We start from the raw sequence: 97,235 nt of genomic DNA, 5'->3' as shown, positions 1-97,235 counted from the left end.
AAGCAAAGCTATCCTTTTCGACCAGAAATAGAGGGTAAAACCCCTTGTTTATGGTCGAAATTATACTACAAAATTGCTTCTAAAGCCCTAAAAATAAGGGTTTTACTTGTTTTTCAGGGTCGACTATTTAGGCGTTCTTCAGTAATAGGACGTTCATATTTATGCCAATCATCAAGATTATTTAGTTTTAATTGTTCTAGTTCTTTTGAAAAAAAGTCAAAAGCTTTCTTTTCCAACTTACTTGATAGTTCGATAAAATCTTCTTTAATCATTTGACCAATTTTTAAATATATATCACTTGGTACTCCTGATAAATTTTGGTGCAAAGTAACTAAGTAATCTTGTACAAAATTCAATTCTCTTTTACAGTCTGTTGTTAACCATGTACTACTTTCAAGGGTTAATTGAGTAAATTTTGTAAACCACTGTTCAAATTCTTCTTTTGACATTAAAATTTGAGGTGCTCTCGCAACATCGCCTGCATCTTCAAAATTTCCCCATGAGACCATTACTCTCATTTCAAGAGCCATTGAAATTACATTTTCGTGTGCTTTAATTCTTTTGTCAAACAATTTGTCCCAAAGTCGAAGAGAAAAGTCACGTTTTTTAAGCATCCAAGATGCAGTAAAAGACATTATTCCACTTCCAAGAGCACCTAATAATGCAAAAACTGCACTGGAATGTTGATTTAAAAAATCTATCAAATATAGTACTTCCTTATGCTAACTATTTATTTAACGAACATTATATACAAAACAGTCTGATATGCCCAAATAAATAAGAAGATATAGGGGGCTGGGCTAAACTTGTAACTTTACGCTATTTTTGCTATGTGTGATATTTTATGAAAATGGAGGTTTGATGTAGCTTATGATGGGTAAGGTTAGTCGTCTTTACATGTAAGGAAAAATCCTTACATGTAAAACTATTTTTAAAGTGCTTTTGCGATAAAGCGGTTGAGGCGTTTAGCAAACGCTGCGGTATCTTCGATCTTCATTCCCTCTTGTAGTTTGGCTTGGTCAAGCAACAAGAAAGCGATGTCATTAAGCTCTAACAAATCGCTTTTAGCACTTAATTTTTTGAAAATTTCGTGCTCAGGGTTGATTTCCAAGATAGGTTTAACAGCAGGAAGATTGTCTTGTCCCATCTGTTTTAGCATCTGTTGCATTTGGAAATCTGGGTCGTTTTTATCGTAGACAAGGCATGAAGGAGAATCACTCAAACGGCTGGAGATTTTGACATCTTTGGCGTCGTCTTTGAGGATTTCTTTCATTTTGACCAAAATCTCTTTATAGGTTTTCTCATCTTCTTCGACTTTGGCTTTGTCTTCTTTGATTTCTTCATCAATGTCGGAGTTATTGACCGGTTTAATCGGGGTTTTGTCGTATTCACCGACCATTGGGAAGACGATGGCATCGACCTCTTCATCAAGCAGTAACACTTCAATGTCTTTGGCTTTAAACTGCTCAATGAGTGGAGAATTACGAAGGATACGCTCATTTTCACCAGTGATGTAATAGATGCTTTTTTGATCTTCTTTCATTGCCTCTTTGTACTCTTTGAGGCTCACTAAACCTTCACGTTTTGACGATTTGAACAGTACAAGCTCTAGTAGCGCTTCTTTATTGTCCCAATCGTTATACAAACCTTCTTTAATGACACGTCCGAAGTTTTTGTAGAACTCTAGGTATTTCTCGTTCTCTTTTTCTTTGAGAGATTTAAGCTCACTCAAGATTTTTTTAACCGAAGCTTTTTTGATGGTTTCTAGGACTCTGTTTTGTTGTAAAATCTCACGGCTAACGTTGAGTGGTAAGTCTTCCGCATCGATAATACCTTTGACAAAACGAAGATACGTTGGCAATAACTCTTTCTCATCATCGGTGATGAAAACGCGTTTAACGTAGAGTTTAACACCTGGTTTATAGTCCATTCTAAACAAGTCCATTGGAGGCGTTGAAGGGATGTAGAAGAGGGTGGTGTACTCAAATGTACCCTCTGCTTTGGTGTGGCTCCAAAGAAGTGGATCGGTGCTATCGTGAGAGATTTGTTGGTAAAAGTCTTTGTACTCTTCAGGCTTGATTTGACTTTTGGCTACTGTCCAAAGCGCACTGGCTTTGTTGATCTGCTCATTTTTGATTTCAGTGCTTTTTTCTTTGCCTTCATCGTCGTACTCTTTGACCTCTTTATCCATAAAAATAGGGAATTGGATGTGATTTGAGTATTTTTTAATGACGTTTTGAATGCGGTAAAACTCTAAAAATTCATCTTCATCGTCTTTGAGATAAAGCGTAATGGATGTTCCGTGGCTCTCTTTGGAAACTTCTGTGATGTCATACTCCGCACCTGCGGTTGAGCTCCACATATACGCTTTTTCTTCACCGGCTTTACGGCTTACCACTTCGATTTTAGTCGCCACCATAAACGCAGAGTAAAAACCAACACCAAATTGACCAATGAGGCTAGAGTCTTTCTTTTTATCGCCACTAAGGTTCTGTAAAAAAGATTTGGTGCCACTTTTGGCAATCGTTCCAAGATTTTCAACCAATTCTGCTTCGTTCATACCGATACCGCTATCGCTGATGGTTAACGTTTTAGCTTCTTTATTGATAGCAATATCAATGCGTGGTGTATAAGAGAGCGCTTTGTAGTTCTCATCGGTGAGGGTCAGATAGTTTAATTTATCGAGTGCATCGGAAGCATTGGAGACAAGTTCACGTAAAAAGATCTCTTTGTTCGAGTAGAGTGAGTGAATCATCAGGTCTAAAAGCTGAGTGACTTCGGTTTGAAATTGATGTTTTGACATAATCTATCCTTTAATATGTGTAGTTTGAATGTGTCAAAAAGCTTTACATGTAAAGAAAGTTTTTTGACACATTCAAAAAATTCGCGTTATTTTAGCAAAATCAGAAGCATTTGAAAGCCACTTTTGTGACTTTCAAAATAGTTTTTAGTGGACAGCCAACGCAAGCGCCAATCTCTTGCTCATTGCCGCGTGCATTTTCTCAAACCATTGCTCATCGTCTTTAGGATTGATGGGATCGAGGTAAATGACCTGAACTTCTCCACCATGCGCATCAATATTTTTAGAATCAAAAATATGGCGTGTTCCTACAATGATGGCTGGTTGGACAATAAGCTCTAACTTCTCCGCCAAAATTTTCGCACCACTTTGGAATTTGAGAAGCTTATCTCCACGTCCGCGCGTTCCCTCAGGAAACATCGCTAGCACGCGTCCTTCACTGACGCGCTCTTTGCCTTCTTTGATCATCTTAATGATTGAGCGTTTATCGTTTCGATCGATTGAGATCATGCGAGGTGCAGGAATAATATGCCCAAAAAGCGGAATATCTTGAATCTCTTTTTTCGCGACCCAACAGAGGTTTTTAGGGTAAATGGTCTCAAGGGCAACAATGTCTACAAGGCTTTGATGGTTCAGGACTAAAAGCGTTGTGGTGGGGTTTGCCTCACCCGTTTGTTTGATGCTAAAGCCCATTAAAAAAGTCTGCAAACGTCCCCATGTACGCCTGATCGGATGCGTGTGGTTGCGAAAAGCATACATCAAAACAATCGTAATCAACACCGTGATGACAAACTCAACCATCACGTAAAACCCTCTAATTTTTGATAATATTTTCACGGTCAGTCCATCCAATTTTTCCATCTGGAAGCAAGATTTTAATGTAATTTTCCCTCTCGCCTAATTTTTCAATGTCTAAGATTTTATCACTTGTAAAAAAGACCGTTGAGCGCTCCATGGGGAGAATCATAATGCTGCTATTGCTCTTAAGTTTGGCATTATTCAACGGATTTTGATCCAAGAAAAAAAGCGCTAAAAAGATCAATGAAAGGAGAAGATAGTACCATCTTCGGCGCTTAATGAAAATGACAAAAAAGATAAAGGAGAGCACGCCATAGCCGATGGTTTTGTAAAATTCAAAGATACTCTCTTTGGGGTTAAGCCCTAATTGTGTACTAACTTCACTGTTCTCAATCGTAATTGGAAGAGAAATTTTATGAAATTTATTGCTTGTGAGGTCAAAATAGGTAAAGTCAAAGCTTTTTTGATAGTTTGGCACAATGGCATAGTAATAGATTTTTTGACTCGTTTCTGTTTCAGAAAAAGAATCAATACCGCTTTTGGCGATTCCGCTGAGTTTAAAATCTTGGAGGTTGGCTCCAATGGACTCAATCTCTAAAACGACAATTACATTTTTAGCATCAAACGTAGTGGTTTTGTACTTGTTGATGCTTAGGTTTTGGGCAATGACATTGCTAAAGAGAGGATCGGCTTTGAGTTGAATCAATTGCGGTGTCGTAAATGTCACGATCTCGCTCTCCAATGCCTCTTTTCGCTGCATCAACGAAACACTCAGCCGTGGCATCGTAACGGTTGTGGTGTTGATCTTAAAATAAAAGGTGTTGAAGTAGGTATTATCGCGTGAGCGTTCCCACGTATTTTGGGGATTCATCACTTCGACACCGGTGGCACCTGAAAAAGTATTTTCAAGAGCATCTATCGTATTGTTTGCCACAATAGCTTTGAGTTTTACAGGAAAAATTTGTCCCACATAGACTTTGGAAGGGGCTTCTTCAACAGAGATAAACAGTGATTTTGAGCTTCCTGAAAAAGCACTCTCTTCAGCGGCAAAAGCAGGAGCGAAAAAGGCTAAAGAGAGTACGAGGAGTATGAAAAATTGCTTCATCACGTTAGTTTAAAAAGCCCTCAAGCATTTTGACACCATCGTCTGAGCCCAAAATCTTCTCGATGGCACGTTCAGGATGCGGCATAAGTCCAAAGACATTTTTAGCGTGATTGCAAATACCCGCGATAGAATCTACCGAGCCATTAGGGTTTTGAACATCACCTTTTTCATTGGTGTAGGTCAGAAGGACTTGATGGTTGGCATAAAGCTCTTTAAGGCCCGCCTCATCAATGTAAAAACTTCCCTCACCATGTGCGATAGGCACATTTAAAAGTTCACCCACAGAGCATTTTTGTAAAAAAGTATTGTCATTGGCAATCACTTTAAGATGGTGAAACTGAGAGATAAAATGAACATTCTCATTGCGTTTCATAGCACCAGGAAGGAGTCTTGCTTCAACCAGCATTTGAAAACCATTGCAGATACCAAGCACTTTTCCACCTTGATTGGCAAAGTCAATGACGGCTTTCATGATGGGTGAAAATTTAGCAATAGCCGCACTTCGTAAATAATCGCCATAGCTAAAACCACCAGGAAGTACGACTAAATCGGTTCCCTCTGGTAGTTTTTCTTCTTTATGAAATACAAGGACAACCTCTTGTCCTAGTTTTTCAAAAGCGTATTTGGTGTCGATTTCACAGTTGGTCCCTGGAAATACAGCAACGGCAACTAGCATGCTGGAAACTCGATGGTGTAATCTTCAATAACGGTATTGGCCAAAAGCTCATCGCACATGATGGTCACTCTCTCGTGTGCTTTTGCTTTATCGCTTTCAGCAATGTCCAGAATAATTTGCTTTCCAATACGCACGTCATTCACTTCGTCAAATTTTAAAGACGAAAGTGCATGATGAACGGCTTTCCCTTGGGGATCTAAAACGCCATTTTTGAGTTGAATGTTGACAATAACTTTCATTGTTAATCTTTTCCTTTGATTTTAGTGAGATAGAATACGTTTTAAGACTTCTTCATAAGCAACTTTGACATCGCCTAAGCCTTGTCTAAATCTATCTTTATCCAGTTTTTCATTGGTATCCATGTCCCAGAAACGGCAGCTATCAGGGCTGATTTCATCGGAGAGAAGGATGTTACCCTCTTTATCGACACCAAATTCCACTTTAAAATCAACAAGTTTGAGTTTGCGTTCCGCAAAAAAGCTTTTCATAATAACGTTAATCTCACGACCAAGGCGTTTAAGCTCTTCAAGGTCAGACTCACTTTTCACAAGATTCAACAACAAGCAGTGCTCATCATTAATGATAGGATCACCCAGTGCATCATCTTTATAGTAAAACTCTACCAAGGTAAAAGGAAGCACCGTACCATCTTTAATACCAAGACGTTTGGCAAGTGAACCTGTTGCAATATTGCGAACAACCACTTCAATAGGAATAATCTTTACTTTTTTAATCAATTGCTCTGTATCGTTTAGTGTTTTAACCAAGTGTGTTTGGATGCCGTGTTTTTCCAATAGGTGGAACAATTGGGTGCTAATTTTACAATTCAGTGCACCTTTACCTGCTTCATTGCCTCTTTTTTCGGCATTAAATGCTGTCAAATCATCTTTAAACACTGAAATTAAAAGATTTTCATCGTCTGTCAAAAACAGTTTTTTACCTTTACCTTCGTATAACAATTCACCTTTATTCACCTGATTCTCCTCTTATTTTTTTATCGCAAGTATTTTGATCGCATCAACAGCACTTTTAAGTTGTAAATCTTTGAACAAACTCTCTTGACTTACAATCTCTTTATCGGCTTTTGTTTTCTCTTTGGTTTTTGCTTTTGGTTTTGTCTCTTTTACTTCCGTTTTGTTCTCATCGACTTTTTTCAGTTCACCCTCTAAATGTTTTTTCAAGTCTTTCTCTTTAAGGGTTTGTTCATTAGCTTTTGTGGGTACAGCACCTGGATAAACGGTAATATCAGGGGTAACACCTTCCGCTTGAATGGTGCGACCACTTGGAAGGTAATAACGTGCGATGGTCAGACGAATCGCTTCGTTGTCCACAACAGGAAGAACCGCTTGAACGCTTCCTTTACCAAAGGTTTTTTCACCAATAATAATGGCTCGCTTATGATCTTGCAATGCGCCACTGACGATTTCACTCGCACTTGCACTACCGCCATTGACTAAAACAACCAGTGGTAGTTTGGTATTGGTTCCCGATTTGGTTGCTTTGTATTCGGCATTTTCAGACTCAACACGTCCTTTTTGAGAGACGATGATGCCCTCATCCACAAAAATATCCACTAAGCCTACAGCTTGGTTTAAAAGTCCACCAGGGTTGTTTCTAAGATCTAAGACAATACCTTTGACATTTTTGTTTTTGGTGATGGCTTCTTGAACATCGCCAACAATGTTTTTATCGAAATTGACAACACGTATATAGAGGATATCTTCATTTTCAATGATCTTGGAGTAAACCGATTCGATTTTGATGATGTCACGAATGATAGAGATACTGAGAGGTTTATTCTCGCCTTCTCGTACCAATGTGAGCTCGATACCCGTACCAGGTTTGCCACGCATAATATTGACCGCTTCATCGATGGTCATATTAAGCGTTGATTGTTTGTTGATTTTGAGGATAATGTCACCTGCTTTAACACCTGCTTTATCCGCAGGGGTTCCTTCCATTGGTGCAATCACCGTCAGTGCGCCATCTTTTTGACCTACGGTAATACCCAGTCCCCCAAATTCACCATCGGTTTGAATCTTAAGGTCTTTAAAGTGTTTTTCATCGAGGTACGAAGAGTGCGCATCGAGGTTGGTTAAAAGTCCTTCAATTGACTTTTTAACGATGTCATCAATTTTGATGTCATCAACATAATATTTTTCAATCGTTGCTAAAACGCGCGTAAATTTTGCCAAAGAGGCCAGACGGCTCTTTTCGCCTTCAGCATTATCAGCCGCAAAAAGGGTTGAAGAAAAAAAGGTTGTAATCCCCACAAACGTGGCAATAAAGCCAACGGTAGCAAATGGTAAGTGTTTCATAGCGTGTGTATGCTCCTAGCATGATATGCGTATAATTTGAGATCAAAGATTATAGTGCAGGTTCCCTAAATTTTCTATGAAGGCGCTTGATCATGGCAATGAAAGTTGAAGTGATTTAAGGCTTAAAATAATGGTTTTTAACCATTAGCTATAATGTCATAATGCTAAATAAACTTGACATTAATACACTCAAAGTTGTAAAATTATACAAACACTAAATATCCGAGGAGGAGACCTATGAACTCACTTTTTGAACAGCTGACCAACCAAATGCGCGAAGCGATTGAAAGCGCGATTAGCCTTGCTTTGCATTCGAAAAACAATGAAGCAACCCCTTTACATGTAACGTGGGGACTTATCACCAATTCCGCTTCCATTCTCAATCAAGTCTTTAATAAAATGAACATTGATAAGAGTGCGATAGAACTTGAGGTGAAAAGTGAAGTCCAAAAACTTCCAACCGTGACGCATGTCAGTAAGGAAAATATTTCGATTTCACGTTCCTTAGTGGAGAGTTTGCAAAAAGCCGAAGGTTTGATGAAACAAAAAGGCGATAGTTATCTCTCGGTCGATACATGGCTCCTTTCAAGCCTTGATAGCGATCCGTTGAAAAAAATTCTGGGCAAATACCTTGATCTGTTACAGTTTAAGAAAAACCTTGAAGCGTTGCGCGGTGGCAAAAAGATCGACAAACAAAGCAGTGATGAAACGCTTGAATCGCTTGATAAATACGGCATTAATTTAACCAAACTAGCTGCTGAAGGCAAGCTCAATCCTGTGATTGGACGCGATGAAGAGATTCACCGTATGATGCAAATTTTAATTCGTAAAACCAAAAACAATCCGATCTTAATTGGTGAACCAGGAACGGGTAAAACGGCAATAGCAGAGGGGTTAGCACTTAAAATTTCCCACAACGATGTACCCTTAAGTCTTCAAAATAAAAGTGTGATTGCTTTAGATATGAGCGCACTGATTGCTGGGGCAAAGTACCGTGGTGAGTTTGAGGACAGACTCAAAGCCGTTATCGATGAAGTGAAAAAAAGTGGCAATATCATTCTTTTTATCGATGAAATTCACACTATTGTGGGTGCAGGGGCAAGTGAAGGGAGTATGGACGCTGCCAACATTTTAAAACCTGCTTTAGCGCGTGGGGAACTTCATACCATCGGTGCAACAACACTCAAAGAGTACCGCAAATATTTTGAAAAAGATGCGGCACTGCAACGTCGTTTTCAGCCGGTCACGGTGAATGAGCCGACCATCAACGAAGCACTGCAAATTTTACGTGGGATTAAAGAGAGTCTTGAAGCGCACCATCATGTTACGATTATGGATTCGGCTTTAGTCGCGGCGGCGAAGCTGAGCTCACGTTATATTAGTGATCGTTTTTTACCCGATAAAGCGATTGACCTTATCGATGAAGCAGCGGCGGAGCTTAAGATGCAAATCGAGAGTGAGCCTACGGAACTCAGTCGCATTAAACGTTTGATGAGCACGTTGATGGTCGAAAAAGAAGCGCTTTTGATGGAAAAAAATAAGAAAAATGAAGAGCGCACCCAAATGATCGAAAAAGAGCTTGGGGATGCGAAAGAGAAACGCAATGCGCTTGAAATTCAATTTGAAACGGAAAAAAGCGTTTTTAATGACATCGCTTCCATCAAGACAAAAGCGGAAGCGTTGCGTCGAGAGGCAGAAAATGCCAAAAAGAACAGTGACTTTAACAAAGCTGCTGAGATTGAGTACGGAAAATTGCCCGAGCTTCTCAAAGAAGAAGATGAGCTGAAAGCCAGATGGGAAAAGATGGTGGAGAGCGGAACACTGCTTAAAAACAGTGTCGATGAAGAGATGATCGCGACCATTGTCAGTAAATGGACGGGCATTCCTGTGAACAAAATGCTTCAAGGCGAAAAAGCCAAAGTCTTAGCCGTGGAAGAGCATCTTAAAAAAGAAGTCGTGGGGCAAGATGCCGCGATTAAGGCGATAGGGCGTGCGATTAAGCGCAATAAAGCAGGGCTCAGTGAGCAAAATAAACCCATCGGTAGCTTCCTCTTTTTAGGCCCAACGGGTGTCGGAAAAACCCAAAGTGCTAAGGCGCTCGCTAACTTTTTGTTTGATACCACCAAAGCACTTATTCGTTTTGATATGAGCGAATACATGGAAAAACACTCCGTCAGTCGTTTGGTCGGTGCGCCTCCAGGGTATGTGGGATACGATGAGGGTGGACAACTGACCGAAGCCGTGCGCCGCAAACCGTACAGTGTTGTGCTGTTTGATGAGATTGAAAAAGCGCATCCGGATGTTTTCAATATCTTGCTTCAAGTGCTGGATGAAGGGCGTTTGACGGACAATAAGGGCATTACGGTTGATTTTAAAAACACGATTATTATTCTAACGTCTAACATTGCCAGCGATAAAATCATGGCGTATGAGGGTGAAAAACGCACCGAAGAGGTGATGAAAGAGTTACGTACGCACTTTAAACCTGAGTTTTTGAACCGTTTGGATGATATTATTATCTTCAATCCACTCACGGAAGACGGTTTACGTGAAATTGTAAGCATTATGTTCAAAGACATTGAGACGAAGTTGGCGTCTAAAGAGATCAAAGCGGAGCTTACGGTTGCTGCCAAAGCATTGATCGCGGAAGCTGGATTTGACCCTGTGTATGGAGCGCGTCCACTTAAAAGGGCTTTGTATGAGTTGGTAGAAGACAAACTAGCAGATCTTATTTTGGAAGAGAAATTGCATGAGGGTGAAAGTATTGTCATCGATGCAAAGAACGGTGAAATCGTTATACAGCAACACTAAGGAACAAACACTTCTTACATGTAAATCTTTTTACATGTAAGAAGTTACTGACAATCTTTATCTTGAATCGAAAATTTAAACAGTTCGGCGTCGTTAAGATCGAAGAAAACATAGACAAACACAGCCCCTTTTTTCAGAAGCAAGCGGGTTTCATAATCGCTGCAGAGGTAACTTTTATTGTTTTCAAATGTTGTTTTAATCAGCGTACCTTTATCGGCTTTTAAAATTGTTTTGACGTGTTCATTGGAAGAATTGATACGGTTTCTATATTCGATGGCATTGTTGACACTGACAATGTCGACAAGCGTTGTGTAGTCATCTAGCATCATTGGCAAATGATCTTTGGTTCCGTCTTTAATAATGGAGAGAATTTTGGGGATGTCCTCTTCCTTAATTTCATCTAAATCGTTTGCATCCTCAGCAACGAGCCTTGAAATAAGTGCTAAAATAATCAATAATCGTTTCATATCATTCCTTTGTCGGAATTTTACAATAAAATCTTCACGTTCGATGCCATTTTTTGAAAGGAAATGCAAATTTTATGAGCTATTTAGAGTGGTTTGAAACACATGCTAACAAACATCACGCCATTGTTCAAAAATTATGCGCGCAAAAGTATACGAAAGAGAGGATTATTGACTATTTTCTCTTTGAAAATATGGTTGAAAAAGAGCCTGATTTTTGCCTGCTTTATGCTAACAAACAAAAATGCCACGACCTAAAAGCACTGAATTGTTATCTGTGTGCGTGTCCGCATTTTCGCTTTAATGATGAAGGGCTGAGTGTGAAAGAGGGCGTTACATGTAAAAGTGTGTGCTCCATCCATTCAAAGAAAAGTGGGGTGTTTGTGTACGAAAATGTCGCACACTTAGATTGTTCCGCGTGCAGTGTGCCTCACACCAAAGCGTACATCAACAAACACTTCGATGTGAGTTGGAAAATGATCATGCAATCGTGTTTGGTTACATCTCCAAAGGCGTAGCACTCACGATAATACCATCGCGATCTGCGTAGAGATAATCGCCTTCGTTAAAGTCAATTCCTCCAAAATGTATCGTTACATGTAAAGATCCTTCGCAGGCTTCCATCGTCTTTTTTGGGCAGGTTCCAAGGGCAAAAAGTCCCACATCGATCTCTTTAGTATTTTTGGTGTCACGAACGTATCCGTTGATGATGATACCTGCCCAGTTGTTCTCATGAGCAAATTTCATCAGATTGTCCCCAACCACAGCGGTGAACTTAGCCTCAACATCGACAACGGCGATTTGACCGGCTCCTTCACTTTTGAGTAGCTCAATGAGTGTTTTATTGCTTCCGGAGAGTTTAACGGTGACGATTTGTCCCATAACGCGTTTCGCGCCACCGTAAGACTTTAAAATAGGGTCTAGGACGTGAACGTGTTCTGGGTATTTGTCGCAAAGATCGGCTGTGTAGAATTTCATAAGGGCTCCTAGGTTATTTGAAGAGGTGTATTAGATTGTCTTGATTTGAAATCGTGGATCGTTTTGGAAGCGTAAAATCGACTTTTTCTTTATGACAGGTTCCACAGATTTTAAGTTCTTGATGGGCGCTCACATCTTTTTGAGCGTAGACTTTTTCACGTGAGTGACAATCAAAACAGTCTTTACCACATTGACCTTGTTCGGAGGGTTTATTGTGGCAGGTGATGCACTCGTTTAAAACGATATGGTTTTGATCGTTAATGCAAGGTTTAAGCTTTGAATGGCACTCCAAACAGCTCCCACCGCAGGCGATTAACACACTCTGAAAGCTCACAATGAGAAGAATAAGTACTAAAAAGGCTTTTTTTGACATGAATCCACTTTCGAAAATTTGTGTTAATTATACCTTTAATAACGTTAAGATAGAATGACCCATTATCCAAAATTTAGGTTTGTCCATGAAGGTAGTTACGGGAGTTGTAGGCAATGACATCCATGTAGTCGCAAACAGACTCATTGATATATCATTGCAAGCGAGAGGTTTTGAGGTGTTTAACCTAGGTGTCAATACTTCCTTGGAAGAGTTCATTGACGCGGTTGTTGAAACAGATGCAGATATACTGCTGATTTCTTCGCTCAACGGCGAAGCAGAGGGCTGGTGTCGAGACTTACAATTTTTACGCTCCGAATACAATCTCAAAGAGGTTATTTTTGTGATCGGTGGCAATTTAGCGGTGGGCGAAGCTGCTCAGAGCGATATTGTCCCCAAATATAAATCGTATGGGTTTGATCTGGTTTTTCATCAAATTGATCTCAATACGGGCTTGGACGAAATCGAGCGATTCGTGAAGGAGCGAGTATGAGTTTACTCCAAAAAGAGCGTGATGTCATCACCCGAAATGAATACGCCGATCATTTTGATTTTGATGAGATCGAAGATTTTATACGCAATGCGAATAAAGAGATGTTTATCTCCCATCATTTTAAAAAGCGCGATCGTCTTTTAGTTCAACCTCGTGGCGGTTTCCCAACCTACAAAAAGATGTTTGAGCTTTACGAAGAATTTATGAAAGCAGACATCGATGTTCTGCCTCTGACGATTGACTCCAATACGCGCTTGAACGACTACGCAATGGCAAAAAAGATGCTCACACTCTCCGAAGAGAACGAGATGGACATGCTCAACGGCTATCCATTAGTCAATCACGGTTACCGCACGACGCGTAAGATGATGACACACTTTAACAAACCCGTCAGTCTTCGCCACGGAACGCCCGATGCAAGGCTTTTGGTTGAAACAGCGCTCGCTTCAGGCATCTTCGAGATCGAAGGTGGCCCCATCACGTATATGCTTCCGTACTCAAAAAACTTCCCCCTCGATAAAGCCTTTTTATACTGGAAATACGTCGATAAAGTCTGTGCAAAGTACTCGACTTTAAATGAGCCGATCAACCGTGAATCTTTTGGTCCACTGACCGCAACACTCGTTCCTCCGTGCATCGTCATTGTCATTCAGCTCATCGAAATGCTCCTTTCCATCGAAGAGGGTGTGAAGTCCTTTTCGGTCAGTTTTTCGCAAAATGGCTCCATGATGCAAGACATTGTGACTTCCAATGTGCTTAAAAAACTCGCTCGTAAATATGCCGATATGTTTGGTGGAGAGGACGCTATCATCAACCTTGTCTATCACCAATGGATGGGTGCATTTCCACGCGATAAAAACCTCTCCGATTCACTCATTAACACGAACACCATCATCGCTGCGATGGTCAGAGCCGATAAGATCATTATTAAAACTCGCGATGAAGCTTTTGGTATTCCTACCATGCAGTGCAACGCCCAGTCGGTTGCCAATACCAAATACACACTTCGCACCCTCAAAGGTCTGCCCGTTGTACATGACGCCGAAGAAGAGGAGAACTTGGAGCTGGAAGTTCGAGCCATTATGGACGCGGTCTTTAATGACCCTGCCGATACTTTGTGGCGCAAAGTGTTCAATACCATTAAAAGTGGCTTGATCGATGTGCCTTTTTCTCCGCATATTATCAACAACAACGAAGTCATCACGATTCGCGATGATTCGGGCAATATCCGCATTATTGAAAAAGGTAAACTTCCACTGCCGGATCGCTGTTTTGCCTATGAAAAATCAAAGGTTAATTTGCCTGAGAGTCAAACGGAAGTGATCAATAAAATTATCCATGACATAGGGGCGATGCTATGAGTAAACTTCTCATCGATGTAGGAAGTACCTACTTTAAAGTCTGCCAGACAAGTGGCATTAGCCAGTATTTTAGGGATTTCAAGAAAGATATTTACGATGATTTGGTGACCAAATGTGGCAATATTTTTGCAAATTATCAAAAAGAGGATATTTTTATCTGTTCCTCTGCCAATGGCGGTTTAAGTACGCTGATTATCGGGCTTACGAACTCGTTTAGTTTGAAATTTGCTAAGAACATAGCGTTTAATTCAGGCATTAATATCATCGATACGATTTTGTACAGTAAGATAGAGGAGAGCAGAGCACCTAGCGAGCTGGTCGATGTGGTGATTATTGTTGGTGGGATTGATGGCATTGGAGGGGTGTTTGATGAAAAATTGTTTGACTACCTCAAAAATGTTCAGTACAGCAATATTGTTTATGTGGGAACTAAACAAGATGTGTCATTTTTAAGTGCGCACATTCCAGAGCTTAAAGTGCTTGGAAATATCATCACTGAGAAGTTACATGTAAACGGTGGCGAGCTCAAAGAGTACCTTACAAACCTCTATCAAGCGGACATTGTGGGTAAAGAGGACATCAAACATCTTTACGAAATAACCGCCAATCAAATCTACTCAACACCGTACATCGTGAATCGCTCGTTACCGCTCATCGATGCGAACTTTGAAGTGGTTAATCCCTTCATTGTAGTAGACATCGGTGGGGCTACGACGGACATCCACTACAGTCGTGACTTGGTACGCGATAACATTGTGAGTGAAAGTGGATATGACCGTTTGGTCTTTAAAAAACTGGGTGTTTTTAAGTCTCGCGAAACGCTCATTTTTGCAGCGAAAAACAATGAGTTTGTCTATGAGTTATTGGCGTATCTGAATGTGACAGAGAATATTTTGGAAGAAGAGAGCGAGAAATCTTTACGCATTTTGATGCAACTTTCCATCTTTTTGGTACTGTATAAAGTCTCAAGACTTCATCCTTTGTATGTGACACTGCATCTTGAACTGCTCAATACCATCGTATTAACAGGCGGTATCACCAAAGTGCTCTCCTATGAAGAGGTGGAGATGATTATAGAATTTTTCTACAAAAAAGTGATGAATCTTCATGCAATTCCCAATATTGTTATGGATTCCGACTACGCAATCTGGACGCTTGGAATGGAAAACAATGAAAATTCTGCCTCCTAAGAGGCAAGCTTTAGTGCCCCAGTGGCAAACGTAGAGGTAAGAGCTTTGCTTTTACCTCGTATAAAAAATAAGAATTAAAGGAGCCAAAATGTCTATAAATTGTATTCGTGCGCTCATTGAAAAAGCTGCAGTAACGTGTCCTGATAAAGTAGCAGTGATTGATGGTGCTAAAAAACTAACCTATGGCGAAGTATTTCGTAAGGTCAATCAAATCGCGCGCTATCTCAGTGAACTTGCCCTTCCAAGTGGTTCAAGGATTGGTATTTATTCGCATAAAAGCAGTGAACAGATTATTGCGATGTTGGCACTTCTCTCTACAGAATATATTTTTGTGCCTATTTCACGCCTTCTCAAACCTGAGCAAGTCGAGCACATCATCAACGATTGTGGAATAGCGTGTATTATAACCGATAAATCGAAGATCAAAAGCATTGATGAGATCAACTTTCAGGGCAAAATCATTACGTACGAAGCCAGTGAGCGCGACATTGTCTCGTTTGAAGAGATTTATAAATGTTGCAGTGATGCTTTTACATGTAACATTGGTGACTACAAAAATGCAGCGATTACCTATAGTTTTGGACTGACGGGATTTCCTCGTGGCATCGTCATCACACACCGCAATCTTATCGATAGCGCCAGAGTCGCTTCCAATTATCTCGAACTGAAAGAGAGTGATGTCATCTCAGGGACTTTGCCATTTATCTTAGATTATGGACTGAATCAACTCTTTTGTTCGATTTACAATCACGCAACGTTAGCACTTCACTCTTTAGTGCTTCCAGCAGACTTTTTCAACCATCTTATCAATGACGGTATCACTATTCTTCCACTCATGCCTCCTCACATTACGCAGATGTTTGAAAGCGATCCTAAGCGCATTCCCAATGCAAAGCTTTTAGCCAATGTGCGTATCGTCACCTCTTCGGGTGGAAAAATTACGCCTAAAATGATTGCGGACATTGAAGAGCGCTACCCACGTGCTAAGTTTTACTCGATGCACGGTTTAACCGAAGCATTTCGCTCAACGTACCTTGATCCTGCACAACTTAAAATTCGCCCTAATTCGATAGGTAAACCGATTCCTGGGGTTGAAATTCATGTGATTAATGAGCAAGGCTTTGAGTGTCAGCCTCGTGAAATTGGTGAGTTGATTCACCGTGGTGGCTACATCTATAAAGGGTATTGGAAATCCAAAGAAGATACGCAAAAACGCTATAAAAGTATCGAAATTTTAGATAAAGTGGTTAATTTAGAGGGTGATCTGACCGATGAAATTGTCGTTGCCAGTGGCGATTTTGTCTACAGAGACGAGGAGGGCTATCTTTACTTTGTGTCCCGCAAGGATGATATGATCAAAGTGAGTGGTTTTAGAATCAGCCCTTATGAGATCGAGAGTGTTGTTCACGACAAATTGCCACAGATCAGTCAATGCGCTGTTTTTTCCATTGAAAATGAAAAGACAGAAGAAGAGATTGTGATGGTGTACAGTGCATCACGCGAAATTTCTAAAAACGAGATTGTGTTTGAATTGAAAAAGCATTTGCCAAACCACATGATTCCTTCTATTATGATCTATAAAGAGAAACTTCCACAGACCAGTCCCAGTGAAGCCAAAATAGATAAAGAAGTTTTGAAAAAAATGGTCATGGAGTTACGCTAAAGGCTTACATGTAAGGCAGGGCTTAATCGAAGCTTATGCAATTTTAAGTAAAGCTAAGGTAAAATCCATACCTTAAAATTATTTTTTGGTAAAGGAACTTTTGATGAAAAGAACGTATCAGCCACATAGTACACCTAAAAAACGCACGCATGGCTTCAGACTTAGAATGAAAACTAAGGGTGGACGTAAGGTTATCGCAGCACGTCGTGCTAAAGGTAGAAGCAGATTGGCCGTTTAAAAGATTATGAAACTCTCAAGGCAACGAGAGAGTATTCATACGTTTATAACCATGCTAAAAAATGGCACTATGAAGGTGCTTTAGTCTTTTACAATCACGATACAGCAAAAAGAGTTGGCTTTACGGCAAGTAAGAAAGTCGGTAATGCTATCAAGCGAAATTTAGCCAAAAGAAGGCTTCGGGCTATTTTTTTAGAAATTCAACACACTTTACATGATGGCGTGTATGTTTTTGTAGCAAAAGAGAAGATTAATCACATACCGTACGATGCTCTCAAAAAAGGGATTCTATGGTCTATGAAAAAATTAAACTGTGTTAAAGAATGAAATCTTTTGCACTGTTGTTGATAAAGCTTTATCAGAAGTTTTTTACACTGATTGGCTATGGAAGTTGTAGGTATTATCCCACCTGTTCGCAATACGCGAAAGAACAGCTTCTACACAATAGTTTTTTAAAAGCTATCTTTTATAGTTTTATGCGTATTTTGAGATGCAATCAGCTGTTTGCTGGCGGAATCGACTACCCTGTCGTGACAAAAAAATTTGCATCTCCTCTTCCTCTTTCTCTCAAACATTCACGTACTCATCGTATCACTTTTTGGTTTGTGCCAAAAGATAAGCAGAGCTTTTATCTGATAAGAGCTTTTAAAACAACGAAATAAAGGGAATCTCGTGACAGATAAACTTACTCCTCAAGTGCGCATTATTCTTGCCACTGTATTATCATTTTTATTTTTTGCACTGTATGATCATTTTTTTATCCCCAAAAATCCTCCACTGACGGAAACCACCTCACTTGAACAAAATGCAACGCCTACGACAACAACGAGTGCACCTGAGGTAACAACAAGTGTGGATGTTGCAGCAGCACCTATGAGTTCGGGCAAAGTGAACGAGATTATTGCAACCATTAAAGCGGCAGGGTATGAGGTTCAGATCGACAGATTGGGCAGAATTGCAAAGTTTTATCTTGAAGAGGGCAAATACAAAGCTGACAATGGTGAGCGTTTTCAACTTATCGATGCTTCTCAAGCCTTGTTACCCCTTGAAATTCGATTTAGTGACAAAGCGATTAACGAAGATGCTTTTGTTATGTCGTATAGTGCAGACAAAGATACTGTCGATGTCACTGAAAATGGTAGTAGCATTGTTTTAACACAAACACTCAGCAATGTTGTTGTGACAAAAACTATTACCTTTTTTCCTTCAGGCAGATATGATTTACATGTAAAGCTCTCAACGCCAAAAGAGTATTTCCTTTCTCCTGGTTTTCGTCCAAGTCTTGCGGTTGACAGTTACACCTTTCATGGTGCATTGATTAAAAAGGCAGATGGTAGTATTAAAACCATTGATGATGGTAGTGCCAAAGGTGATGAGCATTTTGCAAATGCTAAAATTGTAGCGGGTGCTGACAAATACTACACCACCTTCTTTTATGAGCTAACCAAAGGTTTAGAAAGTGTTGTCTCTGTGGGCAAAGAGAAAGATCCCCTTTTATTTGTGAAAGGTGGAGACGATTTTAAACTTAGTGGTTACATTGGTCCCAAAGAGCATCTAAAGCTTCATGCCATTAACCCAGAACTTACCGATGTTATTGAGTATGGTTTCTTTACGTTTATCTCCAAACCACTCTTTTCTCTCCTTGCGTTTCTTCATGGTATTTTTGGTAACTGGGGTTGGGCGATTGTAGGTATGACGATTATCGTTCGTTTAGTGCTCTATCCTTTGACGTATAAAGGTATGGTTTCGATGAATAAGCTCAAAGAGCTTGCGCCAAAAGTGAAAGAGTTACAGAAAAAATATGGGGATGATAAGCAAAAACTCAATACGCATATGATGGAATTGTATAAGAAAAATGGTGCTAACCCAATGGGCGGATGTTTGCCAATTCTTTTACAAATTCCTGTTTTCTTCGCGGTGTACCGTGTTTTACAAAATGCAATTGAACTTAAAGGGGCTGAGTGGATTTTATGGGTCAACGATCTTGCCATTAAAGATCCTTATTTTATTCTTCCAATCTTGATGGGTATTACGATGTTCTTACACCAACGCATTACACCCACAACGTTTACTGATCCAATGCAAGAGAAGATTATGAAGTTTTTACCACTCATTTTTACATTCTTCTTTGTTACATTCCCAGCAGGTTTAACACTCTACTGGTTTACCAATAACGTCGCCTCAATCGTCCAACAGTTTTATGTTAATAAACTTTTTGCAAAAAAACATGAAGAGATAAAGGTCGAAAAATGATCAAAGTAGAAGCAGCAACACTCCAAGAAGCTTACTCCAAAGCCGCGAGTGAGTTGTCTTGTTCGGTCGTCGATTTAGAGATTAATATTATTCAAAATGGCTCAAGCGGATTTCTTGGGCTTTTTAAAAAGAGTGCCATCATTGAAGTGCAACGCAAAGGTTCTAAACCTTTGCGAGAAGAGCGCGAACGTAAAGAGTTCGTAGCTCCTCGCAAAGAAGAGAGTCGTGAGATCGAAACAGCACTCGGTGATGATGACCAGCGCAAAGATCGCAATCGTCGTCCTAAAAACAGACGCAATAAAAATAAAAATCGAGAATTTCCTAAGAGTGAATTCTCCGAGCCGAAACGCTCAGAGCCACTTCCTCCTAAAGAGACCCCTAGTGTGGTGACTCCCAAAGCTGAACCAAAGGTTGAAACACCTAAAGTCGCCCCAGTGAAAGAGTCTCGACATACGATTGCTCCAACAGCGATTGATCAAAATTTTCACCATGAAAAACGCGAGATTGCTGATGCGATTGATGAAGTACGTGTACAGATGATCAATCTCTTTCAATACAGTTGCTTTACACTTGAAAATCCTGTTGTCTCAAAATACAATGATGATACGATTTTAATCGAATTTAGCGGTGAAGATGCGGCGTTATTGATTGGCAAAGAGGGGTATCGTTATAAAGCGCTCTCGTATTTGCTTTACAATTGGATTAACCTTAAATACGGATTGAATATTCGCCTTGAGATTGCCGAATTTTTGAAAAATCAAGAAGAGATGATTGAAAAGTACCTTGTTCCTGTGATCGAGCGTATTCGAAACAGTGGCAAAGGGCAAACCAAAATCTTAGATGGCGTATTGATCAAAATTGCGCTTGAAGCGTTACGTGGTGAATTCCCTGAGAAATATGTGGGGATAAAATCTGGCAAAGATGGCGGTAAATTTATCGTCGTCAATGATTTTAACAGGAAAAACGCATAGATACGATTGCTGCTATTGCCACCAGTGCAGGGGTTGGTTCCATCGCGATTGTTCGCGTGAGTGGTCCTAATGCCCTGTCTTTGGCACTTAAACTCTCCCATAAAAAAACCTTTGAACCCCGTCTTGCGACATTAACATTTTTGCATGATGCACAGGATGATGCCATTGATCAAGCGATTGTCATTTACTTTAAAGGACCGCATAGCTTTACGGCTGAAGATGTGGTGGAGTTTCAATGTCATGGCGGTAGTGTGGTCGCTGGAATTGTCTTAGAAACACTGCTACATTATGGTGTACGACTTGCGAATCCTGGAGAATTTTCCAAACGTGCCTTTTTAAATGGGCGCATTGATCTCTCTGAAGCTGAAGCGATTGCCGCCCTGATCGAGACTAAAAGTGTGGACGCGGCGAAGATGCTGACGCGCCAGCTCAAAGGTGAACTTCGTCATTTTGTTTTACATGTAAGAGAATTATTGATTGAAATTCTTGCCTTTGTGGAAGTCAATATTGACTACGCTGAAGAAGATTTGCCTTTGGATATGATCGAGAAGATCAAAGTTAAATTAGATACGTTAGCCAAAGAGCTTTTCAAAACGTACGAGAGTAGTCAAAGACGCCAAGGTATGATGCAAGGCTTTAAAATCGCCATTGTAGGTAAGCCAAATGTGGGTAAAAGTTCGCTTTTAAACACGCTTTTGAGTTACGATCGAGCGATCATCAGCGACATTGCAGGTACAACACGTGACACGATTGAAGAAGAGCTTCGCATTGGGTCACATTTGGTGCGCATTGTTGATACAGCAGGCATTAGACAAGCGCACGATACGATTGAGAAGATTGGCATTGAACGCTCCATCGCTGCGATTGAAGAGGCTGAAATTGTCATTGCACTGTTTGATAACAGTATGCCTTATGATCATGAAGATGAAAAAATGTTAGCACTGCTTCAAACCTATCGTGATTCAAAACAGATTGTGACGGTTTTGAATAAAATCGATCTTCCCAATCACTTTGACACGCACTATTTAAACAGAGATTTTATAGCCCTTTCCTGTCAAAATGATAGCCATGAACTGACTCAAAAATTACAAACCATGTTAGATCGAACAACGGTTGAAGACAGCCTTATGTTGACCTCCACACGTCAAATTGATGCCGTTAAACATACGTATGAAAATGTGCAAAGCTCTTACACCCTTTTAGGGGAAGGTGAGTTAGAACTTTTCGCTTTTCACATTAATACCGCGATTCAGCACATTTCTTCGATTACAACAGCATTTGATCGTGATGAGATTTTGGAAAAGATGTTTAGTAATTTCTGTCTAGGGAAATAAAGCTATTTATAAACTGTTTACCTCGGTATGCTACGATAAAAAGAGCAACACAAAGGGGTAGTCATGTTTTCAACGATAGAAGAGTTTATTAAGAAAGAGTCCTCTTCTGGTATTCTTCTCATTGCAGTGACACTTTTAGCACTGCTGCTTCAAAACAGTTTTTTAACCAACGCGTACACACAATTTCTGCATACACCTGTTCAGATCAGTATCGGTACATTTGGCATTGCGAAACCACTGCTTTTATGGGTGAATGATGGCTTAATGGCGATTTTCTTTTTTTTAATAGGGCTTGAAGTCAAACGTGAAGTGTTAGAAGGTGAACTTTCATCTAAAAGCCAGATAGCCTTGCCTGCTATTGCAGCATTGGGTGGGATGATTGTGCCGGCGCTTATTTTTATCTTTTTCAACCATCAAGATGCGTTTGCTATGAATGGTTGGGCGATTCCAACGGCAACCGACATTGCGTTTGCTTTGGGTATTCTCTCTTTACTGGGTAATCGTGTTCCTGTCTCTTTAAAAATCTTTTTGATGGCACTTGCCATTATTGATGATTTAGGTGCCATTGTGATTATTGCGCTTTTTTATACGAGTGATTTATCATTCGTATCGATCAGCATTGCTGTAGGTTCCATTGTTATTTTAGTGGGACTGAATCAGTTCAAAGTCATCAAAAAAGCCGCTTATATCTTAGTCGGTATTGTGCTGTGGATTAGCGTTTTAAAATCAGGAGTTCATGCCACCATTGCGGGGGTTGTATTGGCATTTTGTATTCCATTGTATTCGACCAATGCCAGTGGTGAGCGTTTTTCGATGCTTAAAGAGATGGAACATGACCTGCATTATTGGGTCGCTTTTTTTATTTTGCCACTTTTTGCTTTTGTCAATGCAGGTGTGGATCTGAAAGATCTCGCTCCTTCCGCCATGGCTTCAAATGTCTCTTTAGGTGTTATTTTAGGGCTTTTTTTGGGTAAGCAAGTGGGTGTTTTTGGCTTTAGTTTTCTGGCTATTAAACTAGGTTTTGCCTCATTACCCACCGGTGCGAATTTTAAACAGCTCTATGGGGTAGCCATTCTCACCGGTATTGGTTTTACAATGAGTCTTTTTGTGAACTCATTAGCGTACAATGATACGGATTTATTTCATTATGCCGATAAATTAGCCATTTTATTGGGCTCCTTTTTCTCTGGGATCGTCGGCTATTTTTACTTACGCCGTATGTCTTAAAAGATACAAGACACTTTAAGTTAAGAGATATTACAATCTAAGAAAGTCTTGTCATGGAGCAAAAGGGGGATTTGCATGAGACAGCTCAATCTTAGCAAACGTCTTTTTTGGATTATTGCTTTTTGTGTCTTATGTGCCAATACTTTGGTCGTCTTTTTTCTCTACCATCAAGCTGAAAATTTAGCGCAGCTGCGTGCGTACTCTAAAGCAAAAACCCTTCAAGATTATTTTACATCCATGCGGTATGTTTACCATCAACAATTTTTGCAAAGTGGTATTGACCTTAACGATTCTACGATTGGATTTCTGCCTGCGCATGCCTCTTCCCCTATCAGTGAGGATTTTTTGAAACGTTCTACGCAAGGCATTCGCATGCACAATGTTTCAGATCGTCCACGAAATCCAATCAATCAAGCCGATGCGATCGAGACAAATGCCATCAAGTATTTCAATCAAAATCCCGATAAAAATGAGAGTATTGCACTGATTAAAGAGGGCGGTAAAGAGTTTTTCTTTTTTGCTTCACCTCTTCGGATTCAAGCGTATTGTTTGGTATGCCATGGGCAGAAAAGTGAAGTGTTACCCTACATTGCAAAACGCTATGACAATGCGTATGGTTATAAACTGGGTGAAGTTCGAGGGCTCACAAGTATTAAAATTCCTAAAAATATTCTCTTTGATGAAGTCTTCTCTTTTTTTTGGAAAGAGGTGCTTTTTAGCTCTTTGGTCATGTTCTTCTTACTGGCTTTGATGTATATTGCCATTAGAGAGCTTACCAAGCGCGATGTGGAGCAAAAAAGAGAGCTTGAAGCGTTGGTGATTGAGCGTACCAAAACGTTAGTGCAAAAAAGTGTTGAACTTGAAAAAGCGTATGCGCACCAGAAACATCTCTACTCTGTTTTACGCACGGTTGCCGATAGCAATCAAATTCTGATTACGACTCAAACACTCCAAGAGTTACTTTATGAAACAGCGTTGTGTCTTTTTGCGAATGACTCGTTTGCCCACGTGAAAATCTCCTTGTATGAAAACGGTGCTTTACATGTAAAAGAGTCACGAGGCTTTGATGAAGAGCATGAGATCAATGCAATGGAAGAGGCTGTTTTTAACCATGGCGGATTTCGTATTATCACCAGAGCGAGTGAAGATGTACCACAGAGTTGCCAAGAAACCATGCGTCGTCATCATGTGAGTGAAGCGTATGTGACAGCACTGAAGAGCGATCGGTTTACGCATACATCGTTAGGTGTATTGAGTATATGTACTACCATTCCAGAGGGATTTAGTTCCGAAGAGCGCTCAATGATCGAAGAGTTAGCCGGTGACATTGGGTTTGCTATTAATTCATTTATGCAAAAAGAGAGCATTTTAAAACTCTCTTATTATGATCCATTGACACATCTTGCCAATAAAGTCCTTTTAACCGAACACATGAGGCTTTGTATCGCTACGAATAAACAAAACGCTCTGTTTGGTGCACTTCTTTTTATGGATTTGGACAATTTTAAATCCATCAATGATCTCAAAGGTCATGAAACAGGTGATAAACTCTTGGTCATGATGGCACAGAGATTGGAGCACTATGCCCAGGAAAATAATAGCATTGCACGCTTTGGAGGCGATGAGTTTGCGTTACTTCTTCCCAATCTTGGAAATATCCTTGAAGAAGCGGCCAAGAGAGCCGAAGCGATTGCATTGCAAATTTTGTTGGCGACCAAAGAGCCTTTTATTATTGATGGGCATCCTTTTTACATGACGGTGAGTATTGGTATTGGGCTTTTTGATGGGAATGAGAGTGCTGAAGAGCTACTGAGTCATGCCGATAGTGCGATGTATGCGGCTAAAAGCGATGGACGTAATACGATTCGCTTTTTTGATCCTTACATCCAAAAAGTGATGGAAGAAAAATCTTCTATGCTTCAGCAGCTTAGAGATGCGATTGATTCGAAACAATTTTTGCTCTATTACCAACCCCAAGTCGATCAAAATGCTTCTGTTATAGGCGTTGAAGCACTGATTCGTTTGAAAAAAATTAATGGAGAGCTGATTCCTCCTGGGCAATTTATTCCCTTATGTGAAGAGTCAGGTCTTATCGTTCCACTGGGGCAGTGGGTTTTACGTGAAGCCATGATGCAAGTGAAGCGTTGGGAAGATGATGTCCAAAAGTCACAATGGCGCGTCTCCATTAATGTGAGCACCAAACAATTTGAACGCGAAGATTTTGTACACGTAGTGGAAAGCGCATTAAAAAAGACCGCCATTAAGCCTTCGTTGATTCGTTTGGAGCTGACAGAGAGCCTTTTGATTGGGGATAGTGCTAAAGCGCTTGTGAAGATAGAGGCACTCAAAGCCTTAGGCGTTTCCCTCTCTGTGGATGATTTTGGAACAGGGTATTCGAGTTTGCAGTATTTGAAGCATCTGAATGTGGATGAGCTTAAAATTGATCAATCGTTTATTCGGGATTTCCTTACCGATCGTAGTGATGCTTTGATTGTTGAGACGATCATCTCCATTGGTAAAAATTTCAATATGGAAGTGATCGCCGAAGGGGTTGAGAGCGAAGAGCAGTTTGAAAGACTCAAAGCCATGGGGTGTCACTATTTCCAAGGGTATTTCTTTGGAAAACCAATGCCTCCAGAAAATCTTTACATGTAAAGATTATTCGCGGACAATATCATACCCTCTTGGGATTTCAGCACGAAAAAGTTCATCATCTAAAAAGAGATTGGTGGAGGGGTTGGTGAAGAGAATCTCGACAGCATTATCGAGTTTATCACGGTACGAAACTTTTTCAATCTGTTCTTTTTGCGTATGAATGGTATACGTTGTCTCTTGATAGTGGGTAATGTACTGGTTGGTTGAAACCTCTTTTGCTTCTTGCAACAATTGGGCAATATTAGGCGTATTTTCCAGTGTTGTAATAATCACTTGCTCTAATTCTGGCTCAATAATTAAAACACGTGTGTTATTAAAATAGATTTTTTTAACGACAGGTTTTTGATAAATCCATAGTGCTTTTTTGTCATTGGTTGCATAAAAAGTTCCCTCATACACAATGGTTTTATTCTGATCGTTTGTTACTTTTTGAGTAAAATCACTTTGAATCGTTTTAAAGTGTTCGATTTTAGCAAAAAGGAGTGTGGTTAAAAAAAGAAACATTCCCAAAAATCGCATAAATACTCCTTGAGATGATAATAAGATATGGAGTTTTATCAAATAGATAGTAAAAGTATGATAAAATCCCAAGTTTTAAGAGAAACGAATGCTATAAAAGTAAAGAAAATAGAGGTGAAATCACATGATGTTGAGTAATATTGTTCGTAAAATTTTTGGCACTAAAAATGATCGCGTTATTAAAGAGCACCAAGTACGCGTAAAAAAGATCAATGCCTTAGAGCCGACATATGAAAAGATGAGTGATGAAGCCTTAAAAGAAGCCTTTAATGCTTTGAGAGTCGATGTTAAAGCGGGAACGGTTACCTTAGATGCTATTTTAAATGATGTATTTGCTATCACACGAGAAGCGAGTAAACGAACCACGGGCATGCGCCATTTTGATGTTCAAATGGTGGGTGGTTTGGTGTTGCATGGTGGCGACATCGCTGAGATGAAAACAGGTGAAGGAAAAACCCTCGTGGCAACGCTCCCCGTTGTATTAAATGCTATGTCAGGGGAAGGCGTACACGTCGTTACCGTTAATGATTATCTTGCGAAAAGAGATGCGGCTGATATGGCACGTATCTATAACTTTTTAGGTTTGAGTGTGGGTGTTGTGACCAATGACCTTGAAAATGATGCGAAACGTAAAGCGCAGTACGATAGTGATATTACCTATGGAACCAACAATGAGTTTGGGTTTGACTACTTGCGCGATAATATGCGTTACTCGTTGGATGAAAAAGTTCAACGTTCTCATAATTTTGTGATCGTCGATGAAGTGGACTCTATTTTAATCGATGAGGCGCGTACTCCTTTGATTATCTCTGGTCCTGCAAACCGTACGCTTGATGGGTATAAAATTGCTGATGGCGTCGCTAAGCAGCTGACCAAAGAGACGGATTTTGCTATTGATGAGAAAAATAGAACGGTTTTAATGACCGAAGAGGGTATAAGTAATGCTGAAAAACTTTTCGGTGTCGATAACCTCTACAGCCTTGACAATGCAGTTCTCTCCCATCACCTCGATCAAGCACTCAAAGCACGTTACCTGTTTACCGCCGATGTGGATTATGTGGTTCGTGAAGGCGAAATTATCATCGTTGATGAATTTACCGGTCGTTTAAGTGAAGGAAGACGTTTTTCTGAAGGATTGCACCAAGCCTTAGAGGCAAAAGAGGGTGTTATGATCAAAGAAGAGTCCCAAACCTTGGCTGACATCACCTTTCAAAACTACTTTAGATTGTATAAAAAATTAGCCGGTATGACAGGAACGGCGCAAACCGAAGCGACCGAATTTGCTCAAATTTATAATTTGGAAGTTATCTCTATTCCGACTAACGTGCCAATGCGTAGAGAAGATAAAAACGATCTTATCTATAAAACAGAGCGTGAAAAATTTGAAGCGGTCATTAAAGACATTAAAGTGTGCCATGAAAAGGGACAACCCGTTCTTGTCGGTACAGCTTCGATTGAAAAAAGTGAGCTACTGCATGCCCTTTTGAAAAAAGAGAAAGTGCCACATTCGGTTTTAAATGCAAAGAACCATGAAAAAGAGGCGCAGATTATTAAAGATGCTGGTGTCAAAGGCGCTGTAACGATTGCAACCAATATGGCAGGTCGAGGTGTCGACATCAAGCTTACCGATGAAATTAAAGCCCTTGGGGGTCTTTATATCATTGGAACAGAGCGTCATGAGAGTCGTCGTATTGATAACCAGCTTCGCGGACGTTCCGGTCGTCAAGGTGATAACGGCAAAAGCCGCTTTTATTTAAGTTTGGAAGACAATCTCTTACGGATTTTTGGAAGCGATCGTATTAAAGCGATTATGGAGCGTTTAGGCATTGAAGAGGGTGAACACATCGAGTCTAAAATGGTGACGCGCGCCGTTGAAAATGCACAGAAAAAAGTTGAAGCACTTCACTTTGAGTCTCGTAAACACCTCCTTGAGTACGACGATGTTGCCAATAAGCAACGTAAAACGATTTACAACTTTAGAAATGAGCTTCTCAATCCAACGTTCGATATTGACACTAAAATTAAAGAGATTCGTTTTGAATTTGTGACCAATTTGCTCTTTAAAGCAGAGATTTACGAGGGCATTGCACAGAGTGAATACAACATAGAACGCCTGATCTCAGTTCTTCAAGATGATCTCAATGAAACTTTTGAGCATAGTGCTTTAGAAGGGTTAGATTTTGACGCATTGCGTACGTTTATTCTTGAATCATTAGAGAAAACTTTTGATGCAAAAATGTCTGTGGTGGATGCAACGCAACGCCAGGAGATTGAACGTATTTTATACCTTCAAGTGCTTGATAATGCGTGGAGAGCCCATTTGTATCAGATGGACATCTTAAAAACAGGTATTGGTCTTCGTGGGTATAACCAAAAAGATCCACTGACTGAGTACAAAAAAGAGAGTTATAACCTCTTCATTGAACTGGTAGAGCAGATCAAATTTGAGAGCTTTAGAACACTGCATATCGTTCAACTGAGGGACAACAAAGAAGAAGAAGAGAAGCGTGCGATGGAAGAGATGATTCGAAGGATGGAAGCCGCTAACGCTAATGCCACACTTCAACATCAAAGTCCTTATGCCGACGAAGAAGATGAAAAAGATAAAAAAGCAGCGCGTAATGAGCCATGTCCTTGCGGAAGTGGTAAAAAGTATAAACAGTGTTGTGGTAAGAGTGGTCCTAAAAAAGGGCTTTTGGCATAAGGGAATAGGGTGCAAAAAAATCTAAGTCTCTACCTTGTCAAAAAGTATTTACGATTTGACAAGTCACAACCTTTTATCACGGTTATTTCCCTCCTTGCTTTTTTTGGAGTTGCCATTGGTTTAACCGTTTTGATGGTTGCCATGGCGATTATGAATGGATTCGACAAAGAGTTTGAAAAGAAACTTTTTACGATGAATTATCCACTCTCCATCTATTCGCGTAGTTTTTCACCTGTGGATCAAACACAACTCAATACGCTTAAAGAGCAATTTCCCAAACTTCTCTTTAGCCCTTATATTTCGACGCAAGTGATTATCAAAAAAGGCAATCGCTTAGAAGGGGGCATGCTTTTTGGAGTTCGTTTTGAAGAGGAAGCGAAGATTAATGCCATTATTGCTGAGGCAATTCAGGGTAAAACATTGGATAAATACGACCTCATTACGGGCAGTGAGATCGCTAAAACCCATCAATTTTCATCGGATGAAAAAGCAACGCTTATCTTCACAAAAAATGATCCTGGCGGCATGAGCCTCATTCCAAAGATGAAACGCTTTAACTACCAAGGCTCTTTTCGCTCAGGTTTGATGGCATATGATAAAACGTACATGTACACAACCCTTGACTCTCTGGCGCAAGTGATGCAGTACGATGAGGGGCATTTTGATGGAATTCACATCTATTCGGATGATCCCTTTGCCGATATTGAAAAAATTCGTAAAATCCTTCCTGATGATTTAGGTATTGTGGGTTGGTGGCAGATGAACGGTAACTTTTTTGCAGCCCTTGCTCTTGAAAAACGCGCACTTTTTATTGTGTTAATGCTGATTATTTTGATTGCATCCTTAAATATTATTAGTTCTCTTTTGATGACCGTAATGAACAGACGAAAAGAGATCGCTCTTTTACTCTCCCTTGGAGCATATAAAAAAGAGATCAAAAATACCTTCTTCTATCTTGGGTTAGTGATTGGCGGAGGGGGAATGGTGTTTGGCATTCTTTTAGGCTCTTTAGCCCTTTTTGTGTTAGGCTCTTTTGACATTATCTCTTTGCCTGCAGATGTGTATGGCACCGCACGGTTGCCTCTGGATCTCTCCTGGTTGGATTTTATTTTAACGGTGGTTGGAACCAGTGTCATTGTAGCGCTCTCTTCGTATTATCCTGCCTATAAAGCAACGCAAATTAACGTGTTAGATACCCTTCGAAATGAGTAGAAAGTAGGCTTAACAAGCCTACTTTAAAAGATCAGTTTTAATATTGCAGTTCGTTTCCACTAAATCACGTAGTCTGTGTAATAGTGCTTTGGCATCAGCACCATCTTCTGGGTAGGTCACAACGTTGTCAAACGGTTCTTGATCTAAGAAGTTTTGAATCCCTGAGAGCACTTCCGTTGCACCATTCCAGTCTGTTCCTGTCAGCATTACCACGTAGTGGTTACTGTGGTTAAAAATGGCATCGGTTCTTCGAAGTATGCGTTGAAACATCTCTAGACTATCGATCTCTTTACGCTCTTCTAAGGAAAAAAAGATAAGTGAAAAAGGCACTTCATCTTTGATGCCAAAACGCTCTAAAAGTGCAATATGGTGATCAATAAGATGGGAAAGATTGATTTTTGAAAATGTGATACCAGACATAAAAACTCCTTTATATTCCTGCTGTGTGCTTAATTGTACTGTAAAATCTATGCTAACGTTTCAATTTTTTCAAAATTGAAATAATTATACCCCTCTTTGTGTTCATAGGTAAAGCTAATATGATGGGCTTTGACAATGTGGTGGACAATATAGAGCCCTAAACCAAAACTTTGGTGAGAGTTTTTTTCTTGAACAAAAGGCTCTAAGTAGTGTTCAAGTTCATATTTGAGAGGTTTGCCTTGGCTAATAAAAGAGATTTTTTCTTTCGTAGCCATGATTTTAATGGTTTGATCAATAGAGTATTTGATGCCATTATCGATCACATTTTTCATCGCAGTTGTAAAGAGCCTAAAGTCTACATGTAAAATAATTTCATCATCCAGTTCGATCTCAATCTGAGAAGGGGAGATCATTGCAAGATCAATCGCTTCATCGAGCATATCCACCAAACGGTACGGTTTAATATTTTTAAGCCCTTCGCCTGAGGTGATCTGCTCAATGGAGGCAAACTCATTAATGAGAAGCTCCAGTTTTTCAAACGTACCAATCAGTCGATCACGCTGTTTTCCACTTTCAAGCATCTCCGCACTGATGCGTCCTTTGGTAATCGGAGTTTTGAGCTCATGCATAATGTTACGTAAAAAAAGCTGTCTGGAGTGGTTGAGTTTATTGATCTGCTCAACAGCGTTGTGAAACGCATTGGCAACTTGAGAAATCTCATCTTCCCCATCGGTTTGGCAGTTGATGTCAAGATTCCCTTGTGCAAAACGGTCCATTTGGCGTTTGAGTTTCCGAAGCGGTTTAAGTTTACGGATGGTGAGAATATACGCGATGATAATAATGGCAAACACAACACCAAAAATAACTTTGATCAGATCATAACGGTAAGGCTGAAAATCTTCATCTTTAAGCAGCAAGGAAGCGTATTTGGTCTCAATATGTAAGTAATGGTTGCTTTCGTAGCGTAAAATGGCACTGGTACCAATACGATCTGCAATTTTTTGAATAATTTGAGCATTTTGAATAATCTGCTCTTTGTCTTCTTTATCGGTAATTTCACGCATTTGATACCCTTGAACTTGCCTTTTAAGCTCGTCATTGGTGATGAAATTATTGAGGTGAAATAGCGTGGCACGTGCGATGATGGAGTACTTTGTGTTGAGCTTTTCGGTATAGGTTTGCTTGTCATATTCCAGCAAAAAGAGGAGTGCCAAAAAAATACTGACAATACTGGTGGCGAAAATAAAGGTGATACTGTAGAAAATAGAAGATTTCGTCATTGTAGAAATTTATATCCCACACCACGAATTGCATGGATATACGTTGGCTCCTTAGGGTTTTCGCCTAATTTTTGACGAATTCTGCCGATGATCACATCGATGCTTTTATTGGTTGTCTCTTCACTGATCGCTTCGATATTATAGATCAGCTCTTCTCTGGAAACCACGCCACCCTCTTTTTTCATCAAATACCCCAAAATGCCATATTCTGCAGCGGTCAAATGCAGCTCTTTTCCTTGTAATAAAATATTCATTTGCTCTTCATTTAAGATCAAATCTTTTGGTTTTTGCACACTTTGTTCGGTAGGAACCAGCCCTTTGTGACGGCGAAGTAGGCTCATAATGCGTGCTTGAAGTTCTCTGGGATTGTAAGGTTTTGGAAGATAATCATCTGCGCCATTTTCCAAAGCAGTCACTTTGTCGGTAATGTCGGTACGTGCTGAGGAGATGATGATCGGTATACTGTGGCGTTTGCGTATCTCTTTACAGACTTCAAGACCATCGAGTCCTGGAAGGGTAAGGTCTAAAATCACAAGATCAAATTTTTGAGTGTCAAGGGTTGAAAGTCCAAGATAAGGATCGTCTGCGATGGTAATCTTAATATCGAATTGCTCTAAGTACTCCATCAAAATTTCGGCGAGTTCTAAATCATCCTCGATCATCAAAACATTTGTCATCGACTCACTCCTTACATGTAAAGGATATTATAGCCTATTTAGGAGGCTTTTGCCTCCTAAATATTAGGGCATTACAAGGATAGCACGGTAGTTTTGACGGTTGATAATCACTCGTTTTTTACTGTTTTTATACGTCTTAAGTGCACTGTTTAACTCTTTGAGTGAGGCGATGCGCATTTGCTCCACTTGGATGATGATATCGCCTTCTCTAAAGCCCATTTTTTCAGCCTTCGAGTCTTCTTCGACTTCGAGAACAAGTACGCCTTCAACCTCTTTAGGAATTTGATACTGAGCTCTGGTTTTATCGTTAATTTCCACAAGACTCAACCCTTCAATGGACGTTGTTGTTGCTTTGCCATCACGGCTTGCTACCACCTCTTCGGCGTCCATTTTGGCAAGTTTGATTTTGGTCGTTTTGACTTTTTTATCACGCTCATACGTGATGGTAATGGTTTTATCAGGGGCAATGCTTGCCACCGTGTTTTTGAGTTCATTGGAGTTTTTCACTTTGATGCCATCCACTTCAAGGATCAGATCTGAAACTTGAAGTCCTCCTTTCTCTGCAGGTGAATTTTTCTCGATCATCAAAATAACAGAACCTTGTTTGTTTTCATACAGCTCTTTAAGATCATTGGTTAGATCAGAAATGGAAACACCCATAAAGCCACGCTCAATTTTGCCTGTTTCGACCAAAGAGGTTGCAATTTTTTGTACCATATTGGAAGGAATGGCAAAACCTATACCGTTATTTCCGCCTGTTTTAGAGAGAATTGCACTGTTAATACCAATGAGAGCCCCTCGGCTATCCACCAGCGCACCACCAGAATTTCCAGGGTTGATGGAAGCGTCTGTTTGGATGAAATTTTCGTATTGATTCAGTCCGACATTATTTTTATTGAGTGCTGAGATAATCCCTTGAGTGATCGTCTCACCCACGCCAAAAGGGTTACCAATGGCAAAGACAAGATCACCTTCTAAGAGGTTAGACGAGTCGCCAAATTTAGCGACCTGAAGATCTTTGGCTTCGATTTTAACCACTGCTAGATCGGTTTTAGGATCTTCGCCGATCACTTTGGCTTTGTACTCTTTTTCATCATCAGGAAGCGTAACAACGATCTCATCCGCACCTTCTACGACGTGGTTGTTGGTAACGATGTAGCCATTGGTGGAGATAATGACTCCTGAGCCCAAAGAGTGCGATTTACGTTCTTGTTGTTTGAGTTCCGGCATTTTATTGCCAAAGAACTCTTTAAAGAACGGATTTTGCATGAGTTCATTGAGTTGGTCATTTTGCTTGCTTTTTTTAGTCGTTGCAATGTTGACAACACTTTTTTTAGCATCTTTAATGGCGGTATGGTAAGAGAGAATCACGTTCGAAGCTGTGGCATCTTTGCGTTCAGAATCTTTAGGCATTTGAGCGATGTCAATCGTCGCGCCAAAGAGAGATAGCGATGCAACAAGCGATATTAAAATCATTTTTTTCATAATCAAACTCCTTTGAAGTCTTAGTCTTATGGAATTATAAAGGAGAGAGGTAAATATAAAGTAAATATTAAGCTAAGCAGCAGGGAAGTTGATTGATCTAGACTAAACTTTTATGGTATAATCGCTATAAATATTAATGGATAAAAGAGTCCAAAATAAGGTTAACATTCATGAGTAAAAGTTTATACGAAACATTAGATATTGCCTCCGATGCGAGTGCAGAAGAGATTAAAAAAGCCTACCGAAGATTGGCACGCAAGTTTCATCCTGACATCAACAAAGATGCTGGTGCCGAAGAGAAATTTAAAGAGATTAATGCCGCGTATGAAATCCTCAGTGATGAGCAAAAACGTCGTCAGTACGATCAATACGGCGATAGCATGTTTGGTGGTCAGAATTTCCATGATTTTGCCAATGCCCAAGGCGGTGCGAATTTAGATGACATCTTACGCAGTATCTTTGGCGGCGGTGGCGGTTTTGGAGGCTTTAGTAGCGGTCGAAGTAGTGGTTTTGGTGGCTTTAGCAACTCCGGTTTTGGTGGTGGCGGTTTTGGGGGATTTAGTGAGCCAGACTTAGATGTCAGTGCTAAAATTATTATTCCGTTTAACGTCGCTATTTTAGGCGGTAAACATTCCCTCTCTTACAATAACGAAAGTTTTGATGTGAAAATTCCTGCTGGCATCAAAAACGGTGAAAAGATGCGCGTGAAAGAAAAAGGTAAATCGTTTCAAGGTCAAAAAGGCGATCTGATCTTAAGTGTGGAAGTTGCCTCTAGCCCTGAATACACCAGAGAAGGTGATGATCTGGTTAAGAGCATTGATATTCCGCTTAAAACAGCTCTTTTTGGCGGTAAAATCGCTGTGGATACACTCTATAAAGAGATTACACTGAAAGTCAAAGAAGATACTAAAAATGGACAAAAATTTAGAGTCAAAGAGTATGGTGCATTGAACCGTAAAACGCAAAGTAAAGGTGATCTGTACTTAGTGGCAAATATTGTTCTTCCTCCACTTGCTTCCTTGGATAGCTCCTTAAAAGCACTGTTGGAAGAGCATTTACCAAATTAAGCTTACGAGGAGTATGCCATGCATCATGGGTATGAAGAACCGGTGTATTTGATCAGTGTTGTCGCCAAAGTTTTAACCATTCACCCTCAAACACTTCGCCAGTATGAGCGAGAGGGGCTTGTAAGGCCTTCAAGAACCGATGGTAAGATGAGGCTTTATTCGCAACAAGATATTGATAAAATCAAGATGATTCAACGTCTCACACGTGATCTTGGTGTCAATCTAGCAGGTGTAGACATCATTATGCAGCTCAAAGAAAAAATTGATGATTTTGAAGCATTGGTGGAGAGTTTACGACTGGAACTCAGTGGGCTTACGAAAAAAAGTACGCAAACCAAAAATCCTTTGGTAAAACATAAAAACAGTTACGAGATCATTTTATTTGGGGAATAGGCGTGGATAATATTTTAGCGATCATTTTAAGTGCAACGGCGTTAGCAACCCTCTTTAACCTTTTGTTGAAGCGTTTTAATATACCAACGATTATTGGTTATATTATCACAGGATTTGCCATTGCTTACATGTACAAACTGGGTCGCAATAATGAATCTTTAACGCATATCGCAGAGTTTGGTGTTGTTTTTTTGATGTTTACCATTGGGCTTGAGTTTTCCATCAAACATCTCCTTAGCATGAAAAAAGATGTTTTCTTTTATGGCTTACTCCAAGTCTCTCTTGTCGGAGGCGTGATTGCTTTAAGCGCTGAGTATTTTTTTGGTATGGAGAAGAAGAGTGCGATCATCATTGGGTATGCACTTGCACTCTCATCCACGGCGATTGTGCTTAAGATTCTCAATGACAGCGGAACGATTCATACCATTTACGGACGTAAAGCGCTTGGAATTTTACTCTTTCAAGATATTGCAGTCATTCCGATCTTATTAATGCTTAACATCTTTTCAAATCAAAATAGTTCACTCACCGATCTTCTTTTGCAGACGTTTTACAGTGCTGTTCTGATCTTAGGCCTTATGTTTATCATCGGAAGATACCTTCTTGATCGCTTTTTATCGCTGGTTGTCTGGGCAGATACCCAAGAAATTTTCATCGCTTCGGTGTTGCTTCTCGTTGTAGGCGCCTCATTTTTAGCACACACTTTAGGCTTTTCCTACTCTTTGGGTGCATTTTTAGCAGGTATGATGATGTCCGAGACGCAGTACAAACATCAAATCGAAGCCGACTTGGTTCCGTTTCGAGACTTGTTGCTTGGACTCTTTTTTATCACCGTTGGTATGCAGATTGACCTTAGCTTGATTTCCCAAAATTACGGCACGATTTTACTTTTTTTAGCGACGATGGTTTCGTTTAAAACACTGGTTGTTTTTTGCATTTTATTTTTTGCAGTCGGAGGTCGCGTTGCCTTGAAAACAGGTTTGGCGTTGTGTCAAGCGGGTGAGTTTTCGTTGGCGATTTTAGCACTTGCAAGCTCAACACATCTTATCAGTGCGAAGACCTCTCAGATATTGATTGTGACGGTTGTATTATCGATGATCATGACGCCCTTTATTCTTAAAAATATGAAAAAAATTGTGGATACTATCACGAAAGAGCCTAATAATGGCGATTTTATGATTCACTCTTCAGGCATTAAAGACCACATCATTGTGTGTGGATACGGAAAATTAGGGCAAGAGATTGTCTATCGTCTCAAGAAGATGAATGTCAATTATTTGGTTTTGGAGCACGACATCAATCTAGTGAAACTCGGGCAAAACAGGGGCGAATCTGTCTATTTTGGAAATGCGGCTGAGAAGAGTATTTTGAAAAATGCGTTTGTGGAAGAGTCTAAAGCGGTTATTATCGCGATTAATAATGAGAAAAAACTCATTTTGCTCTGTGAAGTGCTTAAATCGTTTGATGCTCCGATTAAGATCGTTGCCAAAGCGAGTGACTACGATGAGAAAAAACTCCTTAAAGCACTTCAGGTGAAACATATTGTCAACGAAGGACGAGAAGCCGCTAAAGCGCTTTTGAAAGTGGCGATGGATGAAGAAGATTATTAGACTTCTTGCAAAACTGCAAGAACTCTTCTGCCTCGTATGAGGCTAGCTTTAGTGCCACAGCGGCTTAGCGTAGCCTTTTGGGCTTTGCCTAAAAGGCGTGATAAAAGAGTTCTGTAAGAACTCTTATTGCGTAATAAACAGCGCTATCTCATCGCTTAAAAAGTAGTCGGTGTTAAAGACGCGATGATCTTTACATGTAAGCTTGTTTTCTTCCACTAAAATATTCACTTGTACCATCTCTTTTGGGCTAAAACAGGCTAAAGAGATGCCAATCATGCTTCTTAATCCGAGGAAAATTTTTTCGACATGTAAATCGTCACTGCTCAGTTTTTCGATCTCTTGAAAAAGAGGATTTTGCACATACGCTTCGATCTCTTTGGCAGGATAAAAACGCCTGTTTTTTAAAAAACCAACCGCACCTGCTCCGATTCCTAAATAGTCTTGATGCTCCCAATACCCTTTGTTATGCACGCTTTGGTAGGTTCCAAAATTGGAGATTTCGTATTGGGGAAATCCCGCTTGTATAATCGCTTGTACAAAATCTTTGGCAAGTTTCTCTGAGCCATTGGCAACATCGTTTCGTTTGAAAAAGGGTGTCTCTTCTTCAAGGGTGAGCGCGTAGGCACTGAGATGATTGATGGGCAAAGCAGTGGCGATGGCAAGGTCTTCTTGCAGCAGGGCTGGCGTGTCCAGTGTGGTGCCATAAATGAGATCAAGAGAGATATTTTGAATGCCCAGTTTGGCTGCCGTTTCAATAGCGTGCAACGCATGTTGCCGGGTATGATTGCGCCCTAAAAATGCCAGTTTTTGCGCATTAAAACTCTGCACTCCAAAGCTTAGACGATTCACGCCTAAGTTTTTTATCCCTTCTAGCCACTCTTTGGTTGCCGATTGAGGATTGGCTTCGGAGGTAACTTCAGCATTGTCTTCCAAATAGGGTGTGATTATCTCAAAAAAAGGCTCATACCACGCATACGGAATGGTAGAAGGTGTTCCACCTCCAATAAACAAAGAGCGAATACTTTTCTTGGGAGTATCAAATTTTTCCAACTCATAGCGCAGTTGCTTGACAATCTGCTGCATGTAGTTTTGCTTAAGAGTACCCTTGTTCTCGTAAGAGTTAAAAGCACAATAATGGCATTTGCTGTCGCAAAAAGGGATATGGAGGTAAGCTAACATGTATTTCCTTGTATCAAGCAAGTTTAATGACTATTTCGATACTATTTTAACAAAAATATAGAGGTAATGCGCAATTATGGAATCATTAAAACGATACAGACCCAATGTTGCTGCCGTGATTGTCTCTGCAAAATACCCATTTCAATGCCAAGTGTTTATTGCCAGTCGTAGTGATATTGAAGGTGCGTGGCAATTTCCTCAAGGCGGCATTGATACAGGAGAAACCCCTCAAGAAGCCCTTTATCGCGAGCTTGAAGAAGAAATCGGCACGAGAGACGTGGAAATTATTACGGAATATCCTGAGTGGTTACAGTATGATTTTCCTCAAAAAATTGCTCAAAAAATGTACCCTTTTGATGGACAGAGCCAAAAATATTTTTTAGTAAGACTCAAAAAAGATGCCAAGATTAATCTAGCAACCAAAGAGCCAGAGTTTTGCGACTACAAATTTGTCAGTTTAGAAGAAGTGTTTGATTTTATTACCTATTTCAAGCGCCCCGTGTATAAGCAAGTGTTAGACTATTTCAAAAAAGAAGGGTATCTTTAAGATGTTGATCGTTCAAAAATACGGAGGAACGAGTGTTGGTAATGTTGAGCGCATTGAGGCTGTTGCCAAACGAGTCATAGAAAGCAAACAAGAGGGACACGATCTTGTTGTCGTTGTTTCTGCAATGAGTGGTGAGACCAATAAACTCTTAGAGTATGCAGCGCATTTTAGTGCTACACCCAATCATCGTGAAGTCGATATGTTGTTAAGTTCAGGCGAACGTGTCACCAGTGCGTTACTTGCGATTGCCCTTGAAGCAGAGGGATATGCTGCTGTTTCGATGAGCGGACGTCGTGCTGGGATTGTGACCGATGCGGTTCATACCAAAGCGCGTATTGAATACATCGATACCACACGGATGAAAGAAGAGCTCAAAGAGGGCAAAATTGTCGTTGTTGCAGGGTTTCAAGGTGTGACTGAAAGTGGTGAAGTGTCTACATTGGGTCGTGGTGGTAGTGACCTTTCTGCGGTGGCAATTGCAGGAGCGTTAGAAGCAGATTTGTGTGAGATTTACACCGATGTGGATGGTGTCTATACAACCGATCCTCGCATTGAGCCAAAAGCTAAAAAACTCGATAAAATCAGTTACGATGAGATGTTAGAACTTGCGAGTTTAGGAGCAAAAGTGCTTCAAAGCCGCTCTGTGGAAATGGCAAAAAAACTTAACGTCAATCTTGTGACACGCAGCAGCTTTAACAAACACGAAGGAACACTTATTACAAAGGAAGATAAGATTATGGAACAACCATTAGTGAGCGGTATTGCACTCGATAAAAACCAAGCCAGAGTTACCCTTCGTGGTGTGACAGATAAGCCTGGCATTGCGGCTGAGATTTTTAAAAAACTCGCTGATAGTAACGTTAACGTTGATATGATTATCCAAAATGTAGGACACGATGGCACCACCAACCTTGGTTTTACAGTACCTCAAAATGAACTTGAGATGACTAAATCGGCGATGAGCGAGCTTAGAGCCAGTGATGTTATGGAGTATGACAGTGACATCGTTAAAGTTTCTGTGGTCGGTGTGGGTATGAAATCGCACAGTGGTGTAGCGTGCAAAGCGTTTGACACGATGGCAAAAGAGGGCATTAACATCGAAATGATCAGCACCAGTGAGATTAAAATCTCTATGGTCATTCAAGCAAAATACGGTGAACTTGCGGTTCGCGCCCTTCACAGTGCCTACCAATTGGACAAATAATTCATGCAACAATTTTTAAAGTGGACATTAGAAGAGATACGAAAAGACGGCTCTATGATGAGCTGGATGGAAGAGAAGAGGTTCGAATGGGTTCCTCTTGCCGCTTCCATGCTCAAAAATCTTTTGGATGGCCATACGTTTATTGTGATTACCGATGATGATCGAGCATGGTTTTGCCACTATATGCTTCGTGCCATCAACAATCATCATAAAAATAGACCAATTTTGCCTTTTATTGCATTGCAAACACTCTATCCAAATTTGTACCAAGTCAAAACGAAAGAAGATATAGAGCTTTTGGAAAACATGCTCTCTCAAGCCTTTCCGAGTGGTTATACCTTCTTTTATGTCGGCAAAAATAGCGACATAAAGATGCAAATCGCTAAACGTAAAGACGATAGTTTTTTATGGATTATGGACGAGCATGTTCAAAATAGCTTTTACCTTTTAAGCGATGACGATAGTTTAGATATTAAATTGATTCAACTCTTTAGACTTCTCGATAAAAGTATCGATGCCGTGCTTTTTGCCGAGGTTACCTTTGAAAACGAATGATGAAGAGGTTTTCAGCCATATTTTGATCTGTAAAAATGTGGAAAAAGCCAAAGAGAGCCTGCATGAAGCCTACGCTAAAGAGCGCCATCTCTTTTTCATCAAAGATGAATTTCTCATCGATGATGCCAAAGAGGTGATCAAAGAGGCGTACATCGCAGAATCTGAAAATAAATACCTTATTCTCATCGCCAAAGGGTACCGCGTTGAGGCGCAAAATGCACTTTTAAAAATTTTGGAAGAACCTCCTCGCCACATCGTTTTCATTGTCGTTGCCCCTTCTAAAACAGCTTTTTTGCCAACGGTTCGTTCACGATTACTGCAAAAAGAGCTGGTGATGGAACAAGAGGTGACGCACAGTGGGTTAAACCTTGCAAAACTCGATCTTGGCGATATATATCCGTTTATTCAAAAGCACCAAAATGTTGAAAAAGGGCTACTCAAAGAGTTGGTTCAAGCCATCGTGTATGAATCGATTCATGAGCATCATCTGCATTTTAGTGAAAAAGAGCTGGAACATTTTGCAAAACTGTTGCATTTGGTAGAACTCAATACCAGAGCGCAAACGATTTTAACCTCGCTTTTACTCTCGATTATGCTAAGAAAGTACCGATGAAACTCTGTCAATTAAACACAAATAGCGATGTTGCAGCGCTCTTTCACCGCTTGGGTGTCACCCGTGAGGGAAGTGCGATTTTAGCGCAAAAGGCGCATCTGAATTTCATTTATATCAAAGATCTTAAAACGCCTGCAGCGAATATTCTCAAACAAGATGCTTTATCTATTGGCGCCGATCTTGCCGTACCAAAAGATACGATTACATGTAAAGTCCCTTTGGTTGATGCGCTGTTAATTGCCAATGACAAACAGCTTAAAGAGCTCGCGCGCAAAGAGAAAGCGCAACCTTTTGGACTCAAAGAAGTTGCGTTAAAACTCAGTGAATTTTGCGTTACATGTAAGAATGATTTTGAGATTATGGGCATCATTAACACGAATGAAGACAGCTTTTTTGAGGGCAGTCGTTTTAGTGGTGAAGCTGCCCTCAAACACATTGAATCGATGATAGGCGAGGGTGCAAGTATCATCGATCTGGGTGGTGTTTCAAGTCGTCCGGGGAGTTTGAGTGTCAGTGAAACAGAAGAGCTTGCTCGCGTGAAGCCTATCATTGATCTTATTTACGAGCACAAACTGTTTGAAAAAGCACGTTTTTCTCTTGATAGCTATTCGCCTGTGTGTTTGGAATATGCCCTTTCGCATGGATTTAGTATCGTGAATGACATCACAGCACTTGCCAATGATGATGTGGCACGCGTTGCCGCCAAGTACGATGCTACGGTCGTTTTGATGCACATGCAAGGTGAAACCACCACCATGCAACACGAACCTCAGTATGATAATGTCTTATTTTCGGTAGATGCTTTTTTTGAAGAGCGCATTGCGAAGGCACAAAGCTTTGGCATCCATAAGATCGTTTTGGATGTCGGCATTGGTTTTGGAAAAAATTTAGAGCACAATTTAACACTTCTGCAACATCACAAACATTTTTTGCATTTTGGCTATCCATTGCTTTTTGGAGCCAGTCGCAAATCGATGATTAACACGATCATCCCTACACCCATTTCTGAGCGACTAGCGGGTACGTTAGCCCTACATCTGAAGGCGTATGAACATGGAGCAACGATACTGCGTGTTCATGACGTTAAAGAGCATCTGCAAGCCCTTAGTGTGCTTCGCGCGCTCAATCAAACAACCTTTTAGGAATCTTTTTTGGAAAAAATAATCGATCTTTTAAACCGTATCAGCGAGCTTTACGCTATTCCCCAATGGGTTGTCAATAGTGGCGCCATTGCGATTTGTATCATTTTAATTGCCTTCCCTTTTGTGGCTCGTTATTTAATGCGTCCTAAATATTTTAGATTTCACGAACTCATTTTATTTAAAGTGCTGTGGCGTTGGAAGTATAAAAAAGGCGATGTCATCGGGCTTTGGTGTTATTGTCCTAAGTGTCAAAGCATGTTAATGGTGGATGATGAAAATTGTCGTTTAGAAGAGACATTGCAGCATAAAATCACCTTTTTTATCTGCCCAACCTGTGGCGGTCATGAACTTAGTCGCGTGGTTGGAGGCGATAGGCGTTATGTCTTAAGTCTGGTCAGACGCGATATTTGGAAGCACATTCGTGAGGGAACGTACAATGAAGTGGCATCTGCCACGAAAGAGGCGTTAGCCCTTTACGTAGAACTTGAAGAGGCTAAAGAGCAAGACGCTGCTGAAGGTTCTGTTTCTGTGGATGAAACGACCGCTTCGCCTCTTGAAGAAGAGCTGCCTCTGGCTGAAAAGAGTGTGGAAGAGTCTTTACATGTAAACACGCCTGAGGCAAGCGAAACAACGATACCAGCGCATGAAGAGCCTCAAAAAGAGGAGTCAGATACGACGCAAGCGAGTATTCAAGTCGAGGAGATGAAAAAAGATGGAATTTGAATTTTATTATTATGTGATCTTCTTGCTGACAGGGCTTGTGGCAGGATTTATTGACGCGGTTGCAGGAGGAGGAGGTATTATCACGATTCCGGTCCTCTTAGCTTCTGGGATGCCCCCACACATTGCCCTTGCGACTAACAAACTTCAAGGAACCTTCGGTAGTGGTATGGCTTCGATCAATTTCATTCGTAAAGGCTTTATCACGTGGTCAGAAGTGATGATCGGGGTGATCTATACGTTCATTGGTGCGGCGCTTGGAACCTATGCGATTTTGCTGATGGATGCGAGCATTTTGGCGAAGATCATCCCTGCGATGTTGGTCGGTATTTTTATCTACACGCTTTTATCGCCTAAAATGGGCGAAAATGATCGCCATGCCTATCTTGGCAATCATCTCTTTTTCTTGATTTTTGGTATAGGACTTGGCTTTTACGATGGTTTTTTTGGACCCGGAACGGGAACATTTTGGACGATAGCCCTTGTTACCCTTTTAGGATTGAACCTTAAAAAAGCAACCGCGCAAACTAAAGTGATGAATTTTACGAGCAATATTGTCTCCTTAGCCGTTTTTCTTTGGAGTGGCAATGTCCTTTTTGTGGTGGGTTTGCTCATGGGTTTTGGGCAAATTATCGGGGCATACATTGGCTCTAATATGGTCATTAAAAAAGAGGTGAAGTTTATCCGCACGTTTTTCCTCATTATGGTTGGACTCACCCTTTTAAAACTTATTTACAGCAGTTACATCGCATGAATCACGAAGAGTATTTAGCCAAAATTGATCTTGCCAATGCGTGGGCAAAAGCCTATTACGTCGATGATGCACCGCTTGCAAGCGATGAAGAGTACGACAGACTCTACCATGAAATCTTAAACTACGAGCAGGAAAATCCACTTTTTGCCGACGAAAGTAGTCCCACGAAACGTGTGGGTGGCATGGTGTTGGAAGGCTTTAACAAAGCAGAACACAAAGCGCGTATGTGGAGCATGGAAGATGTGTTTGATGAAAGTGACCTTGATGCGTGGATAGAGCGTGTTAAAAAAGTCAAAGAGCAGTTTACCTTTTACTGCGAGCCTAAGTTTGATGGTGCGAGTCTCAATCTCATTTATGAAAAGGGTATGTTAAAACAGGCGATCACGAGAGGCGATGGTAGCATCGGTGAGGACGTAACGGAGAATGTTAAAACCATTGGCTCCATTCCTTTGCGCATCAGTTATCAAGAGCCGATTGAAATTCGTGGCGAAGTGGTCATCAAAAAAGCAGACTTTGAAAAACTCAACAAAGAACGTTTAAGCCTTGGCGAGGCGTTGTTTGCCAATCCTCGCAATGCCGCCGCCGGAAGCCTGAGACAGCTTGATACGAGCATCACGGCGAAGCGAAAACTCATGTTTTACCCGTGGGGCATTGGTAGCAATAGCTTAACGCAAAGCTTTTTAAGTCAAAAAATGAACTTTGTCTACAGCCTTGGCTTTTTACAACCCCCTCGTATCGTCGTGACGCAAAGCGTTGAGGATGTGCATACGCTTTACGCCGAACTTATCGCCAAGCGTGATGAGATCGAGATGATGATGGACGGTATGGTCGTGAAGATCGATGATGTAAGCCTTCAAGAAGAGCTAGGCTATACCGTCAAATACCCCAAATGGATGGTGGCGTTTAAATTTCCTGCGATTGAAAAAGTGACGAAGCTCAAAGACATCACACTGCAAGTGGGCAGAACGGGCGTGGTAACGCCTGTGGCGGAAGTCGAAGCGGTGAATATCGAAGGCGTTATCGTCGAGCGCGCCACACTGCATAATTTTGATGAGATCGAGCGCAAAGATATTCGCATTGGGGACAGCGTCATCATCATTCGCAGTGGAGATGTGATTCCTAAGATTATTAAAGTGTTAACTGAAAGGCGTGATGGCAGTGAAAAAGTCGTTGAGAGACCGCTTATTTGCCCCGTCTGCCAGAGTGAGCTTTTGGACGATGGAGCGCTGATTAAATGCCAAAATCTCTCGTGTGAAGCTAGGGTTGTTGGGGCGATGATTCACTTTGCGTCGAAAAAAGCGCTCAATATTGACGGGCTTGGCGATAAAATCGTCGAGCAACTGTATGCGCAAAAACTCGTTTTACATGTAAAAGATCTCTACACCTTACATGTAGATCAACTGCTCGCATTAGAGGGCTTTAAAGTGAAAAAAGCGGAGAACCTTTTAGCGGCGATTGAGCAGAGCAAAGGGGTGAGTTTAGAGAAGTTTATCAATGCACTTGGCATCGAGCATATCGGTGAAGTAGCGGCTAAAAAGATCGCACGAGCCTTTGGGTTGGAGTGGTTGGAAGCCAGCTTCGATCAGATCATCGCCCTTGAAGGCTTTGGCGAAGAGATGGCGAAGAGTTTGGTGGAGTTTATACATGTCAATAAAGCCGAAACCTATGAGTTGATGGCTGTGATTGAGCCTGTCGCCTCAAAGCTTGAGATAACGGAGTCTGTGTTTACAGGGAAAACGGTGGTTTTAACAGGTTCGATGAGCCAACCACGCGATGAGATCAAAGTGAGGTTAGAAAAATTGGGTGCAAAAGTAAGTGGAAGTGTCTCTAAAAAGACCGATTTTGTCATTTATGGCGAAGAAGCAGGCAGTAAGCTCTCTAAAGCCATAGAGCTTGGTGTCAAAACACTCTCAGAGAGTGAACTCAATGGGATGGTTGAATGAGATTAGATAGTTATCTGTTTGAAAAAGGGTTCGCTCAAAGCCGCAATAAGGCGGCGGAACTCATTAAAGAGGGCAGTGTTTGGCTCAATGGTAAAGTAGAGCGCAAAAGCTCTGTGGAGATTGGGGAGAATGACACGGTTGATGTGACAAAAATGACGCAATATGTAAGTCGTGCAGGGCTTAAACTGCGTGGATTTATCAATGAATTAGGGTTACATGTAAAGGGTCTGGATGTGCTTGACATTGGGAGTAGCACGGGCGGTTTTGTGCAGGTGTGGCTGGAAGAAGATGTCAAAAGTGTGACCGCTGTGGATGTGGGCAGTGAGCAGCTTCACCCCACGCTCAAAGTCGATTCTCGAATTATTTTGCATGAAAATAGTGATATACGACTTTTTAAGCCTGAGCGAACCTACGATATGGTCAGTTGCGACGTCTCGTTTATTGGGATTGGAGCACTCATAGACGTAATCGATACGTTAGCAAATTGTGCAATCATCATCTTGTTTAAGCCGCAATTTGAAGTGGGAAAAGATGTCAAACGCAGCACTAAAGGAGTCGTTAAAGATGGCTCGGCTATTATGCGCGCACATTATCAGTTTGAAGCCCTTGCTGTGACGCTTGGCTGGACATTGATCGAAAAAAGAGAATCGCTTGTAAAAGGAAAAGAGGGGAATGTTGAGACGTTCTACTATTTTAAAAAAAGAGAGTGTTGATACCCTAGCCATCGGAAGTTTCGATGGCATCCATGTAGGGCACAGACAGCTTCTTAATCATCTAGGGACCAATGGTGCGCTGTTTGTCATCGATAAAGACCAAGCGAACCTGACACCAGGGATTAAGCGCAGCGAATATGCGGGCTATCCGTGTATGTTTTTTCATTTTCTCAAAGTAAAAGATCTCAGTGGCGCGGAGTTTGTAGCGCTTTTAACCAAAGAGTTTCCCCATCTTCGTAAAATTGTTGTTGGCTATGATTTTTGTTTTGGAAAACACCGCTCATGTACGGCGAAAGATCTGAAAACCTTTTTTGATGGTGACGTAGTGATTGTTGATGAGTTCTGCTATCAGGGTATTTCGGTGCATTCAAGCCTGATTCGTACCTACTTGAAGGAGGGGCGTTTAGAAGAGGCAAACCGCTTTTTAGGGCGTGAATATGCGATCACAGGCGATATTGTCCCTGGTCAAGGGCTTGGTAAAACAGAGCTTGTGCCTACGTTAAACCTCAAAGTTTTGGAGTATCTTATTCCGCATGCAGGCGTTTATGCTACGCGTACGCGCATTGCACACATGATGTACGATTCCGTTTCGTTTATTGGGGTAAGAGAGAGTACCGATGGAGCATTTTCCATTGAGACGCATATTTTAGATGCAACACTTCCAGCAGTCCATGGCACGGTTGAGCTCTTTTTTGTGGCGTTTTTGCGCGCGAATCAAAAATTTACCAGCTTAAGTGAACTAAAATCCCAGATTGAACACGATTGTGAGCAAGCTCGAAAATACCGTGGAACGTGTCGAGTCTATTTGAGCGATTTTTTGTAGTCGTACATCTTGGTATCGGCATCTTCCAACACTTTTTTAAAGCTATCTTTAGCCTTAAAAGAGGCAACACCAAATGAAAAATCGATGTAAAAAAGCTCTTTATTGTGTTTAAACGGCGTTTTGAGTAGGTTTTGATTGACTGTATGTAAAATTTTATGTATTTCTTCTTCATCGTGCTGTTCGCTTAAGATGATAAACTCATCGCCCGCAAAACGAATTGCTGACGTATGGGGTACTTTCATCAGCACTTTTCCGATGACATGTAAGACTTTATCGCCAACGAGATGACCAAATTGATCGTTGACGTCTTTAAAGTGATTGAGATCAACAAAGGCTAAATGTCCACTGCTGGTAAAGTGATCGTCCTTGAGAAACTTCTCAAACAACCATCTGCGATTATACAAACGCGTCAACTCATCAATGTAAAGCTCTTCTAGCAAAGAGGCGATTCTCGTCTCTAACTCAATCATATTATTTTCAATAAATTGCAACGCCATATTGTCTTTATTGGTGATGGCGATTTTGGCATTCATGACATTTTCTTTTAAAGCAGAGGCTGAGCGTTCCGTTTCATTGCGAATCAGTTGAATTTTGCGAAGTGCGTAGAGCATGGCAGCTTCTTTGTCAATGTCACTGAGTTTGATGCCAAGGTCTTTGGCTTTGCTGTAGAAAATATCACGGTAAATTTCAGGCAAAACAATTTCAAGATTACGTATCTCTTTCATCGTTAGATCGGTCAATTCTTGCAGTTGTTTGTTCATGGTAAGACCTGTTTGGAAGTAGTGACAGTATAAGAAGTGAATGCTTAATAGTAACTAATATTTTGATATAATCGCGAAGAATTTTAAGCAATGGAAGCAAAGTGCCATGGATAAAGTATTTACCAAACCGATTACCAAACAATTTGAGTTTGATGAGGATGTTGCGGTCGTTTTTGACGACATGTTAGAGCGCTCAATCCCTTTTTACAAAGAGGTGATTGCGCTTACATGTAAAACCATTTGTCACCATGTTAAAGAGGGCGCACACATAGTCGACCTTGGGTGTTCAACCGCCAATACACTGCTGGCATTGCATAAAAAAAGCGATAAAAGCTACCATCTCTTAGGCGTTGATAATGCAGAAGCGATGTTGCATCTTGCCCGTCAAAAAGTGCACGCGTATGGGGCAAATATAGAACTTGTCTCTGCAGACATTACTCAAATAGAGCTTACATGTAAAGATGTGATTATTGCCAATTACATGCTCCAGTTCATTCGCCCTTTGCAGCGCGCTGACTTTGTCGCTAAACTCTATGCGGCACTCAATCCAAATGGTCTTTTTATCTTTAGTGAGAAGATTGTCTTTGAAGATAAAGCACTTAATAAAGAGATGATCGATCTCTATTATGATTTTAAACGTGAACAAGGTTACAGTGACTTTGAAATCGCACAAAAAAGGGAAGCGTTAGAAAATGTTTTGATTCCTTACACGGAAGATGAAAACAAAGCGATGCTGAAAAATGCAGGATTTGAGACGATCGAAGTTATTTTTAAATGGGGAAATTTCGCGACATTTATCGCTAAAAAAAAGGTGTAGAGAAATTCTCTACACTTAAGCTTTGTGAAACAGTTTAGGGTTTTTGTTGCGGATATATTCGATCACTTCAATGACCTCTTCAAAGCCCATTTCGCTGTCTTCATCCTCATCCTCAAAGACTTCATCAAGCCCTTTGAGGTAAAGATCGATTGCCTTTGGAAGGTCTTCTTTTTGAACACCTGCGAAGAAGAGGGCAGCCCCTAACATGTCAGCCAACTGCATCGCCATCTCTTCGACTTCAATTTCGGCTCGCTCTAACTCTTTTTTGAGGTCCTTGGCTTCCATGATTATCCTTTATTGGTGATGATGCTCATCACTTGTGATTTGATCGTATCATAGATAAAAGCATCTTTAAAATTGCTGAGAAGTCCACCGCTGGCATTGTGATGACCACCACCATTGGCGATGTGTGCTGCCATCTTGCTGACATCGACTTTACCATTGGAGCGCAGGCTGATGGTTTTTTTGGACGTGATGTCCATAAAGAAGTCCATATCGGGATTGGCGGTTAAAAAGTCATTGCCGATGACGGAGACATTACCGATGTTGTAGGTGAGAATGCCTTTGTACTCTTTGTAGCTGATCTGCATTTTGTCTCTGTTTTTGCTCAGTAAAATGACGTTGTAAGACGAGACCAAATTACTCAGTGTATTGTTCGCATCGGTGAGGAAAAATGACTTTTTAATCCCATGAATCGCATCGTCTAAAGCGATGTGCGCCTCTTTACATGTAAAGTACTCTTGTGCTTTGTTAAGCAGGGCAAAAATGTACTTGCTGTTCTCTTCGGGGAACATGATCTTATTGACCTCTTTTGCACCACTGACAAGCCCCATACAGACTTTGCCTAGCTCAAACTCAGGTTTATCTTCAAGCCAAATATCGACCGCATTGACGACATCGACATAATGGCTGAGTTTTTCATCTTTGCCATACAGCGCACTGAAAAAATCATAGGTAATTTTGGTAGCACAACGACTTGAATCCAGATAATACCACTCAAAAGCATCCGCGCACTCTTGCCCTGTTTTGTGATGATCTAAAACAAACATCATAATCTCTTTATCGCAAATGCTCACTTTGGATTCAAACTCTTTGGCTTGATCCATCGTAAGATTGAGGTCAGTGATAAGAATCACATGTTTTTGGGATTTTGAGTTTTGAATCACCGATAAAATCTGATTGAAACACTCGTTGATCTCTTTGCCGTAATTGGAGTTGTAAAATTGAATCGAATCAAAATAGTGTGCACTCACCATCTGACAGCTGTAGCCATCTAAATCCGTGTGTGAGAGGTGGTGTAATAGGTAGTTCATAAAAATCCTTAATGCTGAATGGTTTAATTTAGACTAGGAGCTTAGAGTTTTTCAATCTCTATAGAGCCCATAACTTCAAATTTGGAGCTTGAATCGATCTCAGCGTGGGAAAGAACCACAATGTCAAGTCCAAATTTTTCAAAAATATCAGAGAGTGGTTTACGAAGTAACGGATCCACAATGATGACAACCGGTGCAATGCCCTTGTGAAGCAGTTTGGATGCCTCATCACTACTGGCTTTTACAAGCGTGTTGATTTGACCAATATTGAGCACCAAATCACGCACGCCATCGCGTTCTCGCAGCGCATCCAAGAGCTTCTGCTCGGTTCCTGCATTAAAGGTCAGAAGCTTTAAAACACCATTGTCATCTTTATACAGCTTGGTAATCACACGTGAAAGCTTGGCACGTACTTGCTCGACAATGATCGAGACATTTTTGGTCACCTCGGCTACATCACTGATGGTTTCAACGATCGTGAGAAGATCTTTAATCGGTATCTTCTCACGAAGCAAGGCTTTAAGGACTTTTTGAATGAGTCCCACATTGGCAACTTTAAGACAATCGGTCACCACGACAGGGTAATCTTTTTGGAGTTTATCAATCAGGCTTTGAACCTCTTGACGTGTAAGAAGCTCTTCGGCGTATTTTTTAATCAGTTCACTTAAATGTGTTGAAATGACCGTAGCAGGATCAACCGTCGTGTACCCTTTAATGATCGCATCTTCTTTAATGGCGGCATCAATCCAAATCGCATCAAGCCCAAATGCAGGCTCTTTAGTAGGAATTCCTTGAACTTTATCGATGGTTAAACCACTGTCCATCGCCATAAATTTATCGGGATAAATCTCACCATTACCAATCTCGATGCCTTTGAGCAAGAGTTGATAGTGATTGGGTGTGAGGTGCAAGTTATCGCGAATCCTCACTTGAGGAATCAAATAACCAAAGTCAGAGGCAATTTTACGACGCATACTTTTAACCCTATCCAAAAGGTCACCACCTTGTGCAGGATCAGCCAATTTGATGAGTTGGTAACCCAAATCAAGCTCAAGGATCTCAAGTTTAAGGATGTCATTTAGCGTTGTCTCTTCCTCTTTGCGAAGCTCTTCAGGTGTCTTTTTAGGCGCTTGTGTACTTTGCGCTTTGCTGTCCGTTTCTTGTTTCGCTTTTTGCATCGCAAGAGGGGTTGAGGCAAAGAATTTTTGGAAGGAAAAGCTGCCATCATTGGTCTGTTTAACCAGGTATCCTAGTCCTAGGAAAATGAGTCCAACAAACATTAAGGAGAGTGTGGGAAGTCCTGGAACCAGTGAAAATAAAACCAAAATAAAACCTACGATGAGCAGAGTTTTATGTTCTCCAAAGAGTTGTTGAACGGCACCATCGGAGAAGCTGACATCGTCTGCTTTGTTGGCTCGTGTGATTAAAATACCCGTTGCCGTTGATGTGATAAGGGCTGGAAGTTGAGAGACAAGACCATCGCCAATGGTTAAAATCGTATAGGTTTGCGCACTGACCGCAAGTTCAAGCCCGTGTTGAAAGGAGCCGATGAGAAATCCACCCATAATGTTAATAATCGTGATGATAATACCAGCAACCGCGTCACCCTTAACAAACTTGCTCGAACCGTCCATCGCACCGTAAAAGTTTGCCTCTTGAATGATCTCCTCACGACGCTTACGTGCGGTTTTTTCATCAATCAAACCCGCATTAAGATCAGCGTCAATTGCCATCTGTTTACCGGGCATCGCATCGAGTGTAAAACGTGCAGCAACTTCTGCAACCCTTGTGGAACCTTTGGTAATAACCATAAAGTTAATTAAAACAAGAATTGTAAAGACAACAACACCGATGACATAATTGCCGCCGACGACAAATTGCCCAAAACTTGAGACGATTTCACTCACCGCATCAGGGCCTAAATGCCCATTGGTAAGGATCATTCTGGTGGTCGCGATGTTCAGCGAGAGTCTAAAGAGCGTGATGATCAAAATAAGCGTTGGAAACGTTGAAAGATCCGTGGGCTTTGGGATATAAAGCGAAATCAGAATGATCAAAACCGAAATAGAGAGTGAGATAACCAAGAAAAAATCGAGTATGGCACTGGGAAGTGGAACGATAATAATCGCCATAATAGAGACGATAAAAACAACAACAGTAAGATCTTTTGCTTTGACAATCGGCTCTAAATAAGGAATGATCCTTGATAGCAGCGCATTTTGATTTTTAGCCAATCAACACCCTTAAATTTCAATAATATCTTTAAGTGTCATAGTATCTAAAAATAGATCAATTTTTGTTTGAAGCTTATTGAGAATAGGCCAAACACGACAATATGTTCCCTTGCCACTGGGGCATTTTTGGGTCGAAGGTGAGCATTCAAAAACCATGGTTTGCTTTTTCTCAGCACACTCTACGATCATTTTCAACGTAAGTTCTTCGGGTTTTTTGGCGAGTAGAAAACCGCCATGAGCCCCCTTAAAAGAGCTTAAAATGTTCTCTTTGGCTAAGGCTTGAAGGATTTTGGCTAAAAAGCTTTTAGAAATACCGAGTTGGCTGGAGAGTGTATCGACATCTTGTGGGGTATTTTTTTGAGAAATAATAATTAATGATAGCAGTGCATATTCACTGGCTTTGGTTAATAGCATGGGTTTTCCTCAAATATCTAGGTTAAATAAGAGAAATATTGTACTAAATAAACGTTATATTTAGCTTTAATTACGAAGATAATTCCTAAAGCAAGCAGAGGCATGAAGGCAGGAGTAGGGTGCATAGACAATTTTACTTTTTTTAGCTACAATTCCAAGCTTTTGTATAAAAGCAAAAAATCAAATACCAATCAGGAGGTCATTATGGCTTTAGGTTCGGCGGAAAAACAAGCAATTGTTAGTCAGTTTGGCAGAAAAGAGGGAGACACAGGTTCTCCAGAGGTACAAATCGCACTTCTTTCAAAAAGAATTGTTGATTTAACAGAACATCTTCAGAGTAATAAAAAAGATCACTCTTCAAGATTAGGACTTCTTAAACTCGTTGGTCAACGTAAACGATTGATGAAATATCTTAAACGTACCGATTTTGTGACGTACAGCAAAATCATCAAAGAGCTTTCTATTAGAGATAATAAAAAATAGTCAGAGCTTTACATGTAGGATGGAACTTCCATCCTACACCTCCTCTTCTTTTCTCCCTCTCATTCCCTTTTTTCGTTTACATGTAACCTTTTTTAGCTTCTCTTTTTTTCGAATCAATTTACAGTCGTTCTTTTTATTTTTTATTTATACGAAAAACTGTATAAATATAAACATTAAATGAGTAAAATACTTAAATAAAAGTAGTTTTTAACAAAATAGTGTGTCAAAAATGTACTAAAACGTTATTTTTTAGATATAATAACTTATAAAAAAATCGTATTTATGTATAATTAAACCAGCCTTAGCTAGAATCGTATACATGAAAACAAACGATATTTTTAATCTCCTTCATAATGCTGTTGAGTCTAAATTTTTAGGCAAGAAGATTTCTCAGCGTGAGATGGCAGATAAATTGGGCGTATCGATGCGAACGTATCAAGACTGGAAATTGGGTAATTCTCAGCCACAAGCCGCATCCGCCATTTTTAAAATGCTCGGTGAACTCGATGAAGGCGATGCTCTTCGTTTGATTCAACGCATATCACATGAACTAAAGGATGAAAAATGAGTACATTGTCCCAAAATGAAAGACAAGCTTTAAATGACATCTTCACCGCCATTACAGAAAAAGAGACCTTCTTTTTCAAGCTCAAAGAGAGCAAAGGAGAGATCAAACACTTTTTTAAACTCTTAATCATGCGCAATAGAAAACGCCTCAAACATCCTATTCGCTAATTGTTTCTGACTCTTTCTCTTTTTTCTCCCATACGACTCCTATGCCCTGTTAAATCACTTTTTTCTTTACATGTAAACCTGCGCGCGTTCTCTTTTAGCCTATTACTTGACAACATTACACTCAATGTTGTATAATTTTCTAAGCAATTAAACATGAAGAGTGCTAAAAATGAAAAAACCTTCGAAGCAAGCGTTGATTTTAGATGCCATCATTCAAACCTACCTGAAATCAAGAATGCCTATAGGATCTTCTGAATTACAGATGAAGATGACCCTTGGTATTTCGCCTTCGACGATACGCATTTACTTTAAAAAGCTCTCGGATGTGGGCTCACTTGAGCAGTTACATGTAAGCGGTGGACGGGTTCCAACGCACCAAGCCTTGATGGGCTATTGGCAAGAAAAGCTCGACCTAACGCATCCTTTGGAGATCAAGAATATCGATAAAATCAAACGCTCGACCCATGAACACAACCTTTTTTGCATTGTTGAAAAAACAGCAAATTCGCCTTTTAAAGAGTTGTTAACGGTTCAGAATCGTTTTTTGATTTTGGTTTTTGATGAACATGAGGTTGTTTTAAAGTTTAATGCCAAAGTGGAGCAGTTTTTACAACGCCTTGTGGGGTGTCAAATGCGTGAACTTAAAGATATTTCAGCCCAAGTCGGCTTGTATGAATTGCATGAAAAACTCTCCGCCATTTTCTCACAAGCACCGATTTTAAAAGAAGGTGAGAAAGCGATGTACTCCATCGCGCAAGAGCTCCAAAATGAGGCGTTTATCCAACGGTTTCAAACACTTCATTTTGTAGAATCTATGATGGATGGACTCTACTTTGATGGCTTTGTTCCGCAAGGATGTATGGCTATCAAACAAAAAGCACAGCTCAAAGATGAAGACACAACAGTCGATCTTTTCTGTTTTGGTCGCATCGAGAGTGATTTTGAAGATTTTTTTAATCAAGTTAAGGAGTAAAACGTGGATGAAAAACTACAAGAGGAACAGAGTGTCTCTGATGTTTCTGCAGAGATAGTTCCTGAGTGTTCTGAAAATGAGGAAGAGCTAGCGTGTGAGTGCGAGCAAAAAAGTGAACTTGAGGAGCTCCAATCCAAAGTGGCTGAACTTGAAGATCGGTATTTACGAGCTAATGCTGATTTTGACAATATGAAACGACGTTTGGAAAAAGAGAAAATGCAAGCGATTTCGTATGCACATGAAGTCTTTGCACGCGATCTTTTACCTGTCATTGACTCGTTGGAGATGGCCATTTTAGCAGGAAGCAACGCGGAGATTGAGCGTGGTGAACTTTTAGAAAAAGTCAAAGAGGGCTTGGGTTTAACCATTGAGCAATTTCGAAAAGCGTTTGAAAAACATGGCGTTGAATTAGTTGCAATTGATGGAACATTTGATCCAAACTTCCATGAAGCAGTGATGCAATTAGAGAGCGATGAAAAAGGTTCAGGTGAGATTTTGCAAGTTTTCCAAAAAGGCTACAAAATCAAAGATCGTATTTTAAGACCAGCAATGGTCAGTATTGTTAAGTAAAATTTCTGCCGACGTGTCGGCTAGCTTTAGCGCCCCAGTGGCTAACATAGCCAAAAAGAGCTTTGCTCTGTTGGCGTATTAAAATCAAAATTAAAGTAAAAGGATAAAAAATGGGAAAAGTTATAGGAATTGATCTTGGAACAACAAATTCATGCGTCTCTGTCTATGAGCGCGGTGAGAGTAAAGTTATACCCAATAAAGAGGGTAAAAATACAACGCCTTCTGTGGTTGCATTTACCGATAAAGAAGAGGTTTTAGTCGGTGATACGGCGAAACGTCAAGCGGTTACCAATCCAAAAAGAACCATCTATTCTATTAAAAGAATTATGGGTCTTATGAGCAACGAAGACAAAGCAAACGAAGCTAAAAAACGTCTTCCGTATGCGGTTGTAGATCGAAATGGTGCCTGCGCGATTGAAATCGATGGCAAAGTCTATACGCCACAAGAGATCAGCGCAAAAGTGTTGATGAAACTTAAAGAAGATGCAGAAGCGTATCTGGGTGAAGAAGTAACGGATGCAGTTATTACGGTTCCTGCGTACTTTAACGACTCTCAGAGAAAAGCAACAAAAGAGGCTGGTACGATCGCAGGACTTAACGTTCTTCGTATCATCAACGAGCCAACAGCTGCAGCACTTTCTTATGGTTTAGATAAAAAAGAGGCTGAAAAAATCGTTGTTTACGACTTGGGTGGTGGAACATTTGACGTTACTGTTCTAGAAACGGGTGACAATGTTGTTGAAGTTTTGGCAACCGGTGGTGACGCTTTCTTAGGTGGTGATGACTTCGATAATAGACTCATCGACTGGTTAGTTGCTGAATTTAAAAATGACAATGGCATTGACCTCAAATCAGATGTTATGGCTCTTCAAAGACTTAAAGAAGCGGCTGAAAATGCTAAAAAAGAGCTTTCTTCATCCAATGAGACAGAGGTAAACTTACCGTTTATCACGGCGGATGCAACGGGTCCAAAACACTTGGTTAAAAAACTAACCCGTGCAAAATTTGAGTCAATGATCGAAGATTTAGTCGCACTTACGATTAAAAAAATCAAAGAAGTTGTCAATGATTCTGACCTTAAAAAAGGTGAAATCAAAGAGATTGTTATGGTCGGTGGATCAACACGTGTTCCTTTGGTTCAGCAAAAAGTCAAAGAGTTCTTTGAGAAAGAGCTAAACAAATCAGTAAACCCTGATGAAGTTGTAGCGATTGGTGCGGCGATTCAAGGTGCAGTTATTAAGGGTGATGTCAAAGATATTCTTCTTTTAGATGTTACGCCTCTAAGCCTTGGTATTGAGACGTTGGGTGGTGTTATGACGAAGCTCATCGAAAAAGGTACAACGATTCCTGTTAAAAAATCTCAAGTCTTCTCAACAGCAGAAGATAACCAACCAGCGGTTACCATTCATGCCCTACAAGGCGAGCGTGAATTTGCAAGAGATAACAAATCACTTGGTCAATTTAACCTTGAGAGCATCCCTCCAGCACCAAGAGGTGTTCCACAAATCGAAGTGGCGTTTGACATCGATGCGAACGGTATCTTGACAGTATCTGCAAAAGACAAAGCAACAGGAAAAGCGCAAGAGATCAAAATCTCTGGTAGTTCAGGACTTGACGATGCTGAAATCGAAAAAATGGTGAAAGATGCTGAGCTTCACAAAGAAGAAGACAAAAAACGTAAAGAAGCGGTTGATGCGAGAAATCAAGCGGACGCGCTGGCTCACCAAACAGAGAAATCGTTAGGTGAAATGGGCGATGCAATCAGCGCTGAAGAAAAAGCAAAAATCGAAGCAGAACTCAAAGCGCTTAAAGATGTTCTTAGCAATGAGAGTGCTACCAAAGAAGAGATTGATGCGAAAGTCAAATCTTTGAGCGAAGCAAGTCATAAACTCGCAGAAGCGATGTACAAAAAAGATCAAGGTGAAGCGGGTGGCTCTGGCGGTGAAAAACCAAAAGCTAAAAAAGATGATGACGTCATCGACGCTGAAGTTGAGTAAAAAACGCTTAATGACCTAGCCACTTGGCTAGGTCACCTTCTTACATGTAACGCTTATCCATTTAGGTGTGAAAGATTCTCATTGGGTAAGCTTTTCTCCATAATCTCTATTTCCTGCTTTGCCGTACGAATAATATCCTCTTCCATATGAAGGTGTTTCTTCTTAATTTTATCGGGGTAGTCAACATTTCTTAAGATGTATTTGATGGTATTTAGACGTGCTCTTTTTTTATCGTCAGAGAGAACAATGGTCCATGGAGCACGAGGGTTATTGGAGGCTAGGAGCATTGAGTATTTTGCTACGGTATATTGATCCCACAACTCTTGAGATTTTTCATCAACAGGGGAGAGTTTAAATTGTTTGAGTGGGTCAATTTTGCGCTCATGAAAGCGTTTGGCTTGCTCTTCTTTCCCTACAGAGAAATAAAATTTAAACAAAATGATGCCCGAATTGACCAACATCGTTTCAAATTTTGGCACCTCTCTCAAAAACTCTTTATGCTCTTCTTGGCTACAAAAGCCCATCACCGGTTCCACGCCTGCTCGGTTATACCATGATCGATCAAAAAGGACGATCTCTCCAGCTGAGGGCAAATGCGCTGTGTAGCGTTGAAAATACCATTGAGAGCGTTCGGTGTCAGAGGGTTTGGCGAGCGCTACAATGCGCGCACCTCTAGGATTTAAGTGTTCTGTAATGCGCTTGATCGTTCCACCTTTGCCTGCAGCGTCACGCCCTTCGATGAGAATGAGTACTTTTAGCCCTTGATCTTTGACATGGTTTTGAAATTTCAGAAGCTCAATTTGAAGTCTTTTGAGCTCTTTTTCATATTTAAGTTCACTTTTTTTAATCCAAACTTGGACTTTATCGTCTTTCTCTTTGGCTCCCACAATCTCTTCATTTTGAAAGAGCGCTTTCTCTTTTTTCTTTTTGCCCACGGCGTACTCCTGCTTTTACATGTAAAGATATGATACTCCAAAAATCGTTGTAATTTAAAAAACATTTAGGCTTCTTTGCTACAATAAAGAAAAATTTTACCAAAGGTGATTTTGTGCAACAGCCGATACGCTTTCTCTCTCTCTTTTTTCTCCTCATGGTCACACTTTTTGGTGTTGAAAAACCTAAACTCCTAACGCCTGAAGAGGCTTTTAATGTCACCGCGACGCACAGTAGTCAAGGTGTGATGATCAACGTTATGTTGGGGGAAAAAATTTACCTTTACGATGACAAAATTAGTTTAGAGCTTACGAAGCCTAAAACACTTGATTTGACGCAGTGGATTGAGCGTCCCAAAGCAGAGTATTTTCACGATGCAATGACCCAACGTCAATCTTTTGAGCTGTTTGTCCCTCAAAGCTTGCTTGAGAACGAGGTCAAAAAAGGTAGCTTTACGCTCAGTTTTTCGTATCAAGGCTGCTCTGAGATGGGCATTTGCTATCAACCTATCACCAAAGAATTTACCTTTAAACTCAAAGGAGGTGGCAGTGCTGCGTCACTCTCCGAGCAAGATGTGATTGCTCGAAGCTTTATGAGTGGCGATGTTATGTTGGTACTCCTGAGTTTCTTTGGATTTGGACTTTTACTCTCTTTAACCCCCTGTATTTTTCCGATGATTCCCATCCTCTCTTCGATCATCGTCTCGCAACCCAGCGTTTCGATGAGTGCCAAAAAAGGGTTTTGGCTCTCTTTGGTCTATGTCCTTGCGATGTCCTTAGCGTACACCATTGCAGGAGTACTTGCGGCACTGTTTGGTGCAAATTTGCAAGCATCGATGCAACATCCTTGGATCATTGGAATGTTTAGTGCTCTCTTTGTGATTTTGGCCTTCTCAATGTTTGGTTTTTATGAGATTAAGATGCCAAGTTTCATTCAAAATAGGGTCAATAAAAAAACAGGAGAAGCCCAAACCCAAGGTGTCTTTGGTATTGCGGTGATGGGCTTTTTATCGGCATTGATCGTAGGTCCTTGTGTCGCAGCTCCGCTTGCAGGTGCACTCATTTACATAGGTCAAAGCGGTGATGCCCTTTTGGGTGGAAGCGCACTGTTTGTGATGAGTCTTGGCATGGGCGTTCCACTGCTGCTCATTGGCACAACGGCAGGGCGTTATATGCCTCGTCCTGGTGTTTGGATGCAAAATATCACCGCATTTTTTGGCGTGATGTTACTCGGCGTTGCCATTTGGATGCTCTCACGCATCATCCCAGCTTTTGTGAGCATGTCCTTGTGGGCGGTGCTTATCATCAGCAGTTCCATCTATTTTGGTGCGTTAGAATCCTTTAGCGAGCAGACCAAAGGGTGGCAAAAAGTGCTCAAAAGTATTTTATTTATGGCGCTTGTGTATGGTGTGGCACTTTTGGTCGGCTTTTTAAGCGGTGCGACCAATCCCTTAGCCCCTTTTGAGAAGTTTACGGCCAAAGAGAGTTCAAGTGTTGCGCCATCTCCATCACCCTTTACGAAGATCAAAACGCTTGAAGAGCTGAATCTGGCGTTAAAAAATGCCCAAAAACCTGTGATGTTGGACTTTTATGCTGACTGGTGTGTGAACTGCGTTGAGTTTGAGCAATTTACCTTTAGCGATCCCAGGGTCAAAGCAAAGCTTGAAAAATTCACGCTTTTAAAAGCCGATGTGACCAAAAATAGCGATGATGATAAGGCGTTGCAAAAAGCCTTTACGATTTATGGGCCTCCTGCTATTTTGTTTTTCAAAAAGGGCAAAGAGGTGAGCGAGTTTCGTTTAGCAGGATTTAAAAATGCTGATGAATTTTTGGCACATTTAGAAAAAGTAGGGATGTAGATGAAGGTTATACTGATCGTTGATGTTGAAGGTTTGAAAGAGAAAGTGGTGTTTGAAAAGCATCTTAAAAAAGAGGGATTTACACCCATTGAGGGAGAATCATTTGCGTATGAGGGCAATACGACAACGCATCTGTTTAGCACACGAGCTTTTATTTTAGAAGTGGTCGAAAAAGGGCTTTTAAAATCAGGGTTTGCGTCGTGTAAGTTGATGTTTCAAGTGGGCGAAAACAAAATGGAAGCGTATGTGTATGATACGCTTCATCAAACGTTTGAAGAGGCTATTTTGTAAAAAAGGCTAATGCTTTTTCTAAATCTTCGGGTGTGTCGATTCCAAAACTTTGACTTTGCACTTCTTCCATCGCAATGTTATATCCGTGGTAGATGGCACGCAGTTGCTCTAATTTTTCGATATGCTCGATGGGTGCGTAGGGAAGGGCGCAAAATGTTTCAAGCGCCTTTTTACGAAATGCGTAAATGCCCAAGTGTCCAAAATAACCTTCAAATTCACCTTCGCGATCATAGGGAATGGCACTTCGTGAAAAATAAATGGCATTTCCATGGACGTCTAAAATGACTTTAACCAGGTTAGGATCTTTTACATGTAAAAGATCGATCTTTTTGCAGGCACTCGTTATCATCGCCTCTGTTTTTTTTGCGCGCTCAATCACGCTTTTCACCACGGCTTCTTCGATGAAGGGCTCGTCGGCTTGGACGTTGATAATGATCTCATCTTCAGGAAGGTTTAGTTTTGTCGCCGCTTCATTGATACGATCTGTTCCACTTTGGTGATCTTGTGAAGTCAAAATCGCTTTAAAACCATGCTTTTGTGCGAGTGTTACGACTTCTTCCGTGTCGGCGGCAATGGCGACATCATCCAGATTTTGCACGCGTTTTGCCGTGGCAATGACCATCGGAAGCCCGTGAATATCGGCTAAGATTTTACTAGGAAAACGCGTGGAAGCAAGGCGTGCTGGGATAATAATCACTGGCATTCCTTTTTACATGTAAGGTTCAAAAAATCAAAAATCTCCGCTTCAATGCCTTCTTTTTGAACGATTTTATCGTGCATGACAGACTCGTTAAACAAAGCGCTGATGCACTTTGGAATCTTTACATGTAAGGATGTGCTAATGCCTTCAAGTGCCTCTTTATCGCTGTATTTGATACTATTTTGTTGGATGGCATTGAACATGGTTGGGGCAAATTTCGTCCATTCTGCGGTAGAGCACAGTACACAAGGAAGTGGTTTGGTTTTGAGCTCTTTGTAGGCTTTGAGGCATGTTGCGGTGTGTGGATCCATGATGTAGCCTTGATCGGCGTAATGCTTGATTTGCGCTTTGCCAAAGCTATCATCGGAGTAAACGGCTTCAAAATCTTCTTGTAAGTGCGCAAGTTCTTCTTTACTGAGTGTATAAATCTTCTTCTCTTTAAGGTCGTCCATCAGCTCTTTGGTACGAACGGCTCCAAATTTATCAAACAAAACACGCTCAACATTCGATGAGATCAAGATGTCCATCGCAGGAGAGATTGTTTGAAGCAGACTTCGGTTGCGAAGATCGTATACACCTGTCGTGATAAGATCGGTGAGGATATTGTTGATGTTAGAAGCGATTAGAATTTTCTCAATCGGTAACCCCATCTTTTTCGCATAATACGCTCCCAAAGCATTTCCAAAATTACCACTTGGAATGATCGTGTAAAAAGGTTTCCCCAGTTCGACTTTATCCTGTTTAAGTAACGCAACATAGGCGTAAATATGGTAGATAATTTGGAAAATAATGCGTCCAAAATTGACCGAATTGGCAGCACTCAGTTTGATATTTTTCGCATGGAGTGCCTCTTTAAAGCTAGAAGAGGCGAGCAGGCTTTTGAGTGCATTTTGAGCGTCATCAAAGTTCCCATGAATGCCGATGATTTTTAGGTTGGGGCTTTTTTGGGTTGTCATTTGAAGGCGTTGTACATCGCTGGTTCCGCCATCAGGATAGAGACAGACGACGTTGATATTGGGTTTATTGGCAAAGGTATCAAGTGTAGCAGGACCTGTATCGCCACTGGTTGCCGCTAAAATGAGGTACTTCTCATTCAGCTTTTGGGCAAGATGGGAGAGAATGTAACCAAAAGGTTGCAGCGCCATATCTTTAAAGGCGCGCGTTGGACCATGATAGAGCTCGTTTACAAAAAGGTCTTCTTCAATTTGCGATAACGGCGTAGGCTCACTAGCATCATCAAATGCGTCATACAACGCCACTGCTTCTTGCATCACCTCTTCTTCAATGTCGATGTCAAAGAGTCTTAAAATGTCCAGCGTGATCTCTTTGTAGCTTTTTTTTGAAGCTTTTTCTAAAAAAACGGTATCAATTTTAGGTAAGTTCTCAGGAACATAGAGTCCACCAAAGCTGGCACTTGGATTTAAAATAGCAAATGAAAAGGGAACTTTATTAGGTCTTTGCCCGTCATTACCTCTGGTTTCTATAAACATACAATTTCCTTCTTTATTCTTTAATGATCGTGCCGATACCATCTTTGGTAAAAAGCTCTAGTAAAATGGAGTGTTGCACTCTTCCATCAATGATGTGCGCGCATTCAACCCCACCACGAATCGTTTCTAAGCAGGCGTCTAGTTTGGGGATCATGCCGCCGCTGATCGTGCCATCTTTTTTTAGCGCTTTGATTTTTGTTTTATCGAGGCTTGAGATGAGATTGCCTTCTTTATCAAGCACACCTAGGGTGTCGGTTAGAAAGATGATTTTTTTGGCTTTCATTGCCACCGCGATTTTACTCGCAGCGAGGTCTGCATTGATGTTATAGCCTGGATGATCCACATCATCTCCTGCAGCAATAGGGGCAATAACGGGGATAAATTTTTCACGAATGAGGTGTTTGAGTACTTTTTTATCGATTTTGGTAATGTCGCCCACAAGACCGTATTTGCCATTATCCATCGGTTTTGCGTGGATAAAATTGGCATCTTTTCCTGTAATCCCAATCGCTTTCGCACCATGGTGATTGAGAAGTGTGGTGATCTCTTTGTTGATGCTTCCACTCAGCACCATTTCAACGACTTCCATCACTTGATCGTCCGTCACACGAAGACCATCCACAAAGTTACTTTTTACTTCGAGTTTATCTAAGAGGGCATTGATCTTTTTGCCACCACCGTGGACGATGATTGGTTTAATGCCCACAAGATAGAGTAGAACAATGTCTTTTGCAAACTGCTCTTTGAGTTCGGGGTTAATTTGTGCGGCGCCACCGTATTTGATCACAATGGTTTTTTTATTGAAAAGTTTAATGTACGGCAATGCGTCCATCAAGATTTGTGCTTGGTGTATTTTATGTTGCACAGCAAATCCTTGCGTAAAGGTTAAAGCCTTATTTTAGCGTTTAGGAGCTAAAAGTGTGTTGATTTTAGCGAGTGTTTCGGGGAAGATTTCGATTTCAAGTTTGAGAATGGAGAGTGGAATATCGAACGTTGACATTTTGACCGCATCTTTTTGGGTGGTTAAAATGGTTGTGGCATTGTGTTCTAACAGAAGATTTTCAAGCTCTTTTTCAGTGTACATGTAATGGTCTTCAAACGTAATTTTTCCAATAACATTCTCTGGAAGGTAAACATCTAAACGACTGGGTTTAGAGATAGCCGTGACCAACAGCATACGTGGGCTTGGGTTTAAGACTTCCACGTGGCGCACAAAATCATTGCCTTCTGAGACGATCAGATCGGCGTATGTGTAAAGAAATTTTGGTTCACGGTACGGTCCACTGGGGAGGCAAAAGCTATTACGTGGTTCCGGATTTGGTTTGAGCAGGATGTCGATTTTTGAGATATAGCTTTTGGAAAAACCATCGTCTAAAAAGATGATTCTTGCGCCTCGTTTTTTGGCAAAGCGAATCGCTTCGACACGATCTTCGCTGACTATCACCGTAGCTTCTGGCAAAGATTTGGCGTACAGCATCGCTTCATCCCCACTTGCCATTGCATCGCACATAATTTGACCGTTATCGGAGACCACAATAAGCCCGTGCGATTTTCGTCCATAGCCTCGAAGGATGATGGCAATATTGGAGTGTTCTTTGGCTAAGGCGATGCAAAAGGGTGTTTTGCCATTGCCGCCAACGGTAAGATTCCCAATACTGACAATGGGGAGTGTGAAAAAGAGTTTTTGTTTACGAGAAAAGAAGCGTTTGCTTAGAACAATGGCACAATATAGGGCGCTAAGCGGCAGCAAAAGGTAGGAGATGAGTCGTTGAAACAAAGAAGTTGGGTAGAAAAGATAGGCTTCTACCCAGAGAACAAAACGTGAGCGGTTAAACACGGTTTTTAGCAATCTCTTTGATCTGTTCACAAATGTGAAGGACATCTTTATCACTGAGACTTGAGTAGATAGGAAGTGATAAAATTTGTTGGTAATTGCTCAGCGCTTTTGGAAAATCGTTGACGCGTAAGGTGTATTTGTGTTTGTAGTAGCTTAAAAGATGCAATGGAATGTAGTGAAGCCCTGTGTAAATACCACGCTCTTTAAGCTCTTTTGCAAAGTTGTCTCGGTTTTTGTCAATTTTGATAATGTACTGTGCATAGACATGATCGCGTTTTTTAATCGGAGTGCTGACATGAGGACATGAAGCAAGTTCTCGGTTATAAATGTCTGCAATTTCCATTCGACGTTCAATAAAGCTCTCATTTTTTTCTAATTGTCCAATGGCATACGCTGCATTGAGTTCATTAAGGTCGTATTTAAGACCAATATCAACCACATCGTACACATAGCCTAGGTTACCAAATTTATCCCAACCCTCGCCAACGAGTGCGTGGTTACGAAGCAATCTTGCGCGCTCTGAAAGCTCGGGATCTTTAGTGGTCATTATCCCTGCACTGGAAACAGAGTTATTGGATTGGGGATTGAAACGAAAAACGGTGATGTCTGCTTCCAAGGAGCCAATTTTTTTACCATTGTACGTAGCACCAAGGGCAGCTGTCGCATCTTCGATAATTTTAATGTCGTAGATTTTCGCCAACTCATAAATACGCGCCATGTCCGCAGGTTGACCTGCAATGTGGCTGATAAATGCCCCTTTGAGTTTTTTGGCTTTATTGTTTTTCAAAACACCTTCTAATAGGTCAACATCGATGTTAAAATCATCTTTGTCAATGTCTACAAAGATAGGCTCCGCATCAAAATGTCGCACAACCTCTGCCACAGAAGGGAACGCATTGACAGAACAGATGATTTTATCACCACGTTTGAGGTCTAGAGCGCACATTGCAAGGTGCATTGCCGCTGTTCCGTTTACAGTAGAGATAGCATCACCGCATCCTGTGTATTTTATAAACTCTTTTTCAAGGGTTTCAACTTTGTTCGCTTTTTCTAAATCTAAAACTTCATTGATAAGTGTCTTTTCTCTTTGGTCGATAAATGGTTTATAAAACGGTATTTCTCTCATAGTTATCCTTTATTTTACCGCTGACAAATCAGCAATGGTTGGAAGTTTTCTTTTAAAAAGATTGCTTGCAATGCGCTCTAGTGCCATTTCCACAAGCTCTTTTTCATACCCAGAAGCAAGGAGGGCTTCTTTGTCTTTGCCCTCTTCAATGTGTGCGTAGAGCACTTTATCAATCTGTGCATAACTAAATCCAAACTCGCCCTCATCACTTTGGTCTTCCCAAAGATCAGCAGAAGGTGCTTTCGTGAGAATAGAATCGGGCACACCAAGATAGCGTGCAAATTCAAAGATTTCGGTTTTGTAGAGTTCGCCAATAGGATTGATCGCACAAGCAAGATCGCCAAAAATAGTGCCGTATCCAAGCAAAATTTCACTTTTATTGCCAGTTCCTAGCACCAGCGCATTTTCACGTGCTGAAATATCGTATAAAACTGCCATACGCATGCGTGCACTGAAATTACCAATGCGAAGTTTTGAAGCATCTTTTTTATCGTGAAAGTAGGTATCGACAAGTGGCCCAACTGGAATTTTCTCAACTTTAATACCAAATTTTTCGCAAAGTTCGCTCGCATGCTCTAAACTTGCACGACTTGACGTCGAAGCAGGCAGCATAATGCCTAGTAGATTATCGTTAAAAGCTTTATGGGCAAGAATAGCAACAACAGCCGAATCTACGCCGCCGCTGATACCCAAAACCACTTTGGAAAAACCAGCTTTTTGCACCTCATCTTGAAGGAATTGAATTAAAAATTTTTCAATGGATTGGTATGTGTTCATCATGGTAACCTTATAAGCAATTTGAGCAACATTCCAATTATACTAAACTTAAAATTAATGCAATCTTTTAAGCTTCCAAAGCAAAATTAGATGAGTTGTGTTAAAATAAAAAAAACAATCAAAAGAAGTGAATGATGCAGATCAAAAGTAGAGCGTGTGGCGCTTATGGAACCAATTGTTACATCGTTACAATAGACGGCAAAGAGATTATTATTGACCCTGGAATGGAAGCGGCAGAATGGGTGTTAGCCCAGGTATCGCATCCTATTGCCATTTTAAATACGCACGGTCATTTTGACCATGTGTGGAGCAATGCAGCACTGGTAAAAGCGCTTCATGTTCCTCTGTATGCCCCAATCGAAGACTGTTTTATGTTAGAGAGTGATCCTTTTATTCAAGGCACACCCCCAAGCTATGCCGATGTCCAAGTGGTTGGGGATCAATGCTTTGAACTAGAAGGTATTGTGGTGCAGTTTTTGCATTTTCCAGGACATACACCTGGTTGTAGTGCTATCTTAATTGACAATACACTGTTTAGTGGGGATTTTATCTTTAAAAACTCGATTGGTAGGTATGATTTTCCTTACAGCAGCAGTGAACAAATGCGTCAAAGTTTGGAAAAATTCCTACAAATCGATGCGGATTGGGAGATTTTTCCAGGGCATGGAGAAAAAACAACGCTTAAAGTAGAACAAAAAAATGTACCCTATTGGTTTAGTTTTTTAGGCTAAATCTTTAGGATTGAAACTGGCTTGGAGCTCATCAATTTTTGTTTGAAGGATATGTCTCTCAAGTAAAACAGCTTGAAAGAGTCCTTCAAACACTTTGATCTCATTGATCATGCCAATCACTTTGATCTCTCGTTTACGGGCATCCTCAAAGCGCCCTCTGGCTTCAAACGTGATTAAATCACCCACTTTTGCAGGCGCAAAAAACTTTGAGCGACAGCCAATGATAACGACATTGGGCTCATTTACTGCCGCAACAGCTGCATATTCTGCTGAACCAAAGAGAAATCCACTGTGAATGAGCCCAAATTCATCAACACTCATCTCATGGGTGGTTTGTAAAACAACTTTTGAGGTATTTTTTGCCATGGCTACAAGATTGCCAACGAGAGTACTTTTAATTTTGAGATGCGTCTTAAGATCGTCATTTAAAAAGTTACTAGAATCAAGGGACGCATCATCCAACAGTTCTAATTCATCTTCAAAATTGGTGGTGTTATCGATCATCTCTTTGACTAATCCCGCGTTATTCTTTGCCATAAGCATCCTTGTTTTTTCTATTTAATTCGTGACACACGTGTTCGTCCTGTAAAAGGAGCTGTACACAAAATCTATTCTTTAGATATGAGCAAATCGACTGATTTAGCGTTTTGCTTTAATGTAAACACGCTTAGGGGCTGGAAACCCTTCAATCGTAAGTTCAGGGTTATTTGGATCTAGAAAATGCTCTAAACTTTCACCGTAAATCCAGTCGGTTTTACGCTGTTCCAAAGCATCTGTTTTTTTGATCTCTAAGAGTTCAATGTCCCTAAATTTTGCACGCTCCAACCAGTTGGTAAGGGCTGGGATGGTTGGCACAAAATAGACATTGGGAATTTTAGAGTAGGTTTTTGAGGGGCAAAGTGCCACAGGAGTATCGCCATCGATCATAAACGTATCTAAAATGAGTTCTCCATCAGGAGTGAGCCCTTGGTAGAGTGCTTTAAGGGTTTGAATCGGGTCGCTTCGGTGATAGAGCACGCCCAAACAAAAGAGGGTATCAAACCGGTGTTCATACAAAGGCAGATGTTCAACACCTAGCATTTCATAGACAATATCGCTTTTGAGAAAATGGTTGATAAAATCAAACTGCGTTTTATACAATGCGGAAGGATCAAACCCTACCAATTTTTTAGGTTTGTGTGAAAGCATACGAAAGAGATAATAACCGTTGTTGCAGCCGATGTCTCCAACGATTTTGCCTTCCAGATTAAAATGAGGCTCTAAGAGATTGTACTTGATAAAGCTTTGCCATTCGGTGTCGATAAAGGTATCAAACAGCTCAAAAGGACCCTTTCGCCAAGGACGAAGCGCAAGGGCGCACTCGTGGATTTTTTCTTTCTCTTCACGCTTTACATGTAAAGCATTGATGTGAATGCTATTGCCTAAAGTTGTGGTGATGTTTTCAATGTGAGGAAGAGCAGCGAGGGCTTCTCTCATCGGTGCAATATCTTTCCAGTCTAGCCATGCTAGTCGCTCTTGGCGAATGTTATTTAAAGGCATACAGGCTTATTCAAAAAGGCTTTTGGTGGCTTCAACACTCTTGTCGACCCCTTTTGAAACGCCATCGGTCACGGTTTTGTATTCGACCAAGTTTTCATCGCACTCTTTGTGGTAGATGCCCATACCGTCGTAGTATTCTTTACAGCCATTGTAGTAGCGACCCGATACGCCCCGATCGTTAAAATAGAGACAACCTTGTAAAAGAAGTGCAGTGAGAAGGATTAATATTGTTTTCATGGGTTGTATAATAGCATTTCATTTATTAAATTTTCAAGGGTTTTGATGGAGCAAATAGTAGAGCATTTTAGAGCAATTACCGCCATTCCTCGCTGTAGTTATCATACGACACAGATGAAAGAGAGAATTAAAACCTTTGCACAGGCTCTTGCTTTTAGAGTGCATGAAGACGCTGTGGGCAATATTTTATGCCAAAAAGGTGCTCCCAAAGTCTGTTTGCAAGCACATTACGACATGGTCTGTATTGGCGACACCCAACCGATTGAGATTGTGATTGAAGCTGGACTGATCAAAGCCAAAAACTCTACGTTAGGTGCTGATAATGGCATGGGTATGGCGATCATGTTTTGGGCGATGGAACATAACGAAAATCTTGAATGCCTTTTTACGGTTGATGAAGAGGTGGGACTTATTGGTGCGATGCAGTTTGAAATGCCTTTAAAGTCTTCATCGCTACTCAATTTAGATGCCGAAGAAGAGGGTGAAATTTACATCGGGTGCGCTGGTGGCGTGGATGTTATTGCCTCTTTGAACCTTCATTTTGAACCGTTGAGTGAGTCTATGCACCTGTATGAAATTCATGCGTTTGATTTTTTAGGCGGACATTCGGGCGTGGATATCGATAAAAAAATCCCCTCCGCCATTAAAGCACTTGGGTATGAACTTTTAAGTCAAGATGTTGTTTTGATCGCGCTCGAAGGTGGTGAGAGACGCAACGCCATTCCAAAGAGTGCAACCACGATTGTAGCGTCTAAAACACCTTTACATGTAAACGATTCACGGTTACATGTAAAACCTTTAGAACGAGGGAATTATACGCATTTTATAGCAGAGTCCAATGCAATTATGAGAGCACTTGGGGCATTTGCACAAGGAGTACGCGAGTGGGATAGAACCCTTGATATCCCCTCTATAAGCATTAATCTGGGTGTGATTTCCCATCAGGAAGGTGTGCTTAGGTTGGATTGTGCCGCACGTGCGATGGATGATGAAAATTTAGCTATACTAGCAGCAGAGACAGAGGCGTTTTTCAAGGCGCTTGGCTTTGACGTAACGCAAGAAGGTTGGCATGGCGCATGGAAGCCCGAAGTCACACCTTTTGCGCTTCGTGTTCAAGAGGCGATGCAGAGCATTTATGCGCATGCTCCGTTTAAAGCGATTCATGCGGGACTTGAGTGTGGTGAGTTAATCGCGCGTCAGCCTCGAAAAATCGAAGCAGTTTCGATAGGACCCACCATTCGTTATCCGCATTCACCAAGAGAAGAGTGCGATCTTGCTTCTGTTGATAAGACCGCCTTGATTGTTCAAAAAATTATTAATATCTATAAGGATTAAACCATGTCACTCATACACTCAGCATCTGTTGAACTGGGTAAAACACTCGAACATTTTGAACTTGAAGATCCTAATGGAAAACGTTTTAAGAGCCAAGAGCTGTTTGGAAAAGGTGGCTTTTTGATTGCGGTGATGTGTAATCACTGCCCGTATTCTAATGCTATTTGGAAGCGACTCATCGCTGTGGCTGAATTTGCAAAGAAACTTGACATTACCACCGTGGCGATCAATCCTAACATTCACCCCAATTATCCTGAAGATTCGCCTTCGCATATGCTCGACAAAATTGCAGAGATGAACATCGACTTTCCTTATCTGATCGATGAAAACCAAGATGTCGCCAAAAGTTTGGGTGCGGTGTGTACGCCTGACATATTCTTATTTGATGGTGAAGCGAAGCTCTACTATCATGGAAGATTGGATGATAACTGGCAAGATGCGCGCAGTGTCAAAGAAGAAGACCTTAGAGAAGCGGTGATGATGCTCTTTAGTAAGCAAGATGCCCCCAAAGTGCAACACCCATCACAAGGCTGCTCCATTAAATGGATCGACACTGTTACGGGTTAAAGCACCAAAGGTGCGTGGGCTTTCTGCTCAAGTATACTCAGCGTTAGCGTAGCTTTTTGAAGCTTTGCTTCAAAAGCGTGTAAAGAGTTTTGCAGAAACTCTATCAAACCTTAAACGTTTGGGTTGTTTTACACAGCTCTTTTAAAAAACAGACTTCACACATGGGATGGACGGCTTTACAGGTGTATCTGCCAAAAAGCACCATCGCTTGGTGAAGGGTGTGCAGATCATTTTTAAAAATCTTCGTCAACTCTTCTTCGGTTTTAATCGCGGTTTTAGCACTTGAAAGCCCCAAACGGTGTGATACACGAAACACATGGGTGTCGACTGCCATTAAATTGGCATTGGCGTATTCGATCATGACGACATGCGCCGTTTTTTGCCCCACACCTGCGAGTCCCATCAGTTTTTGCTCATCTAAAGGAATTTCACCATCATAAAGCTCGACCACTTTTTGAGCCATTTTGAGTAGATTGACCGCTTTATTGTTAAAAAAAGAGCAGGAGTTGATGAACAATTTGACCTCATCAAGATCGGCAACGGAAAGTGACGTAGCATCAGGATAGCGCTCAAATAGCGCTGGGGTGATGAGATTGACCCGTTTATCGGTGCATTGGGCTGAGAGCATCACCGAGACTAAGAGTTCGTATAAAGAGTTGTATTTAAGTTCGGTAACGGCGGTTGCATAGTGTTCTAAAAAGAGCGCTTTAATCGCTGCAATCTCTTTTTGGGTGGCTTTTTTCATGTCATTCTCATCTGTTTTTGAAAAATTATACCGATAATCCTTAAAATTAACATTTCATTTAAGAAATAGTAATAAGATTTGGGGTACAATACGCGTATTAATTTATAAAAGGATCTTAGTGAAAAAAGTTATTCTAAGCAGTATTGCTGCGGCAGTATTAAGTGTAAGTTTAAATGCAACAGTTTATGCAACTGTCAACGGTGAAGATGTAAACGATCAAGACATTGCAGTGCTTATGCGCGCAATGCAAGGTGCAAAGTTTGAAGAGCTTCCTGCTGATGCAAAACAAAAAATTGTTGAGCAAGCGGTTGAGCGTAAACTTTTGACGACGGAAGCAACTAAAAGTGGTGTTGAAAAAGAGAAAGATTATGCTGAAGCCCTTAAACGCATCAAAGCAGACCTTGCCCTTGAAGTTTGGATGAAAAAAATCTACGATGGCGTTAAAGTAGATGCAAAAGATGTGAAAGATTATTATGACAAAAACGCTGACAAATTTATGCAACCAGCAACGGTTAAAGCAAGACACGTACTTGTTAAAACGGAGCAAGAAGCGAAAGATGTCATTAAAGAACTTGATGGTCTAAGCGGTCAAAAACTCAATGACAAATTTGTTGAGCTTGCAACGAGTAAATCAACAGGTCCTAGCGGTCAAGGTGGCGGAGAGCTTGGTTGGTTTGCAGCCAATCAAATGGTAAAACCTTTCTCAGATGCAGCATTTGCACTTAAAAAAGGTGAAATCACTAAAACACCTGTTCAAACACAATTTGGTTTCCATGTTATTTTAGTCGAAGATACCAAAGCGGCTGAGAAAGCAACGTTTGACGTGGTAAAAGCACAAATTGAAAATGGCTTAAAAATGGAAAAATTCCGTGTTTTAGTAGCGGATAAAGCAAAAACACTTAGAAAAAATGCAAAAGTAACGATTAAATAACTTCAAAAATTGAAAGCCTTGTCGTAAAAAGACAAGGCTTTTCACAAAAATCTTGTTTTTTAAAAATAGAGGCAAATAGCCTTTCGATATGTGATGTTACATGTCCTCTAGTGGCAATTATCTAAGGCATGTTAATACTGATTTAATTCTGCCTCAAAGAGGCAAGCTTTAGTGCATAGTGCAGCGTAGCTTTTTGGGCTTTGCCCATAAGGCGTATAAAAATTGAAATAAAAGGCGTTTTCATGGTAAATGCAAAAATTTTTGATTTTGTCAAACCGGGTGTTGTTACAGGAAGTGATCTGCAGAAGGTTTTTGCGATTGCAAAAGCAAACCAATTTGCCATTCCAGCTGTGAATGTCGTAGGTACAAATTCGATCAATGCAGTTTTGGAGGCAGCCAAAGCGGCTAATTCTCCTGTGATTGTTCAGTTCTCCAATGGTGGAGCTGAGTTTTATGCAGGAAAAGGTGTTAATGGCCTTAAAGCAGGCGTGCTTGGTGCGATCAGTGGTGCTTTACATGTACACACATTGGCTGAAGCGTACGGGGTTGCTGTGATTTTACATACCGATCATGCTGCACGCAAACTGCTTCCATGGATCGATGAGCTTCTTAGTGCCAGTGAAGTGCATTTTACCAAAACAGGCAAACCCCTTTTTAGCTCTCACATGTTGGATCTTTCCGAAGAACCACTAGAGCAAAATGTACAGACCTGTGTCTCTTACCTCAAACGTATGAGTAAACTAGGGATGACGCTTGAAATTGAGCTTGGGTGTACGGGTGGCGAAGAAGATGGCGTGGATAACACCCATATGGATAATGCAGCCCTTTACACACAACCACAAGATGTGGCGTATGCGTACGAAGAGCTTTTGAAAATCAGCCCTAATTTTACCATTGCCGCCTCTTTTGGTAATGTGCATGGTGTCTATAAACCAGGCAACGTCAATTTGACACCTAAAATCTTGGATAATTCTCAAAAATACATTGAGAAAAAATTTAAAACCGATGCCAAACCTGTCAATTTTGTATTTCACGGTGGAAGCGGAAGCGAACTTAGTGACATTCGTGAAGCCGTAGGGTACGGCGTCATCAAGATGAACATCGACACCGATACCCAGTGGGCGTTTTGGGAAGGGGTTAAAGGGTATGTTGAAAAATACGCGCCTTACCTTCAAGGACAAATCGGTAATCCAGAAGGTGAAGATAAACCCAATAAAAAATACTATGATCCACGTAAATGGCTTCGTCCTGGCGAAGAAGCGATCAAAAGTCGCTTACTCAAAGCCTTTGCCGATCTCAATTGTTTAGATCGTTGTTAATTAAAAGAAGCCTCATCTTGGGGCTTCTTCCTCTTTACATGTAAACATGTTTTTTCCTTCTTCCCCCTTTGAAAAACGAACGTTCAACCATCAGACTTTTTATCTTAAACGCGATGATCTTTTAGATAAAGATTTTTCAGGCAATAAAGCCCGTAAATTTCACTACTTCTTAAATCATGATTTTCCCCATATCCAACGTGTGGTAAGTTCAGGTTCCAACCAATCCAACGCCATGTATTCACTCTCCGTTTTAGCGCGACTAAAAGGGTGGGAATTTATTTATGTGTGTGATCATATTCCACGGTTTCTCAAAGAAAATCCCATCGGTAATTACAAAGAAGCATTGACAAATGGCATGAATATCATCGAATCTCAGACGCGTGAAGAGGAAGTGCTTCGTTGGCTCGATGCCAAGAGTTTACATGTAAACGAAGGGGGCAGGCAAAAAGAGGCAGAAGAGGGCGTTAAGATTTTAGCGAACGAACTTTTAGCAGATATTCAAACGCATGCCATTTCCAATCCTTACCTCTTTTTACCCTCTGGCACGGGCACCACGGCACTCTTTTTGCAAAAGTATCTACCCTTTCCGGTCTTTACATGTAACACCGTTGGGGACAGCGCGTATTTGCAAAAGCAGTGGAAAATGGTTGTGCCTGATCTGACACATTTGCCCACTATTTTAGAAACCAAACACAAATACCACTATGGAAAATTATACATAGAATTGTATGTATTATGGCAACGTTTACGTAATGAGATGGGTGTGGAGTTTGATTTGCTGTACGACCCTGTCGGTTGGAGTGCTTTATTGGAGCATCTGCCTTTGCTGGATGGAACACCCATCTATCTCCATCAAGGAGGCATTTTAGGCAATGCTTCGATGCTACAGAGGTATGTGCGTAAGGCAAATATGCTATAATAAAGCACTTATAAAGAGGATCAATCATGTTACTTTTAAAAACCAATGAACCAACTTTTCAAGCTAAGTTTGATGAACTGCTCCGTCGTGGGAATATGGATATGGAAAATGTCTCCAAAATTGTAGGAGGAATCCTTTCTGAGATTAAAGCTGAGGGCAACAGCGCTCTAAAAAATCACATTGAAAAATTCGATAAATGGCATGTTGAAAGCGATGAAGCGCTTGAAGTGAAAACCGCTGATATGAAAAAAGCCTATGATGCGTTGGATGTTAAACTCAAAGAGGCGCTAGAGCTTGCGTATAAACGCATTTATGCGTACCATGAAAAACTCATGCCAAAATCATGGCTTGATTTTGAAGACAATGGAACGGTTTTAGGTCAAAAAGTGACACCCGTCGACCGTGCAGGGCTTTACATTCCAGGCGGCAAAGCGGCATACCCAAGCAGTTTGTTGATGAATGCGATTCCTGCCATTGTGGCGGGGGTTAAAGAGATTGTGGTTTGTACACCTGCTCCTCATAATGAGCTCAATCCCCTTTTACTTGCGGCAATGCACCTCTGTGGCATCACAAAGGCGTTTAAAGTCGGTGGGGCGAGTGCGATTGGTGCTATGGCGTATGGTACTGAGAGTATTCCCAAAGTAGACGTTATCACGGGACCGGGTAATATCTTTGTCGCAACGGCTAAAAAACTCGTTTTTGGCGATGTCAACATCGATATGATCGCAGGTCCTAGCGAAATTGGAGTCCTTGCTGACACGAGTGCCGATCCGCATCTTTTAGCGATCGATCTACTCTCTCAAGCAGAGCACGATGAGATGGCAAGCTCCATTTTGATTACCCCTTCACTTGAGATTGCGGAGAAAACACACACGGAAGTGTATGCGTGGCTTGAGACACTGGAACGCAAAGCGATTGCGGAAGTCTCTATCAAAGAGCGAGGTGCTATTATTGTCACCGCTTCGATGGATGAAGCGGTGGAGTTGATGAATCAAATCGCTCCAGAACACTTAGAAATCGTGACATCACACCCGTTTGATCTCCTTCCTAAAATTCGCCATGCTGGTGCTATTTTTATGGGCTCTTATACGCCTGAGCCGATTGGCGATTATATCGCAGGGCCAAACCACACGCTTCCAACGGGAGGTACGGCAAAGTTTTACTCACCGTTGGGTGTTGAGAACTTCTTGAAGCGCTCTTCGATCATCAGCATGAGTAAGCAGGGCATCGATGAGATCGGTGAGGCGTGTGCGCTTCTAGCCCACACTGAGGGTCTTGGAGCGCATGAAGCGAGTGTGCGCGTTCGCCTTTCTCAAAAATGAACATTATCATCTTTGGTGCTGGCGGAGTAGGGAGCTACATCGCCGCCAAGTTATTGGAAGCGGGGCATGAGGTTTTGTTGGTCGCGCGAGGTGCGCATTTAGACGCTTTACAGACCAATGGGCTTGTCCTTTCTCACCCAACGCTTCACTTCTCTCATCCTGTAAAAGCGTTAGATATGGAAGCCCTTTCGCATCTTGATCCACACCATTATGATGTCATTTTACTCGTAACAAAATCTACAGCAACGCGTGAAGCTTCAGCCTCTTTGGCTGAGTGGCTCAAACGACAGATCAAACCTCCCTACATTGTCTCTTTGCAAAATGGTGTTGAAAATGAGGCGATTTTATGCGACTATTTCGCGGAAGAGTTTGTCATAGGCGGATTAACCCGTAAAATTGGAGCCCACGTTGTAGCTCCCGGATGCGTGAATGCGGTGGGTTCTGCTGAGACGATTTTAGGGATGATGCGCACAACCTCTGAGAATGAAGCTTTTTTAGAAACGTTGGCTACAACGTTTAATGAAGCAGGCATTCCGACCCAAACCACGTATGACATTGAGCAAGAGCTTTGGAAAAAGCTGATTATTAATAATGGCGTCAATGCTTTGTGTGCACTTTTAGAGGTGAAAACAGGTGTTTTATTTGATCATACGAAGCTCTCGTCCATTGTACAAGGGTTGATGCACGAAACGGCAGCGGCAGCGCGCGCTTTACATGTAAAGATTACCGAAGCCGATGTTGAGGCGATGTTTGAGCTGATCAAGCATTTTGATTCGATCAAACCTTCGATGTTGGTGGATTTGGAGCAGGGACGAAGCATTGAGATCGAAGAGATTTGCGGTGTTGTGATTCGCGCCCTCCATCAAATCGGTGTAGATGCACCGTATACCAAAACGATTTCGACGTTACTAGAATTTAAATTAGGAGAAAAACAGTGAAAGCAAAAATTGGCATTTTAACCGTGTCGGATCGTGCGAGTGCCGGTGTGTATGAAGACCTCTCTGGCAAAGCCATTATTGCGACATTAAGCGAGTATTTAAGCTCTGAGTGGGAGAGTGTTTACGAAGTGATTCCTGATGAGCAGAGTCTTATTGAAGAGGCACTCAAAGATATGGCGGATGAACAAGGATGTTGTCTGATTGTCACCACAGGAGGTACCGGTCCTGCGCTTCGAGATGTCACCCCTGAAGCCACGGAAGCGGTGTGCGAGAAGATGATGCCAGGGTTTGGAGAGCTTATGCGTCAAGTCAGTCTTAAGTACGTTCCAACGGCGATTTTATCGCGTCAAACGGCGGGTATTCGAGGTCGCAGTTTGATCATTAACCTTCCAGGAAAACCAAAATCCATTCGTGAGTGTTTAGACGCAGTCTTCCCAGCCGTTCCTTATTGCATCGATCTTTTAGAGGGACCTTTTCTTACATGTAACGAAGCAGTAATGAAACCTTTTCGCCCCAAAGCGTAAGCAACGAGGCAAGCAGAAGAGGGCTTTTACCGTTACATGTAAAACGGTAAAAGCCCTTAAACTCTCTTATTTTTCGAGTTGTTTCAAATATCCGTATTCACCCATCAGTGTCCAAGGTCGCACTTTCGCTAAGTACGCACGTTGAGATTCTAAAATCTCTTTAAAGACAGGGTCTTTTGCTGCTTGTTCATCTTCGATTTCGTGTGCAGCTTTTTTAAGTGCCGCCATAACATCGGAAGGGAATTGCTGCACTTTAACATTTGGATACTCTTTGGCAATATTTGCCCAAGCTTCTGCATTGGCGTGCGTTGCTTGCTCCATTAACTGACTTCCTACTGAACGAATAGCCACTTCTAGGATCGCTCTTAAATCAGCTGGTAACGCTTCGATTTTCTTTTTATTGGCGAGCATTTGAATTTCGCTTGCAGGCTCTTGCCATCCTGTGTAGTAGTAATTGGCGAGTTTGTGAAAGCCCATAGAGAAGTCAAACACAGGGCTGATCCACTCAACCGCGTCGATGGTATTGCGCTCAAGTGCGGTGTAGAGCTCTCCGGGAGGGGTGCTCATCGCATTCACGCCCAGTTTTGCCATGACTTCGCCACCTTGTCCTGGAATGCGAAATTTCAAGCCTTTGAGGTCTGCTAAGGATTTGATCTCATTTTTAAACCATCCTCCCATTTGCATCCCCGTTGTTCCCATTGGATAAGAGATAAGACCGTGTGTGCTGTACACTTTCTCTGCCAACTCTTTGCCGCCACCATAGTTATACCACGCATATTGCTCGCTGATCAGCATACCAAAGGGGACGGTGGTAAAGAAGACCAATTTATAGTCTTTTCCTTTGTAGTAGTACGAAGCGGTATAAGCAAGATCGTATTGACCCGCTTTAACCATATCCATCACGCCAAAAGGGGATTTGTGTTTGTTGGGTGAATCAATCTTGATTTTTAAACGTCCATTGGACATCGTCTCAACAGTTTGTGCCAGTGTTGCAGGCGCTGTTCCTAAAAAAGGTACTTGCTCTGCCCATGTTGTGGCAAGTGTTAAGGTATAAACTTTCGCATCATTTGCCGCGTGGGCGAATGACATAAAGCCTACCATAAGAGTCACCAGTGTTAAACCAAAACGCATTCTTTCTCCTTTGTATTGTTCGTGTTTTAGAGACTCAAAGAGTGTAGTTCACTCTCAATTTTTGCCATTTTTGCCTTAGCATCATCTAAGCCTTTTTGATTCTCAGCGATCACCTCTTTGGGGGCATTGGCGACAAAGCGTTCATTGGAAAGCATGCCTGAGAGTTTCATGATCTCTTTTTCAAGTTTAATTTTTTGATTGTTGAGTCGCTCAACGATGGGACCTAGATCAACGCCATCGAGTGGAATAAACACTTCAATGTTATCGCCTACATCGGTCGCCGCATTGGCTATTTTTGTCTCTGTAAAGTCGATATTTTCAACTTTTGCCAATAAACTAATGTATTTCAGCGCATCTTTTAGGTTTGTGGCATTAGGTACTTTGATAAACGCGTGTTCAATTTTTTTGTTTCCAAGGTCGATGTTCGCTTTGGCACGGCGAATGCCTACGATTGCTTCGATCACCAGTTCAAAGGTTTTCTCGATTGTTTCATCTTGCTTGAGCGCATGGGGATAGCGCTTGACCATGATCGATTCACTCTCTTCAAGCGTTTGATCGGAAAGCTCTTGGTACAAAAACTCGGAGATAAATGGCATAAACGGATGAATCAGCTTCATTGCCTCTTTAAAGATCGCTCCAAGCTCTATGATGGCTGGTTTATCTGCTTTACTAAGCTCAATACCCCAGTCACAAAACTCGCCCCACAAGAAGCGGTAAAGTGTCGTTGCAGCGTCATTAAAACGGTAATCGCTAAAGTGAGCGCGTACTTCTTCCATCGCCACAGCCAAACGGCTTTTCATGTATAACCCAAGCGCTGTTTTAATCTCGATCTTGTCTAAATCTTCAAATGAGTTTGCATTCATGAGTAAAAAGCGTGATGCGTTGTAGAGTTTGTTGGTGAAGTTGCGAATTTGCTCCAGTTTTTCACCGCTGAGTTTAATGTCACGCCCTTGAACGGCAAGAATGGCAAGGGTAAAACGCAAGGTATCGGCACTGTATTCATCAATCGTGACCAATGGATCGATCACATTGCCTTTACTTTTACTCATCTTTTGACCGTGCTCATCTTTGACGAGTGCGTGAAGGTAAATGTCTTTAAATGGAAGTTCGCCAAGGGTATGTTCACCTGAGAACATCATACGCGCGACCCAGAAGAAGAGAATGTCAAAGCCAGTGATGAGCAGGGTGTTGGGATAGAAATCTTTAAGATCACTCTCATTCCATTTTTCACCTTTAAACACATCACCATTTTCCCAACCTAAAGTTGAAAAAGGCCATAGACCTGAACTGAACCATGTGTCGAGTACATCGGGGTCTTGATGGATTTTAGCACTTTTACATGTAGGACATTCATGCTCGCTCTCTTTTTCACTTGCCCACTCGTGTCCGCATTCATCGCAGTAAAAAACAGGGATTTGATGCCCCCACCAGAGTTGACGTGAGATACACCAATCGCGAAGCTCTTTCATCCATGCGTTGTAGGAGTTGAGCCAATGGCTTGGGTAAAATTCGGCTAAGTGTTCATTGACTTTGGCAATAGCACCATCGGCAATCTCTTTTTTAACAAACCACTGTTTTGAGATATAAGGCTCCACCACATTTTTACAACGATAGCAGTGACCCACTTGGTTTTCATAATCTTCGACTTTATCGACAAAACCCTCAGCTTCCAACTTAGCCATAATCGGCGCACGTGCTTCAAGACGCTCTAGCCCTTGAAATTCACCACAGTAGTCGTTTAAAATACCGTTGCTATCAAAAATCGTGATAAATTCCAAATCATGACGTTTACCCACTTCGTAGTCGTTGATGTCATGCGCAGGCGTGACTTTAACACAACCCGTTCCAAAGCTCATATCGACATGCTCATCGGCAATAATTTCAATCTCACGACCAATCAGTGGCAAAATCACTTTTTGACCCACAAGATGTTTGTAACGCTCATCTTCAGGATGTACCATCACAGCGGTATCGCCAAAGTAGGTCTCAGGTCGTGTGGTGGCGACAACCAAACACGCTTTGGAGTCTTTTAAAAAGTATTTGAGGTGGTAGAGTTTACCTTTGTGGGTTTCGTACTCCACTTCGATGTCACTGAGTGCACCATCGTGTGTACACCAGTTAACCATGTAATTTCCACGAACGATAAGCCCCTCTTGGTAGTACTTTACAAACGCTTTTTTAACGGAGTTTTTCAGTCCATCATCCATTGTAAAGCGTTCTCTGCTCCATGCAGGAGAAGTTCCAAGTTTGCGCATTTGATTGAAAATCTGACCGCCACTGTACGCTTTCCATTCCCAGACTTTCTCTAAGAATTTCTCACGTCCTAGCTCTTCTTTTTTAATGCCTTGGGCAAGCAGTTGTTTTTCAACGACGTTTTGGGTCGCAATTCCGGCGTGATCCATGCCCGGTTGCCAGAGTGTTTTAAAACCGTCCATGCGCTTATAACGCGTAATGATGTCTTGCAGGGTAAAGGTAAGCGCATGTCCGATGTGGAGGCTTCCTGTGACATTGGGAGGTGGCATCATGATACAGAAGTTTTTGCCTTCTTCTTGAATCGCGCTGTTGCCATCGATCTCAAAATAGCCTCTTTGCTCCCAAATAGCGTAAAAACGCTCTTCAATTTCTTTGGGGTTGTAAACAGTACTTTTTTCGCTCATGAGTCTGTATGCCTTCTTAATTTTTTGGGCAATTATACAAAAATAGGGGTAAAAGCTTGATTAATAGCGTTTTTGTACAACGGATTTAGCAAGAACTCTTGTTATTGGTTAAGCAAGGAATGTAGCGGTGTTTTTACCCGCTTCTTTGGAGATGTAAAGCGCTTGATCGGCGCGTTGAAGCATCGTTTTAAAATCATCTTCGTTTTTATACGCCGTGTAACCAATGCTCAGATTGATTTGAAGTTCTTGTTGTTCTTCATTGCGTGTTACAGGAATGATTTTATGGTTAAATTCATTTAAGATGCGATTGACAATGGTTGAAGCGGCATCTTTGCCGTTATCAACGATGCAAATAATAAACTCATCCCCACCAAAACGAGCAATGGAATCTGATTCGCGAAGAAGATGTTGCAAGGTATGCGCGGTTGTTTTAATCGCCTCATCGCCTACAAGATGCCCGTAAGTATCATTGATAGGTTTGAAATCATCAATATCCACAATTACCAAAAAGAGGTGATTTTGCGTGCGTTTGATTTTTTGAATCTCTTTTTGAAAAATCTCCATAAACATTAAACGATTGTACAGACCGGTCAGCCCATCAAAATGGGAGAGATTTTCGACTTCTAGGTAAGATTTTTTTAAAAAAGTGGTTAAAAAAACAATAAGAATGGAGAGAATAATGGAAAATAAGAAGGAATAAAAAAGGGCACTATTGACAATCGCTTGCTGTTCTAAAAGATGCTCGTTCTCTAAAAGTGAAGAGATGGAAAACATATTTTTGTTCTGTTGAAGATGCTTTTCATGCAGGATTAAAACAGGTATTGAGCTGATGAAAAGATTGACAACAAAGGTAATTAAACCCAATAAAATAGGCTTTTTAAGCATAATGCTCGGTATTCTTTTCATGATGTATCCATGCCTCTATAGCGTTAGAGAAATGGTACCATAAAATCTGTTAAAGGCAAAAAGAGAGTCGTTTTCACGACTCTTTGTATTCATACAGACCAGCACTTAAGTAACGCTCACCCGTATCGCATAAAATGGTAACAATAGTTTTACCTTTGTTTTCTGCTCGTTGCGCAATGGCTGAAGCAACATGGACATTGGCACCTGCAGAAATACCGACCAATAAACCCTCTTGTTTGGCAAGATTACGGGATGTTTCAATGGCATTTTCATAACTGACTTTGATTACTTCATCGTAGATTTTCGTATCAAGGACAGCAGGTATAAATCCTGCGCCGATACCTTGGATCTTATGCGGTCCTGGTGCTCCACCGGAGAGAACGGGCGACGTGTCTGGCTCAACGGCGATAATTTTAATGTTAGGATTAAGTTCTTTGAGTCTTTTCCCTGTGCCGGTAATTGTTCCACCCGTTCCCACCGCAGCCACAAAAATGTCTATTTTACCATCGGTATCTTTCCAAATTTCTTCGGCTGTGGTGGCGTAGTGAATCGCTGGATTGGATTCATTGGCAAATTGTTGTGGTACAAACGAGTTAGGTGTCTCTTTGGAAAGTTCCGTCGCTTTTTCCACAGCACCTCTCATGCCCAGTGTTGACTCTGTTAATACCAGTTCAGCCCCGAGTGCCGCCAAAAGTTTGCGACGCTCTAAGCTCATGGAACTTGGCATAGTAAGAATGAGTTTTAAGCCAAGACTTGCACATACCATCGCCAAACCAATGCCTGTATTGCCACTGGTGGGTTCAATAATAATTGAGCTGTGGTCAATTAAGCCTTTTTCTAAAGCGGTTTTAATCATGTTAAATCCAATACGATCTTTAACGGAGTGTGAAGGGTTAAGAAATTCACATTTTCCAAGAATCAACGCGTTTGAAGCATTGGATACATGGTTGAGTTTCACAAGAGGTGTGTTGCCGATAAGTTCTGTTACGTTGTGTGCATACATAAGAATCTCCTTAAGTTAGATTTAGATGCTATAGTTGAGTTGGGTACTAAGACGTTGTGAATAGACTTCAAATTCGGATAAAGGCACGTTAAAAATCTCTTGGATTTTATGATTGCTCTCTTCGTAAAACATTCGAAGTACAGGGTCTTTCACGTCCACATCAGTGACAACAAGATTGCCTTCTAATGCAATTAGAATATCTTTGATCAAAATATCTTCTGCATTCTTAGCTAATAAATAGCCTCCATAAGCACCTCTGACACTGCTGACAAGCCCTGCTTGACGTAGCAGAATTAAAAGCTGTTCTAAATAATTTTGGGGAATTTCAGCACGTGCTGAAATCTCCTTGATTTGTAATGGTTTCGTGCTTTTTGCTAAAAAAAGCTGGTACATGGCACTTAAACCATACATGCCTTTGGTTGAAAGTAGGGACATAGCCTCTCCTTAACCGAGTGCAATTTTAAGATCAGAGATGAGATCATCGGCATTTTCAAGTCCAATGCTAAGGCGAATCAGTCCTGCTTTAACGCCTGATTTTTCTAACTCTTCCGTTGAAAGCTGTTGATGCGTGGTGCTTGCTGGATGCGTAATGATGGATTTTGAATCACCAATGTTGACCACAACGGAGAAAATTTTAGTGCTATTTAAAATATGCTTTGCAAATTCAAAATCTTCCACTTCAAAGCTTAAAAGTCCCGATGTTTGAGCCTCTACAAAGTACTGTTTTGCTCTTACATGTAAAGGGTCACTCTCCAGTCCTGGGTACGAGACTTTTTTCACTTTTGGGTGCGATTTTAGAAAGGATGCTACTTTATAGGCATTGCGTGAATGCTCTTTGACACGCAAGGAAAGTGTTTCAAGTCCTTGAATCAGCAACCAAGCGTTAAAGGGTGCAATGGTCGCTCCGATGTCACGAATCAGTGAAAGGCGAATCCTGAGTGAAAAGATCGGGAATGGTAAGGTCGCGTACACCAATCCATGGTAACTCTCATCGGGCTCATTAAAGTGAGGGTAGCGTGGATTGCCGATCAGCTTTGCATTGAGCCCTTTAGCTTCCACGATCAAACCACCGATTGCACTGCCTTGACCAGAGATGTATTTGCTTGCGCTGTGAACGCTCACATCAATGCCATGGTTAAGGGGTTGGAACAAAATAGGGGTGGCTACGGTGTTGTCCGCAACGGTAATAATGTTGTATTTTTGAGCGATAGCGACGATTTTTTCAATATTGGGGATCGCAATTTGAGGATTTGAAAGCGTTTCAAAGAAAATCGCTTTGGTTTTATCATCAATCAATGCTTCCAAATCATCGGCATGGTCGCTCTCAAAGACTTTTGCGGTAATGCCAAAACGTTTAATCGTATGGGTTAAAAGCGTGGTGGCACCACCGTAGATTTTCTTCGCAACGAGGATATTATCGCCAGCTTCTGCTAAGTTTGCAATCGCAAAAAAGATCGCTGCTTGACCACTTGCGGTTGCAATCGCCGCTTCACCGTTTTCAACCGCCGCAATTCTCGCTTCGAGAACATCGGTTGTTGGATTGTTCAGACGTGTATAGATGGGTCCAAGCTCTTTGAGTGCAAAACGGTTCGCCGCAGTCTCGGCACTTCCAAAGTCATACGCTGTGGTTTGGTAGATAGGAACGGACATTGTGCCAAATTGCTGTTTGTCATATCCATAATGCAGAGCAAGTGTCTCTTGATTCATTTTTAATCCTTTTTGTTTCGTTGCTGAAAGTATAGACTAATTTTTTTTCAATGTCAAGTAACTTTATCAAATAACTAATGATTAAAAAAGTAGAGATTATTTTTGGGAAGAGGGAAGGGAAGTAAAAGCATTTTTTATCGTTACATGTAAAGACCCATGGAGGATGAATAATACTGCTAGCACTCTCAAAGCATAAAAAACTAACCCAATAAATTGTAAAGATTATTATACATATAATTTTATGTAAATAGTCTATTTTAGGCACTTTTTAAGTATGATTTTTGAAGAATTAAAGCAGTGTTTACTAACACTTTGTTAGTGAAAAATGCTTCTCGAACGTCTGCAATCTCTCTTGTGGTTTTTCAGATGAGACAAGCTTTAGTGTGCTATAATCTTCTTTTTTGAATGAGGAGAAACGATGTTGTACGAAGACGAAGATGACTTTTTTATGGGAAGTCCTAGAAGTAAATTTTTTGATATTCTCTTTAATGCGAACAGAGAACTGGTGAAAACAAAGCTTTTAGAGATCGTGGATCGTTACAGCGCTATGGAAATTTTGCTTGAAAAGCAGGTCGGTGTTGACGCCCTAGAAGGAATGATTCGTACGGTTTTGATGGACGAAATGGACGCGGTGGTTGAGCATAATAACGATCTGTTTATTAGCAGTGTTGGGGAAATTTTAACCCAAAATGAATAAAAGCGTATTGTGGCTGTTACTTTTGTGTTCTTATGTGTTTTGTGCACCGATAGAATACGAATATGAGCATAAATTTATCCTCAAAAAAGACGAACCAGGGTTGGTTTTGATCAACCATAAAGAGGTGACTAAAAAGCCAACCGCTGAAAATCCCAATAACGAATACCTCTTAAAACTTCGTTGGACGCTCTTTACCAACAATATGTTGACTCTTTTAGTCAACTATAGAGGCTACCCCACACAGTATGTTTTAGAGAAAAAATACCCTTTACAGAGCATTATTGTTCCGCTTTTACCCGATGGAAATAACAAGATGATTGCGCGAACCTATGCAAAAATTGTCTTTAATGACTTCGATCAAAGAAATAAAGAGGCAATTTTAGATATATTTATAGAAGATAATCAACAACGCATAGAAGTTGAGTTTAAACCCAAAAAGAAACCGTAGGAACGCACGTGTTAGGAAAAGTTGAAAATTTGATGGTTGAGATGGTCGCTTCTTTAGGTGATCCACGTAGTGTTGAGCTCTTTCATAGAGTTCCTAAAGGAAAACGTTTACGCGCAAAACTTATTTTAAAGATCGCTGGAGTCAATGAAGATTCACTCAAACTTGCCGCCATTGTTGAGTTGATTCATGCGGCGAGTTTACTGCACGATGATGTGATTGATGATGCGTTTACAAGACGAGGCGAAGAGTCCATTAATGCCCTTTTTGGCAATAAAACCGCCATTATGTTAGGCGACATTCTCTACTCAAAAGGCTTTAGTGAACTTACCTTTTTGCCCAAAGATGTTGCGTACAGCATCTCACATGCCGTAGCACTGCTTTCCGTGGGTGAACTGTTAGATGTAGAGCTTTCGCAAACCTTTAATGAGAGCGAAGAGCGTTACTTTGACATGATCTACAAAAAAACGGCTTCACTCATAGAAGCTTCAGCCAAAGCCGCAGCACTTCTTGCTGGCAAAAATGGCGATATTTACGCACTGTATGGTAAAAACTTGGGACTCGCTTTTCAAATCATCGATGATATTTTGGATATTACACAAAGCAGCGAAACCCTTGGTAAACCTTCATTGAATGACTTTAAAGAGGGCAAAGCGACGCTACCGTATCTTTACATGTACAGTGCATTAAGCTTTGCAGATCAAGCTAAACTTCTCTCTTTGTTTCAACAAGAGCTTGATGAGGCAGATAAAGTGTGGATTAAAACCAAAATGAATGAAACAAAAGCGCTCCAAGATGCCATTGCCTATGCGAGAAGGCTGGGAATGGAAGCGTTAGACGTGATTGAAAATGAAGAAGATGTGGGCTTAAGCTCCATTATAAAAGAGATGATCGAGAGGAATTTTTAATGCACTATCTTACGATGAGTTTTACACACAAAAACACAGATATTAGCATTCGTGAAAAATTAGCGTTTAATTCAGAAGAAAAATGCCGCCATTTTATGGGAACGTTGATCGGCTGTGCTGCGGTGAATGAAGTGATTTTACTTTCTACATGTAATCGTGTGGAGATCATCACCAGCGTCACAGATTGCCAATCAGCTTTGGGCGATTCATTTGATCTTTTAAGCCATGTTGCCAATGTTTCGCGTGAAGCGTTAGAAGAACATGCGGATATTTATGAAGACAATGGCGCCATTCACCATCTGTTTACGGTGTGCGCTTCCTTGGACAGTCTGGTCATAGGTGAGACGCAAATCGCGGGGCAACTCAAAGAGGCGTTTAAATTTGCCTTTGAAAATAACTACTGTGGACAGAAACTAGGACGTGCGATGCACCATGCTTTTCGCTGTGCCGCAGAAGTGCGAAGCCGCACCGACATTTCCAAAAGCCCCGTCTCCGTTTCCAGTGTTGCGGTCAATAAAGCCAAAGATCTTCTAGGCAGCATTGGCGGACTCAGTGCGTTGGTTGTAGGTGCAGGTGAGATGAGTCAGCTAGCGGCTAAGCATCTGATCGCCAATGGGGTCAATGTCATTATCATCAACCGCAATCTTGAGCATGCCCAAGCTTTGGCGGCAGAACTTGGAGAGCTTGCAACCACAGCACCGTATTCAAAGCTTACAGAATTTATCAACCGTTACCGCCTTGTCTTTACCGCAACGGGTGCGCCTCACAGTGTGATTAGCGATGACATGGTCGAAGAGAAAGAGTTTTCACGTTATTGGTTCGACATCGCGGTTCCTCGAGATATTGATATTAAGGAGCATGCAAATTTGCATGTTTATGCCGTGGATGATCTAGAAGAGATTGTCAATCGCAATATGTCTCTTCGTGAAGAACAAGCTAAAATCGCGTACTCCATCGTGGGTCGAGCCACCATGGAATTTTTTAAATGGTTGCAGAGCATGTGCGTCGATCCGATCATCAAAGAGATTCGCGATCATGCGAAAGAGTGTTCGTTGCAGGAGCTCGAAAAAGCGGTCAAAAAAGGGTATATTCCTGAAGAATTGCACGATCAAGTCTCCAAAGTACTGCACCATGCCTTTAACTCTTTTTTACACTCCGCTACTAAAAACCTTAAAGAGGTCGCTGAAAAACCAGAAGCTGACACGATCGTGCAAGCGGTTCAATATATTTTTAATATCAATGAAGACCAAACAAAACGTATGAATTTATACAAATGTGAATACCAAATGGGGGGAATAAAATGAGATTTTCAAAACTGTATGCACCAACAACGAAGGATGCACCCAAAGATGCAACACTTCCAAGCCATCAATTCTTGGTGCGTGGCGGTTTTATCTCACAAGTAGGAAGTGGACTGTATAACTTTTTGCCAATGGGAAAAATCGTTTTTGACAAAATCAAAAATGTCGTTAAAGAAGAGATGGATGAAACCGGTGCCCAAGAGATTCAGATGGATGTGGTTACCCCTGCGGAACTTTGGAAACAAAGTGGTCGTTACGATGTGTTTGGCAAAGAGTTGTGTCGCTTTAAAGATCGAAAAGAGAACGAATTTGTACTAGGCCCTACCCATGAAGAGGTTGTCGTAGACATCGTTCGCAACCGCATCAACAGCTACAAACAGCTGCCACTGCATCTTTATCAAATTACGACAAAATTCCGCGATGAAGCGCGTCCTCGCTTTGGACTGCTTCGAGGTCGCGAATTCACGATGAAAGATGGTTACAGCTTCCATGAAGATGAAGCGTGTATGAAAAAAGAGTTTGATGTGATGGAGAAAACCTACACCAAAATCTTTACACGCTTAGGACTTGATTTTAGAGCCGTTGAGGCAGACAGTGGCGCCATTGGTGGCAGTGGTAGTAAAGAGTTTATGGTGCTCGCACAAAACGGGGAAGATGACATCGTTGTGTGTCAACAATGCTCGTATGCTGCGAACATTGAAGCGGCAAAACGCTCTCCTAAAACGACGAGCGCAGAAGCGCCTGAAGCCAATCTTTCCAAATTCAAAACTCCCGATATGAAAACCATTGAGGATGTCTGTAACTTTTTCAAAGTGGATCCTTTTTACAGCATTAAAGCCGTCGTTAAAAAAGCTGTTTATGTCGATAAAGAAGAGGTGGTTGTTTTCTTTGTACGCGGCAATGATGAACTGCAAGAGACTAAAGCACAAAATGCGTGTTGTGCTCTGGATCTTTTAGATGCTTCTTTAGAGGATGTTGAAAAAGCTGGGCTCAAAGCAGGCTTTATCGGACCGATTGGACTAGAATGTGTAAAATTTTACATAGATTTAGAGCTTAAAGAGGCGAAGAATCTTATCTGCGGTGCGAATGAAACAGACTTCCACATGGTGGGTGTCTCCATGTTTAACTTCAATGAAGATCGTTACAAAGACTTAGTTAGTGTCAAAGCAGGTGATCGTTGTGCATGTTGCGGTGGGGAGCTTGGAGTGACCAAAGGCATTGAAGTCGGGCACATCTTCCAACTCGGACAAAAATACGCAAAAGCGATGGGCGCAACCTTCTTAGATAAAAATGGCAAAGCACAACCTTTCTTTATGGGCTGCTATGGTGTGGGTGTGAGTCGTTTGGTGGCTGTTATGATCGAAGCAAGCCATGATGAAAAAGGGTGCATTTGGAACAAGCAAACCGCTCCGTATCTTTTGGATATCATTGTCTCTAATGGTAAAGATGAGGCGCAAAGTGGATATGCAGAAAAAATTTACACTGCTTTAAAAGCTGAGCGCTTGAATGTCCTTTTGGACGATCGCAATGAGCGTTTTGGTTTTAAAATGAAAGATTATGAACTCATTGGACTTCCGTACGCACTGATCGTTGGTAAAGAGCTTGAAGAGGGGTTTGTTGAGATTGTTGAGCGAAAAACTTTGGAGAAAATGGTTGTCAAAAAAGAAGATGCTCTTGCTATACTAAGGGAGCTTTTAGCGTGAAGTATTTTCTGATCTATCTCTTTTTGGAAGTGATGGTCTCTTTAAATATTGCTTCTGAGATTGGGGTGATGGCAACGTTTGGTGAACTTGTTATCTCAGCCCTTTTAGGTGGGATTTTGCTTGCCAATTTCCGCTTGACACTGATGCAAAATCTCACTGCCTTGATGCAAGGTGAAATCAGCCCTTCATCGTTTCAAAGACTCAATCTTTGGGCGATTGTAGGCGCCATTTTGTTGATATTACCCGGTTTCTTAGGTGACATCATAGGTTTACTGTTGCAGTTTAGCTCATTGGTGACTTTAATCGTTTCAAAATTCTTACATGTAAAAGACGAAACCCCCACAACAACGCATTTTAAACAAGGAGATCACGATGAGATCATTGATGTTGAAATTATTGACGACAATCATCACCTTAAGCAGTAGCACGCTTTTCGCAGCAGCGTCTACCCCAGAACTGGATGCCAAAGTAACGACATTTTTGCAAAAAGCCATTGCTCCCAATGAAAATTACACCTTTGATAAAGTGGTGATTCTCAAAAAAGAGGCGATGAGAGAGATGCCCGAATGGATGGTCTATTTTGTGCGCATTGATCTTAAGCTGACCAAGCAAGAGGGTAAAAAACTCTCCGTCAATGACGTTGTCTTTACCGATGGTAAGATTCTGAGTAAAGATTTTGCTGATCTTACCAGTGGTCGAAGCATTAAAGAGAGCTATTCGCTCGATGTAGATGCCTCCGCGTACACCAAAGAGCATCTTTTAGCTGGAAATCTGAATGCACCGCATAAACTCGTTGTCTTTAGCGATCCACTCTGTCCTTTTTGCATGGACTTTTTACCCGAAGTGATAGCCGATGTGGAAGCCAATCCGCAAACGTTTGCGCTCTTTTACTACCATTTTCCTCTCTCGATTCACCCAGCATCACCTACATTGGTAAAAGCGATGATCTTAGCCGAAGAGCAGGGCGATAAAGCGATTGTCAAGAAAGTATACAAAGAGTTTTTTGATATAAAAATCAGCGATGAAAAGGCAATTTTAGAGCTTTTCAACACAGCGTTAAATAAAAATTTTACCGTTGATCAGATCAATCAAGCGCATATTGTGCAAAAACTCACGCAAGACCAAGCGCTTGCCGCAGCACTCATGGTCAATGGCACGCCGACGATCTATCTGGATGGTAAAAAAGACGATACAAAACGAAGCTATAGAAAATTTATAAAAGAGTCTAAATGAAAAAACTCATTATTGCAACCCGTGGAAGTAAATTGGCCCTTTGGCAGTCTGAATTTGTCAAAGCGGAGCTTGAAAAAGCGCATCTTGGTCTTGAAGTTGAACTCTCTGTCATGATGACCAAAGGCGATAAAATTTTGGATGTCGCTTTAGCCAAAATTGGTGGCAAAGGGCTTTTCACGAAAGAGCTTGAAGAGGCGATGCTTCGTGGTGAAGCACACATTGCTGTGCACAGTTTAAAAGATGTGCCTATGGAGTTCCCTAAGGGTTTGAAGCTCGGTGTCATCACGAAGCGCGAAGATGTGCGTGATGCGATGCTTTCTGAAAAATACGCTTCATTAGAAGCGCTTCCTCATGGAGCAGTTGTGGGAACAACGAGTTTGAGACGTCGCATGCAGCTTTTAAAACTACGTCCTGATTTTGTGATCAAAAATCTTAGAGGCAATGTCAATACGCGCATTCGAAAGCTTAAAGAGGGCGAATTTGATGCGATCATTTTAGCGAGTGCTGGCATAAACCGTTTGGGGCTGAGCGCAGAAGTGACCTATTTTACACCGATTTCTAAAGAGGTGATGATCCCTGCTTCGGGGCAAGCAGCGCTTGGGATTGAAATTGTCTGCGATGCCGAGGTTGAACGTTTGGTCTCCGTGCTGAATGATGCAGATGCCATCATCGAAACACGCGTTGAGCGCGACTTTGTGACCATCCTTGAAGGCGGTTGCCAAGTGCCTATTGGGGTGAACGCAGAATTGCGTGGCGATGCTTTACATGTAAAAGCAATTCTAGGGCTTCCCGATGGCTCTGAAATGCTCAGCGAAGCGATAACCACCACACGAGCGGAGTATGCAAGTGTGGGTAAAGCATTGGCACAAAAAGTCCTTGATAGAGGAGCAAAAGCGCTCTTGGAACGTGCGGAAAAGATCGCGCTCAACGAAATTTTTTAAAGGCTAACCATGCAGCGAATCATTGAGCTTTTACGCAAAAATAACCTTTTACATGTCATCGATACGGAGCTTGATATTGACCTAGAAATCCCCCATTTGGCTTACATCGAAGTCAAAAAAGAGGACTCCAAAGCGCTTTTATTTACCAAACCTGTGAGCAAAAGATTGGGAAAATCGTTCGATATGCCAGTGCTGATGAATGTGTTTGGATCGACTAAAGCGACTGAGCTTATTTTTGGTAAAAATCCTAACGTCGTAGCTAAGCAGATCGAAGCACTCATGCACATGAAACCACCCACATCGTTTATGGATAAAATGGGCATGCTTGGAACACTGTTTAACCTTAAAAATGCGCTTCCAAAACGACTGAAAGGCAAGGGTGTTTGTCAAACAAAAGTGTATGACGAGCCCAATCTCTATGATTTCCCTATTTTAACCACATGGAGTGAAGACGGTGGTCCGTTTATCACGATGGGGCAGGTTTACACACAAAGTTTGGATGGGACGAAACAAAATCTAGGCATGTACCGCTTGCAAGTTTACGATAAAAACCGTTTGGGCATGCACTGGCAGATTCATAAAGACAGCGCACATTTCTTTCATGAGTACCAAAAAGCGGGTAAAAAAATGCCTGTGAGCATTGGAATTGGTGGTGATCCTCTTTATATTTGGTGTGGACAAGCGCCGATGCCGATTGGTATGTTTGAGCTTTTGTTGTATGGTTTTATCAAAGATAAAAGTGCTCGTTTGGTGAAATCACTGACCAATCCTATTTATGTGCCTGAAGATGTGGATATCGTCATCGAAGGTTGGGTTGATCCTTCTCAAATGGAAATCGAAGGGCCTTTTGGCGATCATACAGGCTATTACACGCTTAAAGAGCCATATCCGGTGATGGATGTGACCTGCATTACATGTAAAGAAAAACCTGTTTATCAAGCGACCGTTGTGGGAAAACCTCCTTTGGAAGATAAATATATGGGCTGGGCGACGGAGCGCATTTTTTTACCGCTTCTCAAAACGACAGCTCCTGATCTCATTGATTACAACATGCCTGAAAATGGCGTGTTTCATAACTTTATTTTAGCCAAGATGAATGTGCTCTATCCTGGACATGCAAAACAGTTTATGCACGCATTTTGGGGTGTAGGACAGATGAGTTTTGTTAAACACGCCATTTTTGTCGATGAAAATGCTCCTGACTTAGATGATTACGAGCCTTTGAGTGATTACATCTTAAATCGTGTCAGTGCGAAACGTTTGCTCATTAGCGAAGGTGTGTGCGACGCCCTTGATCACGCTTCTCCAAATGCGCTGTTTGGTGGAAAATTAGGTGTTGATTGTACGGGTAGTGTGATTGATACACCTTCTAAAATCATTTTGAGCGATAGAGATCTTCTGTTTAAAGTCACGACCTTGGTTCCTGAAGTTTCTGTGCTTAAACAGTATAAAACAGAAACAAAAACACCGATTACCGTTATGACCATCGACAAGAAGAGGGCAGGCAAAGAGGTGTATGAAGCACTCAAACCTTTAAAAGAGCATATGAAGCTTTTGATCGTTGTCGATACGCAGGGCAATAGCGTGGATAATGCCTATATGTTGATCTGGCGCGTGGTCAATAACATCGATGCACTTCGCGACATTTTTGTCGAAGAGGAGTTCATTGGCATTGATGCGACGACTAAAAATGATCTTGATGGCTACACCAGAGAGTGGCCCAAAGACACCGACTGCGATCAAAAAACGATAAAGCGCTTGATAGAGCTTGGTTTGGTTGAGAAGAACCCAGCATTTTTAAAACACTTCCATATCTAATCTCTTTTTTATGTATACCATTTGTTTTTATCATTAACAAATGGTATACATTTTTCCTCTCTTCTTTTCAAATAAACCCTAAGTATTGAAATATTTCACAAAAAGTAATAGAATAGTCCATTCTGACTTGGGAGTAAGCGATGCAGACATCTTACAAGCCTTTAGTTGAGCGTTACGATATACCGAGACCTACATTGATTGAGTGGCAGAAGAGGGCAGAGCAAAAAGATAACTGGCGCGTTAAGCATCTGGCGTATCTTCGAATGCAGCTGAGTGTTGAACAAGAGACGTATGCAGAGATTAAAGCGTATGCGCCTTGCGTTGAAGATCTTTTTTTGTTTAGTGTCTATCTTTTTTTCCACAATACCACCGATTTTTTACCCAAAGAGACATTTTTACAAGGACTAAGAGAGTTTTCCTTGCAGATTCGCACAGGCGTTGAGTACCAACATGAGTTTGCTGGACGCATTTGGTCGCTTCGCATGGGGGAAGAGTCGAGTAAAAAGATGGTCAATTATTACCGCTTGTTTGATCTTCTCAAAAAATTTACCGCCGCACAGTACGCACTTTTGTTTAGTGCTGTCTTAGAGTTTGTCCAACAGGTCAAAGCAAAATATGACATTGGAACAAAGAGTTTTTTAGAAGGCAAAACGTGGCAAGAACTTTACATGTACGACAAAGCGTTTGCCCCTAAAGTCATTGAAGATTTTTTCAGTAAAAAAGGAATTCTGTAGATAATAAAAATTATTAATTGCAATTTATTACTATTTAAGTAAAACTAGATTAAAATGTCACTATAACTTTAAAGGAGTAAGAATGAGACAGTACGAGACATACAAATGCAGTAAATGCGGGAATGAAGTGGAAGTTCAAAATGTGGGTGGCGGTAAACTGACCTGTTGTGGTCAAGAGATGGCGTGCATCACCGAAGACTTAACAGCAGTCAATTTGATGAAAGCCTTTGCCGGTGAATCTCAAGCGCGCAATAAATATGACCTTTTTGCTGACATTGCCTTGGAAGAGGGTTGGCATGCGATCTCTCGTCACTTTAGAGAAGCGGCTGAAAATGAAAAATGGCATGCAAGAGCTGAGTTTAAAGCGTACCATAAACTGGTCGATGGCGCTGAGACAGAGATTACCTTGAAAAACCTTGACAGCGCGATGGCAGGTGAAAACTACGAACATACCATCATGTACCCAGAGTTTGCCAAAATCGCTGAGGAAGAGGGGCACAAAGAGCTTGCACGTCTTTTTAATGCCATCGGTAAAGTAGAAGTAGAGCACGAACGCGAATACAAAGCCCTTCAAGACGCAATGAAAGAAGATGGCTTCTTTGAAGATGCTGAAGAAGAGATTTGGGTTTGTGAAGTGTGTGGACATATTCATCGTGGTAAAAAAGCACCCAAAGCGTGTCCATTGTGTAAAGTGGGACAAGAGTATTTCAAACGCCAAGACTTGGGCATCTAAGGTCAATCTACAGAAACACCCACACAAAGGTGTTTCTGCCTTTTTTATTGCTTTTTAACAGCACTCCATCTCTGCTTGTTCCATCAATATTACCCCTTTTTCAAATTCATATTCTTCAAAAAGCGTACTGAGATAAAAGATATGCGAACAGATATGGTACAAAATATCTTTGGAATCTTTCTTAGCAAAAACCTCTTTATAATTTTGAGGAATCAACGTTTCAAAACGCACCCATAACTCATTTTTTGCTTCTGGATAGAGTGCAAAAAGTTCATACATCGCATCCAAAACCAAGATAGCATTTTCATAACAGTCGATGTTGGCAAAAGTGACATAGCGATCACGTACTTTTTCGATCATTGTTTCTCCTTGAGCTACTTTTTTAATTAAAAAGATTATGCCGTAGGTTTGCCTCTATGCGTTTGACAAAAGATGTCTTTTTTTTGATAAATTGCGTTAAATTTAGACAAAAAAAGGGAAAGATTCGCGGTGTAAACGGTATAATTTAGTTGTTTTGCTAGCTTATTTTAGCCTAAAGGATCGTTCTTGGAGCATGTTTCAGCGGTAACGTTGCACTTTATCTTAAGCGTTTTGCGGTCACAGTATCAGATCAATACCGATGTGCTTTTAGACGAGATAGGCATTAATGCTGAGATTTTTTTAGAAGAGAACAGTTATATTGAAAGTGACAAAGTCAAAGCTTTATTTTACAAGGCTGCAGAGATTTGTAAAGATCCTTGTTTAGCGTTGCATCTGGGTGCGACTTCATCTTCTGAATCGTTGGGGTTGCTTGGCTATATGCTTGCCAATAGTGCCAATGTCGAAGAGATGCTTAAAAAATTATGCACGTTTTCAATTTTAATTGGCAAAAATCTTCAATTTTCGCTTATGCTCGAAAATGGGTATACCAAATTACGCTTTAGTGTAGGGGATAATCCTCTGATTCCCGTGCCCACACATCAAGTTGAAATCCATTTAAGCGCGATTATGACACTGATCCGTCAACTTTCAATGACGTTGTTCCAAAATTTGCCCATTTTCAATACCCAAAAGTCTCTATTATCCAAGAGTACGAGAGGTTGTTTGGAAAAAATTTACATTTTAATGCGTACGATAATGCCCTGTTTTTCACAGAAGCAGAGCTCTTGCTACCTCTTAAAAATGCTTACCCTGGATTGCTCAAATACTTTGAATCCCAAGCAGAAAAGATCATTGACAATTTTTATGATAAGAGCTGGAATAGTAAAGTGAGAAAGCTGATTTTACTGCGTCTTGGCAATGAATCTGTCTCTATCGAAACCCTTGCAAGTTTATTACATGTAACGGTGCGTAGGTTGCAGATGTACCTCAAAGAAGAGGGCTGTGTCTATACAAAATTACTTGAAGATGTGAGAAAAAAATTGGCACTGTACTATCTGCACAATTTTTCAATTGATATTGGAACGGTAGCTCTTTATTTGGCTTACAATGATCTTAGCAGCTTCACACGAAGTTTTAAACAGTGGAATGGTACGTCACCACAACAGTACCGCAACCAGCTTCCTTTTAATCATGGGCATTCTGCCATTATGCCACAACTTTTAAACTAATAAAATTCACCTCTGCAAATGATATAAGTAGTCGACCCTGAAAAACAAG

At 41.1% G+C, this 97,235-nt stretch carries 100 protein-coding genes; 60 read left to right on the top strand and 40 right to left on the bottom strand.

Going from position 1 to position 97,235, the window contains the following annotated elements; genetic code table 11:
• Window positions 1-113 precede the first annotated feature (113 nt).
• From JU57_RS09905 to JU57_RS09870, 8 genes are all read right to left on the bottom strand, one after another.
• Complete coding sequence (locus JU57_RS09905; protein WP_037960338.1) at window positions 114-704, bottom strand: hypothetical protein; 591 nt, start codon at window positions 702-704, stop codon at window positions 114-116.
• 227 nt (window positions 705-931) lie between these two features.
• Window positions 932-2,803, bottom strand: a complete 1,872-nt coding sequence (gene htpG / locus JU57_RS09900; protein ID WP_037960336.1) for a molecular chaperone HtpG — start codon at window positions 2,801-2,803, stop codon at window positions 932-934.
• 144 nt (window positions 2,804-2,947) lie between these two features.
• Complete coding sequence (locus JU57_RS09895) at window positions 2,948-3,601, bottom strand: lysophospholipid acyltransferase family protein (protein ID WP_294877040.1); 654 nt, start codon at window positions 3,599-3,601, stop codon at window positions 2,948-2,950.
• A 13-nt stretch (window positions 3,602-3,614) separates the two neighbouring features.
• Window positions 3,615-4,703: a hypothetical protein gene (locus JU57_RS09890; protein ID WP_037960330.1), complete on the bottom strand. Its 1,089-nt coding sequence runs from the start codon at window positions 4,701-4,703 to the stop codon at window positions 3,615-3,617.
• 4 nt (window positions 4,704-4,707) lie between these two features.
• Complete coding sequence (purQ, locus tag JU57_RS09885) at window positions 4,708-5,379, bottom strand: phosphoribosylformylglycinamidine synthase subunit PurQ (RefSeq protein WP_037960327.1); 672 nt, start codon at window positions 5,377-5,379, stop codon at window positions 4,708-4,710.
• On the bottom strand, window positions 5,373-5,618 hold the full coding sequence (gene purS / locus JU57_RS09880) for a phosphoribosylformylglycinamidine synthase subunit PurS (RefSeq protein ID WP_037960324.1): 246 nt from the start codon (window positions 5,616-5,618) through the stop codon (window positions 5,373-5,375). The genes purQ and purS overlap by 7 nt, the downstream gene beginning before the upstream one ends.
• A 21-nt stretch (window positions 5,619-5,639) precedes the next feature.
• Window positions 5,640-6,353, bottom strand: a complete 714-nt coding sequence (purC, locus tag JU57_RS09875) for a phosphoribosylaminoimidazolesuccinocarboxamide synthase (RefSeq protein WP_037960322.1) — start codon at window positions 6,351-6,353, stop codon at window positions 5,640-5,642.
• A gap of 12 nt (window positions 6,354-6,365) precedes the next feature.
• Window positions 6,366-7,697: a S41 family peptidase gene (locus JU57_RS09870; protein WP_051906791.1), complete on the bottom strand. Its 1,332-nt coding sequence runs from the start codon at window positions 7,695-7,697 to the stop codon at window positions 6,366-6,368.
• 237 nt (window positions 7,698-7,934) lie between these two features.
• Between JU57_RS09870 and JU57_RS09865 the strand changes: the two genes are divergently transcribed.
• On the top strand, window positions 7,935-10,508 hold the full coding sequence (locus JU57_RS09865) for an AAA family ATPase (protein ID WP_037960320.1): 2,574 nt from the start codon (window positions 7,935-7,937) through the stop codon (window positions 10,506-10,508).
• 44 nt (window positions 10,509-10,552) lie between these two features.
• On the opposite strand, the gene JU57_RS09860 is transcribed toward JU57_RS09865, so the two are convergent.
• Window positions 10,553-10,975 carry a hypothetical protein gene (locus tag JU57_RS09860; RefSeq protein WP_037960317.1) on the bottom strand — a complete coding sequence of 141 codons (423 nt, stop codon included), beginning with the start codon at window positions 10,973-10,975 and terminating at the stop codon, window positions 10,553-10,555.
• 74 nt (window positions 10,976-11,049) lie between these two features.
• Here JU57_RS09860 and JU57_RS09855 point away from each other — a divergent pair, with 74 nt between their 5' ends.
• A complete protein-coding gene (locus tag JU57_RS09855) occupies window positions 11,050-11,490 on the top strand; it encodes a hypothetical protein (RefSeq protein WP_037960315.1) in 441 nt (146 codons plus the stop codon).
• Here JU57_RS09855 and rraA read toward each other — a convergent pair.
• Together rraA and JU57_RS09845 are read right to left on the bottom strand one after the other, a co-directional pair.
• Window positions 11,471-11,950, bottom strand: coding sequence for a ribonuclease E activity regulator RraA (rraA, locus tag JU57_RS09850; protein ID WP_037960312.1), 480 nt, complete (start codon window positions 11,948-11,950; stop codon window positions 11,471-11,473). The two genes, JU57_RS09855 and rraA, sit on opposite strands and share 20 nt — an antisense overlap.
• 13 nt (window positions 11,951-11,963) lie before the next feature.
• Window positions 11,964-12,323, bottom strand: a complete 360-nt coding sequence (locus JU57_RS09845) for a hypothetical protein (protein WP_037960310.1) — start codon at window positions 12,321-12,323, stop codon at window positions 11,964-11,966.
• A gap of 85 nt (window positions 12,324-12,408) precedes the next feature.
• Between JU57_RS09845 and glmS the strand changes: the two genes are divergently transcribed.
• The 12 genes from glmS to JU57_RS13790 all read left to right on the top strand — a co-directional run bounded on the left by glmS (window position 12,409) and on the right by JU57_RS13790 (window position 25,704).
• Window positions 12,409-12,813, top strand: coding sequence for a methylaspartate mutase subunit S (gene glmS, locus JU57_RS09840; RefSeq protein ID WP_037960308.1), 405 nt, complete (start codon window positions 12,409-12,411; stop codon window positions 12,811-12,813).
• Window positions 12,810-14,174 (top strand): methylaspartate mutase, encoded by a 1,365-nt coding sequence (locus tag JU57_RS09835; RefSeq protein ID WP_037960306.1) that lies wholly within the window; start codon window positions 12,810-12,812, stop codon window positions 14,172-14,174. Before glmS ends, JU57_RS09835 begins: the two co-directional genes overlap by 4 nt.
• The gene (locus JU57_RS09830; RefSeq protein WP_037960304.1) at window positions 14,171-15,364 is read left to right on the top strand and encodes a glutamate mutase L; all 1,194 of its coding nucleotides are present in this window, start codon (window positions 14,171-14,173) and stop codon (window positions 15,362-15,364) included. The genes JU57_RS09835 and JU57_RS09830 overlap by 4 nt, the downstream gene beginning before the upstream one ends.
• 88 nt (window positions 15,365-15,452) lie before the next feature.
• Window positions 15,453-17,027, top strand: a complete 1,575-nt coding sequence (locus JU57_RS09825; protein ID WP_037960302.1) for an AMP-binding protein — start codon at window positions 15,453-15,455, stop codon at window positions 17,025-17,027.
• A gap of 103 nt (window positions 17,028-17,130) precedes the next feature.
• A complete protein-coding gene (rpmH, locus tag JU57_RS09820; protein ID WP_014769624.1) occupies window positions 17,131-17,265 on the top strand; it encodes a 50S ribosomal protein L34 in 135 nt (44 codons plus the stop codon).
• Window positions 17,253-17,591: a ribonuclease P protein component gene (rnpA, locus tag JU57_RS14115; RefSeq protein WP_294877038.1), complete on the top strand. Its 339-nt coding sequence runs from the start codon at window positions 17,253-17,255 to the stop codon at window positions 17,589-17,591. The genes rpmH and rnpA overlap by 13 nt, the downstream gene beginning before the upstream one ends.
• A complete protein-coding gene (gene yidD, locus JU57_RS09815) occupies window positions 17,588-17,926 on the top strand; it encodes a membrane protein insertion efficiency factor YidD (RefSeq protein ID WP_037960299.1) in 339 nt (112 codons plus the stop codon). Before rnpA ends, yidD begins: the two co-directional genes overlap by 4 nt.
• A gap of 10 nt (window positions 17,927-17,936) precedes the next feature.
• Window positions 17,937-19,517: a membrane protein insertase YidC gene (gene yidC, locus JU57_RS09810; protein WP_037960298.1), complete on the top strand. Its 1,581-nt coding sequence runs from the start codon at window positions 17,937-17,939 to the stop codon at window positions 19,515-19,517.
• Window positions 19,514-20,488, top strand: coding sequence for a Jag N-terminal domain-containing protein (locus JU57_RS09805; protein ID WP_051906789.1), 975 nt, complete (start codon window positions 19,514-19,516; stop codon window positions 20,486-20,488). Before yidC ends, JU57_RS09805 begins: the two co-directional genes overlap by 4 nt.
• A complete protein-coding gene (gene mnmE, locus JU57_RS09800) occupies window positions 20,485-21,822 on the top strand; it encodes a tRNA uridine-5-carboxymethylaminomethyl(34) synthesis GTPase MnmE (RefSeq protein ID WP_037960296.1) in 1,338 nt (445 codons plus the stop codon). The genes JU57_RS09805 and mnmE overlap by 4 nt, the downstream gene beginning before the upstream one ends.
• A gap of 63 nt (window positions 21,823-21,885) precedes the next feature.
• Window positions 21,886-23,049: a Na+/H+ antiporter NhaA gene (gene nhaA, locus JU57_RS09795; RefSeq protein ID WP_037960294.1), complete on the top strand. Its 1,164-nt coding sequence runs from the start codon at window positions 21,886-21,888 to the stop codon at window positions 23,047-23,049.
• 75 nt (window positions 23,050-23,124) lie between these two features.
• Complete coding sequence (locus tag JU57_RS13790; protein ID WP_051906787.1) at window positions 23,125-25,704, top strand: EAL domain-containing protein; 2,580 nt, start codon at window positions 23,125-23,127, stop codon at window positions 25,702-25,704.
• A 3-nt stretch (window positions 25,705-25,707) separates the two neighbouring features.
• Here JU57_RS13790 and lolA read toward each other — a convergent pair whose 3' ends face one another.
• Window positions 25,708-26,223 (bottom strand): LolA-like outer membrane lipoprotein chaperone, encoded by a 516-nt coding sequence (gene lolA, locus JU57_RS09785; protein ID WP_037960292.1) that lies wholly within the window; start codon window positions 26,221-26,223, stop codon window positions 25,708-25,710.
• Window positions 26,224-26,350: 127 nt separating this feature from the next.
• On the opposite strand from lolA, the gene secA reads away from it, so the two are divergent.
• Together secA and JU57_RS09775 are read left to right on the top strand one after the other, a co-directional pair.
• On the top strand, window positions 26,351-28,927 hold the full coding sequence (gene secA, locus JU57_RS09780; protein ID WP_037960362.1) for a preprotein translocase subunit SecA: 2,577 nt from the start codon (window positions 26,351-26,353) through the stop codon (window positions 28,925-28,927).
• Window positions 28,928-28,936: 9 nt separating this feature from the next.
• Window positions 28,937-30,139 carry an ABC transporter permease gene (locus tag JU57_RS09775; protein WP_037960290.1) on the top strand — a complete coding sequence of 401 codons (1,203 nt, stop codon included), beginning with the start codon at window positions 28,937-28,939 and terminating at the stop codon, window positions 30,137-30,139.
• An 18-nt stretch (window positions 30,140-30,157) separates the two neighbouring features.
• Here JU57_RS09775 and JU57_RS09770 read toward each other — a convergent pair whose 3' ends face one another.
• The 4 genes from JU57_RS09770 to JU57_RS09755 form a co-directional block, all read right to left on the bottom strand.
• Entirely contained in the window at window positions 30,158-30,559 is a 402-nt protein-coding gene (locus JU57_RS09770) for a hypothetical protein (RefSeq protein WP_025345090.1), read from the bottom strand.
• Window positions 30,560-30,606: 47 nt separating this feature from the next.
• Window positions 30,607-31,839 carry an ArsS family sensor histidine kinase gene (locus JU57_RS09765; RefSeq protein WP_037960287.1) on the bottom strand — a complete coding sequence of 411 codons (1,233 nt, stop codon included), beginning with the start codon at window positions 31,837-31,839 and terminating at the stop codon, window positions 30,607-30,609.
• Entirely contained in the window at window positions 31,836-32,516 is a 681-nt protein-coding gene (locus tag JU57_RS09760; RefSeq protein ID WP_037960284.1) for a response regulator transcription factor, read from the bottom strand. The genes JU57_RS09765 and JU57_RS09760 overlap by 4 nt, the downstream gene beginning before the upstream one ends.
• A gap of 63 nt (window positions 32,517-32,579) precedes the next feature.
• Window positions 32,580-34,001 (bottom strand): Do family serine endopeptidase, encoded by a 1,422-nt coding sequence (locus JU57_RS09755; protein WP_037960281.1) that lies wholly within the window; start codon window positions 33,999-34,001, stop codon window positions 32,580-32,582.
• Window positions 34,002-34,171: 170 nt separating this feature from the next.
• Between JU57_RS09755 and JU57_RS09750 the strand changes: the two genes are divergently transcribed.
• Genes JU57_RS09750 through JU57_RS09740 form a run of 3 tightly spaced genes read left to right on the top strand, consistent with a single transcriptional unit; the run spans window position 34,172 to window position 37,071 of the window.
• Complete coding sequence (locus tag JU57_RS09750) at window positions 34,172-35,068, top strand: DnaJ family protein (RefSeq protein WP_037960278.1); 897 nt, start codon at window positions 34,172-34,174, stop codon at window positions 35,066-35,068.
• Window positions 35,069-35,086: 18 nt separating this feature from the next.
• Window positions 35,087-35,461, top strand: coding sequence for a helix-turn-helix transcriptional regulator (locus JU57_RS09745; RefSeq protein ID WP_037960274.1), 375 nt, complete (start codon window positions 35,087-35,089; stop codon window positions 35,459-35,461).
• Window positions 35,462-35,463: 2 nt separating this feature from the next.
• The gene (locus JU57_RS09740) at window positions 35,464-37,071 is read left to right on the top strand and encodes a cation:proton antiporter (protein WP_037960272.1); all 1,608 of its coding nucleotides are present in this window, start codon (window positions 35,464-35,466) and stop codon (window positions 37,069-37,071) included.
• A 123-nt stretch (window positions 37,072-37,194) separates the two neighbouring features.
• Here the strand turns inward: JU57_RS09740 and hemW are convergent, their stop codons facing one another.
• On the bottom strand, window positions 37,195-38,250 hold the full coding sequence (gene hemW, locus JU57_RS09735; protein WP_037960269.1) for a radical SAM family heme chaperone HemW: 1,056 nt from the start codon (window positions 38,248-38,250) through the stop codon (window positions 37,195-37,197).
• A gap of 76 nt (window positions 38,251-38,326) precedes the next feature.
• On the opposite strand from hemW, the gene JU57_RS09730 reads away from it, so the two are divergent.
• Genes JU57_RS09730 through JU57_RS09685 form a run of 10 tightly spaced genes read left to right on the top strand, consistent with a single transcriptional unit; the run spans window position 38,327 to window position 47,264 of the window.
• On the top strand, window positions 38,327-38,797 hold the full coding sequence (locus JU57_RS09730; protein WP_037960266.1) for an RNA pyrophosphohydrolase: 471 nt from the start codon (window positions 38,327-38,329) through the stop codon (window positions 38,795-38,797).
• Window position 38,798: 1 nt separating this feature from the next.
• Window positions 38,799-40,001, top strand: coding sequence for an aspartate kinase (locus JU57_RS09725; RefSeq protein ID WP_037960263.1), 1,203 nt, complete (start codon window positions 38,799-38,801; stop codon window positions 39,999-40,001).
• Window positions 40,002-40,004: 3 nt separating this feature from the next.
• Window positions 40,005-40,556, top strand: a complete 552-nt coding sequence (locus JU57_RS09720) for a HobA family DNA replication regulator (RefSeq protein WP_037960260.1) — start codon at window positions 40,005-40,007, stop codon at window positions 40,554-40,556.
• Window positions 40,543-41,169, top strand: coding sequence for a DNA polymerase III subunit delta' (locus JU57_RS09715; protein ID WP_037960257.1), 627 nt, complete (start codon window positions 40,543-40,545; stop codon window positions 41,167-41,169). The genes JU57_RS09720 and JU57_RS09715 overlap by 14 nt, the downstream gene beginning before the upstream one ends.
• Window positions 41,166-42,311, top strand: a complete 1,146-nt coding sequence (gene folP / locus JU57_RS09710; protein ID WP_037960254.1) for a dihydropteroate synthase — start codon at window positions 41,166-41,168, stop codon at window positions 42,309-42,311. Before JU57_RS09715 ends, folP begins: the two co-directional genes overlap by 4 nt.
• A 9-nt stretch (window positions 42,312-42,320) precedes the next feature.
• Complete coding sequence (locus JU57_RS09705; protein ID WP_294877021.1) at window positions 42,321-43,034, top strand: hypothetical protein; 714 nt, start codon at window positions 42,321-42,323, stop codon at window positions 43,032-43,034.
• Window positions 43,024-43,785, top strand: coding sequence for a TSUP family transporter (locus JU57_RS09700; protein ID WP_037960251.1), 762 nt, complete (start codon window positions 43,024-43,026; stop codon window positions 43,783-43,785). Before JU57_RS09705 ends, JU57_RS09700 begins: the two co-directional genes overlap by 11 nt.
• Window positions 43,782-45,728: an NAD-dependent DNA ligase LigA gene (gene ligA, locus JU57_RS09695; RefSeq protein WP_037960246.1), complete on the top strand. Its 1,947-nt coding sequence runs from the start codon at window positions 43,782-43,784 to the stop codon at window positions 45,726-45,728. Before JU57_RS09700 ends, ligA begins: the two co-directional genes overlap by 4 nt.
• On the top strand, window positions 45,725-46,441 hold the full coding sequence (locus JU57_RS09690) for a TlyA family RNA methyltransferase (RefSeq protein ID WP_037960243.1): 717 nt from the start codon (window positions 45,725-45,727) through the stop codon (window positions 46,439-46,441). Before ligA ends, JU57_RS09690 begins: the two co-directional genes overlap by 4 nt.
• Window positions 46,401-47,264 carry a bifunctional riboflavin kinase/FAD synthetase gene (locus JU57_RS09685; protein WP_037960240.1) on the top strand — a complete coding sequence of 288 codons (864 nt, stop codon included), beginning with the start codon at window positions 46,401-46,403 and terminating at the stop codon, window positions 47,262-47,264. The genes JU57_RS09690 and JU57_RS09685 overlap by 41 nt, the downstream gene beginning before the upstream one ends.
• Here the strand turns inward: JU57_RS09685 and JU57_RS09680 are convergent.
• Window positions 47,243-48,025 carry a GGDEF domain-containing protein gene (locus tag JU57_RS09680; RefSeq protein WP_037960238.1) on the bottom strand — a complete coding sequence of 261 codons (783 nt, stop codon included), beginning with the start codon at window positions 48,023-48,025 and terminating at the stop codon, window positions 47,243-47,245. The genes JU57_RS09685 and JU57_RS09680 overlap by 22 nt on opposite strands.
• Window positions 48,026-48,131: 106 nt before the next feature.
• Between JU57_RS09680 and cmoA the strand changes: the two genes are divergently transcribed.
• Window positions 48,132-48,842, top strand: a complete 711-nt coding sequence (gene cmoA, locus JU57_RS09675) for a carboxy-S-adenosyl-L-methionine synthase CmoA (RefSeq protein ID WP_037960235.1) — start codon at window positions 48,132-48,134, stop codon at window positions 48,840-48,842.
• Between the two features lie 15 nt (window positions 48,843-48,857).
• Here cmoA and JU57_RS09670 read toward each other — a convergent pair whose 3' ends face one another.
• From JU57_RS09670 to JU57_RS09655, 4 genes are read right to left on the bottom strand one after another with little or no spacing between them, the layout of a single operon-like run.
• Window positions 48,858-49,127 (bottom strand): hypothetical protein, encoded by a 270-nt coding sequence (locus JU57_RS09670; RefSeq protein ID WP_025345070.1) that lies wholly within the window; start codon window positions 49,125-49,127, stop codon window positions 48,858-48,860.
• A 2-nt stretch (window positions 49,128-49,129) separates the two neighbouring features.
• Window positions 49,130-50,155 (bottom strand): 3'-to-5' oligoribonuclease B, encoded by a 1,026-nt coding sequence (locus tag JU57_RS09665; RefSeq protein WP_037960233.1) that lies wholly within the window; start codon window positions 50,153-50,155, stop codon window positions 49,130-49,132.
• A 41-nt stretch (window positions 50,156-50,196) separates the two neighbouring features.
• Window positions 50,197-52,389, bottom strand: a complete 2,193-nt coding sequence (gene flhA / locus JU57_RS09660) for a flagellar biosynthesis protein FlhA (protein ID WP_037960230.1) — start codon at window positions 52,387-52,389, stop codon at window positions 50,197-50,199.
• A gap of 9 nt (window positions 52,390-52,398) precedes the next feature.
• Complete coding sequence (locus JU57_RS09655; RefSeq protein ID WP_037960227.1) at window positions 52,399-52,803, bottom strand: Rrf2 family transcriptional regulator; 405 nt, start codon at window positions 52,801-52,803, stop codon at window positions 52,399-52,401.
• A 204-nt stretch (window positions 52,804-53,007) separates the two neighbouring features.
• On the opposite strand from JU57_RS09655, the gene rpsO reads away from it, so the two are divergent.
• From rpsO to dnaK, 6 genes are all read left to right on the top strand, one after another.
• Window positions 53,008-53,286 carry a 30S ribosomal protein S15 gene (rpsO, locus tag JU57_RS09650; RefSeq protein WP_037960357.1) on the top strand — a complete coding sequence of 93 codons (279 nt, stop codon included), beginning with the start codon at window positions 53,008-53,010 and terminating at the stop codon, window positions 53,284-53,286.
• Window positions 53,287-53,605: 319 nt separating this feature from the next.
• Window positions 53,606-53,854, top strand: coding sequence for a helix-turn-helix transcriptional regulator (locus tag JU57_RS09645; RefSeq protein ID WP_025345066.1), 249 nt, complete (start codon window positions 53,606-53,608; stop codon window positions 53,852-53,854).
• Window positions 53,851-54,021 (top strand): hypothetical protein, encoded by a 171-nt coding sequence (locus tag JU57_RS14110; RefSeq protein WP_294877014.1) that lies wholly within the window; start codon window positions 53,851-53,853, stop codon window positions 54,019-54,021. The genes JU57_RS09645 and JU57_RS14110 overlap by 4 nt, the downstream gene beginning before the upstream one ends.
• A 169-nt stretch (window positions 54,022-54,190) precedes the next feature.
• On the top strand, window positions 54,191-54,994 hold the full coding sequence (locus tag JU57_RS09640) for an HrcA family transcriptional regulator (RefSeq protein ID WP_037960223.1): 804 nt from the start codon (window positions 54,191-54,193) through the stop codon (window positions 54,992-54,994).
• 3 nt (window positions 54,995-54,997) lie between these two features.
• Window positions 54,998-55,564 carry a nucleotide exchange factor GrpE gene (gene grpE, locus JU57_RS09635; RefSeq protein ID WP_294877011.1) on the top strand — a complete coding sequence of 189 codons (567 nt, stop codon included), beginning with the start codon at window positions 54,998-55,000 and terminating at the stop codon, window positions 55,562-55,564.
• 110 nt (window positions 55,565-55,674) lie between these two features.
• A complete protein-coding gene (dnaK, locus tag JU57_RS09630; RefSeq protein ID WP_037960220.1) occupies window positions 55,675-57,561 on the top strand; it encodes a molecular chaperone DnaK in 1,887 nt (628 codons plus the stop codon).
• 53 nt (window positions 57,562-57,614) lie between these two features.
• Here dnaK and ppk2 read toward each other — a convergent pair whose 3' ends face one another.
• Window positions 57,615-58,448: a polyphosphate kinase 2 gene (ppk2, locus tag JU57_RS09625; RefSeq protein ID WP_051906793.1), complete on the bottom strand. Its 834-nt coding sequence runs from the start codon at window positions 58,446-58,448 to the stop codon at window positions 57,615-57,617.
• Between the two features lie 161 nt (window positions 58,449-58,609).
• Here ppk2 and dsbD point away from each other — a divergent pair, with 161 nt between their 5' ends.
• Entirely contained in the window at window positions 58,610-60,352 is a 1,743-nt protein-coding gene (gene dsbD, locus JU57_RS09620) for a protein-disulfide reductase DsbD (RefSeq protein ID WP_051906785.1), read from the top strand.
• The gene (locus JU57_RS09615) at window positions 60,353-60,643 is read left to right on the top strand and encodes a hypothetical protein (protein ID WP_051906783.1); all 291 of its coding nucleotides are present in this window, start codon (window positions 60,353-60,355) and stop codon (window positions 60,641-60,643) included.
• Here JU57_RS09615 and kdsB read toward each other — a convergent pair.
• Genes kdsB through JU57_RS09585 form a run of 6 tightly spaced genes read right to left on the bottom strand, consistent with a single transcriptional unit; the run spans window position 60,633 to window position 66,573 of the window.
• On the bottom strand, window positions 60,633-61,340 hold the full coding sequence (gene kdsB, locus JU57_RS09610) for a 3-deoxy-manno-octulosonate cytidylyltransferase (RefSeq protein WP_037960217.1): 708 nt from the start codon (window positions 61,338-61,340) through the stop codon (window positions 60,633-60,635). The two genes, JU57_RS09615 and kdsB, sit on opposite strands and share 11 nt — an antisense overlap.
• Window positions 61,337-62,833 (bottom strand): threonine synthase, encoded by a 1,497-nt coding sequence (thrC, locus tag JU57_RS09605; RefSeq protein ID WP_037960216.1) that lies wholly within the window; start codon window positions 62,831-62,833, stop codon window positions 61,337-61,339. The genes kdsB and thrC overlap by 4 nt, the downstream gene beginning before the upstream one ends.
• Before the next feature lie 13 nt (window positions 62,834-62,846).
• On the bottom strand, window positions 62,847-63,698 hold the full coding sequence (argB, locus tag JU57_RS09600; protein WP_037960215.1) for an acetylglutamate kinase: 852 nt from the start codon (window positions 63,696-63,698) through the stop codon (window positions 62,847-62,849).
• 33 nt (window positions 63,699-63,731) lie between these two features.
• Window positions 63,732-64,670, bottom strand: a complete 939-nt coding sequence (locus tag JU57_RS09595; protein WP_037960214.1) for a tetraacyldisaccharide 4'-kinase — start codon at window positions 64,668-64,670, stop codon at window positions 63,732-63,734.
• Window positions 64,663-65,796, bottom strand: a complete 1,134-nt coding sequence (locus JU57_RS09590; RefSeq protein ID WP_037960211.1) for a DegT/DnrJ/EryC1/StrS aminotransferase family protein — start codon at window positions 65,794-65,796, stop codon at window positions 64,663-64,665. Before JU57_RS09590 ends, JU57_RS09595 begins: the two co-directional genes overlap by 8 nt.
• Window positions 65,797-65,805: 9 nt before the next feature.
• The gene (locus JU57_RS09585) at window positions 65,806-66,573 is read right to left on the bottom strand and encodes an NAD+ synthase (protein ID WP_037960208.1); all 768 of its coding nucleotides are present in this window, start codon (window positions 66,571-66,573) and stop codon (window positions 65,806-65,808) included.
• Window positions 66,574-66,707: 134 nt separating this feature from the next.
• Between JU57_RS09585 and JU57_RS09580 the strand changes: the two genes are divergently transcribed.
• The gene (locus JU57_RS09580) at window positions 66,708-67,304 is read left to right on the top strand and encodes an MBL fold metallo-hydrolase (protein ID WP_037960345.1); all 597 of its coding nucleotides are present in this window, start codon (window positions 66,708-66,710) and stop codon (window positions 67,302-67,304) included.
• Here JU57_RS09580 and JU57_RS09575 read toward each other — a convergent pair.
• The 3 genes from JU57_RS09575 to JU57_RS09565 all read right to left on the bottom strand — a co-directional run bounded on the left by JU57_RS09575 (window position 67,296) and on the right by JU57_RS09565 (window position 69,080).
• Window positions 67,296-67,841 carry a thioesterase gene (locus JU57_RS09575; protein WP_051906773.1) on the bottom strand — a complete coding sequence of 182 codons (546 nt, stop codon included), beginning with the start codon at window positions 67,839-67,841 and terminating at the stop codon, window positions 67,296-67,298. The two genes, JU57_RS09580 and JU57_RS09575, sit on opposite strands and share 9 nt — an antisense overlap.
• Window positions 67,842-67,943: 102 nt before the next feature.
• Window positions 67,944-68,843 (bottom strand): tRNA 5-methoxyuridine(34)/uridine 5-oxyacetic acid(34) synthase CmoB, encoded by a 900-nt coding sequence (cmoB, locus tag JU57_RS09570; RefSeq protein WP_037960206.1) that lies wholly within the window; start codon window positions 68,841-68,843, stop codon window positions 67,944-67,946.
• Window positions 68,844-68,849: 6 nt separating this feature from the next.
• Entirely contained in the window at window positions 68,850-69,080 is a 231-nt protein-coding gene (locus JU57_RS09565; protein ID WP_037960202.1) for a hypothetical protein, read from the bottom strand.
• 45 nt (window positions 69,081-69,125) lie between these two features.
• Between JU57_RS09565 and JU57_RS09560 the strand changes: the two genes are divergently transcribed.
• The gene (locus JU57_RS09560; RefSeq protein ID WP_037960199.1) at window positions 69,126-70,415 is read left to right on the top strand and encodes a M20/M25/M40 family metallo-hydrolase; all 1,290 of its coding nucleotides are present in this window, start codon (window positions 69,126-69,128) and stop codon (window positions 70,413-70,415) included.
• 3 nt (window positions 70,416-70,418) lie between these two features.
• Entirely contained in the window at window positions 70,419-70,982 is a 564-nt protein-coding gene (locus tag JU57_RS09555) for a thioredoxin family protein (protein WP_037960196.1), read from the top strand.
• Window positions 70,983-71,085: 103 nt separating this feature from the next.
• On the opposite strand, the gene nth is transcribed toward JU57_RS09555, so the two are convergent.
• Window positions 71,086-71,727, bottom strand: a complete 642-nt coding sequence (gene nth / locus JU57_RS09550; protein ID WP_037960193.1) for an endonuclease III — start codon at window positions 71,725-71,727, stop codon at window positions 71,086-71,088.
• Between the two features lie 118 nt (window positions 71,728-71,845).
• On the opposite strand from nth, the gene JU57_RS09545 reads away from it, so the two are divergent.
• From JU57_RS09545 to mog, 6 genes are all read left to right on the top strand, one after another.
• The gene (locus JU57_RS09545; RefSeq protein WP_037960190.1) at window positions 71,846-72,658 is read left to right on the top strand and encodes a peptidyl-prolyl cis-trans isomerase; all 813 of its coding nucleotides are present in this window, start codon (window positions 71,846-71,848) and stop codon (window positions 72,656-72,658) included.
• 242 nt (window positions 72,659-72,900) lie between these two features.
• Window positions 72,901-73,977, top strand: coding sequence for a class II fructose-bisphosphate aldolase (gene fbaA, locus JU57_RS09540; protein ID WP_037960187.1), 1,077 nt, complete (start codon window positions 72,901-72,903; stop codon window positions 73,975-73,977).
• Window positions 73,978-74,023: 46 nt separating this feature from the next.
• On the top strand, window positions 74,024-74,896 hold the full coding sequence (locus JU57_RS09535; RefSeq protein ID WP_037960184.1) for a 1-aminocyclopropane-1-carboxylate deaminase: 873 nt from the start codon (window positions 74,024-74,026) through the stop codon (window positions 74,894-74,896).
• Between the two features lie 26 nt (window positions 74,897-74,922).
• Window positions 74,923-76,218 carry a histidinol dehydrogenase gene (gene hisD, locus JU57_RS09530; RefSeq protein ID WP_037960181.1) on the top strand — a complete coding sequence of 432 codons (1,296 nt, stop codon included), beginning with the start codon at window positions 74,923-74,925 and terminating at the stop codon, window positions 76,216-76,218.
• Entirely contained in the window at window positions 76,215-77,156 is a 942-nt protein-coding gene (locus JU57_RS09525; RefSeq protein ID WP_037960178.1) for a ketopantoate reductase family protein, read from the top strand. Before hisD ends, JU57_RS09525 begins: the two co-directional genes overlap by 4 nt.
• Entirely contained in the window at window positions 77,153-77,680 is a 528-nt protein-coding gene (gene mog, locus JU57_RS09520) for a molybdopterin adenylyltransferase (RefSeq protein ID WP_037960176.1), read from the top strand. The genes JU57_RS09525 and mog overlap by 4 nt, the downstream gene beginning before the upstream one ends.
• 66 nt (window positions 77,681-77,746) lie before the next feature.
• Here mog and JU57_RS09515 read toward each other — a convergent pair whose 3' ends face one another.
• From JU57_RS09515 to JU57_RS09490, 6 genes are all read right to left on the bottom strand, one after another.
• A complete protein-coding gene (locus tag JU57_RS09515; protein WP_037960173.1) occupies window positions 77,747-78,811 on the bottom strand; it encodes an ABC transporter substrate-binding protein in 1,065 nt (354 codons plus the stop codon).
• 26 nt (window positions 78,812-78,837) lie between these two features.
• On the bottom strand, window positions 78,838-81,468 hold the full coding sequence (locus JU57_RS09510; RefSeq protein ID WP_037960171.1) for a valine--tRNA ligase: 2,631 nt from the start codon (window positions 81,466-81,468) through the stop codon (window positions 78,838-78,840).
• Between the two features lie 108 nt (window positions 81,469-81,576).
• On the bottom strand, window positions 81,577-82,374 hold the full coding sequence (locus tag JU57_RS09505) for a GGDEF domain-containing protein (protein ID WP_037960168.1): 798 nt from the start codon (window positions 82,372-82,374) through the stop codon (window positions 81,577-81,579).
• 73 nt (window positions 82,375-82,447) lie between these two features.
• The gene (cysK, locus tag JU57_RS09500; protein ID WP_037960165.1) at window positions 82,448-83,377 is read right to left on the bottom strand and encodes a cysteine synthase A; all 930 of its coding nucleotides are present in this window, start codon (window positions 83,375-83,377) and stop codon (window positions 82,448-82,450) included.
• A gap of 21 nt (window positions 83,378-83,398) precedes the next feature.
• Window positions 83,399-83,812, bottom strand: coding sequence for an Rrf2 family transcriptional regulator (locus JU57_RS09495; protein ID WP_037960158.1), 414 nt, complete (start codon window positions 83,810-83,812; stop codon window positions 83,399-83,401).
• A gap of 9 nt (window positions 83,813-83,821) precedes the next feature.
• Window positions 83,822-85,084: an O-acetylhomoserine aminocarboxypropyltransferase/cysteine synthase family protein gene (locus JU57_RS09490; protein ID WP_037960154.1), complete on the bottom strand. Its 1,263-nt coding sequence runs from the start codon at window positions 85,082-85,084 to the stop codon at window positions 83,822-83,824.
• Between the two features lie 418 nt (window positions 85,085-85,502).
• On the opposite strand from JU57_RS09490, the gene JU57_RS09485 reads away from it, so the two are divergent.
• From JU57_RS09485 to JU57_RS09435, 11 genes are all read left to right on the top strand, one after another.
• The gene (locus JU57_RS09485) at window positions 85,503-85,781 is read left to right on the top strand and encodes a DUF2018 family protein (RefSeq protein ID WP_025345035.1); all 279 of its coding nucleotides are present in this window, start codon (window positions 85,503-85,505) and stop codon (window positions 85,779-85,781) included.
• On the top strand, window positions 85,774-86,229 hold the full coding sequence (locus tag JU57_RS09480; protein WP_037960152.1) for a hypothetical protein: 456 nt from the start codon (window positions 85,774-85,776) through the stop codon (window positions 86,227-86,229). The genes JU57_RS09485 and JU57_RS09480 overlap by 8 nt, the downstream gene beginning before the upstream one ends.
• Before the next feature lie 8 nt (window positions 86,230-86,237).
• Window positions 86,238-87,134, top strand: coding sequence for a polyprenyl synthetase family protein (locus tag JU57_RS09475; protein WP_037960150.1), 897 nt, complete (start codon window positions 86,238-86,240; stop codon window positions 87,132-87,134).
• Complete coding sequence (gene hemA / locus JU57_RS09470; protein ID WP_037960148.1) at window positions 87,134-88,438, top strand: glutamyl-tRNA reductase; 1,305 nt, start codon at window positions 87,134-87,136, stop codon at window positions 88,436-88,438. Before JU57_RS09475 ends, hemA begins: the two co-directional genes overlap by 1 nt.
• Entirely contained in the window at window positions 88,435-90,138 is a 1,704-nt protein-coding gene (locus tag JU57_RS09465) for a proline--tRNA ligase (protein ID WP_037960144.1), read from the top strand. The genes hemA and JU57_RS09465 overlap by 4 nt, the downstream gene beginning before the upstream one ends.
• Window positions 90,135-90,563 carry an FxsA family protein gene (locus tag JU57_RS09460; RefSeq protein ID WP_037960140.1) on the top strand — a complete coding sequence of 143 codons (429 nt, stop codon included), beginning with the start codon at window positions 90,135-90,137 and terminating at the stop codon, window positions 90,561-90,563. The genes JU57_RS09465 and JU57_RS09460 overlap by 4 nt, the downstream gene beginning before the upstream one ends.
• Window positions 90,511-91,371, top strand: coding sequence for a thioredoxin domain-containing protein (locus JU57_RS14105; protein ID WP_294876992.1), 861 nt, complete (start codon window positions 90,511-90,513; stop codon window positions 91,369-91,371). The genes JU57_RS09460 and JU57_RS14105 overlap by 53 nt, the downstream gene beginning before the upstream one ends.
• Window positions 91,368-92,312: a hydroxymethylbilane synthase gene (gene hemC / locus JU57_RS09450; protein WP_037960130.1), complete on the top strand. Its 945-nt coding sequence runs from the start codon at window positions 91,368-91,370 to the stop codon at window positions 92,310-92,312. Before JU57_RS14105 ends, hemC begins: the two co-directional genes overlap by 4 nt.
• Window positions 92,313-92,321: 9 nt before the next feature.
• Window positions 92,322-94,130, top strand: coding sequence for a menaquinone biosynthesis decarboxylase (locus JU57_RS09445; protein WP_037960128.1), 1,809 nt, complete (start codon window positions 92,322-92,324; stop codon window positions 94,128-94,130).
• Window positions 94,131-94,270: 140 nt separating this feature from the next.
• The gene (locus JU57_RS09440) at window positions 94,271-94,864 is read left to right on the top strand and encodes a hypothetical protein (RefSeq protein WP_037960126.1); all 594 of its coding nucleotides are present in this window, start codon (window positions 94,271-94,273) and stop codon (window positions 94,862-94,864) included.
• Window positions 94,865-94,946: 82 nt separating this feature from the next.
• Window positions 94,947-95,597 carry a ferritin family protein gene (locus JU57_RS09435; RefSeq protein WP_037960124.1) on the top strand — a complete coding sequence of 217 codons (651 nt, stop codon included), beginning with the start codon at window positions 94,947-94,949 and terminating at the stop codon, window positions 95,595-95,597.
• A 54-nt stretch (window positions 95,598-95,651) separates the two neighbouring features.
• Here JU57_RS09435 and cowN read toward each other — a convergent pair whose 3' ends face one another.
• Complete coding sequence (cowN, locus tag JU57_RS09430) at window positions 95,652-95,957, bottom strand: N(2)-fixation sustaining protein CowN (RefSeq protein WP_037960122.1); 306 nt, start codon at window positions 95,955-95,957, stop codon at window positions 95,652-95,654.
• Window positions 95,958-96,143: 186 nt separating this feature from the next.
• Between cowN and JU57_RS09425 the strand changes: the two genes are divergently transcribed.
• Both JU57_RS09425 and JU57_RS09420 read left to right on the top strand, forming a co-directional pair.
• Window positions 96,144-96,848 (top strand): AraC family transcriptional regulator ligand-binding domain-containing protein, encoded by a 705-nt coding sequence (locus JU57_RS09425; RefSeq protein WP_037960120.1) that lies wholly within the window; start codon window positions 96,144-96,146, stop codon window positions 96,846-96,848.
• A complete protein-coding gene (locus tag JU57_RS09420; protein ID WP_051906771.1) occupies window positions 96,845-97,186 on the top strand; it encodes an AraC family transcriptional regulator in 342 nt (113 codons plus the stop codon). Before JU57_RS09425 ends, JU57_RS09420 begins: the two co-directional genes overlap by 4 nt.
• The last annotated feature ends 49 nt before the right edge of the window (window positions 97,187-97,235 follow it).

It is taken from the genome of Sulfurospirillum sp. SCADC (assembly GCF_000743525.1).
Lineage (GTDB): Bacteria > Campylobacterota > Campylobacteria > Campylobacterales > Sulfurospirillaceae > Sulfurospirillum.
Note: the sequence above shows the minus strand (reverse complement) of the source record. Positions and strands in the feature narration are given on the sequence as shown.

Coding starts and splice junctions, on each gene's coding strand:
- JU57_RS09555 (WP_037960196.1), top strand. CDS start 70,419: ATGTCACTCATACACTCAGCATCTGTTGAACTGGGTAAAACACTCGAA.
- JU57_RS09750 (WP_037960278.1), top strand. CDS start 34,172: ATGAGTAAAAGTTTATACGAAACATTAGATATTGCCTCCGATGCGAGT.
- JU57_RS09665 (WP_037960233.1), bottom strand. CDS start 50,155: ATGAACTACCTATTACACCACCTCTCACACACGGATTTAGATGGCTAC.
- JU57_RS09560 (WP_037960199.1), top strand. CDS start 69,126: ATGGAGCAAATAGTAGAGCATTTTAGAGCAATTACCGCCATTCCTCGC.
- JU57_RS09670 (WP_025345070.1), bottom strand. CDS start 49,127: ATGGAAGCCAAGGACCTCAAAAAAGAGTTAGAGCGAGCCGAAATTGAA.
- JU57_RS09505 (WP_037960168.1), bottom strand. CDS start 82,374: ATGAAAAGAATACCGAGCATTATGCTTAAAAAGCCTATTTTATTGGGT.
- JU57_RS14105 (WP_294876992.1), top strand. CDS start 90,511: ATGAGATCATTGATGTTGAAATTATTGACGACAATCATCACCTTAAGC.
- htpG (WP_037960336.1), bottom strand. CDS start 2,803: ATGTCAAAACATCAATTTCAAACCGAAGTCACTCAGCTTTTAGACCTG.
- JU57_RS09765 (WP_037960287.1), bottom strand. CDS start 31,839: ATGACGAAATCTTCTATTTTCTACAGTATCACCTTTATTTTCGCCACC.
- rpsO (WP_037960357.1), top strand. CDS start 53,008: ATGGCTTTAGGTTCGGCGGAAAAACAAGCAATTGTTAGTCAGTTTGGC.
- JU57_RS09770 (WP_025345090.1), bottom strand. CDS start 30,559: ATGTCTGGTATCACATTTTCAAAAATCAATCTTTCCCATCTTATTGAT.
- fbaA (WP_037960187.1), top strand. CDS start 72,901: ATGGTAAATGCAAAAATTTTTGATTTTGTCAAACCGGGTGTTGTTACA.
- yidD (WP_037960299.1), top strand. CDS start 17,588: ATGAAATCTTTTGCACTGTTGTTGATAAAGCTTTATCAGAAGTTTTTT.
- hemW (WP_037960269.1), bottom strand. CDS start 38,250: ATGTTAGCTTACCTCCATATCCCTTTTTGCGACAGCAAATGCCATTAT.
- JU57_RS09645 (WP_025345066.1), top strand. CDS start 53,606: ATGAAAACAAACGATATTTTTAATCTCCTTCATAATGCTGTTGAGTCT.
- JU57_RS09445 (WP_037960128.1), top strand. CDS start 92,322: ATGCAGCGAATCATTGAGCTTTTACGCAAAAATAACCTTTTACATGTC.
- JU57_RS09805 (WP_051906789.1), top strand. CDS start 19,514: ATGATCAAAGTAGAAGCAGCAACACTCCAAGAAGCTTACTCCAAAGCC.
- dnaK (WP_037960220.1), top strand. CDS start 55,675: ATGGGAAAAGTTATAGGAATTGATCTTGGAACAACAAATTCATGCGTC.
- JU57_RS09830 (WP_037960304.1), top strand. CDS start 14,171: ATGAGTAAACTTCTCATCGATGTAGGAAGTACCTACTTTAAAGTCTGC.
- JU57_RS09565 (WP_037960202.1), bottom strand. CDS start 69,080: ATGAAAACAATATTAATCCTTCTCACTGCACTTCTTTTACAAGGTTGT.
- JU57_RS09865 (WP_037960320.1), top strand. CDS start 7,935: ATGAACTCACTTTTTGAACAGCTGACCAACCAAATGCGCGAAGCGATT.
- JU57_RS09895 (WP_294877040.1), bottom strand. CDS start 3,601: ATGGTTGAGTTTGTCATCACGGTGTTGATTACGATTGTTTTGATGTAT.
- purS (WP_037960324.1), bottom strand. CDS start 5,618: ATGAAAGTTATTGTCAACATTCAACTCAAAAATGGCGTTTTAGATCCC.
- JU57_RS09845 (WP_037960310.1), bottom strand. CDS start 12,323: ATGTCAAAAAAAGCCTTTTTAGTACTTATTCTTCTCATTGTGAGCTTT.
- lolA (WP_037960292.1), bottom strand. CDS start 26,223: ATGCGATTTTTGGGAATGTTTCTTTTTTTAACCACACTCCTTTTTGCT.
- JU57_RS09730 (WP_037960266.1), top strand. CDS start 38,327: ATGGAATCATTAAAACGATACAGACCCAATGTTGCTGCCGTGATTGTC.
- cowN (WP_037960122.1), bottom strand. CDS start 95,957: ATGATCGAAAAAGTACGTGATCGCTATGTCACTTTTGCCAACATCGAC.
- JU57_RS13790 (WP_051906787.1), top strand. CDS start 23,125: ATGAGACAGCTCAATCTTAGCAAACGTCTTTTTTGGATTATTGCTTTT.
- rpmH (WP_014769624.1), top strand. CDS start 17,131: ATGAAAAGAACGTATCAGCCACATAGTACACCTAAAAAACGCACGCAT.
- JU57_RS09510 (WP_037960171.1), bottom strand. CDS start 81,468: ATGAGCGAAAAAAGTACTGTTTACAACCCCAAAGAAATTGAAGAGCGT.
- ligA (WP_037960246.1), top strand. CDS start 43,782: ATGAATCACGAAGAGTATTTAGCCAAAATTGATCTTGCCAATGCGTGG.
- JU57_RS09465 (WP_037960144.1), top strand. CDS start 88,435: ATGAGATTTTCAAAACTGTATGCACCAACAACGAAGGATGCACCCAAA.
- JU57_RS09860 (WP_037960317.1), bottom strand. CDS start 10,975: ATGAAACGATTATTGATTATTTTAGCACTTATTTCAAGGCTCGTTGCT.
- JU57_RS09440 (WP_037960126.1), top strand. CDS start 94,271: ATGCAGACATCTTACAAGCCTTTAGTTGAGCGTTACGATATACCGAGA.
- purQ (WP_037960327.1), bottom strand. CDS start 5,379: ATGCTAGTTGCCGTTGCTGTATTTCCAGGGACCAACTGTGAAATCGAC.
- rraA (WP_037960312.1), bottom strand. CDS start 11,950: ATGAAATTCTACACAGCCGATCTTTGCGACAAATACCCAGAACACGTT.
- nhaA (WP_037960294.1), top strand. CDS start 21,886: ATGTTTTCAACGATAGAAGAGTTTATTAAGAAAGAGTCCTCTTCTGGT.
- hisD (WP_037960181.1), top strand. CDS start 74,923: ATGTTACTTTTAAAAACCAATGAACCAACTTTTCAAGCTAAGTTTGAT.
- JU57_RS09890 (WP_037960330.1), bottom strand. CDS start 4,703: ATGAAGCAATTTTTCATACTCCTCGTACTCTCTTTAGCCTTTTTCGCT.
- JU57_RS09745 (WP_037960274.1), top strand. CDS start 35,087: ATGCATCATGGGTATGAAGAACCGGTGTATTTGATCAGTGTTGTCGCC.
- JU57_RS09580 (WP_037960345.1), top strand. CDS start 66,708: ATGCAGATCAAAAGTAGAGCGTGTGGCGCTTATGGAACCAATTGTTAC.
- JU57_RS09760 (WP_037960284.1), bottom strand. CDS start 32,516: ATGACAAATGTTTTGATGATCGAGGATGATTTAGAACTCGCCGAAATT.
- JU57_RS09480 (WP_037960152.1), top strand. CDS start 85,774: ATGAATAAAAGCGTATTGTGGCTGTTACTTTTGTGTTCTTATGTGTTT.
- cysK (WP_037960165.1), bottom strand. CDS start 83,377: ATGTATGCACACAACGTAACAGAACTTATCGGCAACACACCTCTTGTG.
- JU57_RS09835 (WP_037960306.1), top strand. CDS start 12,810: ATGAGTTTACTCCAAAAAGAGCGTGATGTCATCACCCGAAATGAATAC.
- JU57_RS09680 (WP_037960238.1), bottom strand. CDS start 48,025: ATGAACAAACAACTGCAAGAATTGACCGATCTAACGATGAAAGAGATA.
- thrC (WP_037960216.1), bottom strand. CDS start 62,833: ATGTTTATAGAAACCAGAGGTAATGACGGGCAAAGACCTAATAAAGTT.
- JU57_RS09690 (WP_037960243.1), top strand. CDS start 45,725: ATGAGATTAGATAGTTATCTGTTTGAAAAAGGGTTCGCTCAAAGCCGC.
- JU57_RS09685 (WP_037960240.1), top strand. CDS start 46,401: ATGTTGAGACGTTCTACTATTTTAAAAAAAGAGAGTGTTGATACCCTA.
- JU57_RS09485 (WP_025345035.1), top strand. CDS start 85,503: ATGTTGTACGAAGACGAAGATGACTTTTTTATGGGAAGTCCTAGAAGT.
- JU57_RS09435 (WP_037960124.1), top strand. CDS start 94,947: ATGAGACAGTACGAGACATACAAATGCAGTAAATGCGGGAATGAAGTG.
- JU57_RS14110 (WP_294877014.1), top strand. CDS start 53,851: ATGAGTACATTGTCCCAAAATGAAAGACAAGCTTTAAATGACATCTTC.
- JU57_RS09495 (WP_037960158.1), bottom strand. CDS start 83,812: ATGTCCCTACTTTCAACCAAAGGCATGTATGGTTTAAGTGCCATGTAC.
- JU57_RS09755 (WP_037960281.1), bottom strand. CDS start 34,001: ATGAAAAAAATGATTTTAATATCGCTTGTTGCATCGCTATCTCTCTTT.
- nth (WP_037960193.1), bottom strand. CDS start 71,727: ATGAAAAAAGCCACCCAAAAAGAGATTGCAGCGATTAAAGCGCTCTTT.
- secA (WP_037960362.1), top strand. CDS start 26,351: ATGTTGAGTAATATTGTTCGTAAAATTTTTGGCACTAAAAATGATCGC.
- JU57_RS09590 (WP_037960211.1), bottom strand. CDS start 65,796: ATGAGAGAAATACCGTTTTATAAACCATTTATCGACCAAAGAGAAAAG.
- JU57_RS09525 (WP_037960178.1), top strand. CDS start 76,215: ATGAACATTATCATCTTTGGTGCTGGCGGAGTAGGGAGCTACATCGCC.
- cmoA (WP_037960235.1), top strand. CDS start 48,132: ATGGATAAAGTATTTACCAAACCGATTACCAAACAATTTGAGTTTGAT.
- JU57_RS09725 (WP_037960263.1), top strand. CDS start 38,799: ATGTTGATCGTTCAAAAATACGGAGGAACGAGTGTTGGTAATGTTGAG.
- JU57_RS09585 (WP_037960208.1), bottom strand. CDS start 66,573: ATGAACACATACCAATCCATTGAAAAATTTTTAATTCAATTCCTTCAA.
- JU57_RS09870 (WP_051906791.1), bottom strand. CDS start 7,697: ATGAAACACTTACCATTTGCTACCGTTGGCTTTATTGCCACGTTTGTG.
- JU57_RS09515 (WP_037960173.1), bottom strand. CDS start 78,811: ATGCGTTTTGGTTTAACACTGGTGACTCTTATGGTAGGCTTTATGTCA.
- cmoB (WP_037960206.1), bottom strand. CDS start 68,843: ATGCCTTTAAATAACATTCGCCAAGAGCGACTAGCATGGCTAGACTGG.
- glmS (WP_037960308.1), top strand. CDS start 12,409: ATGAAGGTAGTTACGGGAGTTGTAGGCAATGACATCCATGTAGTCGCA.
- JU57_RS09640 (WP_037960223.1), top strand. CDS start 54,191: ATGAAAAAACCTTCGAAGCAAGCGTTGATTTTAGATGCCATCATTCAA.
- JU57_RS09825 (WP_037960302.1), top strand. CDS start 15,453: ATGTCTATAAATTGTATTCGTGCGCTCATTGAAAAAGCTGCAGTAACG.
- hemC (WP_037960130.1), top strand. CDS start 91,368: ATGAAAAAACTCATTATTGCAACCCGTGGAAGTAAATTGGCCCTTTGG.
- hemA (WP_037960148.1), top strand. CDS start 87,134: ATGCACTATCTTACGATGAGTTTTACACACAAAAACACAGATATTAGC.
- JU57_RS09535 (WP_037960184.1), top strand. CDS start 74,024: ATGTTTTTTCCTTCTTCCCCCTTTGAAAAACGAACGTTCAACCATCAG.
- JU57_RS09855 (WP_037960315.1), top strand. CDS start 11,050: ATGAGCTATTTAGAGTGGTTTGAAACACATGCTAACAAACATCACGCC.
- JU57_RS09720 (WP_037960260.1), top strand. CDS start 40,005: ATGCAACAATTTTTAAAGTGGACATTAGAAGAGATACGAAAAGACGGC.
- JU57_RS09700 (WP_037960251.1), top strand. CDS start 43,024: ATGGAATTTGAATTTTATTATTATGTGATCTTCTTGCTGACAGGGCTT.
- JU57_RS09615 (WP_051906783.1), top strand. CDS start 60,353: ATGAAGGTTATACTGATCGTTGATGTTGAAGGTTTGAAAGAGAAAGTG.
- JU57_RS09655 (WP_037960227.1), bottom strand. CDS start 52,803: ATGCTATTAACCAAAGCCAGTGAATATGCACTGCTATCATTAATTATT.
- JU57_RS09490 (WP_037960154.1), bottom strand. CDS start 85,084: ATGAATCAAGAGACACTTGCTCTGCATTATGGATATGACAAACAGCAA.
- JU57_RS09575 (WP_051906773.1), bottom strand. CDS start 67,841: ATGGCAAAGAATAACGCGGGATTAGTCAAAGAGATGATCGATAACACC.
- folP (WP_037960254.1), top strand. CDS start 41,166: ATGAAACTCTGTCAATTAAACACAAATAGCGATGTTGCAGCGCTCTTT.